Annotated in this window: 101 protein-coding genes and 1 pseudogene; 62 read left to right on the plus strand and 40 right to left on the minus strand. The window is 64.3% G+C overall.

Annotated elements, in window-relative coordinates; genetic code table 11:
* Positions 1–162 precede the first annotated feature (162 nt).
* Positions 163–326: pseudogene (locus tag GBJ34_RS11130) on the plus strand (IS5/IS1182 family transposase); the annotation flags it as partial.
* A 101-nt stretch (positions 327–427) separates the two neighbouring features.
* On the opposite strand, the gene GBJ34_RS11135 reads toward GBJ34_RS11130, so the two are convergent.
* The 3 genes from GBJ34_RS11135 to GBJ34_RS11145 all read right to left on the minus strand — a co-directional run bounded on the left by GBJ34_RS11135 (position 428) and on the right by GBJ34_RS11145 (position 4,747).
* Positions 428–1,498, minus strand: coding sequence for an ABC transporter ATP-binding protein (locus GBJ34_RS11135; RefSeq protein WP_226341135.1), 1,071 nt, complete (start codon positions 1,496–1,498; stop codon positions 428–430).
* 1 nt (position 1,499) lies between these two features.
* On the minus strand, positions 1,500–3,647 hold the full coding sequence (locus tag GBJ34_RS11140; protein WP_151719355.1) for an ABC transporter permease: 2,148 nt from the start codon (positions 3,645–3,647) through the stop codon (positions 1,500–1,502).
* 71 nt (positions 3,648–3,718) lie between these two features.
* Positions 3,719–4,747 (minus strand): ABC transporter substrate-binding protein, encoded by a 1,029-nt coding sequence (locus tag GBJ34_RS11145; protein ID WP_151719356.1) that lies wholly within the window; start codon positions 4,745–4,747, stop codon positions 3,719–3,721.
* A gap of 262 nt (positions 4,748–5,009) precedes the next feature.
* Here GBJ34_RS11145 and GBJ34_RS11150 point away from each other — a divergent pair, with 262 nt between their 5' ends.
* The 9 genes from GBJ34_RS11150 (at position 5,010) to GBJ34_RS11190 (ending at position 17,017) form a co-directional block, all read left to right on the plus strand.
* Positions 5,010–5,735 (plus strand): response regulator, encoded by a 726-nt coding sequence (locus GBJ34_RS11150; RefSeq protein WP_151719357.1) that lies wholly within the window; start codon positions 5,010–5,012, stop codon positions 5,733–5,735.
* On the plus strand, positions 5,732–8,206 hold the full coding sequence (locus GBJ34_RS11155) for an ATP-binding protein (RefSeq protein ID WP_151719358.1): 2,475 nt from the start codon (positions 5,732–5,734) through the stop codon (positions 8,204–8,206). The genes GBJ34_RS11150 and GBJ34_RS11155 overlap by 4 nt, the downstream gene beginning before the upstream one ends.
* The gene (locus tag GBJ34_RS11160; RefSeq protein ID WP_151719359.1) at positions 8,206–8,826 is read left to right on the plus strand and encodes an HAD family hydrolase; all 621 of its coding nucleotides are present in this window, start codon (positions 8,206–8,208) and stop codon (positions 8,824–8,826) included. Before GBJ34_RS11155 ends, GBJ34_RS11160 begins: the two co-directional genes overlap by 1 nt.
* Positions 8,827–9,280: 454 nt before the next feature.
* Positions 9,281–9,760 (plus strand): RNA polymerase sigma factor, encoded by a 480-nt coding sequence (locus GBJ34_RS11165; protein WP_151719360.1) that lies wholly within the window; start codon positions 9,281–9,283, stop codon positions 9,758–9,760.
* Between the two features lie 127 nt (positions 9,761–9,887).
* Positions 9,888–10,745, plus strand: coding sequence for a FecR family protein (locus tag GBJ34_RS11170; protein ID WP_226341136.1), 858 nt, complete (start codon positions 9,888–9,890; stop codon positions 10,743–10,745).
* Between the two features lie 211 nt (positions 10,746–10,956).
* Positions 10,957–13,344, plus strand: coding sequence for a TonB-dependent siderophore receptor (locus GBJ34_RS11175; protein WP_226341137.1), 2,388 nt, complete (start codon positions 10,957–10,959; stop codon positions 13,342–13,344).
* 46 nt (positions 13,345–13,390) lie between these two features.
* Positions 13,391–14,263, plus strand: a complete 873-nt coding sequence (locus GBJ34_RS11180) for an ABC transporter substrate-binding protein (protein ID WP_151719362.1) — start codon at positions 13,391–13,393, stop codon at positions 14,261–14,263.
* An 11-nt stretch (positions 14,264–14,274) separates the two neighbouring features.
* Positions 14,275–16,203 carry a Fe(3+)-hydroxamate ABC transporter permease FhuB gene (fhuB, locus tag GBJ34_RS11185; RefSeq protein WP_151719363.1) on the plus strand — a complete coding sequence of 643 codons (1,929 nt, stop codon included), beginning with the start codon at positions 14,275–14,277 and terminating at the stop codon, positions 16,201–16,203.
* A gap of 25 nt (positions 16,204–16,228) precedes the next feature.
* Positions 16,229–17,017 (plus strand): ABC transporter ATP-binding protein, encoded by a 789-nt coding sequence (locus GBJ34_RS11190; protein WP_151719364.1) that lies wholly within the window; start codon positions 16,229–16,231, stop codon positions 17,015–17,017.
* Positions 17,018–17,123: 106 nt separating this feature from the next.
* Here GBJ34_RS11190 and GBJ34_RS11195 read toward each other — a convergent pair whose 3' ends face one another.
* The 11 genes from GBJ34_RS11195 to GBJ34_RS11245 form a co-directional block, all read right to left on the minus strand.
* Positions 17,124–18,167 (minus strand): fatty acid desaturase, encoded by a 1,044-nt coding sequence (locus GBJ34_RS11195; RefSeq protein WP_151719365.1) that lies wholly within the window; start codon positions 18,165–18,167, stop codon positions 17,124–17,126.
* Between the two features lie 504 nt (positions 18,168–18,671).
* Positions 18,672–21,023: a calcium-binding protein gene (locus tag GBJ34_RS11200; RefSeq protein ID WP_151719366.1), complete on the minus strand. Its 2,352-nt coding sequence runs from the start codon at positions 21,021–21,023 to the stop codon at positions 18,672–18,674.
* A gap of 228 nt (positions 21,024–21,251) precedes the next feature.
* Entirely contained in the window at positions 21,252–22,889 is a 1,638-nt protein-coding gene (locus tag GBJ34_RS11205; protein ID WP_151719367.1) for an AMP-binding protein, read from the minus strand.
* A 70-nt stretch (positions 22,890–22,959) separates the two neighbouring features.
* The gene (locus tag GBJ34_RS11210; RefSeq protein WP_151719368.1) at positions 22,960–23,358 is read right to left on the minus strand and encodes a RidA family protein; all 399 of its coding nucleotides are present in this window, start codon (positions 23,356–23,358) and stop codon (positions 22,960–22,962) included.
* Entirely contained in the window at positions 23,355–23,759 is a 405-nt protein-coding gene (locus GBJ34_RS11215) for an acyl-CoA thioesterase (RefSeq protein ID WP_151719369.1), read from the minus strand. The genes GBJ34_RS11210 and GBJ34_RS11215 overlap by 4 nt, the downstream gene beginning before the upstream one ends.
* Complete coding sequence (locus GBJ34_RS11220) at positions 23,759–24,211, minus strand: cupin domain-containing protein (RefSeq protein WP_151719370.1); 453 nt, start codon at positions 24,209–24,211, stop codon at positions 23,759–23,761. Before GBJ34_RS11220 ends, GBJ34_RS11215 begins: the two co-directional genes overlap by 1 nt.
* 25 nt (positions 24,212–24,236) lie before the next feature.
* A complete protein-coding gene (locus tag GBJ34_RS11225) occupies positions 24,237–25,373 on the minus strand; it encodes an acyl-CoA dehydrogenase family protein (RefSeq protein ID WP_151719371.1) in 1,137 nt (378 codons plus the stop codon).
* 63 nt (positions 25,374–25,436) lie between these two features.
* On the minus strand, positions 25,437–26,258 hold the full coding sequence (locus GBJ34_RS11230) for an enoyl-CoA hydratase family protein (protein ID WP_151719372.1): 822 nt from the start codon (positions 26,256–26,258) through the stop codon (positions 25,437–25,439).
* A gap of 2 nt (positions 26,259–26,260) precedes the next feature.
* Positions 26,261–26,692 carry a MarR family winged helix-turn-helix transcriptional regulator gene (locus GBJ34_RS11235; RefSeq protein ID WP_151719373.1) on the minus strand — a complete coding sequence of 144 codons (432 nt, stop codon included), beginning with the start codon at positions 26,690–26,692 and terminating at the stop codon, positions 26,261–26,263.
* Positions 26,689–27,435, minus strand: coding sequence for an SDR family NAD(P)-dependent oxidoreductase (locus GBJ34_RS11240; protein ID WP_151719374.1), 747 nt, complete (start codon positions 27,433–27,435; stop codon positions 26,689–26,691). Before GBJ34_RS11240 ends, GBJ34_RS11235 begins: the two co-directional genes overlap by 4 nt.
* Entirely contained in the window at positions 27,432–29,717 is a 2,286-nt protein-coding gene (locus GBJ34_RS11245; RefSeq protein ID WP_151719375.1) for a bifunctional salicylyl-CoA 5-hydroxylase/oxidoreductase, read from the minus strand. Before GBJ34_RS11245 ends, GBJ34_RS11240 begins: the two co-directional genes overlap by 4 nt.
* Positions 29,718–29,822: 105 nt before the next feature.
* Between GBJ34_RS11245 and GBJ34_RS11250 the strand changes: the two genes are divergently transcribed.
* On the plus strand, positions 29,823–30,578 hold the full coding sequence (locus tag GBJ34_RS11250; RefSeq protein ID WP_151719376.1) for an enoyl-CoA hydratase-related protein: 756 nt from the start codon (positions 29,823–29,825) through the stop codon (positions 30,576–30,578).
* Positions 30,579–30,580: 2 nt separating this feature from the next.
* A complete protein-coding gene (locus tag GBJ34_RS11255; RefSeq protein ID WP_151719377.1) occupies positions 30,581–31,684 on the plus strand; it encodes a 3-hydroxyacyl-CoA dehydrogenase in 1,104 nt (367 codons plus the stop codon).
* An 11-nt stretch (positions 31,685–31,695) separates the two neighbouring features.
* Here the strand turns inward: GBJ34_RS11255 and GBJ34_RS11260 are convergent, their stop codons facing one another.
* Positions 31,696–32,361, minus strand: a complete 666-nt coding sequence (locus tag GBJ34_RS11260) for a helix-turn-helix domain-containing protein (RefSeq protein ID WP_151719378.1) — start codon at positions 32,359–32,361, stop codon at positions 31,696–31,698.
* A gap of 146 nt (positions 32,362–32,507) precedes the next feature.
* Here GBJ34_RS11260 and GBJ34_RS11265 point away from each other — a divergent pair, with 146 nt between their 5' ends.
* The 5 genes from GBJ34_RS11265 (at position 32,508) to GBJ34_RS11285 (ending at position 37,317) form a co-directional block, all read left to right on the plus strand.
* Positions 32,508–33,488: an ABC transporter substrate-binding protein gene (locus tag GBJ34_RS11265; protein ID WP_151719379.1), complete on the plus strand. Its 981-nt coding sequence runs from the start codon at positions 32,508–32,510 to the stop codon at positions 33,486–33,488.
* Positions 33,489–33,596: 108 nt separating this feature from the next.
* On the plus strand, positions 33,597–34,376 hold the full coding sequence (locus GBJ34_RS11270) for an ABC transporter ATP-binding protein (protein WP_151719380.1): 780 nt from the start codon (positions 33,597–33,599) through the stop codon (positions 34,374–34,376).
* 3 nt (positions 34,377–34,379) lie between these two features.
* Positions 34,380–35,297 (plus strand): ABC transporter permease, encoded by a 918-nt coding sequence (locus GBJ34_RS11275; RefSeq protein WP_151719381.1) that lies wholly within the window; start codon positions 34,380–34,382, stop codon positions 35,295–35,297.
* On the plus strand, positions 35,294–36,274 hold the full coding sequence (locus GBJ34_RS11280; RefSeq protein WP_151719382.1) for a dipeptide epimerase: 981 nt from the start codon (positions 35,294–35,296) through the stop codon (positions 36,272–36,274). Before GBJ34_RS11275 ends, GBJ34_RS11280 begins: the two co-directional genes overlap by 4 nt.
* Before the next feature lie 14 nt (positions 36,275–36,288).
* Positions 36,289–37,317 carry a DUF1611 domain-containing protein gene (locus tag GBJ34_RS11285; RefSeq protein ID WP_151719383.1) on the plus strand — a complete coding sequence of 343 codons (1,029 nt, stop codon included), beginning with the start codon at positions 36,289–36,291 and terminating at the stop codon, positions 37,315–37,317.
* Positions 37,318–37,322: 5 nt separating this feature from the next.
* On the opposite strand, the gene GBJ34_RS11290 is transcribed toward GBJ34_RS11285, so the two are convergent.
* The 5 genes from GBJ34_RS11290 to GBJ34_RS11310 all read right to left on the minus strand — a co-directional run bounded on the left by GBJ34_RS11290 (position 37,323) and on the right by GBJ34_RS11310 (position 44,208).
* On the minus strand, positions 37,323–37,520 hold the full coding sequence (locus GBJ34_RS11290) for a hypothetical protein (protein WP_151719384.1): 198 nt from the start codon (positions 37,518–37,520) through the stop codon (positions 37,323–37,325).
* A gap of 58 nt (positions 37,521–37,578) precedes the next feature.
* Positions 37,579–40,908 carry an error-prone DNA polymerase gene (locus tag GBJ34_RS11295; RefSeq protein ID WP_151719385.1) on the minus strand — a complete coding sequence of 1,110 codons (3,330 nt, stop codon included), beginning with the start codon at positions 40,906–40,908 and terminating at the stop codon, positions 37,579–37,581.
* Positions 40,905–42,305: a Y-family DNA polymerase gene (locus GBJ34_RS11300; protein WP_318843226.1), complete on the minus strand. Its 1,401-nt coding sequence runs from the start codon at positions 42,303–42,305 to the stop codon at positions 40,905–40,907. Before GBJ34_RS11300 ends, GBJ34_RS11295 begins: the two co-directional genes overlap by 4 nt.
* A 22-nt stretch (positions 42,306–42,327) precedes the next feature.
* Entirely contained in the window at positions 42,328–42,897 is a 570-nt protein-coding gene (locus tag GBJ34_RS11305; protein ID WP_226341138.1) for an ImuA family protein, read from the minus strand.
* Between the two features lie 147 nt (positions 42,898–43,044).
* A complete protein-coding gene (locus GBJ34_RS11310; RefSeq protein WP_151719387.1) occupies positions 43,045–44,208 on the minus strand; it encodes a LysR family transcriptional regulator in 1,164 nt (387 codons plus the stop codon).
* An 89-nt stretch (positions 44,209–44,297) separates the two neighbouring features.
* Between GBJ34_RS11310 and GBJ34_RS11315 the strand changes: the two genes are divergently transcribed.
* From GBJ34_RS11315 to GBJ34_RS11355, 9 genes are all read left to right on the plus strand, one after another.
* Positions 44,298–45,914: an aromatic amino acid lyase gene (locus GBJ34_RS11315; RefSeq protein ID WP_151719388.1), complete on the plus strand. Its 1,617-nt coding sequence runs from the start codon at positions 44,298–44,300 to the stop codon at positions 45,912–45,914.
* An 86-nt stretch (positions 45,915–46,000) separates the two neighbouring features.
* Positions 46,001–46,903 carry a glycine betaine ABC transporter substrate-binding protein OsmF gene (gene osmF / locus GBJ34_RS11320; protein WP_151719584.1) on the plus strand — a complete coding sequence of 301 codons (903 nt, stop codon included), beginning with the start codon at positions 46,001–46,003 and terminating at the stop codon, positions 46,901–46,903.
* 70 nt (positions 46,904–46,973) lie between these two features.
* Complete coding sequence (locus tag GBJ34_RS11325) at positions 46,974–48,164, plus strand: ABC transporter permease (protein ID WP_226341139.1); 1,191 nt, start codon at positions 46,974–46,976, stop codon at positions 48,162–48,164.
* A complete protein-coding gene (locus tag GBJ34_RS11330) occupies positions 48,161–49,087 on the plus strand; it encodes an ABC transporter ATP-binding protein (RefSeq protein ID WP_151719389.1) in 927 nt (308 codons plus the stop codon). The genes GBJ34_RS11325 and GBJ34_RS11330 overlap by 4 nt, the downstream gene beginning before the upstream one ends.
* A complete protein-coding gene (locus tag GBJ34_RS11335; protein WP_151719390.1) occupies positions 49,084–49,827 on the plus strand; it encodes an ABC transporter permease in 744 nt (247 codons plus the stop codon). Before GBJ34_RS11330 ends, GBJ34_RS11335 begins: the two co-directional genes overlap by 4 nt.
* Positions 49,828–49,839: 12 nt before the next feature.
* On the plus strand, positions 49,840–51,222 hold the full coding sequence (locus tag GBJ34_RS11340; RefSeq protein WP_151719391.1) for a dihydroorotase: 1,383 nt from the start codon (positions 49,840–49,842) through the stop codon (positions 51,220–51,222).
* Positions 51,219–52,445, plus strand: a complete 1,227-nt coding sequence (locus tag GBJ34_RS11345) for a Zn-dependent hydrolase (protein WP_151719392.1) — start codon at positions 51,219–51,221, stop codon at positions 52,443–52,445. The genes GBJ34_RS11340 and GBJ34_RS11345 overlap by 4 nt, the downstream gene beginning before the upstream one ends.
* A gap of 10 nt (positions 52,446–52,455) precedes the next feature.
* A complete protein-coding gene (locus GBJ34_RS11350; RefSeq protein ID WP_151719393.1) occupies positions 52,456–53,556 on the plus strand; it encodes a DUF917 domain-containing protein in 1,101 nt (366 codons plus the stop codon).
* Positions 53,549–55,207 carry a urocanate hydratase gene (locus GBJ34_RS11355; RefSeq protein ID WP_151719394.1) on the plus strand — a complete coding sequence of 553 codons (1,659 nt, stop codon included), beginning with the start codon at positions 53,549–53,551 and terminating at the stop codon, positions 55,205–55,207. Before GBJ34_RS11350 ends, GBJ34_RS11355 begins: the two co-directional genes overlap by 8 nt.
* A 218-nt stretch (positions 55,208–55,425) precedes the next feature.
* Here the strand turns inward: GBJ34_RS11355 and GBJ34_RS11360 are convergent, their stop codons facing one another.
* Together GBJ34_RS11360 and GBJ34_RS11365 are read right to left on the minus strand one after the other, a co-directional pair.
* A complete protein-coding gene (locus GBJ34_RS11360; protein WP_151719395.1) occupies positions 55,426–55,824 on the minus strand; it encodes a nuclear transport factor 2 family protein in 399 nt (132 codons plus the stop codon).
* A 190-nt stretch (positions 55,825–56,014) separates the two neighbouring features.
* Positions 56,015–56,890 carry an SDR family oxidoreductase gene (locus GBJ34_RS11365; RefSeq protein ID WP_151719396.1) on the minus strand — a complete coding sequence of 292 codons (876 nt, stop codon included), beginning with the start codon at positions 56,888–56,890 and terminating at the stop codon, positions 56,015–56,017.
* Positions 56,891–57,002: 112 nt separating this feature from the next.
* Between GBJ34_RS11365 and GBJ34_RS11370 the strand changes: the two genes are divergently transcribed.
* On the plus strand, positions 57,003–57,392 hold the full coding sequence (locus tag GBJ34_RS11370; protein WP_226341140.1) for a winged helix-turn-helix transcriptional regulator: 390 nt from the start codon (positions 57,003–57,005) through the stop codon (positions 57,390–57,392).
* Positions 57,393–57,442: 50 nt separating this feature from the next.
* Here the strand turns inward: GBJ34_RS11370 and GBJ34_RS11375 are convergent, their stop codons facing one another.
* Genes GBJ34_RS11375 through cyoA form a run of 5 tightly spaced genes read right to left on the minus strand, consistent with a single transcriptional unit; the run spans position 57,443 to position 62,403 of the window.
* Positions 57,443–58,147: an SURF1 family protein gene (locus GBJ34_RS11375; RefSeq protein WP_151719397.1), complete on the minus strand. Its 705-nt coding sequence runs from the start codon at positions 58,145–58,147 to the stop codon at positions 57,443–57,445.
* Positions 58,148–58,149: 2 nt separating this feature from the next.
* Positions 58,150–58,560 (minus strand): cytochrome o ubiquinol oxidase subunit IV, encoded by a 411-nt coding sequence (cyoD, locus tag GBJ34_RS11380; protein WP_151719398.1) that lies wholly within the window; start codon positions 58,558–58,560, stop codon positions 58,150–58,152.
* Entirely contained in the window at positions 58,560–59,180 is a 621-nt protein-coding gene (gene cyoC, locus GBJ34_RS11385) for a cytochrome o ubiquinol oxidase subunit III (protein WP_151719399.1), read from the minus strand. Before cyoC ends, cyoD begins: the two co-directional genes overlap by 1 nt.
* A gap of 15 nt (positions 59,181–59,195) precedes the next feature.
* The gene (gene cyoB / locus GBJ34_RS11390) at positions 59,196–61,199 is read right to left on the minus strand and encodes a cytochrome o ubiquinol oxidase subunit I (protein WP_151719400.1); all 2,004 of its coding nucleotides are present in this window, start codon (positions 61,197–61,199) and stop codon (positions 59,196–59,198) included.
* A gap of 22 nt (positions 61,200–61,221) precedes the next feature.
* Positions 61,222–62,403, minus strand: a complete 1,182-nt coding sequence (gene cyoA / locus GBJ34_RS11395) for a ubiquinol oxidase subunit II (protein WP_151719401.1) — start codon at positions 62,401–62,403, stop codon at positions 61,222–61,224.
* A 295-nt stretch (positions 62,404–62,698) separates the two neighbouring features.
* Between cyoA and GBJ34_RS11400 the strand changes: the two genes are divergently transcribed.
* Positions 62,699–64,015: an MFS transporter gene (locus GBJ34_RS11400; RefSeq protein ID WP_151719402.1), complete on the plus strand. Its 1,317-nt coding sequence runs from the start codon at positions 62,699–62,701 to the stop codon at positions 64,013–64,015.
* A gap of 34 nt (positions 64,016–64,049) precedes the next feature.
* Here GBJ34_RS11400 and GBJ34_RS11405 read toward each other — a convergent pair whose 3' ends face one another.
* The gene (locus tag GBJ34_RS11405) at positions 64,050–64,832 is read right to left on the minus strand and encodes an IclR family transcriptional regulator (RefSeq protein WP_226341141.1); all 783 of its coding nucleotides are present in this window, start codon (positions 64,830–64,832) and stop codon (positions 64,050–64,052) included.
* A gap of 130 nt (positions 64,833–64,962) precedes the next feature.
* On the opposite strand from GBJ34_RS11405, the gene GBJ34_RS11410 reads away from it, so the two are divergent.
* The 8 genes from GBJ34_RS11410 (at position 64,963) to GBJ34_RS11445 (ending at position 73,042) form a co-directional block, all read left to right on the plus strand.
* Positions 64,963–65,700 (plus strand): SDR family oxidoreductase, encoded by a 738-nt coding sequence (locus tag GBJ34_RS11410; RefSeq protein ID WP_151719403.1) that lies wholly within the window; start codon positions 64,963–64,965, stop codon positions 65,698–65,700.
* Positions 65,701–65,760: 60 nt separating this feature from the next.
* On the plus strand, positions 65,761–66,582 hold the full coding sequence (locus tag GBJ34_RS11415) for an amidohydrolase family protein (RefSeq protein WP_151719404.1): 822 nt from the start codon (positions 65,761–65,763) through the stop codon (positions 66,580–66,582).
* Positions 66,579–68,081, plus strand: a complete 1,503-nt coding sequence (locus GBJ34_RS11420) for a sugar ABC transporter ATP-binding protein (RefSeq protein WP_151719405.1) — start codon at positions 66,579–66,581, stop codon at positions 68,079–68,081. Before GBJ34_RS11415 ends, GBJ34_RS11420 begins: the two co-directional genes overlap by 4 nt.
* Positions 68,078–69,082: an ABC transporter permease gene (locus GBJ34_RS11425; RefSeq protein WP_151719406.1), complete on the plus strand. Its 1,005-nt coding sequence runs from the start codon at positions 68,078–68,080 to the stop codon at positions 69,080–69,082. Before GBJ34_RS11420 ends, GBJ34_RS11425 begins: the two co-directional genes overlap by 4 nt.
* A 78-nt stretch (positions 69,083–69,160) precedes the next feature.
* Entirely contained in the window at positions 69,161–70,102 is a 942-nt protein-coding gene (locus tag GBJ34_RS11430; protein ID WP_151719407.1) for an ABC transporter substrate-binding protein, read from the plus strand.
* Between the two features lie 57 nt (positions 70,103–70,159).
* A complete protein-coding gene (locus GBJ34_RS11435) occupies positions 70,160–71,002 on the plus strand; it encodes a fumarylacetoacetate hydrolase family protein (RefSeq protein ID WP_151719408.1) in 843 nt (280 codons plus the stop codon).
* Entirely contained in the window at positions 70,999–72,273 is a 1,275-nt protein-coding gene (locus tag GBJ34_RS11440; RefSeq protein WP_151719409.1) for an L-fuconate dehydratase, read from the plus strand. Before GBJ34_RS11435 ends, GBJ34_RS11440 begins: the two co-directional genes overlap by 4 nt.
* Positions 72,274–72,277: 4 nt before the next feature.
* Positions 72,278–73,042, plus strand: coding sequence for an L-fucose dehydrogenase (locus GBJ34_RS11445; protein WP_151719410.1), 765 nt, complete (start codon positions 72,278–72,280; stop codon positions 73,040–73,042).
* A gap of 172 nt (positions 73,043–73,214) precedes the next feature.
* On the opposite strand, the gene GBJ34_RS11450 is transcribed toward GBJ34_RS11445, so the two are convergent.
* The 8 genes from GBJ34_RS11450 to GBJ34_RS11485 all read right to left on the minus strand — a co-directional run bounded on the left by GBJ34_RS11450 (position 73,215) and on the right by GBJ34_RS11485 (position 82,915).
* Positions 73,215–73,805: a DUF1190 domain-containing protein gene (locus GBJ34_RS11450; RefSeq protein ID WP_151719411.1), complete on the minus strand. Its 591-nt coding sequence runs from the start codon at positions 73,803–73,805 to the stop codon at positions 73,215–73,217.
* A gap of 22 nt (positions 73,806–73,827) precedes the next feature.
* Positions 73,828–75,054: a glutathionylspermidine synthase family protein gene (locus GBJ34_RS11455; RefSeq protein ID WP_151719412.1), complete on the minus strand. Its 1,227-nt coding sequence runs from the start codon at positions 75,052–75,054 to the stop codon at positions 73,828–73,830.
* A gap of 186 nt (positions 75,055–75,240) precedes the next feature.
* Positions 75,241–75,936 (minus strand): urea ABC transporter ATP-binding subunit UrtE, encoded by a 696-nt coding sequence (gene urtE / locus GBJ34_RS11460; protein ID WP_151719413.1) that lies wholly within the window; start codon positions 75,934–75,936, stop codon positions 75,241–75,243.
* Between the two features lies 1 nt (position 75,937).
* Complete coding sequence (gene urtD / locus GBJ34_RS11465) at positions 75,938–76,678, minus strand: urea ABC transporter ATP-binding protein UrtD (RefSeq protein WP_151719414.1); 741 nt, start codon at positions 76,676–76,678, stop codon at positions 75,938–75,940.
* Positions 76,675–77,907 (minus strand): urea ABC transporter permease subunit UrtC, encoded by a 1,233-nt coding sequence (urtC, locus tag GBJ34_RS11470; RefSeq protein WP_151719415.1) that lies wholly within the window; start codon positions 77,905–77,907, stop codon positions 76,675–76,677. The genes urtD and urtC overlap by 4 nt, the downstream gene beginning before the upstream one ends.
* A 76-nt stretch (positions 77,908–77,983) precedes the next feature.
* Complete coding sequence (gene urtB / locus GBJ34_RS11475) at positions 77,984–79,909, minus strand: urea ABC transporter permease subunit UrtB (protein ID WP_151719416.1); 1,926 nt, start codon at positions 79,907–79,909, stop codon at positions 77,984–77,986.
* 70 nt (positions 79,910–79,979) lie between these two features.
* Complete coding sequence (gene urtA, locus GBJ34_RS11480) at positions 79,980–81,221, minus strand: urea ABC transporter substrate-binding protein (protein ID WP_151719588.1); 1,242 nt, start codon at positions 81,219–81,221, stop codon at positions 79,980–79,982.
* A 434-nt stretch (positions 81,222–81,655) separates the two neighbouring features.
* On the minus strand, positions 81,656–82,915 hold the full coding sequence (locus tag GBJ34_RS11485) for a glycerate kinase type-2 family protein (protein WP_151719417.1): 1,260 nt from the start codon (positions 82,913–82,915) through the stop codon (positions 81,656–81,658).
* Positions 82,916–83,105: 190 nt separating this feature from the next.
* On the opposite strand from GBJ34_RS11485, the gene GBJ34_RS11490 reads away from it, so the two are divergent.
* On the plus strand, positions 83,106–84,476 hold the full coding sequence (locus GBJ34_RS11490) for an NAD(P)-dependent oxidoreductase (RefSeq protein WP_151719418.1): 1,371 nt from the start codon (positions 83,106–83,108) through the stop codon (positions 84,474–84,476).
* On the opposite strand, the gene GBJ34_RS11495 is transcribed toward GBJ34_RS11490, so the two are convergent.
* A complete protein-coding gene (locus tag GBJ34_RS11495) occupies positions 84,477–85,451 on the minus strand; it encodes a LysR family transcriptional regulator (RefSeq protein WP_151719419.1) in 975 nt (324 codons plus the stop codon).
* Between the two features lie 91 nt (positions 85,452–85,542).
* On the opposite strand from GBJ34_RS11495, the gene GBJ34_RS11500 reads away from it, so the two are divergent.
* The 4 genes from GBJ34_RS11500 to GBJ34_RS11515 all read left to right on the plus strand — a co-directional run bounded on the left by GBJ34_RS11500 (position 85,543) and on the right by GBJ34_RS11515 (position 89,575).
* Entirely contained in the window at positions 85,543–86,436 is an 894-nt protein-coding gene (locus GBJ34_RS11500) for a dioxygenase family protein (protein WP_151719420.1), read from the plus strand.
* A gap of 96 nt (positions 86,437–86,532) precedes the next feature.
* A complete protein-coding gene (locus GBJ34_RS11505) occupies positions 86,533–87,492 on the plus strand; it encodes a VOC family protein (RefSeq protein ID WP_151719421.1) in 960 nt (319 codons plus the stop codon).
* The gene (locus tag GBJ34_RS11510) at positions 87,492–88,151 is read left to right on the plus strand and encodes an alpha/beta hydrolase (protein WP_151719422.1); all 660 of its coding nucleotides are present in this window, start codon (positions 87,492–87,494) and stop codon (positions 88,149–88,151) included. Before GBJ34_RS11505 ends, GBJ34_RS11510 begins: the two co-directional genes overlap by 1 nt.
* Positions 88,152–88,300: 149 nt before the next feature.
* On the plus strand, positions 88,301–89,575 hold the full coding sequence (locus tag GBJ34_RS11515) for an ABC transporter substrate-binding protein (protein ID WP_151719423.1): 1,275 nt from the start codon (positions 88,301–88,303) through the stop codon (positions 89,573–89,575).
* Between the two features lie 21 nt (positions 89,576–89,596).
* Here the strand turns inward: GBJ34_RS11515 and GBJ34_RS11520 are convergent, their stop codons facing one another.
* Positions 89,597–91,225, minus strand: coding sequence for a XylR N-terminal domain-containing protein (locus GBJ34_RS11520; protein ID WP_151719424.1), 1,629 nt, complete (start codon positions 91,223–91,225; stop codon positions 89,597–89,599).
* Positions 91,226–91,585: 360 nt separating this feature from the next.
* Between GBJ34_RS11520 and GBJ34_RS11525 the strand changes: the two genes are divergently transcribed.
* From GBJ34_RS11525 to GBJ34_RS11600, 16 genes are all read left to right on the plus strand, one after another.
* Positions 91,586–92,395 (plus strand): SDR family NAD(P)-dependent oxidoreductase, encoded by an 810-nt coding sequence (locus GBJ34_RS11525; RefSeq protein WP_151719425.1) that lies wholly within the window; start codon positions 91,586–91,588, stop codon positions 92,393–92,395.
* Between the two features lie 72 nt (positions 92,396–92,467).
* A complete protein-coding gene (locus GBJ34_RS11530) occupies positions 92,468–93,763 on the plus strand; it encodes an ABC transporter substrate-binding protein (RefSeq protein WP_151719426.1) in 1,296 nt (431 codons plus the stop codon).
* A 23-nt stretch (positions 93,764–93,786) separates the two neighbouring features.
* Positions 93,787–94,515, plus strand: a complete 729-nt coding sequence (locus GBJ34_RS11535; RefSeq protein ID WP_151719427.1) for an ABC transporter ATP-binding protein — start codon at positions 93,787–93,789, stop codon at positions 94,513–94,515.
* The gene (locus GBJ34_RS11540) at positions 94,512–95,243 is read left to right on the plus strand and encodes an ABC transporter ATP-binding protein (RefSeq protein WP_151719428.1); all 732 of its coding nucleotides are present in this window, start codon (positions 94,512–94,514) and stop codon (positions 95,241–95,243) included. The genes GBJ34_RS11535 and GBJ34_RS11540 overlap by 4 nt, the downstream gene beginning before the upstream one ends.
* Positions 95,230–96,087, plus strand: a complete 858-nt coding sequence (locus GBJ34_RS11545) for a branched-chain amino acid ABC transporter permease (RefSeq protein ID WP_151719429.1) — start codon at positions 95,230–95,232, stop codon at positions 96,085–96,087. Before GBJ34_RS11540 ends, GBJ34_RS11545 begins: the two co-directional genes overlap by 14 nt.
* Positions 96,088–96,090: 3 nt before the next feature.
* Positions 96,091–97,116, plus strand: coding sequence for a branched-chain amino acid ABC transporter permease (locus GBJ34_RS11550; RefSeq protein WP_151719430.1), 1,026 nt, complete (start codon positions 96,091–96,093; stop codon positions 97,114–97,116).
* On the plus strand, positions 97,113–98,123 hold the full coding sequence (locus tag GBJ34_RS11555) for a zinc-dependent alcohol dehydrogenase (RefSeq protein ID WP_151719431.1): 1,011 nt from the start codon (positions 97,113–97,115) through the stop codon (positions 98,121–98,123). The genes GBJ34_RS11550 and GBJ34_RS11555 overlap by 4 nt, the downstream gene beginning before the upstream one ends.
* Positions 98,124–98,136: 13 nt before the next feature.
* Positions 98,137–98,925 (plus strand): alpha/beta fold hydrolase, encoded by a 789-nt coding sequence (locus GBJ34_RS11560; protein WP_151719432.1) that lies wholly within the window; start codon positions 98,137–98,139, stop codon positions 98,923–98,925.
* Positions 98,926–98,947: 22 nt separating this feature from the next.
* The gene (locus GBJ34_RS11565) at positions 98,948–100,168 is read left to right on the plus strand and encodes an acyl-CoA dehydrogenase family protein (protein WP_151719433.1); all 1,221 of its coding nucleotides are present in this window, start codon (positions 98,948–98,950) and stop codon (positions 100,166–100,168) included.
* A gap of 54 nt (positions 100,169–100,222) precedes the next feature.
* The gene (locus GBJ34_RS11570) at positions 100,223–100,783 is read left to right on the plus strand and encodes a flavin reductase family protein (protein ID WP_151719434.1); all 561 of its coding nucleotides are present in this window, start codon (positions 100,223–100,225) and stop codon (positions 100,781–100,783) included.
* Positions 100,784–100,944: 161 nt separating this feature from the next.
* A complete protein-coding gene (locus GBJ34_RS11575; RefSeq protein ID WP_151719435.1) occupies positions 100,945–101,664 on the plus strand; it encodes an ABC transporter ATP-binding protein in 720 nt (239 codons plus the stop codon).
* Positions 101,661–102,374 carry an ABC transporter ATP-binding protein gene (locus tag GBJ34_RS11580; protein WP_151719436.1) on the plus strand — a complete coding sequence of 238 codons (714 nt, stop codon included), beginning with the start codon at positions 101,661–101,663 and terminating at the stop codon, positions 102,372–102,374. The genes GBJ34_RS11575 and GBJ34_RS11580 overlap by 4 nt, the downstream gene beginning before the upstream one ends.
* Positions 102,371–103,234, plus strand: a complete 864-nt coding sequence (locus GBJ34_RS11585; protein ID WP_151719437.1) for a branched-chain amino acid ABC transporter permease — start codon at positions 102,371–102,373, stop codon at positions 103,232–103,234. The genes GBJ34_RS11580 and GBJ34_RS11585 overlap by 4 nt, the downstream gene beginning before the upstream one ends.
* A gap of 4 nt (positions 103,235–103,238) precedes the next feature.
* Positions 103,239–104,264 carry a branched-chain amino acid ABC transporter permease gene (locus GBJ34_RS11590; RefSeq protein ID WP_226341142.1) on the plus strand — a complete coding sequence of 342 codons (1,026 nt, stop codon included), beginning with the start codon at positions 103,239–103,241 and terminating at the stop codon, positions 104,262–104,264.
* A 20-nt stretch (positions 104,265–104,284) separates the two neighbouring features.
* Positions 104,285–105,121 (plus strand): intradiol ring-cleavage dioxygenase, encoded by an 837-nt coding sequence (locus tag GBJ34_RS11595; RefSeq protein WP_226341143.1) that lies wholly within the window; start codon positions 104,285–104,287, stop codon positions 105,119–105,121.
* A gap of 7 nt (positions 105,122–105,128) precedes the next feature.
* A complete protein-coding gene (locus GBJ34_RS11600; RefSeq protein ID WP_151719440.1) occupies positions 105,129–105,461 on the plus strand; it encodes a hypothetical protein in 333 nt (110 codons plus the stop codon).
* A 6-nt stretch (positions 105,462–105,467) separates the two neighbouring features.
* Here the strand turns inward: GBJ34_RS11600 and GBJ34_RS11605 are convergent, their stop codons facing one another.
* Positions 105,468–106,418, minus strand: a complete 951-nt coding sequence (locus GBJ34_RS11605) for a LysR family transcriptional regulator (protein ID WP_151719441.1) — start codon at positions 106,416–106,418, stop codon at positions 105,468–105,470.
* Between the two features lie 88 nt (positions 106,419–106,506).
* On the opposite strand from GBJ34_RS11605, the gene GBJ34_RS11610 reads away from it, so the two are divergent.
* Together GBJ34_RS11610 and GBJ34_RS11615 are read left to right on the plus strand one after the other, a co-directional pair.
* Positions 106,507–107,580: a maleylacetate reductase gene (locus GBJ34_RS11610; RefSeq protein ID WP_151719442.1), complete on the plus strand. Its 1,074-nt coding sequence runs from the start codon at positions 106,507–106,509 to the stop codon at positions 107,578–107,580.
* Between the two features lie 52 nt (positions 107,581–107,632).
* On the plus strand, positions 107,633–109,405 hold the full coding sequence (locus GBJ34_RS11615) for an FAD-dependent oxidoreductase (RefSeq protein ID WP_151719443.1): 1,773 nt from the start codon (positions 107,633–107,635) through the stop codon (positions 109,403–109,405).
* Positions 109,406–109,434: 29 nt separating this feature from the next.
* Here the strand turns inward: GBJ34_RS11615 and GBJ34_RS11620 are convergent, their stop codons facing one another.
* Complete coding sequence (locus GBJ34_RS11620; protein ID WP_151719444.1) at positions 109,435–110,208, minus strand: IclR family transcriptional regulator domain-containing protein; 774 nt, start codon at positions 110,206–110,208, stop codon at positions 109,435–109,437.
* Between the two features lie 120 nt (positions 110,209–110,328).
* Between GBJ34_RS11620 and GBJ34_RS11625 the strand changes: the two genes are divergently transcribed.
* Genes GBJ34_RS11625 through pcaF form a run of 3 tightly spaced genes read left to right on the plus strand, consistent with a single transcriptional unit; the run spans position 110,329 to position 112,936 of the window.
* Positions 110,329–111,060, plus strand: a complete 732-nt coding sequence (locus tag GBJ34_RS11625) for a 3-oxoacid CoA-transferase subunit A (protein WP_151719445.1) — start codon at positions 110,329–110,331, stop codon at positions 111,058–111,060.
* Between the two features lie 3 nt (positions 111,061–111,063).
* On the plus strand, positions 111,064–111,732 hold the full coding sequence (locus tag GBJ34_RS11630) for a 3-oxoacid CoA-transferase subunit B (protein ID WP_151719446.1): 669 nt from the start codon (positions 111,064–111,066) through the stop codon (positions 111,730–111,732).
* Between the two features lies 1 nt (position 111,733).
* The gene (gene pcaF, locus GBJ34_RS11635; RefSeq protein ID WP_151719447.1) at positions 111,734–112,936 is read left to right on the plus strand and encodes a 3-oxoadipyl-CoA thiolase; all 1,203 of its coding nucleotides are present in this window, start codon (positions 111,734–111,736) and stop codon (positions 112,934–112,936) included.
* Positions 112,937–113,365 lie beyond the last annotated feature (429 nt).

The following is a 113,365-nucleotide window of genomic DNA, read 5'->3' on the forward strand; positions in this document are numbered from 1 at the left end:
CGTCCGATAGCGGGTAGGCTTAGGTCGCGTCATCGCAGACCATTAACCCTATGGATTCCTCATGTGAATCCTGCTCGCGGGGGAATTCTGCAACAACGCCCATGGGGCTATTCAAAGGCCGCCGCTTCCGCGGTCGAATTTCGCACCGCCGTTCTCAGGGCCTTCGCCCGGATGATGGAAGGTCTGGCCTCCGAAGGCGGCCAGGAGAGGGGCGTCATGATCGAAGCGACCTATTATACCTCAAGGCGCACCGCAAGGCCTCGAGCCTGGGGGCGAAAAAGGGGGGCGACGATCACCGCGGGCGCGTGATCGGGCGCACGAAGGGTGTGACCTGCCACTGAGCTTTCATCCGGCCACGACCCGAGCCCGGCGACCATTTACACCTTTCGGCGCGGGTTTGGGGGAGCAGTTACCGCGTCAGCGCCGATCAGGCCGGGACCAGCCTGATATCCTCGGCGCGCCAGGTCACATGCACGTTGTCGCCCTTGACGAAGGGATGCGCCGAGGGTGGCACGATCGCAAAGATCTCACCGGCGTCGCTTGCCAATGTGTATTGCACGTTATTGCCCAGATAGGCGGCATAGGTCACCTCAGCCGGAATTGTGCCGGCCTGGGGCTCCGCACGTAGTTGCACCTGATGCGGGCGCAGCACCATCTTGGCTGCGCCCTTCAGCTCCGATGCCAGCGGCAGGGTATAATCCTGCCCCAGCAGACGCAGTCGGGTTTCGCCCGCGCCAGAGGCGGTGACCTCAGCGGCCAACAGGTTCGCATCGCCGATGAAATCCGCGATGAAGGCCGAAGCCGGGCGTTCATACAGATCATGCGGGGTGCCCGCCTGCGCGATCTCGGCATTCTTCATCACGATGATCCGGTCCGACACCGCCATCGCCTCTTCCTGATCATGCGTCACATAGACTGCCGTCAGGCCAAGGCGCTGCTGGATCTGACGGATTTCCTCACGGACATGGCGGCGCAGCTTTGCGTCAAGGTTCGACAGCGGCTCGTCCAGCAGCAGCACCTCTGGTTCCAGCACGATGGCACGGGCAACCGCCACACGTTGTTGCTGGCCACCCGACAGCTCTGATGGCAGCCGGGCACCAAAGCCCTTCAGCCCGACCATCTCAAGCCCGGCCTCGACGCGGTCGCGGATCTCGGATTTGCCCAGCTTACGCATGGTCAATCCATAGGCCACGTTCTCGGCCACGCTCATATGCGGGAACAGGGCATAGCTCTGGAACACCATCGAGACCTTGCGATAGGTGGCGGACAGATGGGTCACATCCTCGCCCCCGATCAGGATCCGGCCTTCGCTTGCGGATTCCAGCCCCGCAATCAGACGCAGCGTGGTGGTCTTGCCGCAGCCCGAAGGCCCCAGCAAGGTGCAAAGCGTGCCGGGCTGGATCTCCAGCGTCAGCGGTTTCAGCGCCATCACCGCGCCATAGCGCTTGGTGACGTTTTCAAAACGGACAGAACCCTTGGTCATATCGGAACCTTTCATGTCACGCTGCAACCCGGTCGGCCCGGCGCAGACGGCGGCGGCCGATCACCGCCTGAAGCAGAAGGATGGCAAGCAGCATGGTCACGATCAGCACCACCGAATAGGCGATCGCGATGCCGTATTCGTTGTTTTCGACCCGACCTACGATGAAGTTGGTCGAAAGGTTGTGCCGCGCCGAGACAAGGAAGATCACGGCAGAGACCGAGGTGATGGCACGCACAAAGCTGTAGGTGATCGCGGCCATCAGCGCGGGCCCCATCAGCGGCAGGATGACCCGGCGCACAGTGGTGAAGCTGTTGGCACCCAGGGTAATCGAGGCTTCATCCAGCGATTTGTCGAGCTGGCTCATCGCGGCAATCCCCCCGCGCACCCCCACCGGCATGTTGCGGAAGATGAAGACGAGGATCAGGATCATCGCCGTGCCGGTCATCTCGATCGGGGGGAAGTTGAAGGCCATGACATAGGCCACCCCGATCACCGTGCCCGGGATGGCGAAGGACAGCATGGTCGAGAATTCGAACGCATCCTTGCCTGAGAATTTCTGTCTTACCAGCAGATAGGCGGTGGCAAGCCCGACGGCGGCGGTCAGCGGTGCCGAGATCCCTGCAATCACCAATGTGGTAAAATAGCTGTCCCAGGCCGAGCCCACGAAATGCACCCCGTTGCGGACCACGATCCTGAAGGCCTTGCTGTAATGTTCAAAGGTGAAGCTGTGATCATATCCCCAAAGCTTCACGAAGCTGCCAAAGCCGATTAGCAGATAGATCATCAGCGTGAAAGCAGCCCAAGGCACTGCGGTCAGGTAGCAAGCCCATTTCAGCCCCGGATTGAGCCCTGCATTCTGGCCGTTATCTGCCTTGCCGGTGACGGTGGCGTAGCTCTTTTTTCCCAGCCATTTGCGCTGCGCCACAAAGGCCAGCAAGGTCATTGACAGCAAGATCATCGACAAGAGCGCAGCTTTTGCCGGATCGGCGACGGTGCCGACGATGGCAAAATAGATCTCGGTCGAAAGGACGTTGAAATTGCCGCCCAGAACCAGGGGGTTGCCGAAATCGGCAAGGCTTTCGATGAAGCCCAGCAGGAAGGCATTGGCAAGGCCCGGCCGCATCAGCGGCAGCGACACATGCCGGAAGGTTTGCCAGCGATTGGCGTCAAGTGTCTGACTGGCCTCTTCCATCGAAGGGGAAATCCCCTCGACCACGCCGATCAGCACGAGGAAAGCGATGGGGGTAAAGCTCAGCATCTGCGCCAGCCAGACCCCCCAGAAGCCGTAAAGCCAGCGGGTCTTTTCCATCCCGAAGGCCCAGGCGAAAAACTCGGTCAGGGTGCCGGAACGGCCAAACAGCAGGATCAGCGCAAGCCCGATCACGAAGGGTGGCGTGATGATCGGCAGGATGGTCAGCACCCGCAGCAGCGTTTTCGCCCGGAAATCGGTGCGCGTGAAGATCAGCGCGAAGGACAGGCCCAGTGCGGTGGTGCCCAACCCGGTCATAAGGCCAAGCACCAGCGAATTGACCGCCGGGCCACAATAACCCGCCCCGCTCAGGCAGGCCAGCGACCAGGTTTCAGAGGCAAAGAACCGTGGCAGGAATTCAGACAGACCAAAACCCTCGCCACCTTTCAGCGAAAAGGCCTGCACCAAGATGAACGCCATCGGGTAGAAAACGAAGACCCCGACCAATGCGACGATCATTCCGACAAGGCCGGTGACAAAGGCATCTCCGCGCCCGCGCCCCATGCCGGAGATTCCGGTGGTCAGGATGAACAGCAGCGCGATGGCCACGACAAAGGCACCAAGCCCCATGCCGGGCTGGGCCGCATCGCCAAGCGCCGCAAGGCGCGGCCCTTTGCCAAGGATCAGCAGCCCCTGACCGGCCAGCAGCCCGAGCCCCGCCGCCCCGGCCAGCACCCAGGCGCGGGCCTGCCGCACCGGGTGGACCGGCAGATAGGTCACAACCAGCGCCGCCAGCAGGGCAAGGCCCGGCCCGGCAAGCCACCAGCGGCCGGTCGCCGTTTCCATCAGCCCCGGACCCATGCCCGACTGACCGATCCAGCCAAGGGACAGCACGCCCCCCGCCACCATATACCAGGGCAGCAGGATAAACCCTGCCAGCCCGACCCAGGCCCAAAGCCTCGCGGTGCGTGCCATGTTCTGTTTTCCTGTAGCTACGAAAGTGGCCCGCGCGACATGCCGCGCAGGCCCGTATCAGGCGCGAAGGATCACTCTTCGATCTTGCCGCCTGCGTTCTTGACGTCCTTTTCCCAACGCGCCAGCAGGCGTTCGCGGGTATCGGCGGCTCCATAAGTGGCGAAGTCGTAATCGATCAGCTTGACGGAGGCCATGTCCGGCGCCTCGGGATCGGTCGCAGCACCCGGATTGGCGGGGATGTTGTAGACCCCGACCTCAAGCCCGGGCGACTGGCCTTCGGCGGAAATCACATATTCCACCCATTTCTTCGCGGCTTCCATATTCGGGGTGCCATCGACCACCGAAACGGCCCCCAACTCGTAGCCGGTGCCCTCGCAGGGGGCCACGATCTCGACGGGGAAGCCCTCTTTCTTCAGCTTGACCATGTCATGCATGAAGCCGATGCCGATGGTGGTTTCGCCACGCGCGGTGGCCTTCACCGGCGCGGAGCCCGATTTGGTATACTGGTTCACGTTGCGGCCGATCTCGGCGAGCAGCTTGAACGCCTCGTCTTCACCGAACAGCTGCACCAGCGTGGCAAGTTCGGTATAGGCCGTGCCCGAGGAGTTCGGGTTCGCCACCTGAATCTCGCCCTTGTAGTCAGCTTTTGCCAGATCACGCCAGCAGGCCGGGGCGGCAAGGCCTTTCTCGGCCAGCACATCCTTGTTGTAGATGAAACCCAGCAGACCCACATGCACGCCGATGGCACGGCCCTCGGTCATTTCGGTCATGTTCTGCGCCCAGCCCAGCAGGCCCGAGACATCGACGCCGGTCGCGGTGGTCAGCCCTTCGGTCGCGGCGATGATATGGGGGTCGCCCGTGCCGCCCCACCAGACATCCACCTTCGGATTGCCCTTTTCGGCGCGCAGCTGTGCCAGAACCTCGCCGGTCGATTTGCGCACCATGGCGACATCGACGCCGGTATCGATCTTGAAGTTCTGCGCCATCAGATCGCACCAGGCCTGCTCGTTCGAGCAGACCACATTCAACTCCTCGGCCATGGCACCCGTTGCCGACAGGCCCGCAGCCAGCGCCAATGCGCTGATCCATTGTTTCTTCATCAAATCCTCCCTTGGGTCCGGCGGGCCACTCTCCCTGCGGCGCATGACCGGATCGGTTACAGCGTGGCACAGGCGCTGCCCCGCAGGCGAGGGGTCGGATCGCCCATCTACTGGTGCTGGGCAGGGTTTTCGATGAACACTGTTACAGGGCACCATGTTGGCTGTCACAATTGAAACCCAATGCCCTCTCCCCCGGGATGCGGCGCTTGGGCATCATGTCAGAGTCGGGCGGAGAGAGGTCCGGCACGGAGGAAATGAAGCCATGACCAGCACCCCGCCGCAGGGGCCGACCGTGGTCATCGTCGATGATGACCCGGATCTGCGCGTAACGCTCGCCGCATTGCTGGCCGAGAACGGCTTTGTTCCGCTGCCGGTTGCCGACAGTGCAGGCTTCTTTGCCGCGGCCAATGCCGGGCCGGTCGATCTGGCGCTGATCGATCTGCGGCTGCAGGGGGAAAGTGGCCTGACGCTGGCGATCCGCATCCGCGAGCGCATGGGCCTGCCGATCGTGATGCTGACCGGGCGCGGTGATGAAACCGACCGGGTGATCGGGCTGGAAACCGGGGCGGATGACTATATCACCAAACCCTTCAGCCCCCGCGAGCTGGTCGCACGTCTGCGCGCCGTCCTGCGCCGCAGCGGGCATCCGGCGCTGGCCAATCCCGATCGCAGCCAGAGCCAGATCCGCGCCTTTGGCCAGCTGCGGCTGGATCAGACCCGGCGCGAGCTGCTGGGGCCGGACGGGGCCGAAATCGCCCTGACCAATGCCGAATATCGCCTGCTCGATTACTTTCTGCGCCATCCCGACCGCATCATCGCCCGCACCGATTTGCTGCGAGAGCTTGGCAGCGACCTGTCACTCTACATGGATCGCACCATTGATGTGCTGATCCTGCGCCTGCGCCGCAAGATCGAGCCGGTGCCCTCCAAGCCGGTGCATCTGCAGACCCGGCGCGGGCTGGGCTATATCTTCGTGACCGAGGCATGATGCGGCTGCGCCCCAGCATCCGGGCACGGCTGTTGCTGGCGTTGGTCGCGCTGGCTGCGGCCACGCTGGTCGTCGGGGCCACAAGCTGGATCACGCTGCGGCAGGCGACCGACCGGCTGGACCGGCTGCATGACGAGACGCTTGCCGCAGGCGATCGCGCGCTGGTGCTTTCGCGTCAGGCCTCGGATCTGGCGACGCGGGCCCCCTATCTGCTGACCATCGAAAGCCCGTTCCGTCTCCACGAAGAGGCCGAGGCCGCCCGGCGCCAGATTGCGGGCATCGCAGGCAATCTGTCCCCACCGGATGAGGCGAAGATTTCTGTCGTGCTGCAAGATATGGACGGCGCGCTGAGCGATCTGGTCGCCCAGGCCACCGCGCGGGTGGCGCTGACAGACCAGATCCTGCGCCAGAATGCGCAGATTTCGGCGCTGGAGCGGCGCTTTTCGGCCCTGGCGGGCACGCTACGCAGCTCGTTGCCGGAAGGGCAGGACTGGCTTGGCCTGCAACGCATCGCCGCCGCGCTGATCGGTGCAGGCCGGGCCAGCAGCCTGGTCAGTGTCGGTGAGTTCCAGCGCGAGTATCATCGGCTGAGCCTGCGGATGGAGGCACGGCCTGATCCGGCAGGTCGTGCGGAGTTCGCCCAGTTGCGCCAAATTGCGGAAGGTCCGGGCGGCTTGTTCGAACTGCGCAGGCTGGAACTGGCGCACAAGATCGCGGCCGAGGCGGCCATGACGCGGATCCGGCATGGTGCCGAAGCCGTCAGCAGACATGCTGCAGGCGTCACCGCCCTTGCCCAATCCGATATCGCGCAGGAACGCGTCCAGACCGTCACAGCCCTTGCCTTTGCCAAGGGCATCATCATCGTGGTCAGCCTTATCTCTGCCATCGTGGCGCTGGTAGCGGCGCTGTTTGTCTCGGGCTATGTCACCGCCAATCTGCGGGCGGTGTCAGGCGCGATGATGCGCCTTGCGGTGGGCGACCGCAGCACCCGTCTGCCGCGCGGCGAACATGCGGGCGACGAGATCGGCAAGCTGTTTCACGCCTTCCGGGCCTTTCGGGCCCGGACCCTGCGGCTTGACAGGTCGAACCGGCAACTGGCGCAACGCAACGTCCTGTTCGAGACCCTTTATGACGGCATGACAGACGGGCTGGCCATCCTGTCGGACACGGGCAAGCTGGTGGCCCATAACCGCTGTTTTGCCAAGGTGCTGGACCTGCCCCCGGCATCGCTGGAAGGGCGGCCACATATGGCCCGGCTGCTGGCCGATGCAGGCTGGCGGCGCGAAGATGGTGCGGAGGGGTTCTCGGCACTGCACCATCCGGATGGGCGGGTGATCGAGCTGCGCGAAAACCCGCTGCCGACGGGTGGCAGCATCATGCTGCTGTCCGATATTTCGGCCCGCCGCGCGCTGGAGGAAAAGTTGCAGCGCGTGCAACGGACCGAGACATTGGGCAAGATCGCGGGCGAGGTGGCGCATGATTTCGGCAATATCCTGTCGACCATCACCACCAGCCTGCATCTGATGGAGGCGGCTCCCGCCGAACGCCAGCCCGCCCTGCGCCAGTCACTGGCCGCAGCACTGGATCTGGGCGGGTCCCTGACCCAGCGGCTACTGGCCTTTGCGCGGCGTCTGAACCTTGACCCCGAACCCGTGGATCTGAATGCCCTTGTCGAAGGTCTGGAGGATCTGATCGCCCTCGCGCTTGAGGATCGGATCAGCCTTACCATCCATCCCACATCTGCACCGCTGATGGTGCGCATCGATGCGGGGCAGATGGAAAGCGCGCTTTTGAATCTTTGCCTGAATGCCGCAAAGGCCATTTCCGGTCCGGGGCGGATTGACATCCTGCTGACGCAAGCGGACCCCGATCACGCAGCGATTGCCGTGGTCGATACCGGCTGCGGCATGTCCCCCGAGGTGCTGGCACAGGCGATGGAGCCCTTCTTCACCACCCGCAGCGACGGCACCGGCACCGGGCTGGGGCTTGCAATGGTGGATGGCTTCATTCGCCAGTCAGGCGGCGATATCCGCATCGTCTCGGCACCCGGTCAAGGCACGGCGGTCCATCTGACCTTGCCGCTGCTGCGCGAGAATGCACTTCCCGCCCTCCCACAGCTGCGCGTGCTGCTGGTTGAAGATGATCCGCAGGATGCCGCTCATGCCCGCCGTCTGCTGGATGGTGCCTCCATCACCGCCACCGCCGACCCGGCCGAGGCCACGGCGCTGATCGCCAGCGCCCCCCCCTTCGATCTGGTGATCAGCGATCTGAACCTCGGGTTTGACCCGGCGGGTTGGCGCATCGCCCTCGCCGCGCTTGCCCGCGATCCCCGCACGCTTGCGATTGTCTGCTCTGGGCACCTGCCCGCAGAAAACCCGCTGGCCAGAACCCATCCCGGCCGGGGCTTTGCCCTGCCCAAACCTCTGGATCCGGCCACCTTGCTGGCCTGCCTGAAAGGAACCTTGCCCTGATGCTTCCCCTGCCTTCTGCCCTGATCTTCGATTGTGATGGCACGCTCGTGCTGTCGGCGGATCTGCATTACCGCGCCTTTACCGAGACCTTTGCAGCCCAAGGCCTGCATCTTGACCGCGCCTTCTATCTTGCGCGGGGCGGCTTTGCACGCCGGGCGCTGATCGGTGCCTGGATCGAGGATACCGGGCAGGCGGCGGATATTGAGGCATTGGTGCAGGGCAGCATCGATCACGCGCAGCGTCTGGCCGAGGCGGGTGCCTGCAGTCCCAACCCGCCAGTGGCCGCCTTGGCCCGGGCCTGGGGCGCGCGGCCATCAGCGGTTGCGTCCAATGGCGAATGGCCCGTGGTCACGAGCTCCTTGCGGGCCTGTCAACTGGACGGGCTATTCGACACCGTTGTGACGCTGGATCAGGTGGCGCGGGCGAAACCGGAACCCGACATGTTCTTGTTGGCCGCCAGCCGCCTGAACACCGCACCGCAGGATTGTGTCGTGCTGGAAGACAGCGCCGAAGGCATTGCAGCGGCTGGCCGGGCAGGGATGCGGGCACTGGATGTGCGCAAGGCTGAAGACCTTGCCCTGATCACCGAATGGGTGGCGCATTTGACCCAGACCCCATGATCCCTTGGCAAGCGTCTGAGCCGTGGCCTCTTGCTCGCCATTCTGGAGCAGTCGCGGTTCTGTTCCATAAGGCCGCATGTCTTTTCCCGCCGCCCGGCCCATGCGGATCAGCCTGTATTCTGATCGCGGGGCGGCAGGCACCTTCCGGTTGCGATGGAGAAAGACATGCGGAACCCCCATGGCGCGATCTACGTCGGAATTGACGGGGTGAAGGACAAGCTCGCGGTTGCGATTCACCGCTTCCGCAACCGGGGGGCGGCCTTTGCCCGGGTTTGCCACGCGTCGCCAATCCTTGAGCCTGCCGGACATGATCTCGATGCGGTTTCGGGCTTGCCCCCACGGCCCAGTCCGGGCGGTTCACTCTCAGAATACCCGATGGTAATTGTCAGAAGTTATGGGATGCGCTACGGAGCATATCCGTGGCACTTCAGCGGGCGGACAGTTTGTGAACCAGATGCAGTTCCTTGAGCTCTATGTCTCCGAACGTGATCGGATGGAACGGCAGGTCGGGCGGCGCATCGGCTGCCCAAGCCTTGCGGGCGATATCGTTCAGGACATCTTTCTGCGGCTGTGGGAGCGGGCGACCAATTGGCAGGGCGAGCCTGCGGCCTATCTCAGCCGTTGCGCCAGAAACGCGTCGATCGATCATCTGCGCGCCGAACATGCCCGGGCCCGGCTGATGGCCGAAGCTGCCCTGCGCAGCGAGGCTCTGCTTGTGCCCTCGGGTGAGGATGTGCTGGCGGCGCGGGAGGAACTGGATCTCATTGATGCCGCTTTGCTCGGGCTGCCCGCGAAAACGCGGCATATCTTTCTGCTCAATCGGGTGCATGGCCGCAAGTTGACAGAAATCGCCCCCGTCTTTGGCATCTCGGAACGGGCCGTGGCCAAGCATATGGCCCGCGCCATCGAGGCCTGTGCGAAGGCGCGGGGCTGATATGAGCGCGACGCCGACTGAAGCGCAACGAGAGGAAGCGCGCAGTCGCTTTCTTGACCTGCAGGCAGGTCGGAAGGGTTCTGCTCAGCGGGACCTGCAGAATTGGCTGCGCAGCGATCCGGCGTATATGGCCGCTTGGGCGGAAATCGAGAGCCTTTGGCAGCAAACCGCAGCGCCCGGGCAGCGCCTTGCCAAAATCGAGGCGGCAGAGCTTGCGGTCTATCTTGAGGCGATGGATTTGCGTCAAAAGCGCGGCAGAGGGGTGCGCAATGCAACGCTTGGCCTTCTGCTTGTGCTGGGCCTTGGCCTGACGGGTGGGGTATGGCTGAACAAGCCGCATCTGTGGCAGGATCTTGCCGCAGATTACGTCAGCCAACGCGGTGAACGGCGGCAAATGACCCTGACGGATGGCAGTACCATCCTGCTGGATGCCGACAGCGCGATCAATGTCGATATCACGGCCGATCGGCGCCGGGTCGAACTGTTGCGAGGTGCGGCGTCATTCCGCGTCTCCCATTCCGCTGTGCCCTTCCGGGTGCGGTTCGGGGAGGGTGAGGTGACGGTTCATGGCACCGTCTTCGATATTCAACTGCTTCAGGGTGGCGGGCTTGTCGTCTTGCAGGAAGGCAGCGTCGCGGTCAGCTATCCGGGGATGGATGGCCCCCGGATGCTGACGCCGGGGGATCAATTCGTCCGATCTGGGGCGCAACTCCCCCCCCAGGTCTCACAGGTCGAAATCAGCGATGCAACCGGCTGGCGGGATGGCCGGTTCGTCTTCGAGATGATGCGGTTCGGCGATCTGATCGCCACGCTGGAACGCTATTCTGCGGGTCGTCTCGTCATTGCCAGCGACATGTTGGCAGAGCGCCGGGTTTCAGGCAGCCTTGACCTCGACACACCGGAGGCTGCGCTGCAATCGCTGCGCGACACGGTCGGATTTACGGTGACGTCCTTGCCGGGGCCGGTGCTGCTGCTGCGCCCCTGACGCGCCGCCCCCGTTATCGCGGGCCCAGGCCGCTGTCCCCAATCGCCGCCCCACACCGTCATGAGAGTTCGGAGACGTCCGGCAGATCAAAAAATCTTCGTGTCCGAGGTTCCGGTTTCCGCATCGGCATCCGTGATCCTTGTAATAGCATGGAAAGCCACCGTCTTCGCCATCTGTGCCGTCTGGGATCACATATATGGGGAGCCTGCGGATGCGGAGGCAGAGAACTGAAACGACCGGGAATGACCGGCTGCGCAAGTTTGGGCGCATGGGGCTGGTGGCGATGCTGGGTGCGACGGCCTTGCCCGCCCTGGCTCAAGAGGCGCGTTACAGCTTTGACATCGCGTCGAAACCCGTCACCCGTGCGGTGAATGATCTGGGTCGCACCGCGGGGCTTTCGATCATCATCCTCGGCGACAGTGCAGTTTCGGTCTCTGCCAACCGTGTCAGCGGCAATCTGAGCGTGGATGAGGCCTTGTCGACGCTGCTCAGCGGCACCGGCCTTGCCTGGCGCTATGCCAATGCCTCGACCGTGCAGATCTATAAACCTGCGCGCGGTGGCACAGACCGCGATGGCACGGGTGTGGTCACGCTTGGGACTGTCTTCCTTGACGGTGCGGGCAATGGTGCGACCAGTTTTGTGGCCGGCCAGAGCGGAACCGCCAGCAAGACCGGCACCCCGGTGCTGGAGGTGCCACAGTCGGTCAGCGTGATCGGTAAGCGCCAGATGGAGGCACAGGGCGCGCGTTCCGTGACCGAGGCGCTGCGATATGTGCCTGGCGTCAATATTGAAACCTATGGCCCTGATCCAAAGGGTTATGAATGGATCATGCTGCGCGGCTTCAATGGCCAGTCCTCCAGCGCCTATCTGGACGGGTTGCGCCAGATGGCATCAAATTACAGCCATTTCCGCACCGATCCGCACCAGATCGAAACCGTAGAGGTGCTGCGGGGCCCATCCTCCACCCTTTATGGGCAATCGGATGCGGGCGGAATTGTCGGAAAGACCTCGAAAAAGCCGGTGACCGAGACCCTGCGCAATCTGGAACTCAGCTATGGCAGCTTTGCCACGGCAGCCACGGCGCTGGATTTCGGCGGCAGCCTGACGGCGGATGACGTCTGGTCCTATCGGCTGGTCGGTGTGGCACGCGACGGGAACACGCAGTTTTCGTTCGGTGATGGCACAAGAATGAAGGATGACCGGCTGATGCTGGCACCTTCCATCACCTGGGCACCGAATGCCGATACCAGCCTGACCGTTTCGGCACAGACCCTGCGGGATCGTTCGGGCGGGACGGCGATCTATTTCACGCCAACCCATGTTCTGGTCGGCGATCCGAACTTCTCGCAAAGCGATCAGAAACAGCAGACCCTTGGCTATGAACTCAGCCACCGACTGGATGAGAACTGGGTTCTGCGCCAGAATCTTCGCTATGGCCGGGTCGCATTCGACCTCGACATGCTGGCTATGGCGGGGGCCGATGCCACCGGAATTATGCGCCAGGCACGGCGCTTTTCCGAGGAAATGGACAGTCTCGGTCTCGACACCAATCTTCAGGGTGAGTTCAGCACAGGATCCGTTGCCCACAAACTGGTCGCCGGGCTTGATGTTTCACGCAGCGACACCGATGCAAGACGCTGGAATGGCGACGCCCCGTCGCTCAACCCTTACGCCCCGACCTATGGTGTCAGCGTGCCGGTGCCGACCGCGCTTGCATATGATTACACCGAGAAATTCCGCCAGACCGGGCTCTATCTGCAAGATGAAATCCGCGCGGACAAATTTCTGTTCACCATTGGCGGACGCTATGACTGGCTGCGCATCACCAATGACAACCATATGACCGGGCTCTCATCCGCGACGGATGTGAACAATTTTTCGGGCCGTGCGGGCATCTCCTATATCACGGATTTTGGCCTGGTGCCCTATCTCAGCTATGCTGAAAGTTTCATGCCCAATACGGGGATCGGCTCGAATGGGCTGGGCTTTGCGCCCACCAAGGGCCGGCAATGGGAGTTGGGTGCCAAATACCAGCCCGCGAACACCGATGCGATGCTGACCATGGCGTTGTTCGATATCACCAAGTCAAATGTGCTGACGCCGGAACTGAACGCGGGCGGCGGTGGCACCGGGTTCAATGTCGCGACCGGCGAAATCCGTTCGCGCGGTTTTGAGATCGAAGGAAAGGCATCGCTGGGTTCCGGTTGGGATATTGCGGCGAACTACACCTATAATGATGTCGAGATCACCAGAGACAACGCGGGCAACCAGGGCAATCGTCCGGCATTGGTTGCAAAAACTCAGGCGTCGCTCTGGTTGAATTATGCTTTCACCGGAGGGGCAATGGATGGATTGTCGATCGGCGGCGGCCTGCGCCATGTCGGGGGCAGTTTTGGCGATAGTGCCAATACGGTCCCGGTCGATGGCCGCACGGTGATCGACCTCGGGCTGGGCTATGATCTGAACGAGAGCACGAAACTTGCGGTCAATGTCACCAACCTGACCGACAAGGAATATTCCACCACCTGCGCCAGCGCCATGTCCTGCTACGAGGGGGATCGCCGCCAGGTGACCGCCAAACTGGCCCTGCGCTTCTGATTCCGTAAAGGAGGGGGCGGTCCGTCACCGCCCCCGGTTCCGCATGATGAAACGCCGTGACTTCCTGACCCGTGGGACTGCGCTGCTTTGTGCCGCGCCCGCACTTGCGCAAGGACCAGCCGCCGAGACTGCGCCACGTCTTGCCGCCATCGACTGGGGGGCTGCCGAGGCCCTTATCGCGCTGGGCATCCGCCCCGTTGCAATTTCCGACAGTCACTATTTTGCCAGCCGGATGCCCTTTGATTTGCCAGCCGGGATCGCCGATATCGGTCCTTTCTGGGAGATCAACCTTGAATATCTCTCGCGCCTGGCCCCCGATCTGATCCTAGCCCCTGCATCCGCTCTGGTGATGACGCCGCGCATTGTGGAAATCGCGCCGGTGCAGATCATCCCGGAAGAGGCCGGGACGGATCGTCTGGATCTTGCCGCCCGCCTGGCGGCGGAGATGGCGAAAATAGCCGTCTTGCCGGCTGATGCCGCGCCCCGGCTGATCGAGGACACCCGGAACACCATCGCCGCACATCGACAGCGGCTGGCCGGAAAGGGGGCCGTGCTGGTTGCGGTGCCGGATGTGTCGGGGCGGCTTTTCACGGTCTATGGTCGGGCCAGTCTGCCTGATGCCGTGTTGCTGCGCCTTGGGTTGCGCAATGCCTGGGAAGGCCCCGCCAATGCGAATGGCACATTCCGCACCGGGATCGAGCCGTTGCTGGAGATGACGGATATCAATCTCCTTCTGGTCGAAATCGCCTCGATGCGACCCAGGGTCGAACGCGCGCTGACCCAAAGCGCATTGTGGCAGGCGCTTCCCGCGATCCGGGAGGGCCGCTTTGGCTGGATCGAAGATTTTTATCCCCCCGGCGGGCTGCTTTCGGCGCGCCATCTGGCAAATGTGATCGCAGACCGGCTGGGTGCGGCATGATGGGGCGCGGCATGGCACGCGGCCTTTTGCTGCTGGTCTGTATCGGCTTGGCGCTCCAGGGGCTCTGGCCTGCAATCATCGCGCCCCCCGCATCGGATAGCGTCGCCTGGCTGATCCTGACCCAAAGCAGCCTGCCGCGATTGGCGATGGCTTTGCTGGCGGGCTTTGCGCTGTCGCTGACGGGCGAGGTCTGCCAGCGCATCTTCGCCAACCCTCTGGCCGAGCCGGGCCTTCTGGGGCTGTCGGACGGGGCATCGCTGGCCCTTTCGCTTTGCCTTCTGGTCGCGCCGGGGCTGTGGCAGGCCGCGCCGGGGCTGGTTGCCATGCTCGGGGCGGGGGCTGCGCTGATCCTCGTGCTGGCCATCGCCTGGGGGCCGGGGCTTCAGGCACAATCCCTGCTGCTGGCCGGAGTGATGGTCAGCCTGTGCAGCGCGGCGGCCCAGGCGCTTCTGGTGCTGTTCAATCATGACTTCCTGCAGGCCCTGCTGCTTTGGCAGGCTGGTTCGCTGGTGCAGTCGGGTTGGGGCGCGGGGATCCGGATGGGCCTGCAAATCCTGCCGGTGATCGCGGCGCTGTTCTTGATGCAGCGCCCGCTGCAGCTCTTGGCTCTTGGAGATGGGGCGGCATCGGGGCTTGGCGTCGATGTGCGGGCGGCGAAATTGATCCTGCTGGGCGGCGCGGCCTGGGTGACGGCGGCGGTGATGGCCACGCTGGGGATGATCGGCTTCATCGGGCTGGCCGGGCCTGCGCTGGCGCGGGGGCTGTCGGGGCGGGCGCGGCCCGGCATGGTGCAAGCTGGGATATGGGGCGGGGTCCTGCTGCTGTTTGCAGATCAGGTGGCGCGGATCTTGTCTGGCCTTGTCGGTGATGTGCCGGTGGGGGCCGCCTCGGGCCTGTTCATCGGGCCGCTTCTGGTGATGCTGTCGCTGCGCGCGCGCCGTCTCGGCCTTCCTGAGCGGGGGGTGTCTGTGGCCATGCGTCCCTTGCGGCGCGCCAATCCGGTCGTTCCATGGGCTCTGGCCCTGGCCGTGCCTGTTCTGATCCTTGCTGCGTTGATCCTTGGCCGGGATGAGGGTGGCCTCATCCTGCATGGGATCGCAGATCTTGCCGGCGTGGTACATTGGCGGATGCCGCCGCTGCTTTTGGCGGGCGGGGCCGGGGCCTGCCTGTCGCTGTCAGGAATGATCTTGCAAAAAGTGCTGCGCAATCCGCTGGCAAGCCCCGATCTGCTGGGGCTTGGCAGTGGGGCCGGGCTGGCCTTCGCGCTGGCACTGATCTTTCTGCCGGGTGACAGCCTGATCTCGCGGTATCTCGTGACCGGGATCGGCGCTGGCGCGACACTGGCGCTGGTTGCGGCGCTTGGCCTGCGTGCCGGGCTTGCGCCTGCGCGGGTGCTGCTGATCGGTGTCGGGATCGGCAGTTCGGCCCATGCGTTTCTTGTGCTGGTTCTGGCTGCGGGCGGGCCGAAAGGCGCCGCGCTGCTGAGCTGGTTCTCGGGATCGACCGGCGGTGCGGATCTGGCGCAGGCCATGCTGCCATGGGGTGTGGCGGGGCTGGCCTTGGCCCTGGTCCTGATGCTGCATCGCTGGTTTGATCTGCTGGCGCTGGATGATGCAATCGCGCAAGGCCGCGGCCTTGCGCTTCGCCCGGCGCGCGGGCTTGCGCTGCTTCTGGCCGCGCTGACGGCAGCGGCGGGCACTATCGCGCTTGGCCCGGTCAGCTTCATCGGCCTTGTCGTGCCGCATCTGGCCGCAAGCCTCGGCTATCGCGCCACCGCATCCGCGGCCCTGATCTCGGCCTTGATCGGTGCGGCATTGATGATCCTTGCGCAGAGTCTCGGCGCGATGCTGGCCTGGCCATGGCCCATGGCACCCGGGCTGATCTGCGCCATGATCTGTGGTCCCTGGTTTCTGTGGCAGATCCGCAGGGGGGCCGCATGACCATCGCCCATCACAGGAGAGCCATATGACCGCCTTCGTGCTGCACGGTGCCGGTTTTCGCACCGATGACCGGATCTTGCTGTCGGATATCAGCCTGACTGTGCGGCAAGGGCGGGTGACCGGGATCCTTGGCCCCAACGGATCGGGCAAATCAACCCTGATGCGGTTGATGGCAGGGCAGATCCGCCCCAGCGAAGGCGAGGTTCTGTTTCAGGGGCGGCGCGTTGCGGATCATTCGGCCCGCGATCTGGCCCGGCACCTTGCCCATCTGCCCCAGATCCCGCCCGCCGTGCCGGGGATGGGCCTGCGCGATCTGGTGGCGCTTGGCCGCTATCCCTGGCACGGTGCGCTTGGCCGGTTCGGTGCCTCCGACCATCTGGCGGTGGAGGCGGCTTTGACCCGCACGGGTCTTGCCGCGTTCAGCGATCGTCAGGTCGATCTCCTGTCGGGCGGCGAGCGTCAGCGTGGCTGGATCGCCATGCTGTTGGCTCAGGGCGCGGACTGCCTTTTGCTTGATGAGCCGACCTCGGCGCTGGACTTGTGCCATCAGATCGAGGTGCTGGGCCTTCTGCGCAGGCTGAACCGCGAACAGGGGCTGACCGTGGTCATGGTGCTGCATGACGTCAATCTGGCCGCGCGCTTTTGTGATGATCTGATCGCCTTGCGCGAGGGACGGCTGGTGGATGCCGCAAGCGCGGATCGGGTGACCCAGCCCGACCGTCTGTCAGAGCTTTACGGTCTGGATATGGAAGCCTTGGCCTGGCGGGGCAGGCCGGTCATGATGCCCTCGGCCCTCTTCGGGGAGGATGCGTGATGGGTCACAGCCTGCCCTGCTGCATGACCCGGGCCTTTGGCGCGGATCGTGGCGGCGCTCTGGCCGGACAAGCGCGTCGGGTTCGAAACCCGCGGATCGCAACGGGTCATGATATGGCTTCGGGCCTGACCCGTGCCTCGGCAAAAGACACCAGCCTGCCCTCTGCCTCGTCCCAGAGATGCAGCCGAACGGTGGCAATGCTTTCGGCGATGGTAAGGCGTTGCGCCTCGGCCAATTCCTTGTGATCGCGCAGCACTTCGGGCAGCCGGTAAAACGGGATACGAGAGTAGAGGTGATGCACATGATGGATTCCGATATTCCCGGAAAGCCAGCACAACGGTTGCGGCAGCACATAATGTGAGCTGCCCTCAAGCGCCGCATGGTGCAGTTGCCAAACTTCCCCGCGCGACCAGTGGGTCTCTTCGAACTGGTGCTGGACATAGAACAGCCAGACCCCGATCGTTGCCGCCACGATCAGAGTCGGCAGGAAGATCACCAGCAGCGGCAGCACCCCACCGAACCAGACGATCAGTGCAACCGCGATCCCGATCATTGCATTGGTGCCCATTGCTGATGCCCAGTAGCGCCAGCCGGATGCCATCAGGCCGATCGGCAGGCGGTTCTGCACCAGAAACAGATAGCTCGGCCCCAGCAGGAACAGCACGAGCGGGTGGCGATACAGACGGTAAATCAGGCGCCCGAACGCCGAGCGCGCGCGGTATTCAGCGATGGTCAGGGTCAGCACATCGCCGATTCCCCGTTGGTCAAGATCGCCATGATGCGCATGATGGATCGAATGGGTGCGCTTCCAGACCGCATAGGGGGTCAGCGTCAGGACGCCGAGACTTCGGCCGATCCAGTCCTGCACGGTCCTGTTCGGCAGAAACGAACCATGCCCGCAATCATGCTGGATGATAAAGATCCTGACAAGAAAAGCACCGTTGAAAAGCGCCAGGGCAAGGGCCAGCCAGGCACTGACGGAAAGCCCCATCCAGGCGATGGCCCACAGCGCGATGAGCGGTATCAGCGTCACGGCCAGTTCAAAAAGGCTGCGTGTCATCGTGGGGTCGCGATATCGCGCCAGGATGCGGAGCCAGGCGCGCGCATCGCGAGGGGGCGCCGAAGCCGGCCGGTCGGTAAGATCTGTCATATGTGCCTGTGCATATTCCCCACGACAGGATGACGAAGGGCTTTCTCTGGCCTTGGCAAAAAGCCAGTATATCAGCGGTTTGTTCAGGCCCCTTGCGGTTAGCGGGCAGGCGCGCGGTTTTCAACCGCCAATCCGTCGCACCCCGCCATGCGAGGCGCGAAGCGGTGCCTGTTGGGCATGATGGCGCGATCCGATGCCGATCTTGCGGCGGGCAATGCGGCTGGGGCTTGCGGTGCCGTAGGGGATGGGTCTGTTGCCGCGGCGGCGCGCCCCATTCCATACGGGGCACGCGGGCTTTGGGACGTCCCATGACGGCCCGGCTCCGCAGGTGAGGCAGCCTTTCGCGGGCCTGCAGCCTCTGGGGCCCTATGCAGGTCGATGTTCGGGTCATGGTCCGCAACATCGGATCGGCATGGATGGTGGTTCCATAGGCATATGCGAACTGCGCCAGGCCCCAATAGGCCACGACAACAGCAAACCGGCCCGGCAAGCCCTTTCAGCGTTTCAGAGGATGAAATCCTTGGCGATCAACTGGATATTGACGTCCAGCCTGATTGCAAAATCCGCCTTTCCGTCGCCATTCACGTCACCGAATATGAAGGTGTCGCCATTCTTGCGCTCGAAGCGCAGCTCTCCGGGCGTCTTGCTGAAGGCATCCCTGCCGATGAAATCGAAATCCTGATTGCCGCGCGCCTTGGTATTGGCATCGATGGCCGAAAGGTTGATCCGATCGCCGCGCGCGAAATCGGTGATCATGTCGCGCGCCGCGGCCGTCACGCCCGAATCCTTGATGGAGGCAAAGACAAAGACATCCCGCCCTGCGCCGCCCGTCATCGTATCGGCACCGGCACCGCCGTTCAGCACATCGTCGCCCGAGCCGCCGGAAAGCCTGTCATTGCCCGCGCCGCCAAACAGACGGTCCTTGTCGGCCCCGCCATCCAACGTATCGCGCCCCGCACCACCGTTCAGCATGTCCTGACCCGCGCCGCCGATCAGGCGGTCATTTCCGGCCTCGCCGTGAAGGGTGTCGCGCCCGGCCTCGCCATTCAGGCTGTCATTGCCCGCGCCGCCAAACAGTGCGTCATTGCCCGCGCGCCCGTCGATCCGGTCATTGGCCGCCAGACCGTATAGCTTGTCTGCGCGCGCAGAGCCAAGAAGGTGATCGGCCCGTGCCGTGCCGCGTGCCGCGCCGGTCACGGTCACCGACAGAACGGCGCTGTCGGTGCCGCCATTGCCATCGGAAATCGAATAGGTGAAGCGATCGGTCACCTTCGCGCCCACGGCCAAGGGGGCGGCACGATCGGCCTCATAGCTGTAGCGGCCATCGGCCTGCAGGGTCAGCGTGCCGAATTTCCCGGCCAGGGCCCGCCCTGGTGCCCCGCCTTGCAGGCCGGTTACCGTCAGTGCATCGCCATCTGCGTCACGATCAGCACCCGCAGGCCCGGCGATGACATTGCCGCTGATCTTGGCGAATTGGGCGACGGATGCCTGATCGTCCCGCGCATCGGGGGCCGTGTTGGTGGCACCGCCAGCGCCGTTGAAGGCCCGCTGGATGATGCCCGTGCCGCTGCCATCCTGCCCGTCAGAGATCCAGGTCGCGACAAAGCCGCCATTGGCCAGGGCCGCCAGTTTGACATGGGTCTGACTGCCCGCAAAGGTGGAGTTGATGAAGAATTTTTCGCCGTCCCTGGTGCCGTTCGCGTTGAAGACCTGTGCCACGATGTCGGAGGTCGCACCGCGCTGCGTCCAGGCAAGAACCCAGCCGCCGCCCTCAAGCGCCACGACCTGATGGAAGGGTAGGCCGCCGGTCGCTGCGCTCAGCGTCTGGGTCGCCCCGAGGCTTTGGCCATTCGCGCCATAGGCGCGCATGTTCAGGGACGGGCTCAGGCTCTGGCCGCTTTCCCAGACCACCACCCAGCCGCCACCTTCCACCGCGGTCACACGCGCGCCATTCGTCACGCCGCTGACAACGGTTTGTTCCCCCTGCGGCGCGCCTTGCGCCGAATAGGCGCGCTGCTTCAGGCCCTCGCTGTCGCGCCAGGTCACCACCCAGCCGCCGCCATCACGCCCGGTGACGGCATTGTCGTTCTGGATCGCGCCGGGATCGGCATCGACCAGCCCGCCGCTGATGCGGGCACCGCTGGCGCTGAAAGCCTCGTAATAGACCTGCTGCTCACTGGGCGGATTGCTGCGATAGGTATTGATCCAGGTCGCCACCCAGCCGCCGCCATCCAACGCGGCGACCCGAAGGTTGCCCTCGCCATAATTGGTTTCATGCACCGGCGCGATCCGCACCTCGGTGGCAGCCGAATTGCCGGCTGCGTCGTAACTGCGGTGATAAAGCCTGTGAAAGCCGAAATTGGGCAGTCCAGGTTCTTGCGAGGTCCAGTAGGTGACCCAACCGCCATTGGCGAGCGGCGCAAGCAGGGGGTCCTGCTGATTGAGGTCGGTGGTGATATTGACCTGCATCTCGCCGCGGACCCGCTGACCGCTGGCATTGAAGGCCTGCTGATAGACCCCGGCGCTTTCGCCATCCTGATCCCATGAAGTCCAGGACACCACCCAGCCGCCATTGGACAGGGCGATGGTCTGGTCGCTGTAAAGCGATGACGCGACATTGGAGCCGGTCAGATATTGGCTGTCGCTGGTATTGGAATTGACCCGCGTCTCCGGGCCGACAGCCTTTCCATCGGCGGCGTAGCGTTGCTGGTAGACACCGCCATATGATCCATCCTGGCCATCCGAGTTCCAGACGACAACCCAGCCGCCGTCCGACAGCCGCAGGATGCGCGGGTCGCGCTGTGCGCCCGCAGTAAAGGTATTTACCTGAATTTCGGAACCGGGGCTGAGGGGCATCTTGGGGCCTCCAAAGGGCGCGTAAGCATGGGCGCAGGACAAAAGGACGACATCAAATTCCGGTCAGGATCGGCTGCGCGCAGGCCTGAGTCAATGTTTTCAGGCAGCGTTTCCCGATATCGTTTCCAGACAGCGGCAGCCCGGCCCCGCCCGAACGGTCTGTGCCCCGGTCGAAGACGGAGCGGGGCCGGGAGGGCGGCACCTGCGTCCCGACCGGGCGCGGCCCGCTTACACCGCAGGGCCTGCTTTGGGCACCGCACGCAGCTGGAACCGCTGGATCTTGCCGGTCTGGGTTTTCGGCAGGGCTGCCACGAAGACGACGCTGCGCGGATACTTGAACGGCGCGATCACCTGTTTCACATGATCCTGCAAGGCTTTAACCATCAGTGCATCCCCGGCATGGCCGGGTGCCAGAACCACATGCGCCTGAACGATCTGACCGCGATCTGCATCCGGGGCCCCCACAACCGCGCATTCCTGCACCGCCGGATGCGACAGAAGCGCGGCCTCCACCTCCGGCCCCGCGATGTTATAGCCCGCCGACAAGATGATATCGTCGGTGCGGGCCGCAAAGTGGTAATAGCCCTCGTCATCTTGCCAGAACACATCGCCTGTCAGGTTCCAGCCATCCCGGACATAGACGCTTTGGCGCGGGTCATCCATGTAACGGCATCCGGTCGGGCCGCGCACGGCCAGACGTCCGGGCGTGCCGCGCGGCACCTCGTTCATCGCGTCATCCACGATCTTTGCCTCATATCCGGTCACCGGCTTGCCGGTGCAGCCGGGGCGGTGATCGTCAAAGCGGTTGGAGATGAAGATATGCAGCATCTCGGTCGCGCCGATCCCGTCCAGCATCGGTTTGCCGGTCTTTTCGTGCCATTCCTCATAAACCGGGGCGGGCAGGGTTTCCCCGGCCGAAACCGCCGCCCGCAGCGAGGAAAGATCGGCCCCTTCATCCATCGCTTTCAGCATGACACGATAGGCGGTGGGGGCGGTGAAACAGACGGTGGCGCGATGTTCCTGGATCATCCCGATCATATTGGGCGGGCTGGCCTGTTCCAGCAGCGCGGCCGTCGCCCCGAAGCGCAGCGGAAAGATCGCAAGCCCCCCCAGGCCAAAGGTAAAGGCCAAAGGCGGGCTGCCGATGAAGATATCGTCGGGGGTGATCCCCAGCACCTCCTTGGCATATCCGTCGGCGATGATGAGCAAGTCACGATGGAAATGCATGGTCGCCTTGGCATCGCCGGTTGTCCCTGAGGTAAAGCCAAGCAACGCCACATCATCGCGGCCGGTCTTTACGGCGGTGAACCGCACGGGTTTCTTCAGCGCCACGCGATCAAGTTCGGCATCGTGATTGGCTGTGCCATCAAAGCCAATCACCGTTTTCAGATAGGTGCTGTCCTTCTGGCACAGCACCAGTTCCTCCATCAGCCTTGTGTCGCACAGGGCATGGCTGATCTCGGCCTTGTCGATGACCTTCGCCAGCTCGCCCGCCCGCAGCATCGGCATGGTATTGACCACAACCGCCCCGACCTTGGTGGCGGCCAGCCAGCAGGCGACCATGGCCGGGTTGTTGGCAGAGCGGATCAGCACCCGATTGCCGGGCTTGACCCCGTAATCCTCCACCAGCGCATGGGCGATGCGGTTGGTCCAGTCGGTCAGTTCCTTATAGGTCCGGCTGCGACCATTGCCGATCAGCGCGACATGATCGCCAAAACCCTGAGCGACCATAGTGTCGGTCAGTTCAACCCCCGCATTCAGCCAGTCGGGGTAATCGAACCCCTCCAGCTTCATCACCGGCCAGGTCTCGGCCGGTGGCAGGCGATCGCGCGTAAATGTATCAATGTGGCCGGTTGGACCATACATGATGAAAGCTCCCTATGGGCCCGCCGATATCTTTGCGCATCGGTCAGGCGATGGTCTGTCTGTTGGAATGTCAGTCTGGAACGATGGCCGTCGCCTCGATCTCGACCTTGGCGCGGTCTTCCATCAGGGCCACGACCTGCACCACCGCCATGGCGGGGTAATGCCGGCCGATCACCTGCTTGTAGATGGCACCCAGCGATTTCAGGTCGGCCAGATATTCGGCCTTGCTGGTGACATACCAGGTCAGCCGCACCAGATGCTCTGGCCCGGCACCGCCCTCTTTCAGCACGGCCACGATGTTTTTCAGTGTCTGTTCGACCTGACCCAGAAAATCATCCGTCTCGAATTCGCATAGCGCATTCCAGCCGATCATGCCCCCGGTCAGGATCATCCGCCCCTGCGCGGCCATGCCATTGGCATAGCCCTTTGCGGGTTTCCAGCCGGCGGGGTGCAGGGTCTGAATGGTCATGGGGCCTCCTGAAAAGCGGCGATCTTGTCGCGGGATGCGGGTGGCCAGGCCTGTGGCCGCCCGTTCGGATCAATATGGACCAGCACCAGATCGGTGCTGAGCCGGTGGCTTGGGCCGCAATGCGCCTCGATATGCAGGCCAAGCGAGGTGCCCCCCAGCTTCGTCACCCGCAGCTGCCAGTCCAGCACCTCACCCAGCCGGGATGGGGCGTGAAACACGGTCGAGATCCGCGCGGTCGGCACACCCACACCAATTGCCATCATCGCCTCGAAGGGCAGGTCCACCACCTCGCGGAAGAAATTCTCGACGACCGAATTGGTCATTTCGAAATAGCGCGGGTAGAAGACGATCCCTGCGGGGTCGCAATGGTTGAATTCAATGCGGATGTGCCGGTGATACATCACGCATTCGCCTCGGGCGGCAGGAAGTCCACCTCATGCGCGGCCGAGGTGCGAACCACCTCCTCGACATCGGTCATGCGGTCCAGCTTTTCAAACAGGGCGCGCAGCGGCCCGGCAGGCGACACCCAGAACAGGGCGCGGGCGGGCACATCGCCCTTGTTGAAATAGCCATGCGGGATGCCGCGCGGCATCCGCACCAGATCACCGGGGCGCGCCACCGACCACTGACCGTCCAGCTTCACATGCAGCTCACCCTCCTGCACCAGAATGAATTCATCCTGGTTCGGGTGAATATGCACCGGCACGAATTGTCCGGGTTCGGAGTTTGTCTCAAACGAGAAGGTGCTGCCGCAATCTGCCTTGGGGAAGTAGCGTTGGCCGAGGATATTCCACTCCACCCCCTCAAAGCCTTCCCCCAGACGGGTGATCCCGCCATCAAGATCCTTTGCCATATCCGTCTCCCATCTTGTTGAACATCTAGGTCAGCAGATGCCGCGCGATCACCATGCGCTGCACATCTGACGCCCCTTCATAGATCCTCAGTGCCCTGATTTCGCGGTAAAGCTCTTCGACCTTGACGCCATGGCGCACGCCGTCGCCGCCATGCAACTGCACGGCGGCATCGATCACCTCTTGCGCGGCCTCGGTCGCGTAAAGTTTGGCCATCGCCGCCTCGCGCGAGACACGTCCCGCCCCCTGATCCTTGGTCCAGGCCGCGCGGTAGACCAACAAGGCCGCCGCATCGATTTTCAACGCCATATCCGCCAGATGTCCCTGCACCAGCTGCAGGGCAGAAAGCGGCGCGCCCTGGATCTGGCGGGTCTTGGTGCGGGCCAGGGCCTCGTCCAGCGCGCGGCGCGCCATGCCCAAAGCTGCCGCACCGACGGTGGACCGGAACACATCCAGCACTGCCATCGCCAGCTTGAACCCCTCGCCCGCCTTGCCGATCAGGGCAGTCTCGGGCAGATGCACAGCGTCCAGCCGCAGGGTCGCCAAAGGATGCGGCGCCATCACCTCGATGCGTTCGGCGACAGTCAGCCCGGCCACATCCGCTGGCATCAGGAAGGCCGAGATCCCGCGCGCACCCGGTGCCTCGCCCGTGCGGGCAAAGATCACATAGATATCGGCAATGCCGCCATTCGAGATATAGGTCTTTTCGCCGGTCAGCCGCCAACCGCCCTCGACCTTTTCGGCAAGGGTTGCGGTATTGGCGACATCGGACCCCGATCCCGGCTCGGTCAGGGCAAAGCCCGCAATCGCCGTGCCCGCACGGGTCCGGGTCAGCCAGTCGCGCTGCGCGTCCGTGCCAAACAGCGACACCGCCCCCATCCCCAGCCCCTGCATCGCAAAGGCGAAATCGGCCAGCGCATCATGACGGGCCAGCGTCTCGCGGATCAGGCAGAGCGTGCGCACATCCAGCACCTCGCCCGCGCTCGCGCCCGAATGACGCAGGAACCCCGCCCCACCCAGATCGCGCACCAGCGCCTTGCAGGCCGCATCCACATCCCGGTGATCCACCGGCAGATGCGCTGTGGCCCATGCCTCGACCGCCGCTGCCAGTTCGCGGTGGCGCGGTTCGAAGAAGGGCCAGTCGAGAAAGCTCTGATCGCTCATTTTCGGCCTCTAGATATCCCGGGGGCGGCTGCGCAGCAGATGGGGGCCGCGCCCCCAACGCGGTCAGTTGCCTTCAAAAACAGGTTTTTCCTTCGCTACGAAGGCATGATAGGCCCGCTCGAAATCGCGGGTCTGCATACAGATCGCCTGCGCCTGCGCCTCGGCCTCGATGGCCTGTTCCAGCCCCATGTTCCATTCCTGGTTCAGCTGGGTCTTGGTGATGCCATGGGCAAAGGTTGGCCCCTCAGCGATGCGCGCGGCCAGCTTTTCAGCCTCGGCTTCCAGCGCGTCTGGGGCGTGGATCCCGTTCCAGAACCCCCAGGCTGCCCCTTCATCCGCGCTCATCGACCGCCCCGTATAAAGCAGTTCGGCCGCGCGGCCCTGCCCGATGATCCGGGGCAGCATGGCGCAGGCCCCCATATCGCAGCCCGCCAGTCCCACGCGGGTGAACAGGAAGGCGCATTTTGCCCCCGGCGTCGCCAGTCGCAGGTCCGAGGCCATGGCGATGATCGCGCCCGCCCCGACACAGATGCCATCCACCGCCGAGATGATCGGTTTGCCGCAGCCGATCATCGCCTTGACCAGATCCCCGGTCATCCGGGTAAAGGCCAGAAGGTCCTTCATATCCATGCCGACCAGCGGGCCGATGATGTCATGCACATCACCGCCCGAGCAGAAATTGCCGCCATTCGAGGCAAAGATCACCACATCGACATCGCTGGCATAGGGCAAGGCGCGGAAGGTATCGCGCAGCTCGGCATAGCTTTCAAAGGTCAGCGGGTTCTTGCGGTCGGGCCGGTTCAGCCGCACCGTCGCGATGCGGTCCTTGACCTGCCAGAGAAAGTGTTCGGGCTTCAGCCCCGCCATCCGGGTTCTTGTCAGCATGGTCATGGCTTCCTTGCCCGTTTCAGAATATCGGTGATCTGATCCAGATCGGTCTCGCTCAGGCCCGAAAAGATCCGGGCCACCTCGGCCTCATGGCCTGCTGCGATCCCTTCGAACCGGGTCAACCCCAGCGGCGTCAGCGCGACGTAGACCGTGCGGCGATCACTTTCCGACGGGCGGCGCAGCACCAGCCCGTCCTTTTCAAGCCGGTCCACCACCGTTGTCACATTGCCGTTCGACACCAGCAGCATCCGGCCCAGCTCGCTCATGGTGCAGCCGTCGCGCCTGCGCCACAACGCCGCCATCACGTCAAAACGCGGCAGGGTGGTGTCATGGGTCACCCGCAGATAGTCGCGCAGTTCTGCCTCGGCCGAGCGGGTCACGGCCAGCATCCGCACCCAGAGCTTCAGGCGGCGCTTGGTATCCTCGCTCATACCTCGCCCCCCGAAATGGCCAGCGCCTGTCCGTTGATCCCTTCCGATCCCGGCGCACAAAGCCACAGGGCCGCCGCCGTCACCTCATCGGGATGGATCAGCCGTTTCTGCGGGTTGGCCGCCGCCAGCGTTTCGCGCGCGGCCTCGGCCGTCATGCCGGTCTTGGCGACTATGGTCGCAACCGAACGGTCGGTCATTTCGGTATCCAGAAATCCCGGGCACAGCGCGTTCACCGTCACCGGCTTTCGCGCAACCTCCAGCGCGGCACTTTTCACCATGCCGACAACGCCATGCTTGGCCGCCGCATAGGGCGCGACATAGGCATAGCCGCGCAGCCCTGCGGTGGAGGCCACGGCGATCAGCCGCCCCCAACCGGGCATCTGCCGCAGGCCTTCGCGGAAGGTCAGGAAAACCCCGGTCAGGTTGACCGCCAGCATCGCGTTCCAATCCTCCAGCGCGGTCTTGCCCAGCGGGCTGGATACCGCAGATCCGGCATTGGCGATCACCACATCGCAAGGGCCCGCCTGATCGAACAGCCGCATCACATCCGCCTCGGAGGTGACATCGGCCGCAATCGCCCGCGCGCCGACCGCATCGGCCACCTGCGCCAGCGGGGCTTCGCGGCGCCCACAGATCACCACCTCGGCACCTGCCCTCGCAAATCCGCGCGCCAGGCTGGCACCGACGCCGCTGCCGCCGCCGGTGATCAGCACCCGCTTGCCCTGCAACTGGCCTGCCGTCATGCCCGAAGCACCTCTTGCTGGCGTTGACGCAGCCGTTGCAGCAGCACCTGGCCGTTGCGATAGGGCAGGGGCCATTCCGCCCCGTCTTCGCCCTGTTCAATCGCGGCATGAAGCGTCCAGTAGGGATCGGCCAGATGCATCCGCGCCAGCATGACCAGATCGGCCCGCCCCGCCATCAGGATCCCGTTCGCCTGATCCCAGTCCGAGATATTGCCGACCGTCATGGTGGGAAGGCCTGCCTCATTGCGGATACGATCCGAGAACGGGGTCTGGAACATCCGGCCATAAATCGGGCGTTCCGACGGATCGGTCTGGCCCGAGGATACATCGATGATATCTGCCCCGGCATCAGCAAACTGTTTGCCGATCGCCACCGCCTCTTCGGGGGTGACACCGCCCTCGATCCAGTCATGCGCCGAGATGCGGACCGACATCGGCTTGGCCGCAGGCCAGACCGCCCGCATGGCGCGAAACACCTCCAGCGGATAGCGCATCCGGTTTTCCAGGCTGCCGCCATACTCATCGTCGCGCCGATTGGTTACCGGGCTGATGAAGGATGCCAGCAGATAGCCATGGGCTGCGTGCAGTTCGATCATATCGGCGCCGATCTGATCCGCCATTTCCGCCGCCGCAACGAACTGGGCCTTCACCGCCGCCAGATCGGCCTTGTCCATCGCCTTCGGCACCGCATTCTCGGGCTTGTAGGCGATGGCCGAGGCGGAAAGGATCGGCCAGTTGCCGGTCTTGAGCGGCATGTCGATGCCGCCATCCCATGGCACGCAGGTCGAGGCCTTGCGCCCGGCATGACCGATCTGGATGCACAGCTTCGCGCTGGTTTCCGTATGGATGAAATCCGCCAGCCGCTTCCACGCCACGGCATGTTCGGGGGCATAAAGGCCGGGGCAGCCGGGCGTGATCCGCCCGATATCGCTGACGCAGGCCATTTCGGTATAAACGAGGCCCGCCCCCCCCTTGGCGCGTTCGGCGTAATGGATCAGGTGCCAGTCGGTCGGGCAGCCATCGACCGCCTTGTATTGCGCCATTGGTGACAGGACGATCCGGTTCTTCAGCACCATGTTGCGCAAGGTGAAGGGTGCGAACATCGGGCGGCTGCCCGGCTTGCCGCCTGCCTGGGCCTGAAACCAGTCCTCGGCACCCTGCAACCATTCCGGATCGCGCAGGCGCAGGTTCTCATGGCTGATGCGCTGCGACCGTGTCAGCAGCGAATAGGCGAACTGAACCGGCGGCATGTCCAGATACCGCTCCACCTGTTCAAACCATTCCAGGCTGTTTCGGGCCGCCGATTGCAGGCGCAGCACCTCAACCCGGCGCTCTTCCTGATAGCGCTCGAATGCCTTTTCCAGCGTTGGTTCGGAATGCAGATATTCGGCCAGCGCGATGGCGGAATCAAAGGCCAGCCGCGTGCCCGAGCCGATCGAGAAATGGCCTGTTGCCGCCGCATCGCCCATCAGCACGACATTCTCGTGATACCACTTGTCGCAGATCACGCGCGGGAACTGGCTCCACACCGCCGAGCCGCGCAGGTGATTGGCGTTCGACATCAACGCATGTCCGCCAAGGTGGTTCTGGAAGATCAGGCGGCAGGTCTCGACAATCTCTTCCTTCGACATGTCGGCAAAGCCGAACTTCTCCCATGTCTCGGGGGTGGTCTCGACGATGAAGGTCGCGGTCTGATCGTCGAATTGATAGACATGCGCCCAGACCCAGCCATGCTGCGTCTTCTCGAAGATGAAGGTGAAGGCATCATCGAATTTCTGATGCGTCCCCAGCCAGATGAACTTGCATTTGCGCAGGTCGATATCGGGCTGAAACACCGAAGCATATTCGGTGCGGACAAGGCTGTTGATGCCGTCGCAGGCCACGACCAGATCGTAATCCTTGCGATAGTCTTCTGCGGATTTGAACTGGGTTTCAAACCGCATATCGACGCCCAATTCACGCGCCCGGGCCTGCAGCAGAACCAGCATCGCCTTGCGTCCGATCCCGGCAAAGCCGTGACCACCAGACACGGTGCGCACGCCCTCATGCACAACGGCAATGTCATCCCAATAGGCGAACTGGCTGCGGATCGCCTCGGTCGAGATGGGGTCGTTCTTCTGCATCCGGCCAAGCGCGTCATCAGACAGCACGACGCCCCAGCCGAATGTGTCATTGGCCTTGTTGCGCTCAAGGATCGTCACCTGATGCGACGGATCGCGCAGCTTCATCGAGATGGCGAAGTAGAGACCCGCAGGCCCGCCACCAAGGCAGAGGATGTTCATGGTGCAATACTCCCCGTGTTGAGGTCATACTGGCAGCCGCCCGATAAATTTCAAGATTAAATATTTTAGACTTGAATAATTTTTCGCATCTCGCATTCTGGCTTTATGAAGCATCTGATCGAGACCGACGAAGGGGGCTGGACGCGGCTGGTTCTGAACCGGCCCGAGGCCAGGAATGCCCTGAACACGCGGCTGCTTGCGGATCTGGCTGCGGCGCTGGAGCGGCTGGCGCGGGACGCCACCTGCCGGGCCGTGCTGATTACCGGGGCGAATGGCAACTTTGCCGCAGGCGCAGATATCGCCGAGATCGAGGGCAAGACCACGACCGAGGGGGCGGTTGATCCGCGCAAGGACCATTGGGCCGCGATCCGTGCCTTTCCCAAGCCGCTGGTCGCGGTGGTCGAGGGGTTTGCCCTTGGCGGCGGGCTGGAACTTGCGCTGATGGCGGATCTGCTGATCGCGGGGCCAGCGGCAAAGATGGGCCTGCCGGAAACCAATCTTGGGCTTATCCCCGGGGCAGGCGGCGGGCAGCGATTGCTGGCGCGGATCGGCCCTGCGCGCGCCGCGCGGCTGGTGCTGACGGGCGAAATTATTGATGCAAAGACCGCTTATGACTGGGGGCTGGCATCCTATCTGGCCTCTGACGCCCAGGCCGAAGGGGCGGCATTGGCCGCAAGTCTGGCCCTGCGTGCGCCGCTGGCCCAGCAAGCCGCAAAGGCGGCGCTGATCGAAGGGGCCGAGGCCGCGCTGGCACTGGCGACCGAGCGCGCGGCCTTCGAGGCCTTGCTGGACAGCGCCGACAAGGCCGAGGGGATCGCCGCCTTTCGCGAAAAACGCAGACCGGATTTTCGGGGGGAATGACCATGACCACCATTGCCGTCATCGGTTTGGGCACCATGGGCCTTGGCATCGTGCAAACCTGGGCTGCCGCCGGATTCGATGTTCTGGCGACCGACACCCATGAACCGGCCCGCGCCACCGCGCAGGCGCGCCTTCTGGCCGCGCTGACCCCGCGGGTCGAGGCTGGCAAGATGGGCCCTTCTGACAGGGATGCCATCCTCGCCCGGGTTCGTATCGTTGCGGATCTGTCGATGTTGCAGGGTGCCGATCTGGCGGTTGAGGCGGTGGTCGAGCGGCTTGAGGTCAAGCAGGCCCTTTTTGCCAAGCTGGAACAGCACCTTGGCCCCGGGGCCATTCTGGCAACCAATACCTCATCGCTATCGGTCACCGCGATCGCCGGAGGTTTGCGCCACCCCGAACGCCTTCTGGGCCTGCATTTCTTCAACCCTGCGCCGGTGATGAAGCTGGTGGAGCTGGTCTCTCATCCCGCAGCCTCGACCGATGCCCTGACCCGCGCCCGCGCCATCACCGAGGCGGCGGGCAAGACCGTCATCCAGTGCCCCGACCGTCCCGGCTTTATCGTCAACCGCTGCGCGCGCCCCTTCTATGGCGAGGCGCTTGCGATGGTTGAGGAAGTGCGCAGCCCGCTTGACATCGATGCGGCCATGATGGCGGCGGGCTACCGGCTGGGGCCTTTCGCGCTGATCGACCTGGTCGGGGCTGACATCAACCTTGCCGCCACCGAAAGTCTGTTTGCAGCGATGGACCGGCATCCGCGCTATCATGTCTTTGATGCGCTGCGCGCCCAGGTGGCGAAGGGTGATCTGGGACGCAAAAGCGGCACGGGCTTTGTCTTTCCGCAGAAGCCCGGCGCGCCCCCGGCGGATGCCGACGCCATCGTGCTGCGGATCGAGGCGGCGCTGATCAATGAGGCGGCATGGCTGCTGTCGGAAGGCGGCACCACGCGTGAATGGATCGATACGGCGCTGAAACTGGGGCTGAACTTTCCGCGCGGACCGTTTGAAATGCAGGCCCGGCACGGCGCAGCCATCGAGACCGAGCTTGCCCGGCTGGAAGCCCGTGCCCCCGCCCATCTGACATCGCGCTACCTGCCCCCGACGGGCTGAGGCCTGCCCGATCACGGATCTTGCGGCTGGCTTTCCGGCAGGTTCTGGCCAAAGCACACCACAAGAATGCGCGCGTCATCCTCACCGGCGGTGGTGTAGACATGGCCCATGCCGCTGTCGAAATAGGCGCTTTCGCCGGTGGCCAGCGTGATAGGATCGCGGCCTTCGCAATGCAGGGTCAACTGGCCGGCCAGCACATAGACGAACTCCTGCCCCTCATGCCGGATCAGCTCCTTGAAGGCCATCCGGCTGCGGGCGCGGACAAGGCCGGTCATCGGTGTCATCGCCTTGCCCCAGATCTCCGGGAACAGGATTTCATAGGCGTAATTAGGGGTTTCCTGCAGCTGGAACTCGCCGCGCCGCGCAATGGCAAGGCTGTCGGGCTGAAACCTTTCGCCCTCATCCCCGAACAGGGCATTCATGTCGATCTGCAGGCCGGCGGCGATCTGGGACAGGCGGTCATAGGTCAGCGCCATCAGCCCGCGCTCGGCCTTGGACAGCGTCGAGATCGCAAGCCCTGTCAGTTTCGAACATTCGGCCAGGGTCAGCCCCCGATCCTGGCGCAGCTTTTTCAGATGCCTGCCAAACGCGATGCGTTGCGACTCTTCCGCTTGTGGCTGATCCGGGGCAACGATGCCCGGATCGGCATCTGTCGGGGCGGGCGGGCTGGTATCCATTCCACGATCCTATCGGCCTGGTGGCAGGGCATCTGCCCCTTTTGATTTTCCGATTGGAAAAAATCTCTTTTCCTATCGGAAAAATATGCTAACGTCCCTGATAGAACAACCCCGCAAACGGGGATTCGACCAACAGGAGATCAGAAATGTCACGGTTTTTGCGGACTGCCCTGTTGGCAGCGCCTTTTGCGGTCATGTCCATCGTGGCCCCGGCCATGGCCGACCCCAAGACCATATCCATCGCGAATTTCGGCGATCACCCGCAGCTCAATGCCGTAGCCGAAGGCTTCAAACAGGAAATCCTGTCATCCGGCATGGTGGATGGCACGGATGTGGTCTTCACGCTGGATCATGTGAATTTTGACACCACCCTGCTGCCGCAGATGATTGCCAAGATTCAAAGCGGCAAGCCCGCGCTCGTTCTCGCCATCACGACGCCCGTGTCGCAGAACGTCAAGAACCAGATGGGTGATGCGGGCATTCCGCTGCTGTTTTCGGCGGTGACGGATCCGGTTGCCGCAGGCCTCGTGCCGTCCTGGGATCAGGGCGCGCCGAATATGTCGGGCGCAACCGATGCGCTGGATCTGGACGCGGCGCTGGCCTTCGCTCGCAAGCTGTTCCCCGAGGCCAAGACCTTTGGCGTGCCCTATAACCCGGCCGAGGCCAATGACGTGGCGACGGTCGAGCTGTTCAAGACCCATGCCGCCAAACATGGCTTTGAAATTGTCGCGGTCGGCATCGACAACACGAACGACATCCAGCCCCGGATTGCCGCCCTGGCCGGGAAGGCGGATGTGCTTTACGGGCCGGGCTCGAACCTGATCCAGCCCGCGATCTCGGCCGTGGCTGCCGCCGCGAATGAGGCAGGCATCCCCTTGATCAACACCGATGCCACGCTGGTGGAACAGGGGGTGATCCCGGCGGCCTTCGGCGTCTCCTATGACAAGATCGGGCATCTGGCCGGTCGCATCGCCCTGCGCGCTCTGAACGGCGAGGATCTGGCGACGATCCCGCCGCAAAACCCCGCCCCCGAGGATCACACCATCCTGATTTCGAAAAAGGCGATGGGCGCCTTGAACCTGCCGATCCCCGCCGGGTTCGACGACTGCGACTGCATCGTCGAGTAAGCCTTGCAGCGCGTGTTCACGAGTGCCGTCTTACCTGTGGTTTAACGAGTGTCACCTGCCGGGGGGCGATCTGTCGCCCCCCTTTCCCCGCCAAGATCGGAGAAGACCATGTTGCAGATCAGGGATGCCCGACGCGTGTTCTTCAGAGGAATGCCTGATGAAAAGGTGGCGCTTGACGGCCTGTCGCTGAAGCTGGCGCGGGGCGATTTCGCGGTTGTCATCGGCTCGAACGGGGCCGGAAAAAGCACCATGATGAATGCGGTATCCGGCGCGCTGATGCTGGATCAGGGCAGCATCACCATCAATGGCACCGATGTGACGGCGATGCCGGTGCATGATCGCGCCCGCCATGTGGCGCGGGTGTTTCAGGACCCGATGAAGGGCACGGCCGCGTCGATGACGATTGCCGAAAACATGCTGCTGGCCGAGATGCGGCAAACCCCTGCCCGTCTGCGCCGGGGGCTGACGCCTGCGCGACGCGAAACCTACCGCGAGCATCTGTCTTATCTGGGTCTCGGGCTGGAAAACCGGCTGGATACGCCGGTATCCCTGCTGTCGGGGGGGCAGCGCCAATCATTGTCGCTGGTGATGGCGGTCAGCGGTGAGCCTGACATCCTGCTGCTGGATGAACATACCGCAGCACTGGACCCGCGCACGGCGGATCTGGTTCTGAACGCCACCCTGCGGGCGGTGTCGGCGCTGAAGCTGACCACGATGATGGTGACCCACAACATGGCGCACGCCATCGATTACGGAAATCGCATCATCATGCTGGATGCGGGCAAGGTCCTGCTGGAACTGTCGGGCGAAGAAAAGGCCCGCGCGACGGTGCCGGATCTGATCGGCCATTTCTCGGTCAAATCCGACCGTATGCTGCTGGGGGCGTGATCCATGGATATCCTGAGCGCATGGATCGCCCTGATCCCAGTCACGCTGGCGCAAAGCCTGATTCTGTCTTTTGTGGTGCTGGCGGTGATGCTGCCCTTCCGCATCCTGGCCTTCCCCGACCTGACCTCGGAAGGGGCCTATCCCTTGGGCGGCTGTGTCTGTGCCGTGGCGCTGGTTGCGGGTGTGCCGCCCTTGCCCGCGCTTTTGTTGGCGGCGGCGGCGGGGTTTCTGGCGGGCTGTGCCACCGCCTTCATCCATCTGCGGTTCCGTATCCACACGCTGTTGGCCGGGATCCTGATCACCACCATGCTTTACAGCATCAACCTGCGTATTCTGGGCAAGGCCAATCTGCCGGTCTTCAATGAGCCCAAGATCTATGACTGGCTGGCGGGCCTGTCGCTGACGGGAAGCTGGGCGAAAATCCTTCTGGCCGGTGGGCTTGCCCTCATCACCTGCCTCGCCCTGAACCTGTGGTTCGCGACCGAGCGCGGCACCGCGATGCGTGCCGTGGGGGCCAATTCCGACATGGCCGAGGCGCAGGGCATCAATGTCTGGCGCGCGACGATCGGCGGCATCGGCCTTGCCGGGGCGGCCGCCGCCCTTGGCGGCGGGCTGATGGTCCAGAGCCAGGGCTTTGCCGATGTGAACATGGGCCTTGGGGTGCTGATAAATGCGCTGGCGGCCCTGATGATCGGCGAGGCCATTGTCGGGCGCCGCACCGTGATGCGGCAGGTTGCGGCCCCCTTTGTCGGCGCCCTTGTCTATTATCAGTTGATCTCGATCTGTCTGGCCGCGGGTCTGCCGCCCGGTGATCTGAAGATCGCGACCGGGGTTTTTGTGCTGGCCATGCTGGCCGCGCCGACGCTGGGCCTGCGCCGCAAGGGTGGCGGCACGCCTGCCAAGGAAAGCTTCCGCGAATGATCCGGTTTCAGTTCTCGATTGATCGCTGGCCGCTGCAACAGCCCTTCCGCTTTGCCGGATACACCATCACCGATCTGGAATGCGTGCATGTGCGACTGACGCGGGGCACGGTTCAGGCGCAGGGTGAGGGCGTGTTGCCGGTGGTCTTTGATGTCACCGCGGATGCGGTCCATGCGCAACTGTCGGGCGTCGCGGCAGGTCTGGAACAGGGTCAACAGCTTGCGGACCTCTGCGCCGCCCTGCCGCCCGGCCCCGCCCGCAACGCGCTGGATTGCGCGCTTTGGGATCTGCGTGCCAAGGAAAGCGGGCAGGATATCTGGACGCTGGCCGGGTTGTCCGACAGGCCCGACCAGATCGAGGTCGATGAGACCATCGGCCTTGGCGCGCCTGCCGATATGGCGCAGGCGGCGCAGTTGTCGGCGCATCGCGTGCTGAAGATCAAGCTGGACGGCACACAGATTGTGGAACGCGTCACGGCCATCCGTCAGGCCCGGCCCGAGGCCGACCTGATCGTCGATGCCAATCAAAGCTGGACGATTGACCTGCTGACCCGGCATGGCCCGGAACTTGCCGCCTTGGGTGTGCGGATGATCGAACAACCCCTGCCGCGTGGACAGGACGGCACCTTAAGCGACCTGTCCTGCCCGGTGCCGATCTTTGCCGATGAATCCTGTCATGTCGCAGCCGATATTCCGGCGCTGCGGGGATTGTATCAGGGCGTCAATATCAAGCTCGACAAGACCGGCGGTCTGACCGAGGCGCTGGCCCTTGCCCGCGCCGCCCGTGATGCCGGGATGGGCGTGATGGTGGGCTGCATGGCGGGCACCTCGCTGTCGATGGCCCCCGCCTATGTGATCGGCGGCCTGTCCGACTGGGCCGATCTCGACGGACCGCTTTTGCTGGCCGGGGATCGTTCGCCCGCCATGACCTATTCCCGGGGGCGGCTTGCGCGCTTTGCGCCCGCGCTCTGGGGCTGACATCAGGAGATGACATGACACATTCCCCCATCGCCGCGCCCTATCTGATCTATCTGGGCGATACGCCGATGGCCGAACTGGCCAAGACCGGCGCGGGCCTTGCCTATTGGCGCCCCGAGCGTTGCCTTGCGCAATTGCGCGAAGCCGGCTGTGCCGCCGATCTGGGGCTGGCGGATATGACTGTCGCGCAGGCGGCTGCGGCAGGCGCGAAGACCATGGTCATCGGCACCGCCGCCCCGGGCGGGCAATTGCCGCAGAATTGGGTGGCGCGGGTTGTCGAGGCGATGGAGGCGGGCCTTGATATCGCATCGGGCCTGCATGTGCCGCTGCGCTCCATCCCCGAACTGGCGGCGGCGGCGGATCGCACGGGGCGGTTGCTGCATGACGTGCGCCTGAACCCCGGCCCGTTCCCGATCGCCAATGGCCTGCCGCGTTCTGGGCGGCGGGTGCTGATGGTCGGCACCGATTGCGCCGTGGGCAAGAAATATTCGGCCCTTGCCATTCACCGTGAACTGGCGGCGCGTGGCGTGCCCGCCACCTTCCGCGCCACCGGCCAGACCGGCGTGCTGATCGACGGGCACGGCTTTGCCATTGACGCGATTGTGTCGGATTTTCTGGCCGGTGCGGTCGAGATGCTGACCCCTGCCGCCGCCGCCGATCACTGGGATGTGGTCGAGGGTCAGGGTGCCTTGATCCACCCGGCCTATGCCGGCGTCTCGCTGGGGTTGCTGCACGGTGCGCAGCCCGAGGCCTTTGTGGTCTGCCATGAGGCCGGGCGCACGGAACTGTCGGGTTTTCCCGGCCACAAGACCGGCACCATTGCCGAGATCATCGAGCTGACCACGTTGCTCAGCCGCCGCGTCGCGCCCGGGATCCGCTGTGCGGGTATTTGCATCAACACCGTCCGCCTGCCAGAGACCGAGGCGCGCAAGGTGCTGGCCGAGGCCGAGGCCGCGCACGGCCTTCCCGCCACCGACCCGCTGCGCTTTGGCGTGACGGGGCTTGTCGACCGGCTATTGGGGGCGGATGGCGCGGGACGTTGACAGCTTCAGCCGCGCGCGCCCATGATCCGTCGCCCCGCCAGATCGGGGTGATGGATCGATTGGCGGATATGCGCGATGCGGGCGTGACCCGCCGCTGCTGTGCCGGGCGGGGTCTGCGCCTCTGATCCTTGTGCGCCGTCTTTTGCCGATGATCCTGTGGCGCAGATCATGCGGCCACAGCAGAGGAGTGCAGAGATGGGCATTCTGCATCTGCCGCCTCTGCGGGTGTGTCCTCTCCTGGCCCATGCCGCGATGCCGGGGTCAATGAAAATCCCGGCTTGGAAACAACCTTCTGGCCTGTTCGCGGGGATGCCGCGCGGTTTGCCTTGTCATATGGCCCCGCGTGGCAAGACCGCCCGAGGCGCGGCGCAGGTGCGGCGGCTGGCCAAGATGTGACAGACGGGGGGACAGATCCTCGATCTGTTCCGCGATCAGATGCACGACCGGGCCATCGCGTTCGATCCTGCCCCGCACGCGCAACAGCCGCCCCGACATGACGGCTTTGCGAAACTGTTCATAGATCTTGCGCCAGACCACGACATTGGCCACGCCGGTTTCATCCTCCAATGTCAGGAAAATGACGCCAGAGGCTGTGCCGGGGCGCTGCCGGGTGATGACCAGACCCGTGAGGGTGATGCGCCCCCGTGCCTGGGCCAATCGATCATGGGGCAGGCTTTCCGGCAGGTCGGGGCGCAACAACTCCATCGGATGGGCGCGCAGGCTGAGGCGCAGCGCCAGATAATCCTCGATCACCTCCTGGCCCAGCAGCATCCGCGGAAGCGTCATGCCGGGTTCTGTCCCGCCTTCGCCATCCGTGCCGAACAGGGGCAGGGGTCTGGGCGCGCGCAAGGCCTTTGCTGCCCAAAGCGCATCCCGTCTGTTCAGCCCAAGGGCGGCAAAGGCATCAGCTTCGGCCAATCGCTCCAGCCGGTCGGGATGGATGCTGGCCCGGCGCCACAGGCTTTCAACATCGCCATAGCCATTGCCGCGCGCCGCCACGATCCAATCGGCATCCTCGGCGCGCATCCCCTTGATCTGGCGAAAGCCGAGCCGCAGCGCCAAGGCGCCATCTGCCCTAGGCTCCAGCGTGCAGTCCCATGCCGAATGGTTGACCGAGACAGGACGCACCTCGACACCGTGTTCGCGGGCATCGCGCACCAATTGGGCCGGGGCATAGAACCCCATCGGCTGGGCGTTCAGCAGCGCGCAGGTGAACGCCGCCGGATGATGGCATTTCAGCCAGGCCGATATATAGACCAGCCGGGCAAAGCTGGTGGCGTGACTTTCGGGAAAGCCGTAACTGCCAAAGCCCTCGATCTGGGCGAAGCAGCGGGCGGCGAAATCGCCGTCATAGCCATTTGCAATCATCCCGTTGATGAAGCGGTCACGGAAGCCGCCGATTGTGCCCATCCGCTTGAATGTGGCGAGGCTGCGCCGCAGCCGGTCTGCCTCGGCCGGGGTAAAGCCCGCCGCGACGACGGCGATCTGCATGGCCTGTTCCTGAAACAGCGGCACGCCGTAAGTGCGGCCCAGAACCTCCATCATCGCGGGGCCAAGATCTTCGACCGCTTCGCGCTTCCGCCTGCGGTTCAGGAACGGATGCACCATTCCGCCCTGAATGGGGCCGGGGCGGACAATGGCGACCTCGCAGACCAGATCATAGATGTTGCGGGGCCGCATTCTTGGCAGAAAGTTCATCTGGGCCCGGCTTTCCACCTGAAACACGCCGATGGCATCGGCCCGGCAAAGCATGTCGTAAACCTTGCTGTCTTCGGCGGGGATATTGGCCAGTGTCAGACGCGATCCGCGATGATCTGCCAGCAGGTCAAAAGCCTTGCGAATGGCGGTCAACATGCCAAGGGCCAGCACATCGACCTTCAACAGCCCAAGCGCGTCAATATCGTCCTTGTCCCATTCGATGATGGTCCGGTCGTCCATCGCCGCATTCTCGATCGGGCACAGCTCGTCCAACCGTCCCTGCGTGATGACGAAGCCGCCGACATGCTGGGACAGATGTCGGGGAAACCCGATGATTTCCCCGATCAGCCGCAGGGTCAAGGCCACGCGCCGGTCGGCCGGGTTCAGTCCGGCCTCGCGCAAGCGGCTTTCGTCCGGGGCGGCAGAAGACCAGCCCCAGATCTGCCCGGCCAGCCGCGCAATCACGTCCTGTGACAGACCCATGACCTTGCCGACTTCGCGAATGGCGGCGCGGGACCGGAAATGGATGACGACCGCCGTCAGGCCCGCCCTTTCGCGGGTATAGCGCTGATAGATCCACTGGATGACCTCTTCGCGGCGCTCATGTTCAAAATCCACGTCAATGTCGGGCGGCTCATCCCGTTCTTTGGAAATGAACCTTTCAAAGATCAGGGTGATGGATTCCGGCGGCACCTCGGTGATGCCCAGCAGATAGCAGACCACCGAATTGGCCGCCGATCCCCGCCCTTGGCACAGGATGCCCCTGGATCGGGCAAAGGCCACGATGTCATGCACGGTCAGGAAATAGGGCGCGTATTTCACCTCGGCGATGAGGCGCAGTTCATGATCCACCCGGTCCAGCGTCCTTTGCGGCGCACCTTGAGGATAGCGCCAAAGAATGCCCTCGCGCGCCAGCCGTTCCAGCCGGGTCTGGGCAGGCTCGCCATCCTTTGCCTCGTCAGGATATTGATATCGCAGCTGATCCAGCCGAAAGGCGCAGGCATCCGCGATCTGCATCGTGCGCCGGATCGCCGCCGGATAGCGATGGAACATCCGTGCCATCTCATCGCCGGATTTCAGCCGCCGCTCCCCATTGGCCAGACGATGTTCGCCGATGGTGTCGATGGTCAGCCCTTCCCGCAGGCAGGTCAGCACATCTGCCAGCGGGCGGCGGGCCGCGCGATGCATCATCACTTCGCCAAGGGCAACCATGGGCAGCCCGGAGGATTGTGACAGGCCCGCAAGATGGTTCAGCCGTTCCTGATCCTGTCCGTCATAGACCGGGGCTGCCCCCAGATAGCACCGCCCGCTGAAACGGTCCGAGATCTGGCGCAGCTCTGCCATGATCTGGGGGCCGCTGATCCTGTCGATATTCAACGGATCGGGCGGCAGCGCGATCAGGATCATTCCGGCACCCCAGTCCAGCAGGTCGATCCGTGTCAGATGGCATTCCCCCTTTGGCGCGCGCCGCTTGCCCGTGGACAGAAGCCGGGTCAATCGCGACCATGCCAAAAGATCTTGGGGCAGGGCCAGCCATTGCACCATGCTGTCGGTCAGGACGAGCCGGGCCCCGGGGATCAGCCGTGGCAAAGGCGCGTCATCGGCCGTCGCATTGTGTTCGGCCTGTCCATGCGTCAGCCTTTGCCGGCTGGATGTATCCATCACCTGTTGCGAACGGATATCAGGCCCGGTGCGTTCCGCCTCGGCTCGCAGGCGTGCCAGTTCTTTCAGGGCCGAAAAGGCGCGCACCACACCCGCCACCGAATTGCGGTCGGTGATGGCAATGGCGGCAAGGCCAAGTTCGGCCGCACGGGTGACCAGTTCCTCGGGATGCGAGGCCCCGCGCAGAAATGAGAAATTCGAGGTCACGCACAGTTCGGCATAGGGCGTCATGGAAAGCGCCCCTGTGCATACCAGCCCGGTGCATTGGGCGTGTGGAACAGCCAGAGCCGGGGTCCTTCGGATGTTTCGATGCGCCAGTAATCGCGGATGCCGCTGCGCCAGGCCGGGTCATCTTGCCACCATTCCGGGGTGATCCGCTCCGGCCCCTGGGCGCGCAGCGTGGAAAAGCGCATGTTGCGCCAGTGAAATCGGGTGGGCGGATGGCCGCGGGTCTGGCGGACGGGCTCGGGCGGGAAGATCAGGGCCGGGCGGGCCGGGCGGGGGCGATACGGAAAGGGCTGTGCGTCATGATAGGCGGCGGGCACCACCCGGAAGCTGCGTTCGGGGACAAGGCTGTCGGCGGGCAGGCAGCGCAGGACGTGATCAAAGCCCAGCCGGTTGCCCAGGCGCGAGAGCAGATCCGACATTTCATCCCCGCCACGGTTCTGCCCGGGCACAATCTGTGCCGGCAGCAGCGGCTCGGTCACCGTGGCGACAAGCCGCAACATATCAATCCCAAAACCTGCATGGGTGTCATCGATCCCTTTGTGGAACAAAGGGGCGATCCGCGCGGGATCTCGCATCGCGCGCGCCAGGCCGATCTCAAGCCTGGCGGTGCTGCCGTCCACGCGGCCCAGCTCCAGCCGGATCCGGCGTGCGCCCATATGGGTGGCAGCCAGCTTGTGGCACAGCCGGGTCAACAGCAGATCCAGCCCCGCCATCACATCTGCCGTCAGCCCGATCGGTTCGGGCAGGCTGATCCTGACCCCGAAATGCGGCGGATCCGGCGGGGCCGCCACCGGCTCCGGCAAAGAGCCAAGCATCTTGTCCAGTGCCTTCATCACATCGGGGCCGAAACGCCGCACAAGCGGGGCGCGCGGCACCCGGAGCAGATCGGCGATCCGGGTCAGCCCCAGCCGGTTCAATCCGCCTGCCACATCGGGGGGGATATTCAAGGCGGTCACGGGCAAGGTGCCAAGCTGCTCTGACACCTGGCCATCCAGAACGATCCCGCCGCCATGCCGCGTCAATGCATGGCCGCCGCTGCGTGTGGGCGCGATGGCCGTCTGGACCGCGATCCCGGCCCGCGCCATCCGGTCGTGAAGATCATCGCGCAACGCGTCTTCGCCACCGAACAGATGCGCGACCCCGGTGATGTCGGCCACCAGACCATCCGGGCCATCGGCGGCAACCTGTGGTGCATATCGCCCGGCCCATCGGCGCAGGGCCTCCTGCGCGCGGGCCTCCTGCACCGGATCGGCGGGGCGGGTGGCCAGATCCGGCAGGATCGCCCTTGCATCTGCCAGGCCCATGCCGCGGGACAAGCCGGCGGTTTCGGCGTCAAGATTCAGACAGTGCAGCACATCGGTATTGCCCTGACGTCTTGTCAGCGCGACGGGCCCGCCCAAGGGGCGGGATCGCAGACTGGTGTCACTCGCCAGTCTCGGAAACCATATGACAAGCAGCCGTCGTGCCATCCCAATGCAGGGTCCAGAATCCAGAAGTTCCCTTTTTGTTCTTATTAAGGTTCCAGCGATGACGAGTCGAGTCCGATGGTCCGGCAACCAGATCACATTTCCATCTGGTCTCGGCCGCATTGCTGCCCTGGCCTGCATGGATCAGCAAAAGCCCTGTTGTCTGCCCTGCCTCGGCGGCCAGTTGCAGCCGTCGACCTGCCGTCAGGGAGAGCGGCTTTGCGGGCTCTGCGATCACCAGACCGGGGACGGGGCTGCGCAGGGCCTCTTCAGTGGCCCATAGAAGATCGGTTTCCGAGCGGGCCTCGACGATGTGAAGCCGCTCTGCGACCCCCGGGGGCAGGCCGCGCGGCATGGGGCGGCTGGCCTGGTGCTGTGACAGGACCCAGAAAAGCGGCCCCGCATGTTGCAGCGTCTGAAACAGCGCGAAAGTTCTGCGGCCTTCGCCCTCGGCTTCATGCACGCGCGCGGGCGCAAGCAAAAAGGGGGCACCGGGCCCGATGGCAGGATCTGGCAGAATCTTCACAATCACCCTCCGCGAAGGCCCAAGCCTGCCATCTGGCTGCGGGCGTTGCAACTGCGATGCCGGCGGCATCGCGGCTGCCCGCCTGAGGCTGCTTTTCGGGGATGCGGCAGGATGCAGAGCAGGGCCTTTGGCGGCCGAACCGCGATCTCAGGGGCGGGCGGGCAGATGCTCCAACTCGCCCAGCAGCAGTTTGGCGATCTTGGCGGCCCGCGCACCCTTGCGCCATGTCAGCAAGACGCGCTGGTCCAACTCGGACGGCAGTGGGATCGAGGGCAGGTCACGACTGCCATGGCTGATATGGGCGGGCAGCACGCTCAGCAGCCCTTCTTCCTGCACCATCGAGACGATGACGGGCAGGGAATCCACCTCGATCAGCGTGGCGGTCTTGCGCCAGTCCGGGCCTGCGATGTTTTCGAAATAGGCTTCGGCGCGCTGGCGCAAACCGCTGCGGCGCGACTGCATGACAAGGGGCGTGTGGCGCAGCAGGGTCAACATGCCTTCCCGCGTGGGGCTGGCCTTGGCCAGCGCGCGTCCGAACAGCGCGACCGGGCCGCGCATCACCTCGGTCTGGTTGTAGGAGCTTTCGCGTAGCCGTGCGTCCAGAAAGACGCAGTCAAAACGCCCGCTATCCAGCCCTAGCAGCAAATCTTCCGCCAAGGTCGAGACCAGCGAGAAACGCAAGCCGTGGCGCAGGTGCAGCCTTGCGCCAAGGCGGGCCAGCAGGCGGGACAGATCGCCATCGGCCGAGGCCGGAATCACCGCGCCAAGGCTGGCGGGGCGGTCGGTTTCACGCCGCAGGCTGGAAGTCAGGCTGCGCCATTCATCCTCAAGCCGGGTGATCTGCGCCAAAAGCCGCTGGCCCTGTGCGGTCGGATTCAGCCCCGTGGCGCTGCGCTCGGCCACCTGTCGGCCAAGGCTGCGTTCGATCAGCGCAACCTGTCGTGTCAGCTGCGGCTGACCCAGATCCAGCGATAGCGCCGCCCGCCGGATGGAGCCGATTCTCAGCACCTGTGCCAGCCGGAACAGCGCCTCGATCCCCACCGATGATTTGGGCAGGCTGTCGCGGTCACAGCCATGGATATCCTGCAAGATCAGTGCGATCCGCTCGATGGCAGGACGGCAGCGGCGGCCCTCAAGCGTCAGGGCAAGGCCGTCTTCGGTGCGGCGCATCATCACCTGCCCCAGCGTTTCCTCCAGCCGGGAAACGGCGGTCGAAACGCTGGACAGGGGCTGTGCGGTGGCACGCGCTGCCGCCCGCACACCGCCATGGCGCATGACAAGGCCAGCAAGAATGACGGTGGAGCTGCGCATGGCTTCTTCGCATCATGGGTTCATAAAAAGACATATGCCCCAGTTTGAATTGTTCCGCTAGCATTCCCTTCAGATCACGCGAGACTCAGATGACCCGACCGCCCTGCATCATGGCTTTCGACTATGCCCCGCTGGATATGGCGGCGCTGCGGATGCTGTTGGCCGGTCGTGTCTCGCCCCAGATCAGCGCAGCGGCCATGGGGCGTGTGGCGAAGGGTCGGCAGGTGCTGGAACGGGCGATTGCGGCGGGCCAGCCAATCTATGGCGCGACGACCGGCGTCGGCGCGATGAAATGCACCGAACATCGCGATGCCGGGGCGATCTTGCAATTCAACACCAGTCTGGCGCTGGCGCATCAGGTGGCGGTGGGGGAGGTGATGCCGGATGGTATCGCCCGGCTGACATTGGCGCTGCGGCTGAACACGGCATTGTCGGGGCGCGTCGGCGTCAGTGAGGGCTTCGTGCGGCACCTTGCCGCCATGCTGCATCATGACCTGCTGCCGGTCCTGCACGGGCGCGGGTCGGTCGGCTGCGCCGATCTGGGCCAGATGGGCGAACTCGCCTCGGTCATGGTTGGTGAGGGGGCTGCTACGCTGGCCGGCCTGCCTCTGCCGGCAGATGTGGCATATGCGCAAGCGGGGTTGCAGCCCTATGCCATGCAGCCGCGTGACAGTCTGGCCGCAATCAGCACCAATGCCTTCGGTCTGGCGCGTTGCGCGGCTGCGGTTGCCCGCGCGGCCGAGGTCATCCGTCAGGCGATGACGCAGGCAGCGGTGACGGCAGCGGCCTGGGGTCTGGATCGCGCGGTTTGGCAGGCGGCGCTTGAAAGCCATATCCCGGGTGAGGCGGAGATGGCCGCATGGTTGCAGGCCGCGCTGGACGATCAGCAGGACTGGCCCGCGCGCAGCACGGTTCATGACGCGCTGTCGGGGCGTTTTCTGGTGCAGATCCTTACGGCATCCGTCGCGGCGGCCAGCACGGCCGCGCGTTCGGTCACCCGCCACACCACCCAGATCGATGACAACCCGGTGATCTGCGGCGACAAGGTTGTCACTTCGGGCGCAAGCCTGCTCTGCGATCTGTCTGCCAGTGTCGCCGGGCTGCAACTGGCGCTGTCGCAGCTTGGGCGCAACGTCTTCAACCGCTGTCTGATTCTGACCAATGGCGGCCTGCCGGGGCTGCCGGTCAATCTGGTCCCGCCCGGGCGCATCGCCACCGGCTATGGCCCGCTGATGAAACTGGCACAGGAACAGGCGCTGCGGATCAATCTGGCCGCGCAGCCGGTCGTGCCGCTGAACCTGACGCTTGCGGCGGGGCTGGAGGATGAGGCGCTGTTGATCCCGCTGGCCGCAGAGCGGCTGCTGGATCAGCTGGAGGCACTGGATTGGCTTTTGACCATCGAGGCGCTGCTGGCCGTGCAGGCACTGGATCTGCGCGGGCTGGCGCAGGGGCGGATGCTGGCGATGCAGGCCGAACTTGTCCGCCGCCATATCGCCCCGCTGAGCCGCGATGTGCCGCTATCGGCACCACTTTCGGCGCTGCGGGAAAATCTGCGCATGAATGAGGTGCGTGCCGGGCTGCGTGCCCTGGCACCCTTTCCGGCCTTCGATCAGGAGATGGGCTTTTCGCAAAGCGATACTGCCAGAGAAGATTCGGCTCTTTGCCGACAAACAAAAGAAATCGCGCAAGGCGATCTGATCCAATAGCAAGAATTACGTTCCGATCACTTCCCCGACAGGAGATGTAAATGAGTGTTTTCAATATCTTGAACGTAAGGCCCGCTGCGCGGGTGATGCGTGCCACCCTGCTGGGGGCCGCACTCGTCTTGGCGGCCCCGGCGGCCTTTGCCCGTGATGTCGTTGTCTCGTCGAAGATCGATACCGAAGGCGGCCTTCTGGGCAATGTGATCTACCTTGCGCTGCAAAATGCGGGCATTCCGGTGGAAAACAAGCTGCAGCTTGGCGGCACGCCGATCCTGCGCGATGCCATCACGGCGGGGCAGATCGACATCTATCCCGAATATACCGGCAATGCGGCCTTCTTCTTCAACGAGGCTGACAGCGCGGTCTGGAAAGATGCCGCGGCGGGCTATGCGCGCGCGGCCGAGCTGGATCTTGCCGCAAACAAGATCGTCTGGCTGCCGGCCGCACCTGCCAACAACACCTGGGCCATTGCCCTGCGGGGCGATGTGGCAGAGCCGAACAACCTGAAGACCCTGACCGAATTCGGCGCATGGGTTACCGGCGGCGGCACGGTGAAACTTGCGGCCTCGACCGAGTTCGTGACGGCACCTGCGGCGCTGCCGGCGTTCCAGACAACTTATGGATTCACCCTTCGGTCGGACCAGTTGGTCCAACTGGCCGGGGGCGATACCGCCGCCACCATCGCGGCGGCGGCGCAGCAAACCTCGGGCGTGAATGCCGCGATGGTTTACGGCACCGACGGCGCGATCTCGGCGGTCGGGCTGGTGGTTCTGGAAGACGACAAGGCGGTGCAACCCGTCTATGCGCCTTCCCCCCTCGTGCGTGAGGATGTGCTTAAAGAGTATCCGCAGATTGCCGATGTGTTGGCACCGATCTTTGCCTCGCTGGATCTGGTGACCTTGCAAGAGTTGAATGGTCGTATCCAGGTCGGCGGCGAACCCGCCGAGGCCGTGGCGCGCGACTATCTGACCAGCAAAGGCTTTCTGAAGTAAGCCTGTCCCGGAGAGGGGGCGCATCCCCTCTCCGGTCCCCTTCCAAACCAGTTTTTCGTCGGAGGGCCAGGTGGCTGATACTTCCCTTGCGACCCCCGTGCCTGTGCCACGGATAAGCCGGAACGGGCTGCTCTTCGCGCTGCTTGGCGGTCTGGCCCTGTGGTTGCCACTGGTGCAGTTCAAGGCCAATCGTATCGTGGCAGGCGAGGGCCTTTCATTGCCCGGCGCGCTGCCCGGTGGCGCGGGCTGGGGCTTTGTCTGTCTTGTCATCCTGCTGCTGGCGGCGGGGCTGCTGTATCGGTTGCCGCTGGGCTGGCGGCTGGGTCTGGCGCTGATCGGGCTGGCGGCGGTGATCCTGTCGCTTGGGCTGGCGGCCAAAGGCCTGACGCCTGAAGGCAATCGCGTTGTCCGTGTTGCCCCCGCGTCAGGGTTCTGGATGCTGCTGCTGGCCTTTGGCCTGATGGGGACAGATGCGTTAAGCCGCCTGCACCTATCGCGCAAGGCCCGCTGGGCGGTGCTGTGCATCAGCCTTGGCCTGATCTGGCTATGCCTCGCCTCCGGCTTGCTGAACGAAACCTCGGTCATGGTGGAATACCGGGCGCGGGCCGATCTGTTCAGCCGCAGCCTTTGGCAACACCTGACGCTGGCCTTCGGGTCGCTGGCCATGGCGCTGCTGATCGGGCTGCCGCTGGGTATCATGGTGTTCCTGATACCAAAGCTGCGCCGGGGCGTGCTGGGGGTGCTGAACGTCTTGCAGACCATCCCGTCGCTTGCGCTGTTCGGCATCATGATCCCGGTCTTTGGCTGGATCGCGCTGAATGTGCCGGGGGCGGCGCAGATCGGCGTCGCCGGGATCGGCCTGTTCCCGGCGCTGATGGCACTGTTCTTCTACTCGCTGCTGCCAGTCGTCTCGAACACGCTGGTCGGGCTGCGCACGGTTGATCCGGCGGTGCATGATGCGGCCTTTGGCCTGGGCCTGACGCAGCGCCAGGTGCTGTTCCAGGTGCAGTTGCCGCTGGCCCTGCCGGTGGTGCTGGCGGCGGTGCGCATCGTGCTGGTGCAAAATATCGGCCTTGCGGTGATTGCCGGGCTGATCGGCGGCGGCGGCTTTGGCAGCTTTGTCTTTCAGGGGCTGAACCAGACCGCGATGGACCTGATCCTGCTGGGCGCCTTGCCCACAATCCTTCTGGCGCTGGTGGCCGGGGTCGCGCTTGACCTTATGGTCGAGGCGATCAGCCCCAAAAAGGGTAATGTGACATGATCCGTATCGAGAATCTGAGCAAGACCTATGGCGATACGACGGTGGTCCAGCCGGTTTCGCTGACCATTGAAAAGGGCCATATCGCGGCGCTGGTCGGGACATCCGGCTCGGGCAAGACCACACTCTTGCGGATGATCAACCGTCTGGTCGAGCCCAGCTCGGGCAAGGTCTGGATCGGCGACGAGGATGCAGCAACCATCGCGCCGCATCTTTTGCGCCGGCGCATCGGCTATGCGATCCAGGGGCATGGGCTGTTTCCGCATCGCACCCTGGCTCAGAATATCGCCATGGTGCCGCAGCTTCTGGGCTGGAAACCGCGTGACATATCGGACCGTGTGGACGAGTTGTTGACGCTGTTCCAGCTTGACCCCGCGCGTTTCCGGGACCGGATGCCGCATCAGCTTTCGGGCGGGCAGCAGCAGCGGGTCGGGGTGGCGCGGGCCTTGGCGGCGCGGCCCGAAGTGCTGTTGATGGATGAACCCTTTGGCGCGCTGGATCCGGTGATCCGCGCCAAGGCGCAGGACGATCTGCGCGACATCCAGCGCCAGCTTGGCACGACACTGGTGATCGTGACGCATGACATGGAAGAGGCGGTGACGCTGGGCGACCGGATTGCCGTGATGGACAAGGGGGTGCTGCTGCAATACGGCCCCCCGACCGAGATCCTGACCCATCCCGCCACCCCCTTTGTCGAGGCGCTGATCGGCAAGGCCGAGCGTCCCTTCCGCCTGCTGTCGCTGTCGCATATCGGCGATATCGCCGTGCCGGGCGAGGCCGAGGGACCGGCCCTGCCGCGCGACACCTCGGCGCGGGATGCACTGGCGCAATGCCTGTGGCTGGGGCGGGATCGGCTGGCGGTGCAGGGCGGCGGTGTGGTGACGCTGGAGGCGCTGCGCACCCGCGCCAAGGGGGATGGCGCATGATTGCAAGGCTGATCCTCGCGGCGCTGGCCTGCCTTTTGGTGGCGTTCCTGCTGACACCGCAAAGTTTTGCGTGGCTGTTCGTGCCGCTGACCAAGAACGGCGCGCCGCCGATCTATACCCAGACCGGATTGCTGAGCCTGACCCTGTCGCATCTGGGGCTGGTGGCGCTGGCCTCGCTGGCCTCGACCATCGTGGCGGTCGGGCTTGGCGTGCTGGTCACCCGGCCTGCCGGGCGCGAATTCCTGCCGCTGGCGCGCACCATCACCTCGATCGGGCAGACCTTTCCGCCGGTTGCGGTGCTGGCGCTTGCGGTGCCTGCGATGGGGTTCGGGGCCGGGCCCACGCTGGTCGCGCTGTTTCTATACGGCCTTCTGCCGATCTTCGAGAACACGCTGACCGCGCTGCAAAACCTGCCGCCCTCGGTGATCGAGGCCGCGCGGGGCATGGGGCTGACCCGCCGCCAGCGGCTGTTGCAGGTGGAACTGCCCTTGGCGCTGCCGGTGATCCTGGCCGGGGTGCGGCTGTCGGTGGTGATCTCGCTGGCAACCGCCACCATCGGATCGACCGTTGCGGCGCATACTTTGGGCGAGGTGATCATCGCCGGGCTGTTGTCGGCCAACACCGCCTTCGTGGTTCAGGGCGGGCTGATCGTCGGGCTGATCGCTGTGCTGATCTACGAGGGATTTCAACAGGTCGAAAAGGCCACTGCGCGCCGCATCGGCCAGATGCAGCAGGAATAACGGAGCAAAGAGATGTCGGATTTCGATCTGGTCCTTTCGGGCCATTTGGTTCTGCATTCGCATGAGATCGAGGCGGGGTTTGTCGCTGTCCGCGACGGCAAGGTCGCGCTGATCGGCGAAGGCCCGGCTCCGGCGGCCCGGGCGCGTCATGATCTGGGCCGCGCGCTGATCCTGCCCGGCGCGGTCGATGCGCAGGTGCATTCGCTGTCGCAAAAGGGGGCAGAAGGTTTTGCCGCCTCGACGGCCGCCGCCGCCGCAGGGGGTGTCACGACCATCGTCGACATGCCTTATGATGAGGGCAATCTGGTCTGCTCGGCCGCCTCTGTCGCCCTGAAGGCGGCCGAGGCTGCGGCAGAGGCGCGGGTGGATGTGGCGCTTTACGGCACCATCGACCCAGAGGAAGGCCCGGCCCGCATTGCCGAACAGGCCGCGGCGGGGGTTTGCGGTTTCAAATTCTCGACCTTTGGCACCGATCCGAAGCGCTTTCCCCGCATCCCCCCGGCGCTGCTGCTGGCCTGCTTTGCCGAGGTGGCGAAGACCGGCCTCGCGGCAGGTGTGCACAATGAGGATGACAGTTTCGTGCGTGATGCAATCCGCGCCGTTGAGGCTGCAGGCATCACCGACTGGCGCGCGCATGGCCTGTCGCGCCCGCCGATGACCGAGATCCTTGCCCTGCTCCAGATCTATGAGACCGGTGCCGCCACCGGCTGCCCGGCGCATGTGGTGCATTGCTCGCTCGGGCGCGGCTATGACATCGCGAAACGCTACCGCGACGAGGGGCATTTCGCCACCATCGAGGCCTGCATCCATTATCTGGTGCTGGATGAGGAAAACGACGTGGCCCGGCTGGGCGGCAAGGCCAAGATCAACCCGCCGATCCGCCCCCGTGCCGAGGTGGAGACGCTGTGGCGTCATGTGGCGGCGGGCAATGTCTCGATGGTGTCGACCGACCATGTCAGCTGGTCGGAGGACCGCAAGACCAATCCCGAGATGCTGAAAAACGCATCCGGCGTGCCGGGGCTGGAGGTGATGGTGCCGCTTTTCGTCAAGGGCGCGCTGGAACGTGGCATTCCCCTGACCTGGGCCGCGCGGCTGCTGGCCGAGAATCCGGCCAGGCATTTCCGGCTGGATCACGCCAAGGGCGGCATCAAGATCGGCCGCGATGCCGATCTGACCGTGCTGGAGCCGGTGGCGAAAACCTATGACGCGAAAGCCAGCACCGTCTCGGTCGCGGGCTGGTCGCCCTATGATGGCATCACCCTGCCCTGGACAGTCGCGGGCACATGGCTGCGCGGGCAGCAGGTGTTTGACGGCAGCACGGTTGCGGCACCGGGCACCGGGCAGTTCGTCCGTCCGTTAGGCCCGCTTGGCCTGCGCGAAAGCCTGCACGGATGAGAAACCTGCGCATCAATGAAAGCCGGATCGCCGAGGATCTGGCGGCGCTGGCAGCGATCACCGATCCGGGCCGCCCCTGGACGCGGCGGGCCTTCTCGCCGCGCTTTGACGAGGGGCGGCGCTGGTTGGCCGCGCGGTTTCAGGCGGCGGGCCTGACTGTTCGCACCGATGCCGGGGGCAATCTGCTGGGACGGCGCGCGGGGGGGGCAGGCCTTGGCACGATCCTTGTCGGCAGCCATTCCGACACCGTGCCCGATGGCGGCCGCTTTGATGGCGTGGCCGGGGTGGTCGTCGCGCTGGAGATCGCCCGGATGCTGGATGAGCGCGGATATCGCCTGCGCCATGATCTGTGCATCGCGGATTTTCTGGCCGAGGAGGTCTCGGTTTTTGGCGTCTCCTGCATCGGATCGCGGGCGATGGCCGGGGTGCGCCCCGAGGCTTGGAATGGTCTGGAACATGAAGGCCGCAGCCTTGCCCAAGCCATCCGCGATGTCGGCGGCAATCCCGACCTTGGCGCGAAGGCCGAAGATATCCGGGCGTTCTTTGAGCTGCATATCGAACAGGGCGTGGTGCTGGAAAGCGGGGGCACCGATCTGGGTCTTGTGACCGCCATTGCGGGCATCACCCGGATCGAGGTGACGCTGACCGGGCGCCCCGATCATGCGGGCACCACGCCGATGGGCTACCGCGCCGATGCGCTGGTGGCGGCGGCGGCACTGGTCACCGATATCGAGACCGAGGCCACGCGCCTGGCGCAAATGGGCAGCCATTTCACCGCCACGGTGGGGGAATTTTCTATCACGCCGGGGGCCGCCAATGTGGTGCCGGGCAGCGCGCGTCTGCTGATCGATGCCCGCGCGGTGGAGCGCCCCCGGATGGAGGGATTTATCGCCTGGTTGCAGGCCCGGATGGCTGATCTGCCCGCCGGGATCCGCGCAGATCATCGCATCCTTTCGGACAATGCGCCGGTGCCGATGGATCCGGGGTTGATCTCCCTGCTGGATCAGGCCGCCGCAACCCTGGGAGCCAGCCAGATCCTCATGGCATCGGGCGCGGGCCATGATGCGGCCTTCATGGCCCGCTTGGCCCCGGCGGCCATGGTCTTTGTCCCAAGCCTTGCCGGGCGGTCGCACTGCCCGGAAGAATTCAGTGAAATCAGTGATATCGCACTGGGTGCCGAAGTGATGGCCGAAGCCATCCTTGCCTTCGACGCCCAAAAGTAAGGAGACAGCAATGCGCCGTATTCTCACCGAAAAAGACGTGGAACCCGCCGTTCGGGGCGGATCGGTCTATGCCGCCGGGGGGGGTGGCTGGGCCGATCATGGCCGCAAGCTGGGCTATGCCGCCGTGGGTGCGGGCAAGCCCGAGCTGGTCAGCATTGATGAGCTGCGCGAGGAAGACTGGGTGGCGACGGCCGCCGCCATCGGTGCCCCGGCCTCGACCACGCCATGGGAAATGCGCGGCGTCGATTACATCAAGGCGGTGCAGCTGCTGAACGAGGCATTGGGCACGCCGGTCGCAGGGCTGATGGTTGGCCAGAACGGCAAATCCTCCACGCTGAATGGCTGGCTTCCGGCCTCGATCCTGGGCTGCAAGGTGGTGGATGCGGTGGGTGATATCCGCGCGCATCCGACCGGCGACATGGGCTCAATCGGCATGGCGGGCAGCCCGGAACAGATGATCCAGACCGCCGTCGGCGGCAACCGTGAACAGAACCGCTATATCGAGCTGGTGACGCGCGGGGCGACGGCCAAGGTCTCGCCCATCCTGCGCACGGCCTCGGATATGTCGGGCGGCTTCATCGCCTCGGCCCGCAATCCGCTGCGGGCATCCTATGTCGCGCGCAATGCGGCGCTTGGCGGTATCTCGATGGCGCTGGATCTGGGGCACGCCATCCTCGCCGCAGAGCCGAAAGGCACCGGCGCGGTGATCGACGCGATTGTCGAACACACCAAGGGTGCAATTCTGATCGAGGCCGTGATCACGAAAAAGGATGTCCATTACACCAATGAGGCCTTCGATATCGGCACCGTGACGCTGGGCGAAGGCGACCGCGCCCTGACCCTGCATGTGATGAACGAATATATGGCCATTGAAGACGCGGGCGGAAATCGCATCGCAAGTTTCCCCGATGTGATCACCACGCTGTCGCAGGAGGCCGAGCCGCTTTCGGTCGGGCAGCTGCATGAGGGGATGCGCATCCATGTCCTGCATGTGCCGAAATCGGTGATCCCGCTGGGCGCGGGCGTGCTGGATCCGGCGGTCTATCCGCCTTGCGAACGCGCCATGGGGATCGAGCTTGCGAAATACGCGCTGGAGGGAACCCATGCCTAAGGCAAATCCGCGTCACCCCGATTTCCCGATCCCCGGCGGGCCGGAGCTGCGCACCAAATCCTGGCGGACCGAGGGGCTTTTGCGCCTGCTGGAAAATGTGCTGGCCGTGGGCGAGGCCCCGGAAAAGCTGATCGTCTATGCGGCACTTGGCAAGGCCGCGCGCAGCTGGCCTGCCCATGCCGGTATCGTGAAAGGCCTGACCGAGATCGACGAGGATGAGACGCTGATCATCCAGTCCGGCAAGCCGGTCGGCATTCTGAAAACGCATCCCGGCGCGCCCATGGTCATCATGGCCAATTGCAACATCGTCGGCCAATGGGCCAAGGCTGAGAATTTTTACGATCTGGAACGCAAGGGCCTGATCTGCTGGGGCGGGCTGACTGCCGGGGCCTGGCAATATATCGGCAGCCAGGGCGTGATCCAGGGCACCTACGAGATCTTCATGCGCATCGCCGAGCGGCGCTTTGCGGGATCGCTGGCCGGGCGCTTCATCCTGACAGCGGGCCTTGGCGGCATGGGCGGCGCGCAGCCGCTGGCCGGGCGCATGGCGGGGGCCGCGATCCTCTGCGTCGATGTCGATGCAGCGCGGGCCAAGATGCGCAAGGAGATTGGCTTTCTGGACGAGATCGCGCCCGATCTGGACGCCGCCCTTGCCATGATCGACGCCGCACGGGCCGAGCAGCGCGCATTGTCCGTGGGCCTGATCGGCAATGCGGCAGAGATCTATCCCGAGATCGCCCGGCGCGGCATCACCCCCGATATCGTGACCGACCAGACCTCGGCGCATGATCTGGTCTATGGCTATGTGCCCGCGGGCTATGACCTTGATCGCGTGCGCCGCCTGCGCGACCAGAACCCAGAAGAGCTGATCGAGGCAGGCCGCGACAGCATCACCCATCATGTCGCCGCCATGCTGGAATTTCAGACGCGCGGTGCCGAGGTCTTTGACAATGGCAACCTGATCCGCACCCAGGCAAAACAGGGTGGCATCGAAAACGCCTTTGATATCCCGATCTTCACCGAGGCCTATCTGCGCCCGCTGTTCTGCCGCGCCATCGGGCCGTTCCGCTGGATGGCGCTGTCCGGCGACCCCGATGATATCGCCAGGATCGACGATCTGGTGCTGGAGATGTTCCCCGAAAACGGCATCGTCACCAACTGGATCCGCCTCGCGCGTGAACATGTCCCGTTCGAGGGGCTGCCCGCCCGCATCGCATGGCTGGGCCATGGCGAACGCACGGATCTGGCCCGCGCGGTCAACCGCCTCGTCGCGAATGGCACGCTGTCTGGCCCCGTGGCCTTCTCGCGCGATCATCTCGACGCGGGCGCGATGGCGCATCCCAATATCATGACCGAAGCGATGCGCGACGGGTCGGATGCGATTGCCGACTGGCCGCTGATCAGCGCGATGACGCTGTGTTCATCGGGCGCGGATCTGGTGGCGGTGCATTCCGGCGGTGGTGGCTATGCGGGTTATATGACGTCATCCGGGGTCACGATCATCGCTGATGGCAGCGATGCGGCAGATCGGCGGCTGACTCTTGCCTTGACCAATGACACCGCGCTTGGCGTTATCCGCTATGCCGATGCGGGCTATGCGGATGCGCTGGATGAGGCAAAGCGGAAAAGCGTTGGTCATATCACGCTGTAAGGCGGGGCGGCAGGCGGTCATTCCTTGAACCGCCTGCGCCGTAAACGCCCTGACCGATGCCCGCCCGGCAGCGGGGTATGGTTCTGGCATGGGGGCACCAGATACGCGTGACCGGACGTGTCGGGCCAAGATGAGCGCAGGGGCCGGATCCCCCCGGCCCCGCATCGCGGCCATCCCGCCCCCGGTCAAGCCAGTCACGCCAGCCAGGGGCAGGCCGATCAGCGGACGATCATATAGCTGTCGGGGGCGGCAGAGGTCGCGAATTCATCCATATGGGTGATGAGGCCATTCTTCACGGTATAGACCTGCACCCATTTATTGCTCAGCTTGCCGTCGATGCCTTCCATCACATAGCTTTCCTCGCCCAGAACGACGACCTTGTCGCCTTGTTCGATGAAGGTCAGCGGGCGGAAATAGTCGATCTTCATGGCGTGGAACGATGTGCCGAAGAATTTTTCGGCACCGCTTTTCCCTTCGAACCGAACCGAAGGCATCCGTTGCGAGCCGTGATGAACCCAAAGCGTGTCATCCGAAACCGTGGCAAGGGCGGCAGCAAGATCCTTGGCGTTGAAGGCGGTGAACATCGCATCAACGACGCTGCGCGGGGATTGGGTCATGAAGAGCCTCTGTTGAACTTGAAGGGAAACGACTTGGGGTGCTGGATCGGAGGGCGGGCGACCCCCCCCCTCCGATCCGATAACAAGGTCACTCGTTACGGCACTGTCACGGGTGACGGCACAAACCCGGCTGGCTGCCGGGCTCGGTCGACGCAGGCTCTGGCGGGGGGCGCGTTCGGGCGATCGGCGCTCAGGCAAGGGCTGGGTCGGGTGAAAAGACCGATGTCACGAGTTGGTCGATATCGGCTGGTGCGCGGCCAAGCAGCCGGGCCAGATCATCCGAGGCGATGTCGTATTGGCCATCCTTGATGTCTTGCAAGGTGCCAAGGGTCAGCCAGATCAGGAAATCGGGCAGGCCGGCGGCGCGCATCCCATTTGCCAGCGCAGCGGCCGGGATATCTTGATAGCCAAGGCGGGTGCCGGTCAGCCGCGACAGCGCCGACGCGACGTCATCATAACCCCAGGATGCGGGGCCGGTGATGGTGTAGGTCTGGCCCGCATGACCATCTTGCAGCAGCAGATTGGCCGTTGCCTCGCCCATCTCGTGGCGCAGCGCAAAGGGCACACGCCCCTGTCCACCGGGCAGAAAGATGCCATCCGTCAGGGCCTTGGGGCCCGCGATCTGCGCGATGGCCTCAGCATACATCGTGTTGCGCAAGAAGGTCCATTCCATGCCGCTGTCGCGGATGCGGGCCTCGGTCTCGAAATGGCTCGCCATCAGGTCGCGCACGCCAGATGTGGCGATGTCACGGATGGCAAGGCCGGTATAGACCACATGCCGGATCCCGGCCGCCGCCGCCGCATCGACAACGCGCAACTGCTGTGCCGCACGATCCTGCGACATGGTGGAAATGAAGAGAAAGCGATCCATCCCGGCAAAAGCCGCGGGGAGTGTCTCGGGCTTGTCGAAATCCGCGACACGCACTTCAATCCCTTGATCGGCATAGGCTTTCGCCTTTTCCTTGTCGCGGGCAAGCACCGCGATCCGGTCTTTTGCGCCCTGCCGCAGCATCTGCGCAACAACAGATTTGCCAAGCTGGCCGGTTGCCCCCGCAATCAAGATCATGACACACTCCTTCAGATGTCCCGGAAATTAGGGGCATCGGGTGCTGGAAGAACTATCAACTTGTATAGGCGCGCGGTCATGCATGGCGGGGTGGCGCGCAAGGGGGGCCGGAATGAACCGCATGATGCATCAGATGGAAATCGAGCCTGAGGATCATGACCTGTGCAAAAAGGCCTTTGTCCTGGCGATCCGTGACGCGCTGAATGTGGTCAGCGGCAAGTGGAAACTGGCCATTGTCTGCACCTTGTTGAGCGGCCCCAAGGGCTTTGCCGATATCGAGCGGCTGCTGGCCACAATCTCGCCACGCATGTTGTCGCGTGAATTGCGCGAGTTGGAGGTGAACGGGGCGATCACCCGCGCCGGGCCAGAGCAAGAGGGGCGCGCGCGGAAATATGTGCTGACACCCTCGGGGCAGAAGCTGGAACAGGTGATCTTCATGCTGGCGAGCTGGGGGCAGGAGCACCGTGCCTTGTCGAACGGGGCCGCCAGCGACGAGACGTAACTTGAGCAACACCTCCCTCTCCGATAGGGGAGGGGGGTGCGCCTGTTGGCTCAATCCTGCGGATCGGTGCTTTGTCTGGTGGCGACATGCAGCAGCACGGCAAGCCCCGCCGCCATGGCAAACCATGTCAGCGCATAGGACAGGTGGTTGTTGGGGAAAGCCACGACCGTCAGCCCGCCGATGGGCAGGGCCAGAGCGTCGCCGCGATCCAGATCCAGAAACCACGGCACGACCGGGCCGATGCCGGTGGCATCTGCAATGGCCGCCGTATCGCGCGAGAACCAGCGCCCGCCCGCCGGATCATTGCTGCGCAGAAAGGCACCGCCGGGTTGGCTTGCGCGCATCAATCCGGTCAGGGTGACGGGGCCGGAAGGGGCGGTGCGCTCGGCGGCGTCGGTCCGGGTCTCGGGGACAAAGCCGCGATTGACCAGCAGCTGCCAGCCCGCATCGGCCTGAAACCCGGTCATCACCCAATAGCCCGGCCCACGGTCGGTCACCGCGCGCACCAGCGTATCCGCGCCGGGCAGGTAATGGCCGGACAGGGTGACACGGCGATATTCAAAGTCGCCCGTGGGCGGGGTTTCCGGGGCCGCCACGGGCGGGGCGGCCAGCGCGGCCTCGGTCCGGGCGATCAGGTCGGTCTTCCAGATCAGCCGCTGCACCTGCCAGACGCCAAGGCCGATCAGCAGCAGGCACAGCGCAAGGCCGGGCAGCAGGATGCCCCGGCGACGCCTGTGCTTGCTGCGATCCGACATGATCAGCTGCCAAAGCCCGACATGGGCAGGCTGTGATCCATCTGCGGCATCATATTGGTGTTCATATTGTGCATGACCCAAAGCGAACCCGCGAGGATGATCACCACCACAACGACGGTGAAGATCAGCGCAAGCGCCGTCCAGCCTTCATCGGATCGGGTGTTCATATGCAGGAAATAGACCATGTGAACCAGGATCTGCACCGCCGCGAAACCGACGACGATGCCCGCCGTCAGCAGGCGGCTTTCAAACCCGCCCGCCATCACCAGCCCGAAGGGGATGGCGGTCAGGATGACCGACAGGATGAAGCCGATTGTATAGGAACGGTAGCTGCCATGGTCATGCCCGTCCGGGTGATGGCCATGGTGAGGGGTGTCGTGATGTGCGGCATGGTCTTGGGCAGGTGCAGACATCAGATCATCCCCAACAGATAGACAAAGGTGAAAACGCCGATCCAGATCACGTCAAGGAAGTGCCAGAACATGGACAGGCAGGTCATCCGCCGCATATTGGCCGGGATCAGCCCCTTGCGGCTGATCTGCACCATCAGCGTGACCAGCCAGATCGAGCCAAAGCCCACATGCAGCCCGTGGGTGCCGACCAGCGCGAAGAAGGACGACAGGAAAGCAGACCGCTGCGGCCCGGCGCCAAGATGGATCAGGTGATAGAACTCGTAGATCTCGACCATCAGGAAGGCGAGACCGAACAGCAACGTGACGGCAAGCCAGCCCAGTGTGCCGCGCTTGTTGCCCGCGAACATCGCAAGCATGGCAAAGCCGAAGGTGATGGAGGACAGCAAAAGGAAGGCGGTGTTCAGCGCCACAAGTTCCAGATCGAACAGCGCCTTGGGGCCGGGCCCTGCGGCGAAACTTTGCCCCAGAACCCCGAAGACGGCGAAAAGGACTGCAAACATCAGGCAGTCGCTCATCAGGTAGATCCAGAACCCGATATTGGTCGAGGCCCCCTCGGCGTGGTGATGCGGCTCGGTGTCCCAATGCTGGATCGGGTCTTGGGCGGTGGTCATGGTGGTCATCCGTTATCCCTCCGATCAGGCTTTGGTCGCGGCAAGCTGGCGATCACGCGCGGCTTCCGTCCGGTCCACCTCATCCACCGGGATGTGGTAGTCGCGGTCATAGTTGAAGCTATGGGCAATCGCGACGACGATGATGCCAAGGAAGGACAGCGCCGCCAGCCACCAGATATACCAGACCAGCGCAAAGCCGCAGATCGTGGCAAGGGCCGACAGGATGACGCCGGTGCCTGTATTCTTCGGCATATGGATCGGCAGATGCGGCGCGCGTGGTCGGGTCTGGCCATCGCGTTTCATATCCGTCCAGGCATCCAGACCATGCACCACCGGAGTGAAGGCAAAGTTGTAAGCCGGTGGGGGGGATGAGGTCGCCCATTCCAGCGTCCGCCCGTCCCATGGGTCGCCCGAATGATCGGTCAATTCCTCGCGTTTCCAGATCGAGACGCCGAACTGCACCAGCATGGCGCCTATCCCGCCCGCAACCATCAGGACACCAAGGCCCGACAGCGCGAACCAGATCCACAGATCCGGGTCATCGAACACCCGCAACCGCCGCGTCACACCCATCAGGCCCAGAATATACAGCGGCATGAAGGCGAACCAGAAGCCCACGACCCAAAGCCAGAAGCTGACCTTGCCCCAGAACACATCCAGCTTGAAGCCGAAAGCCTTGGGCCACCAGTAGTTGATGGCGGCAAACAGGCCGAACAGCACACCGCCGATGATGACGTTGTGGAAGTGCGCAACAAGGAACAGCGAATTGTGCAGCACGAAATCGGCCGGGGGAACGGCCAGCAGCACGCCGGTCATGCCGCCGACCGTGAAGGTCAGCATGAAGGCCACCGTCCACATCATCGGCAGTTCAAACCGGATGCGGCCGCGATACATGGTGAACAGCCAGTTGAACAGCTTGGCCCCTGTTGGCACCGAGATGATCATGGTGGTGATGCCGAAGAAGGCATTGACCGAGGCACCCGACCCCATGGTGAAGAAGTGGTGCAGCCAGACAAGGTAGCTCAGCACCGTGATGCAGACGGTCGCATAGACCATCGACGTATAGCCGAACAGCCGCTTGCCCGAGAAGGTCGCCGTCACCTCGGAGAACACGCCGAACAGCGGCAGGATGAGGATATAGACCTCCGGATGGCCCCAGATCCAGATCAGGTTGATATAGAGCATGGAGTTTCCACCAAGGTCATTGGTGAAGAAACTCGTGCCCAGATAGCGGTCCAGCGTCAGCAGGACCAGCGTGACGGTCAGCACCGGGAAAGACGCCACGATCAGCACGTTGGTGCAAAGCGCGGTCCAGGTGAAGACCGGCAGGCGCATATAGGTCATGCCCGGAGCGCGCATCTTGATGATGGTGACCAGCAGGTTGATGCCCGACAGGGTGGTTCCGACACCCGCGACCTGCAGGCCCCAGATATAATAGTCGACGCCGACCCACGGGCTGTAGCCGATGCCCGACAGCGGCGGGAAGGCGAGCCACCCGGTCTGGGCAAATTCCCCGATGAACAGCGACGCCATGACGATCACCGCGCCGCCCACCGTCATCCAGAACGAGAAGTTGTTCAGGAAGGGAAAGGACACATCGCGGGCCCCGATCTGCAGGGGCACCAGATAGTTCATCAACCCGGTGACAAAGGGCATGGCCACGAAAAAGATCATGATCACGCCATGGGCGGTGAAGATCTGGTCGTAGTGATGGGCGTTCAGGTAGCCTTCGGACCCACCAAAGGCCAGCACGGATTGCAGCCGCATCATCACTGCATCGGCAAAGCCGCGCAGCAGCATGATCAGCGCCAGAACCATATACATGATGCCGATCTTCTTATGGTCCACGGATGTGAACCATTCATGCCAGAGATAGCCCCAGAGCCGGTATCTGGTCAGCGCCGCAAGCACCGCAATGCCGATGACCGCGACGACTGCGAAGGTGGCCCAGACAATCGGCTCCTGCGGGATCGCACTGAGGTTCAGACGACCGAACAGGAAGGTCGTGCTGTAATCGATGGTTGCCATGATGGTGTCCTGTGCGTCTTTTTCAGAGCTTGCCCGCGTCGCGACCTGGCATCAACGACAGCAGCGGCAGGGAGGCGGTTGAGCGGGACTGGCCCGGCATGGGCAGGGCATGGCCGCGCAACGGGGCGGGGTCGCGCTGGGCGGATGCGGTCTTGCGGGTGCTCAGCATCAGCAACTCATCCTCGGGGGTGCAAAAGCCGCTGACGAAGAACGGTGCCCAGCCAAGGGCAGGCTCGCGCGCGCCGCGGCGGGCCTCGCGGTCATAGGTCAGGGCGTGGACGTTCATGGTGCCGGCCAGATCTGTGCCGCCGTTGCGGTCGATCTCCATCATCTCTGCCATGCAGATCTTGCCATCCTCGACGCACATATTGACCACACGGGCGAACAGTTGGCCGTCGACTTCGGCAAAGGTGCGGGGCGGCACATTCTCGGACGGCTTTTCCAGTTCCAGATATTCGGCCCGGCCAAGTTGGCCGCCCGCTGCGCGCGTTTCCGTGACCCATTGATCGTAATCGGCGGCGGCCACCGCATGGGCCTTGAACCGCATCCCGGAGAAGCCCGCGCCGGAATAATGCGACGACATGCCCTGATAGCTGCCGGGCGTGTTGAAGACGCCGTGCAGCTTGGTTTCCATCCCCGGCATGGAATAGATCATCCCGGCCATGGAGGGGATGTAGAAGGCATTCATCACCGAAGACGAGGTCAGGCGGAACTCTACCGGGCGATCCACCGGAACGACCAGATCATTGACGGTGGCCACGCCCTCTTCGGGGTAGATGAACAGCCACTTCCAGTCGAGCGCCACGACCTGCACCACCAGCGGCGTCTCATCCCCAAGCGCCTGACCTTCGGAAAGGCGCTGGATCGGGCGATAGGGGTCAAGATGGTGGGTGCCGACCCAGGTCAGCGCCCCAAGCGACACGATGATCAACAGCGGGATCGCCCAGATCACCAGTTCCAGCTTGGTTGAATGGCTCCAATCCGGTGCATAGGCGGCACGGCGATTGGACGCCCGGTAACGAAAGGCGAACCAGACGATCATGGCCATCACCGGGATGATGATGATCAGCATCAGCGCCGTCGCCCAGACCAGCATGTCGCGCTGCTGCGCGGCAATATCGCCGGTCGGTGCCAGAACCTCGGCCTTGCAGGCCGCGAGAGAAAGCAGGGGGGCAACCCAGGCGATTCGCTTCAATGTCTGCATTTTTTCATTTCACATCAGGTGTTTGCTGCAACGTGTGTCCTGTCGGCGCTTGCGGAAGAAAGCGGGCACTCGCTGTCGCGGCCGAAGCTAAATTCTATTTCTGATATTCAACATTGGACAAAATGCCCTAGGACATTTTGTCCAATGTTCATTCCGGACAAGGCAGCCCATGGCTGGCTTGAACGTCGCAAACATCGCTTGACCCGCAAGTTTGAGACAGCCCAGACTTCGACTCGCCAGACCCAGACTCTTGCTGATCTTGAACCTTCCCCAGAAGACGTTACGGAGCCGCCCCATGGCAACCCCCTTGCAGCAGGCCGAACGCCGCGCCGCCCCCCATGAAGATCACCACAACGTATCTCCCTCGGATATTGCGGTGGGCGTGGTCATCGGTCGGACCTCGGAATTCTTCGATTTCTTCGTCTTTTCCATCGCCTGTGTGCTGATCTTCCCGGCGCGGCTGTTCAGCTTTCTTGATCCGCTGGAGGGCACGCTCGCCTCTTTCGTGCTGCTGGCGCTGGCCTTCGTGGCGCGCCCCTTTGGCACCGTGATCTTCATGGCAATCGACCGCGCCTTCGGGCGGGAGACCAAACTGACGCTGGCGCTTTTGGTGTTGGGCACCTCGACGGTCGCGATGGGGCTGGTGCCATCCTATGACGTGCTGGGCTGGTGGGCGATTCTGGTCATGGCGCTGCTGCGCATCGGGCAGGGCATCGCATTGGGCGGGGCCTGGGACGGGCTGCCCTCGCTGCTGGCGCTGTCGGTCAAGCCGGAAAAGCGCGGCTTTTACGCGATGATCCCGCAGCTGGGCGCGCCGATCGGGCTGATCGTGGCGGCGCTGCTATTTGCCTATCTGCTGCTGAATGTTTCTGCAGCGGATTTTCTGGATTGGGGCTGGCGGTATCCGTTCTTCGTGGCTTTCGCGATCAACGTGGTGGCGCTGTTTGCCCGGCTGCGCATTGTTGCCTCGACCGAGTTTCGCACCCTGTTCGAGACCAGCGAATTGCGCGCCTCGGGCGTGCGTGAAACGCTGCGCGAAGATGGACGCGGCATGATCCTTGGCATTTTCGTGCCGCTGGCGAGCTTTGCCATGTTCCACATGGTCACGATCTTTCCGCTGTCCTGGGTCTTTCTCTATTCCGGGGACGCGCCAGAGGCTGTGCTGTTCTCGCTGGCCATCGGCGCTGCTGCCGGGATCGTGTCGATCATCGCATCGGGCTATCTGGCCGATTGGATCGGGCGGCGGCAATTGCTGCTGTTGGGTGCGCTTGGCATCGCCATGTTCGCCATCGTCGCGCCGATGATGCTGGCCGAGGGGCGGATCGGCGCCGCGGCCTATATCACCGTGGGCTTCGTGCTGCTTGGGCTCAGCTTCGGGCAAAGCTCTGGCGCAATTGCCGCGATCTTCGGGCAGCGCAACCGCTATACCGCCTCGGCGCTCGTATCGGCCCTGTCATGGATGTTCGGCGCGGGCTTTGCGCCGCTGACCGCGCTGTTCCTGGCCAGCCATCTGGGGCTTTGGGCGGCGGGCCTTTACCTGATATCGGGGGCCTTCTGCACCATCATCGCCATCCGCATCTCGCCGCGCGAAGAGCTTGAGACCAAAGCCTGATCGAAGAAACGGGCGGCGTCCGCGCCGCCTGTTTTCACAGCCGCCGTGCCACGGCCTTCAAGGCCTCAAGCGCCTTGATGCGGGGTTGCGGCCCGGGTTCTTCCGGGTGTTCGATAAAGGCGCAGGTCAGCGCCGCAATGGCCTCGCCACGATGGCCGATCACCGGCACGCTGAGATCGGTCACGCCGACCAGATAGCCCGATGCCTCGATCCGCGCACCCTGCGCGCGCACGTCCTGCAGATGGTGGGCGGCAGCTGCCAGACGCGCGGCAGCATCGCTGACGCCCCAGACGCCAAGCGTTTCCTCGACCCGGGCGGGATCTTGAAACGCCACCAGCGTCAGACCGGAGCCTGTGGTGAACAGGTCCAGAATCCCGCCGATTCTGGCGCGGAACTCCCAGTGACCCTGCGGGCTGGCCTGCGCGACGATGTGGCCCATGCCGCGATCCGGCACCACAAGATGGCAGGACTGCCGCGCGTCACGGGCAAACTCGTCCATCAAGGGCTGCGCCTGCGCGATCAGTCTGCGCAATGGCGGGTGCCGGGTCGACAGCTGGAACAGCTTCATCGTCAGCGCGTAACGGTCGCCGCCCTCGTCGCGGCTGACATAGCCGCGTGCCACCAGACGTTCCAACATCCTGTAGATCTGTGAAGGGCTTAGCCCCAATTCCTTGACGATCTCGGCCCGGGTCAGGCCGCGCGCCTGTTCGGCCAATACCTCAAGAATATCCAGTCCCTTGTCCAGCGCAGGCGCACGATACCGATCTGCGGCGGTCTCCACCTCATCTGCGGCGCTGTCCACTTCGCTCTCGGTCACGATGTCTGCTCCCTGCTGCCTGTCTTCAGCGATAGCGGGCAATGCCCTGGCCCGCAAGAAATCGCTTGCAGGATGTGTTCATATCTGAATAATCTGTTCATATGAGGGCTTATCGCGCCGGGGGGATCTGATGCGCCTGAAGGGGAAAACCGTGCTGGTCACGGCAGCCGGACAAGGGATCGGCCGGGCCAGCGTGATTGCATTGGCGGCCGAGGGCGCGCGCGTCATTGCCACCGATATTCGCGCGGATCTGCTGGTTGGGCTGGACGGGATCGAGACCCGCGTGCTGGATGTGACCGATGCCGCCGCCATTCAGGCGATCGCGGCGGATCTGGGCCAGATCGACGGGCTGTTCAATTGCGCAGGTATGGTTGCCAATGGATCGCTTCTGGATCTGACCGATCAGGACTGGGATGCAAGCCTTGCGCTGAATGTCACATCCATGATGCGGCTGACGCGGGCGCTGCTGCCCGGCATGTTGGCACGGGCCGAGACCACTGGCACCGCCGCGATCCTCAACATGGCCTCGATGGCCTCGTCGATCAAAGGCTTCACCAATCGCACCGCCTATGGCGCGACCAAGGCCGCGGTGATCGGTCTGACCAAGGCGATTGCCGCCGATTTCGTGAAGCAGGGCATTCGGTGCAATGCGCTATGCCCCGGCACGGTGGACACGCCGTCGCTGCGCGGGCGCATCGCTTCGGCGGCCGATCCCGTGCAGGCGGAAAAGGATTTCATCGCGCGTCAGCCCATGGGCCGTCTGGCCACGGTCGAGGATATCGTGCCGATGGTGGTCTATCTGCTGTCGGATGAAAGCCGCTTCGTCTCTGGGCAGGCGCTGCTGGTCGATGGGGGTGTGACGATCTGAGGCAAGGGCCGCGCGACAGCGGCCATCATCGTCTTACAGCCATGGGAGGGGCCGGACGACATGCTTGATGCGCATTGCCATTTCTGGAGCCTTGACCGGGGGGATTACGGCTGGCTTGCGGGGGAAGGTGGGCCGCTCGCCCCGATCCGCCGGGATTATCTGCCCGCCGATTATCCGGGTGCAGCACGGGTGATCGCCGTGCAGGCGGCACCGACCCTGGCCGAGACCGACTGGCTGCTGGCGCAGGCCGCAAGTGACATCCGCATCGCAGGCGTGGTGGGCTGGGTCGATCTGGCGGATGAAGGTGCTGCTGACGCGCTGTGCAGCCGCGCGAAGGATCCGGCGTTTCTGGGGATCCGTCCGATGTTGCAGGATATCGCGGCCACCGACTGGTTGCTGACGGCACCGCGGCGTGATGCGCTGCTGGCGCTGGCCGCGCTTGGCCTGTGCTTCGATGCGTTGGTGGCACCGCATCATTTGCCTGTGCTGGCACAGTTTGCCAATGCCAATCCGTCCGTGCCGATTGTCATCGATCATGCCGCCAAGCCGCAGGATATCGCTGATCCGCAATGGCAGACGGGAATGCGGATGCTGTCCGCCGATCCGCGCGTCTTCTGCAAACTGTCGGGGCTTTTGACCGAATTGCCGCAATCGGCGCTGGTCGATCCGATGCCTGGGCTGCGGCAGACCTTCGATCTGCTGCTGGAATGGTTCGGGCCGGATCGCCTGATCTGGGGCAGCGACTGGCCGGTGCTGACGCTGGCCGCCGATTACGATCGCTGGCTGGCGCTGACGCAGGATCTGCTGCAACCGCTGCCGCAAGCCACGCAAGACGGCATCCTTGGCGGCAATGCCGCCCGCTTTTATGGGGTGAAGGCATGACCGAGCTTGTCCGGATGGAGGGGATCGAGAAACGCTTCCCCGGCGTTCACGCGCTGAAATCCGTCAGCTTTGATCTGCGCGCGGGCGAGGTCCATGCGCTGATGGGCGAGAATGGTGCCGGCAAGTCGACACTGATGAAAGTGCTTTCGGGCGTCTATCAACCCGATGCCGGGCGCATTCTGGTCGATGGGAGAGAGGTCACGCTGCCTGGCCCCGCGGCCGCACAGGCGCAGGGCATCGGCATCATCCATCAGGAACTGGCGCTGATGCGCGACCTGACGGTGGGACAGAATATCTGGATCGGGCGCGAACCGCGCCTGTCCTTTGGCCGGATCGACGAGGCGCGGCTGAATGCGGATGCGCAGGCGCTGCTGGCGCGGCTGAATCTCAATATCGATCCGCGCACCCCGGTTGGCGGCCTGACCATTGCGCGCCAGCAGATGGTGGAGATCGCCAAGGCGCTGTCCTATCGCTCGCGCGTGTTGATCATGGACGAGCCGACGGCGGCCCTGAATGACGCAGAGATTGCGGAACTGTTCCGCATCATCGCGGCCCTGAAGGCCGAGGGCGTGGGCATCATCTATATCAGCCACAAGATGGACGAGATCAAACGCATCTCGGACCGGGTGACGGTGATGCGGGACGGGGCATTGGTCGATACCGTGCCCGCCGCCGACACGCCGATTTCGCGCATCATCGCGATGATGGTCGGGCGCGCGCTGGCCGATGAGGCGGTGGTGATCCCCGATCTGTCGGCGGCGAATCCGGCGCTTGAGGTGCGCGGTCTTTGGCGCGGGCAAGAATTGCGCGACATTTCCTTCAGTCTGAAAAAGGGCGAGATCCTTGGCTTTGCCGGGCTGATGGGGGCCGGACGCACCGAACTTGCCCGCGCGATCTTTGGCGCGGAACCTTGCGACAAGGGCGAGATCCTTGTCGCGGGCCTGCCGGTCAGCATCCGCAGCCCGTCGGACGCCGTGCGCGCGGGCATCGGTTATCTGTCCGAGGATCGCAAGCAATTCGGACTGGCGCTTGGCATGGATGTGCGCGCCAATATTGCGATGGCCAGCCTGCCGCGCTTTGCGTCCCGTATCGGGGCGATTGACGAAGACGCCTTGGGGGACATCGCCAGCGATTACATCGCGAAACTCAGCATCCGCACCCCCGGCGACCGGCAGGAAGTGCGACTGCTTTCGGGGGGGAACCAGCAAAAGGTGGTGATCGCGAAGTGGCTGCTGCGCGATTGCGACATCCTGATCTTTGACGAACCCACACGCGGCATCGATGTCGGGGCCAAAGCAGAGATTTACCGTTTGCTGAATGATCTGGCAGCAAAGGGCAAGGCGGTCATCGTGATTTCGAGTGAGCTGCCAGAGGTGTTGCGCCTTGCCCACCGCATCGCGGTCATGTGCGAGGGGCGCCTGACCGGCATCCTGCCGGGCGGGGCGGCGCAGGAGCAGATCATGGAACTTGCGACGAAACGTGAAGGAGTGGCGGCATGACCACGGCAAAGGCACAACCGGAGCGCCCGGCCCCGGTCCGGCGTGCGGGCGGGGCGCACCAAAAGCTGCTGGCCTTTGCCAGCCTGATCGTTCTGGTCATCGGCTTCTCGATCGCCAGCCAGAGATTTTTCCAGATCGACAATATCCTGTCGATCCTTCAGGCGGCTTCGGTGAACGGGGTTCTGGCTGTGGGGGTGACGCTGATCATCATCACCGGCGGGATCGATCTGTCCATCGGCACGATGATGACCTTTTGCGCGGTCATCACCGGCGTGGTGCTGACATGGATGGGGGCACCGCTTCTGGTGGGTGTGCTGACCGCCATCGCGACAGGTGCGGCCTGCGGCTTGCTGTCTGGGACATTGGTCACCAAGGCGCGTATCCCGCCCTTTATCGCCACGCTTGGGCTGATGCTGGTGCTGAAGGGGCTGTCGCTGATCGTGACCGGCACCAAGCCGATCTATTTCAACGACACGCCTGGCTATACCGAGATTTCAACCGGCTCGCTGGTCGGTTTGGTGATGCCGCAATTCCCGCTGCCCAACGGTGTGCTGGTGCTGTTTCTGGTGGCGGCGATCGTGGGCTGGATCCTGACCCGCACCGTGCTGGGCCGTTACACCTTTGCGCTTGGCTCCAATGAGGAGGCGGTGCGCCTGTCGGGGGTCAATACCGACCGCTGGAAGATCGCGATCTATGCGCTGGCCGGGGCGATCTGCGGCATTGCAGGCCTGCTGATCTCCAGTCGGCTGAATTCGGCCCAACCTGCGCTTGGCCTTGGCTATGAGCTGGAGGCGATTGCAGCGGTGGTGATCGGCGGCACCTCGTTGTCGGGCGGGCGCGGGACCATCCTTGGAACTCTGATCGGGGCGCTCATCATGGCGGTGCTGACCAACGGGTTGCGCGTGCTGTCGGTTGCGCCGGAATGGCAGACTGTTGTGACCGGGGTCATCATCATCGTGGCGGTCTATGCCGATCAATTGCGGCGCCGCAAGGCGGCGTGACGATCGCAGTTTGCGGCGCGGGTTCGCCCGTCAGGGTGTGAGTGAGACGATTGAATCGTGAACAAAAGGGAGGATACCATGTTCACCAGACGGCAATTGACGGGTGCAGTGGCGGCGCTTTCGCTTCTTGGCAGCGCGGGCATGGCCTTCGCGGACGAGGTATATATCCCGCTGGTTTCCAAGGGCTTCCAGCACCAGTTCTGGCAGGCCGTGAAACAGGGCGCTGACAAGGCCGGTGCCGAGTTTGGCGTGAAGGTCAGCTTTGATGGCCCCGATAATGAAACCCAGGTCGACAAGCAGATCGATATGCTGTCGGCGGCGCTTGCCAACAATCCGGCGGCCATCGGCATCGCCGCGTTGGACAGCCAGGCGGTGATCCCGCTGCTGAAAAAGGCGCAAGAGGCCGGCATCCCCGTTGTGGCCTTCGACTCGGGCGTGGACAGCGACATTCCGGTGACCACCGCGACCACCGACAACAAGGCCGCCGCGGCCCTGGCCGCCGACAAGATGGGCGAGCTGCTGGGCGGCGAGGGCAAGGTTGCGGTCATCGGCCACAGCCAGACCTCGCTGACCGGGATCGACCGCCGCGACGGCTTTGTGAATGAGCTGGCCGCGAAATTCCCCAAGATCGAGATTGTCGCGGTGGAATATGGCGATGGCGACCACCTGAAATCGACCGAAATCACCAAGGCGATCCTGGCGGCCAACCCCGATATCAAGGGCATTTTCGGCACCAATGAAGGCTCGGCCATCGGGGTGGTGAACGGTGTGCGCGAGATGGGTGCGAAAGTGACCATCGTGGGCTTCGATTCCGGCAAGGCGCAGAAAGACGCCATTCGGGAAGGGTTGATGGCGGGTGCGATCACCCAGAACCCGGTCGGCATCGGCTATGAGACGGTGAAGGCAGCGCTTGCCGCGTCGAAGGGTGAGGCCCTGCCGAAGATCATCGATACCGGCTTTTACTGGTATGATGCGACCAATATCGACGACCCGACCATTTCCGCCGTTCTGTATGACTGATCCGGCACGACCCGGTCCGGGGGCATCACGCCTCCGGACCCCATCCATGAGGACGAGATGAAACTTCTGCGCTTTGGCCCGGCGGGGCAAGAAAAACCCGGCATTCTGGATGCATCGGGCGCGATCCGGGATCTTTCCGGCCACGTCGGCGATATCGCAGGCCAAGCCCTGACCCCCGAAGGTCTGGCAGATCTGGCCGCCATTGACCATATGTCGCTGCCGCTGGTTGCGGGCAATCCGCGCCTTGGCCCCTGTGTGGGTCGCGTTGGAAAGTTCATCTGCATCGGGCTGAACTATGCCGATCACGCCGCCGAAACCGGCGCGCCGATCCCGTCCGAGCCGATCGTCTTCAACAAATGGACCAGCGCGATTTGCGGGCCGAATGACGATGTGGAAATCCCGCGCGGCGCGAGCAAGACCGATTGGGAGGTCGAGCTGGGCGTGGTGATCGGCAAGGGCGGTCGCTATATCGAGCAGGCCGATGCGCTGCGCCATGTCGCGGGGTATTGCGTCATCAATGACGTGTCGGAACGCGAATGGCAGCTGGAGCGTGGCGGCACCTGGGACAAGGGCAAGGGCCATGACACCCACGGCCCGATTGGCCCCTGGCTGGTCACGCCCGACGAGGTGGCGGATGTGAACAATCTGGCCATGTGGCTGGATGTCGATGGCCAGCGTTATCAGAACGGCAGCACTGCCACGATGATCTTCAAGGTTGATGAAATCATCGCCTATGTCTCGCGCTTTCTGTCCTTGCAGCCGGGCGATGTCATTTCCACCGGCACCCCGCCCGGCGTGGGTCTTGGCCAGAAGCCGCCGGTCTTCCTCAAGGGCGGCGAGGTGATGCGTCTTGGCATTGAGGGGCTGGGCGAGCAGGTCCAGAAAGTGGTGAAGGCATGACCAGGATCACAGGTTTGCGCACGGTCGACGTGCGCTTCCCCACCAGCCAGTCGCTGGATGGGTCGGATGCGATGAACCCCGATCCCGACTATTCGGCGGCCTATGTCATCCTGGAAACCGACGGCCCCCATGAGGGCCATGGCCTGACCTTCACCATCGGGCGCGGCAACGAGATTTGCGTGGCGGCGATCACCGCGCTGAAGCCGCTGGTTGTCGGCCTGGATCTGTCCTGGATCGCCGAGGATATGGGCCGGTTCTGGCGTCATGTCACCAGCGACAGCCAGCTGCGCTGGATCGGGCCGGACAAGGGCGCGATCCATCTGGCAACCGGCGCTGTGGTCAATGCCGCCTGGGATCTGTGGGCCAAATCCGAAGGCAAGCCGGTCTGGCAGCTGGTTGCCGAAATGACGCCCGAGGAATTGGTGCGCTGCATCGACTTCCGCTATCTGACCGATTGCATCACCCCCGAATGGGCGCTGGATTTCCTGACCAGGCAGGCGGCGGGTAAACCCGCCCGGATCGAGACGCTGAAACGCGAGGGCTATCCCTGCTACACCACTTCGGCCGGGTGGCTGGGCTATGACGATGCAAAATTGCGCCGTCTGTGCCGCGAGGCGGTGGATGCGGGCTTCAAATTCATCAAGATGAAGGTCGGCCGCGATCTGGACGACGATATCCGCCGTCTGACCATCGCGCGCGACGAGGTTGGCCCCGATGTCAATCTGATGATCGATGCCAATCAGGTCTGGGAGGTGGATCAGGCCATCGACTGGGTCAGGAAACTGTCCTTCGTGAATCCGTGGTTCATCGAGGAGCCGACCAGCCCTGATGACGTGGCAGGCCATCGCAAGATCCGCGCAGGCGTGGCCCCGGTGCAGGTCGCGACCGGCGAGATGTGCCAGAACCGCATCATGTTCAAGCAGTTCATCATGGAAGGCGCGATTGACGTCGTTCAGATCGACAGTTGCCGCATGGGGGGCTTGAACGAGGTGCTGGCGGTCATGCTGATGGCCGCGAAATATGATCTCAAGGTCTGTCCCCATGCCGGGGGCGTGGGGCTTTGCGAATATGTGCAGCATATGTCGATGATCGATTATCTCTGCATCGCGGGCACCCGCGAGGGAAGGGTGATCGAGTTCGTGGATCACCTGCACGAGCATTTCCTGGATCCCTGCGTGATCGAGAATGCCGCCTATATGCCGCCCAAACTGCCGGGGTTTTCCATCGAGATGAAGCCGGAAAGCCTGGAAACCTATCGGTTCAGGGGCTGACAGGATGGATCTGAACCTGAAGGGCCGGGTTGTGGTGGTGACGGGCGGTGCCTCCGGCATCGGTCAGGGCATCACCGAGGTTCTGTCCGAAGAAGGCGCGCGGGTGGCGGTGATCGCCCGGCGCGCGCCGGATGCGGACTGGCTGGGCCGGACCGGCGCACGGTTCTATCAGGCAGAGCTGTCGGATGACGGTGCCTGCGCGGCGGCCATCGCCGCGCTGCGCGCCGATCTGGGGCCGGTTTATGGGCTGGTCAACAATGCCGGTGCCAATGACGGGGTGGGCTTGGACAAGGGGCCGCAGGCCTTTCGCGACAGCCTGAACCAGAACCTTGTCCATTATTACACCATGGTGCATCTGCTGGCCGATGACCTGCGGGCGCAAAAGGGGGCGGTGGTCAATATCAGCTCCAAGACCGCGCTGACAGGCCAGGGCGGCACCTCGGCCTATGTCGCGGCCAAGGCGGCAGAGCTGGGTCTGACCCGCGAATGGGCGGTGGAGTTTCTGCCCGATGGTGTGCGCGTCAATGCCATCGTCGTCGCCGAGGTGATGACGCCGCTCTATCGCCGCTGGCTGGACACATTGCCCGCGCCGGAGGCGAAGCTGGCCGAGATCACCCGCCGCATTCCGCTGGGCCAGCGCATGACCTCCGCGCGCGAGATCGCCGATACCTGCGCCTTCCTGCTGTCGGATCGGGCCAGCCATACCACCGGGCAATGGATCTTCCCCGATGGCGGCTACACCCATCTGGATCGGGGCATCGGATCGTGACCGGGTGGCGGATATCCTCCGCCCGGTCTGCCGAAATGTTCTTTGATACGTCGCCGGTCGTGACCGGAATGGAACTGGATCGGGGGGTGGTCCCCCATTCCCGATCCCGGAGGGAACAGCCCCTGGAAGGTCGCCTTCAACAAGCGGCCTGCCGGATCAGGTGACCCGCGTATCAGCCGCCCGAGGTGACGCCCTTGCTGCCGCCGAAGCCGCCGCGTGATTGCAGGGTGGTCGGCGTCATCGGCGGTTTGCCGACCGTGGCGGCCGGTCGGGTGAACTGGCTGGCGGAGAGCTGCCCCTTGCCGCTGTTCGACGAGAAGGTCGAGGTGCCGGCGGCGTTGGTGAACTTGCCATCGGGGGTCTTGTAAAGCGGCTGCGCCGCCGCCATCCCGCGTTGACCGCCCAGCATATTGCCGATCAGATAGCCCATCATCAGCGGCATGAAGATCGACCCGGATCCCCCCGATTGCACCTGTTGCTCATTGCCACAGGCCCCCGCGCCGTGTTGGGATTCGCAGGTTGCAAGGCTGTCATAGCGCGGCGCGGATTCGGCATGTAGCGCCGTTGCCTCGGCAAAGGCGGCATCGCAATCAGCCACGGTGAACATGCCGGTGGGCGAGGCCGCGGCCTTGCAGCTTTGCAGATCGGGAAAGGCCTCGGCATCGACCTTGTCCTCGGTGCAGCCCGCCAAGGTGAAGGCGGTGGCACCCAGAATGGCCAGTGCGACATGGCGGGAACGTTTTGTCGGGTTGCGATGCGTCATGGGAAAACCTTTCGAACCTGTCTCAGTCACGGATGAAATGCGGTTTGAATCGGGAAAGATCCTGGGTGATGCGGGCGCGGTCCTCGCGGATGCCGATGCCCACGCAGTCCCGCCCCACGACCCAAGCCCCGATCACCGGGCGGAATGTGTCAAAGACCGGCAGCGGCTGATAGGCCTGAATGATGCGCGGATGCGCGTCATAGTCGCGGATCATCGCCCGGTCAGTCTGCTGACCATGCTCGAAGATGTCGATCGAGGCCCCCTCGCGCGAGAAGACGGGTTTGGAGACATAGCCTGCGGCAAGCTGTTTCTCGGCGCGGGTGAAGGCACCGCGCACCGCATTGGGCGCGAGCCCTTGGCCCGCCAGGGCCTGTGCCACATCAGCCTCGAAAAACGCAGGCAACAGGTTCGGATGCCCTTCGAACATCTGCCACAGCACCGGCAGCAGACCCTTGTTCGACAGCACCGCCTTCCAGGCCGGTTCCAGAAACATCGCGCCGGATCCCGCGATATGGCGGGCATAATCGTCGCGCAGCAGGTCTTCCCACGGGTATAGCTTGAACAGCGTGCCGATCACCCGGGACTGGTCATCGACGAATTGGCCATCGGGCGAGATACCGATCTTTTCCAGATCGCAATAATGCGCGCCAAGCCCCGCCTCGCGTGCGGCCCAGCCCATGCATTCGACCGTGGCATAATCTTCGGGATTGCCGCCAATGGCGGTGAAATGCAGATCGGTATCCGGCGGGAACAGCGTGCGAAAGCGTTCCACCAGGGCCTCATGGATGCCGTTGAACTGGTCATCGTCATCCTGCAACACGCCTGCCGCGATCTGGTCTTCCAGCCAGGACCATTGGAAAGACGCGCTTTCATAGAGCGAGGTCGGCGTATCGGCGTTGTATTCCAGCAGCTTGGCGGGGCCGCGCCCGTCATAGACCAGATCGAAGCGGCCATAGATTTCGGGCTCATTGCGGCGCCAGCTGTCGGCAATCAGGTCGCGATGCGCCTCGGGGATCGCCAGCCGCTCCATCAATTCCTGGCTCTGGACGATATGATCCACCGCCTCGCGGCACAGGCCGTGCAACTCTGTCGCGGGGTCCTCCAGATCATCCTCGATCTGACGCAGGCTGAATTGATAGGCCGAGCTTTCATCCCAATAGGGTTCGCCATGCATATCGGCGAAGGTGAAACCCAGCTCTGCCGCCTTGTCGCGCCATGAGGGGCGCTCGGGAAGCGTGATCTTCTGCATTCTCGGCCCCTCTCCTTCTCCGGCTCTCGGGAGATAGACGAATGCAGGCAGTTTCGCCAGCAAAGACCGCCCTGAACAAAATCGAGCAGGATGCTGGTCTCGCGGTTGGTGATGCCGGGGGCCTCGCGCGTTGCCCGTTCGGAGCCAAGTCCGATCCGCGCCATATCCGGGCCGGGCAGCCCTCTGTCAGATACTGAGCGCCTCTTGCAGCGCCTCGCGGCTCAGGCCTTCGCGGGCATGGCTGAAATGCACGGCCCCCCGGCGCAGAACATGAAATTCATCGCCAAGCGCATAGGCAAAATCGAAATACTGCTCCACCAGAATGATCGCCATATTGCCCTTGGCCTTCAGGTATTCGATCACGCGCCCGATTTGCTGGATGATATTGGGCTGGATGCCCTCGGTCGGTTCATCCAGCAACAAGACCTTGGGGCGCATGATCATGGCGCGGGCAATCGCCAGCTGCTGTTGCTGGCCGCCAGACAGATCGCCGCCGCGCCGATGGCCCATATCCTTCAGCACCGGGAACAGCTCATAGATCTCGTCCGGGATCTTGTGTTCCGATTTCGGCAGCAGCGAGAACCCGGTTTGCAGGTTCTCGGTCACCGTTAGCAGCGGAAAGATCATCCGACCTTGCGGCACCACCGCCAGCCCGCGCCGCGCCATCGCCTGCGCGGGCAGCACCGGCAGCGCCTCGCCATCCAGCGTGACCGCACCGCCCGAGCGCGGATGGGTGCCCGCCAACGCCTTGAGCAAGGACGTCTTGCCGACGCCATTGGTGCCCATGATGCAGGTGACGACCCCGGCGCGCGCCTCCAGATCGATGCCGTTCAGGATCTGGCTGCCGCCATAATGCAGGGTCAGGCCTTCGGTTTTCAACATCTCAGCGTCCCAGATAGACTTCGATCACTTGCGGGTTCTTGGTGACGTGATCCAGCGAGCCCTCGGCCAGAACCGAACCCTCATGCAGCACGGTCACCCGACAATTCAGACGGCGGATGAAGTCCATGTCATGTTCCACCACCACCACCGCGCGGGTCTTCGCCAGTTCCACCAGCAGGGCGGTGGTCTGTTCCCGCTCGATGAAGGACATGCCTGCGGCGGGTTCATCGACCAGCAGAAGCCGGGGCTCCTGCGCCAGCAGCATGGCGATCTCCAGCCATTGCTTCTGGCCGTGGGACAATTCGCCCGCCTTGCGTGGCAGGTGGTCTTCAAGGCCGACCTGATCGGCCAAAGCCTGCACGCGATCGCGATGCGCCTGTGTTTCACGCCAGAACAGCACGCGCCATGGCGCGCGATGGGCCTTCAGTGCCAGCATCAGGTTCTCGGAGACCGTCTGATCCTCGAACACCGTGGGGCGCTGGAACTTGCGGCCGATGCCCGCGCGCGCGATCTGCGCCTCTGACATTTTCAGCAACGATCTAGGCATTTCGCCAAAGGTCACCGTGCCCTCATCGGGGCGGGTCTTGCCTGTCACGATATCCATGAAGGTGGTCTTGCCCGCGCCATTCGGCCCGATCACCGCGCGCAACTCGGCCGCGCCAATGGCAAAGGACAGGTTGTTGATGGCGCGAAAGCCGTCAAAGGTGACAGAGACGCCGGAAACCTCCAGAAGCGAACTCATTCCTGCGCCTCCTTCTCTTGCAGGGCACCGTCATTCGGACCAAGCGCCGCGCCATGCCGGGCAGGCGTGGCGATATGGGCCAGCCGGTCGAACAGCCCGCCGATGCCCTTGGGCGCAAACAGCGTGACCGCAACGAAGGACAGGCCCAGCAGTACCGTCCACCAGTCAACCCAGTGGATGGTGTAGAAGCCCAGGGGGATCGACGGTGCCATGCCGCCCGTGAACCAGCTGGACAGCAGCGACACGAACGCCGCCCCGATCACCGCGCCGTAAAGCCGACCGCGCCCGCCGATGGCGACCCAGACCGCCAGATAGATCGAGGCGATGGGCGCAAGCTCTGCCGGGTTGATGATGCCGGCCTGCGGATAATAGAAGGCACCCGCAATCGCCGCGATCATCGCGGTCAGGGTGAAGATGAACAGCTTGTAGCCCTCGACCGGGTAGCCGAGGAAGCGCAGGCGCTGTTCATCATCGCGGATGCCACGCAGCGCGCTGCCGAATTTGCCGGAGATGACAAAGGCCGCCAGAACATAGCCAAGCGCCAGAAGCATGGCTGAGGCCAGGAAGAACAGGATCGAGGTCGTGGCCTGCGAGACATGGCCAAGGCCCGGCAGGTTCTGCAGCCCCGACAGCCCGTTATTGCCGCGCAACCCGCTGTCGTTCTGGAACAGGTAAAGCGCCAAGGCGAGGGTCATGGCTTGCGTCAGGATCGACAGATAGACCCCGTTCACCCGCGCCCGGAAGGCCAGCCAGCCAAAGACCAGCGCCAGAAGGCCGGGCACGATCAGCACCAAGGGCAATTGCAGCCAGGCACTATGGGCGAAAGACCAGATCGCAGGCAGGTCCGATCCGCCGACCACGCCGAAAATCTGGGTGGTCACGCCCTGCGCCACCTCCTCCGGGGTGGCGGGGATCGGGCCGGAGGCCAGCGCCTGCACCACGATTTCTTCGGTGCGGGCATACATCAGCCACATGCCGGTCATGTAGCCCCCGACCGCAAAGAACGCCATGTGGCCCAGCGACAGGATGCCGGTATAGCCCCAGATCAGATCCATCGCGACGGCGACCAGACACAGGCACAGCGTCTTGCCCAGCGTCTTGACGAAGGCGGTGGGGATCAGCCCGATCCCGAAACCCTCAGACAGAACGGTGATGACCAGGGTGAAGACCGCAAGGCTTGCGAGAAACCACAGGATCGACGGATTGCGGGCGATGAAGCTGCGGCTCATGTGGCACATCCGGGGGTTTCACACCCCCGGACCCCCGTGGGATATTTGTGAACAGATGAAGGGTGGTAGCGCATGATCAATCCCCCGCCGCGCGGCCCTTGAGGGCGATGATGCCCCGGGGGCGGAACTGGATGAACAGGATGATGAAGAGGATCATATAGGTCTGGGCCGCCAGCGTATTGGCCGGGTTCAGCCATTCGATGCCCTTCTGGAAGCCGCCGATCATCGCAGCCCCCGCAAGCGCCCCCCAGATATTGCCGACGCCGCCGACAACCACGGTCATGAAACTTTGCACGATGTAATCGGAGCCGAGCTCCGAGGTGACCTTGGCGAAAAGCCCGATCGCCACGCCCGCAATGCCCGCAATGCCGGAGCCAAGGCCGAAGGTCAGCATATTGATGCGGTCGGGGTCGATGCCCATCGAGGCGGCCATGGTCGGGTTCTGGGTGACAGCCCGCACTTCCAGCCCGAGCCGCGTGCGCTTCATCAGCCAGAGGAAGAAGGCAAGGAAGGCCAGCGCCAGCACGAAGATCGCGATGCGGATATAGCTGATGGCGATGATGTCGTTGAAGGCCAGTTGTCCGTCCAGCCAGGCCGGCGCGGTCAGGGGCCGGGCCTGCGTGCCGAAGATGTTCTTGGCGATCTGTTGCAGCGCGATGGAGATGCCGAAGGTGGCCAGCAGCGTTTCCAGCGGGCGCTTGTAAAGATGGCGGATCACCAGCCGTTCCATCGCGACACCGGCGGCGAAGGTGACGGCAAAGGCCAAAGGCAGCGCCACGACAATCGAGATCGTGTAGTTCGGGATCAGTTGCTGCACAACATACCCGGTATAGGCACCCATCATGATGAACTCACCATGCGCCATATTGATGACCCGCATCACCCCGAAGGTGATGGCAAGGCCGATGGCGGCGAGGAAGTAGATCGAGGCGAGCGACAGCGCGTCAAGGCCAAGATCGGTCGCGGTCATCAGCCCGACCTTGGTGTCGATACTGGCCAGCGCCGCGCGAGCGGCATCGGTGACGCCTTTGTCCTTTTCGCGGTAGGCATCATAGAAGACATGGGATTTCAGGGCGGCGGCCACCTCGGCATCGGTCGCGGCAGGCGGGACGGCACCGGATTGTTCCAGCGCCTCATAGGCCTTGTCGCGCCCGGATTGCGTGGCCAGATCGGCCAGCGGCACACCGGCCACCGCGCCATCCCGCAGATGGGCGGCCAGCGCGTCCTTCTGATCCTTGGGCGTGAGGCGGGCGGGGGCAAGGCCCGCCGTGACCAGCAGATCATAGGCCCCGGGCAGGTCTGCGGGCAGAATGGCCGCGATATTCTCATCCGAAGGCAGCGCCGTGGCCGCATGCCGCGTGGTCAGCAGAAGCGGGTTCAGCGCGCCACGCGCATCCAGTGCGGTATCGCCCTCCAGCCGCTGGATCGCGGCGATGCGGGCGGCGCTGTCGGGATCGAATTGCAGGGTCAGAAAGGTATCCAGCCGTTCCTTGCGGGTCTTCAGGGCAGGATCGGTCTCGCCCGCAATCGCCGCGCGCAGCGGTTCCAGCTGGCTGGCGGCGGGGGATTTCGCAATCGCGTCCAGCGCGCGGGCGCGGTTGGCGGGATCGGGGTCCGACAGGGTGAATTGCACCAGCGCCGCCGCGATCAGTTCGCGCACACCGGCATTGGGTTTCAGCTCTGTCACATCGGCCTTGGCGGCAAGCCCTGCGGAGGTGCCATCGGGGGCGGTCAGGGCCCAGCCCGCGCCCTCGGGCGCGATCACGAAGAACGCGCCATCGGATTTGCGCAGACCCAGATGCCGATCGCCCCAGGCGCGCAGCAATGCCGCCGCCGCCGGATCGCCGGTTGCGGTGATCGCATCGATCACCGGGCCGATGGTCTGGCGCGAGGGTTTCTCGATCTTGGCGCGCTCAAGGCTCAGGATCTCTGGTAGGGTTTGGGCAAAGCCGGGCAGGCCAAGGCACAGCGCCACGGCAAGCGGCAGCAGCAAACGGAACATCCGACGCCTTTCGGGGAAGGGGCTTGTTGAAAAGGCCGGGGGAGACCTGGGTCACCCCCGGCAAGTCAGCTCAGTAGTTCGAGGTCAACTGCACGCAGGTTTTGGTCTCGGTGTTATACATGCCGCATTTCAGGTCTTTCCAATCCGATTCCAGCACCGCCGAGGCGGGCAGGAAATCGGTCCAGGCATCGCCCGGCACCGGCTCGGTCTGGCTGATGATGTCGAACTGGCCATCGGCGCGGATCTCGCCGATCAGCACCGGCTTGGTCAGGTGGTGGTTCGGCAGCATCTCGGCCACACCGCCCGTCAGGTTGGGGAATTTCTGCCCGACCATCGCATCGATCACCGGGTCCACGGCGGTGGTGCCTGCCGCCGTCACCGCATTCACCCACATGTTGAAGCCGATATAATGCGCCTCCATCGGGTCATTGGTGACGCGCTTGTCATCCTTGATGAAGGCTTTCCATTCCTTGATGAACGCAGCATTTTCCGGGGTGTCGGCCGACATGAAATAGTTCCAGGCGGCAAGGTGGCCGACAAGGTTGGTGGTATCCAGACCCGAAAGTTCTTCCTCGCCCACCGAGAAGGCTACGACGGGCAGCTTGTCGGCGGTGACGCCCGCAGCCGCCAGTTCCTTGTAGAAGCCGATATTGGCATCGCCATTGATGGTGGAGACCACACCGACCTTCTTGCCATCGGCACCAAGTGCCACGACATCGGCCACGATCTTGGACCAGTCGCTATGACCGAAGGGGGTGTAGTTCACGAAGATGTCTTCCTTCGGAATGCCCTTGGAGATCAGATAGCTTTCCAGAATGTTGTTGGTGGTGCGCGGATAGACATAGTCGGTGCCGAGCAGCGCAAATTTCTGCACGCCCAGCTCGTTCAGGTAGTAATCCACCGCCGGAATCGCCTGCTGGTTCGGCGCGGCGCCGGTGTAGAAGACGTTTTTCGACGATTCCTCGCCCTCATACTGCACCGGGTAGAACAGCAACCCGTTCAGTTCCTCGATGACCGGCAGCACGGATTTGCGGCTCACGCTCGTCCAGCAGCCGAACATCACATCGACCTTGGAGACGGTCAGCAACTCGCGCGCCTTTTCGGCGAACAGGGGCCAGTCAGAGGCCGGATCGACCACCACCGCCTCCAGCTTGCGACCCAGCACACCGCCCTTGGCGTTCTGTGCCTCGATCAGCATCAGCATGGTGTCTTTCAGCGTGGTTTCGGAAATCGCCATCGTGCCCGACAGCGAATGCAGGATGCCGACCTTGATCGGTGCTTCCTGCGCAAAGGCAAAGCGTGGCGCGACCATCGGGGCGGCGAGGGCGGCGGCGACGGTGGCAAGAAGCTTGCGGCGCGTGAATTGCATGAGGGTCCCCCTGGGCAAGCCGGTATCGCATCGCGCCCGGTCAGGGCACGGCATCGGCGATCCGGCAGTCTTGTTGTTTCAGCGACTTGGTTCTTGGGCGAATGCGGGATGGTGGTAGCCATCCACGATACAAATCCTGCGGACCCTGCGGCCCACATTCAGGACGCTACGCAAGCTGTCGCGGCGGCGGCAAGGGGCGTGCTGCATCGCAGCGCGGGCGCGGAGATTTTGCCGCAGAAATGGCGCAAGATACGGGCATTTGCCTGTTTCCTGCGCAGGTCGGGAAGGGAATCGGCTGAAAACGGCACCGGATTGCCGGAAAGCGGCAGGTCCGGTGCCAGGGGTTACTCATAGGAAGGGAGGCCCTGCGCCCGTCATCAGCCGATCAGAATCGCCCTGAAATCATTGACATTTGTCAGGGTTGGGCCGGTCACCACCTGCCCGCCGATGGCAGCAAAGAAGCTATGCGCATCATTGGCGGCCAGGGCGGAATCGGGGTCAACTCCGGCTCTGCGCGCTTTTGCCAGCGTCTCGGGGCCGATCAGCGCGCCCGCAACCTCGGCCGCGCCATCGACGCCATCGGTGTCGCAGGCAATGGCATGGATGCCAACAGCACCTTGCAGGGCGATGGCAAGCGCAAGGCAATATTCCGCATTCGGCCCGCCCACGCCCTTGCCGCGCCGCGTCACCGTCAGTTCCCCGCCCGAGATCAGCAGAAGCGGTGCATCGCCGGGCTGGCGTGCGGCTTGCAGACGCAACGCCTCTGCCGCATGGGCTGCCGCCACCTCCCGCGCCTCGCCCTCCAGATCATTGCCAAGGCTGATGACGTGCAATCCTGCCGCCTCGGCCTGCGCCTGTGCCGCCGCCAGCGATTGCGAAGGGGCGGCATAGATCAGGTTTTCCACCCGGGACAGGCGCGGATCATCGGGCGTGACCACACCGCTTTGCGAAAGGGCTGCTTTAGCGGCTGCGGGCAGCGGGATCTGCCATTCCGTTGCGATCTGCGCCGCATCCGCCGCTGTGGCCGCCTCGCCCACGGTCGGGCCAGATCCGATCAGCCCCGGCGCATCGCCCGGCACATCGGAGATCAGCAAGGCCAGCATCCGGGCGGGATGGGCGGCGGCGGCAAGCTGCCCGCCCTTCACCCGGCTCAGATGCTTGCGCAGGATGTTCATCTGCCCGATGGGCGCACCCGACGACAGCAGCGCCTGATTGACCGCCTGCTTTTCCGCAAGCGTCATATCGCCTGCGGGCGCGCAAAGCAGCGCCGAGGCCCCACCGGAGATCAGCGCCAGCACGAAATCATCCTGTCCCAGACCCGCGACCAGATCCAGCATCCGGGCGGTGGCCGCCACCCCCGCGGCATCCGGCACCGGGTGGGCGGCCTCGACAATCTCGATCCCGGTGCAGGGGCGGGCATAGCCGTAGCGGGTGATCACCAGCCCCTCGCAGGGGCCCCATGCGGCCTCGACCGCCTCGGCCATGCGGGCGCTGGCCTTGCCCGCGCCGATCACCAAGACCCGGCCCGCAGGTTTCGGCGGCAGATGCGCGGCCAGCGAACGGATCGGATCGGCCACCTCGACCGCGCGGTCAAAAAGCTGGCGCAGCAGCAGGTGCTCGGGGCAATCGGCGGTCATATCGGGCTCTTTCTCCGGGGGATGGTGGGAGAGGGCGGCGCGGCGGGCGCGCCATCTGGTGCTTGGCAAATCGGGTTTGCGCGGGCACAACAGGGCCGATTCCTAGTGCATCACGCGCCGCCGGTCCAGTGGGCTGCGGCATTGGCCGGTCGATGATCCCGGCATCCCCTTCCAGAGCAAAGTGCAAGAGATGAGCCGAACCACCCCGAAAATCCTGATCGCCGATCTGATCGGCCTCGCCTTCGGCCCGGATGGCCAGCCCGATCCGTCTGCCGCCCGCGCCCATATCGAGGGGCGTGGCGGGTGGTTCCATTTCGGCTCTGCCAAGGGCGTGCAGATTGAGGAAGGCCGCGCGCATTTCTTCTATCTGCCGCATCTGTCCACCCGCGAGGATCTGATCGCCGAGGCAGGCGACGGGCTTTATGACGCGGTGATTGCGGCGGCAACCTTCCTGCCCGCAGAGACGCGGTTTGATCTGGGCGGCGTACGGATCGGCACCGGCACCGGCAATATGGGATCGGCCAGCTGGGGCGGCGGCGATGGGGCGGGGGGTATGGCTCCGTTGATGAACACGCCCGGCATCAATGCCCGCGCCACCGCGCAGATGGTGCTGAAGGCGCTGATCCGCGTGCGCCCCGATCTGCCGGTCGAGTCGCTGCATGAGCAGGTGGCTGCCGGGCAATATGACACCGGGCGCGATCTGGTGAAGACCCCGACCGCCAAGCTGGAAGGCCAGCGTCTGGCGGTGATCGGCTATGGCAATATCGGGCGCGAGGTCGCCAAACTGGCCCGCGCTTTCGGGATGGAGGTGGTGATCCATGCCCGCCCACGTCACCGCGTCTGGATCGAGAGCGAAGGCTTCATCTGGGCCGCAACGCCCGAGGCTGCGGCACAAGGTGCCCATGCGCTGACCGTGCATCTTGGTCTTGGACCGAAAGGCCCGCAGGGCTTTGCCAATGCGGGCCTGATCGATGATGCGGTGCTGTCGGCGATGGCCCCTGGTGCGGTGCTGTTGAACTATGACCGGGGCGAGCTGGTCGAGATCGCGGCGCTGGATCGCGCACTGGCCTCGGGGCAGATCGGCCATGCGGCGATTGACGCGGACCTGTTTCACGATCGCGACAGCGGTGCGTTGTCCGGCCCGATGCAGCCCTATCTGGCGCTGCTGGCGGCGCATGGGGCAAAGCTGTCGCTGCTGCCCCATGCGGCGGCCGATACCGATCACCCGACCCGGGTGGCGGGGGCTGTTCAGGCCATTGATCAGATCCTTGAGGCGATCGAAACCGGCGTGGTCCGCAACCTCAAGGGCGATCTGCCGGAAGGATATACCGATGGTGGCGCGACCGCGCCGATGGGCCTGGGCGGGGTGACGGCGGGCGATCTGAACCGGCTTGCGCCCGATCTTGCCGCGCTGTCCGATCAGCTTGCGGCGCTGAGCACCGCCTTGCAAACCCTGCAATCATCCGGGCCGCAGGCGGCGGGCGAAGGGCTGATGCTGGCCGCAAACCGGGTGGCTACCCTGCTGCGGCAATACGGTCTGGAAGGCCCGTGGAAGGGGTGATCAAAGCGGTGGATCTGTGGGGGTTTCCGCCCCCCAGATCACCGCGCGTTCATGCCGCCGGATGACGTGTTTCAGGTTGTCGAAGGCCGCGATGATATGGCCCGCAAACCGTTCTGCCGCAGGCGCGCGGGCCATATTCACGCGCCGCAAAATCCCGAGCGACCTGTTGGGCTGCGGGATGTTGTAGGGCAGCACCGTGATGCGGTTTTCCTTGCGCTGCGCGAAAACCGTGGAATAGGGCAGCACCGCCAGCGCATCGGTTTCCACCAGCACATTCACCACGCTCATCAGTGACCCGCCCGAATAGCGGATGTTCAGATCCGACATGCCGATGGACATCAGGATCATCTGCAAATCCGACATCAGTGGCGATCCGGGCAGCGGCGCGACCCATGGATAGGTGGTCAGATCCTGGGTTTCCAGCGGGCGCTTGCGCATCAGGGGATGGCCGGGGCGGCAGGCCACGATATTGCGGCCGGGCAGGATCTCGGTGAATTCGAAACCGGGGCCAAGATCCAGCACGCCAATCGGCACGATGCCCATATCGATCTGCGCGGCCTCAAGGGCTGCCGCCATTTCCGGCAGGTTCATATAGCTTTGCTGCACGGTGACGCCGGGTTCCTGATTGAGAAATTCGCCAATCATCTGGCTGATCATCGCATCCATGAAAAACGGCACGCCCGCCACCCGCACCACGCCCTTGGTGCCGCGCACAAAGCCCTGCACCGCGTCTGACGCCCGGCGCGAGGCCGCAATGATCATGCGCCCCTGCACCGCAAGTTGCAGCCCAAGGGGCGTGGCCTGCAAAGGGCGACGGCCCTTGATGAACAGGGGCTCGCCCACCCGGTCTTCCAGCATGGCAAGCGAGCGCGAGACGGCGGGCTGGGTCAGCCCCAGCATCGCGGCCCCTTCGGAAACCCCGCCCGCATCCAGAACGGCGGCGAGCTGCATCAGATGGCGTTCATTCAGCTTCATAGCACTCTGTTATACCGCCCCTCGAACAACTCAAACAAAAAAGCAGGGCGCGGGGTAAACCTGTTCTTACGGGGATGGGAGGCCCCGGCGGATGCAGCGCGAAACATCGGTTCTGCCTGTGGGCGAAAACCCCGCAGCAGAAAGCAGCACACCCCAGAAAGGCGCCGCGTTTTCCGCGCGGCTGGCCGGCCTGCCGGTCACCCGGCTTGGGCAGGGGCTGGCGGCGCTGGTCGATGCGCTGGACGGGTTGGTGCGCGATCTGCGCCTGACACCCACCGAGTTCCGGCAGGTGCTGGATTACCTGACCGACGTGGGCCATGCGGCGGATGCAAGGCGGCAGGAATGGGTCTTGCTGGCCGATGCGCTTGGCCTGTCTGCCTTGGTCGAAGATCTGAATGGCAGGCGACCAGCGGGCTGCACCCCCAATACCGGGGCCGGGCCGTTCTACCGCGCCGATGCACCGCTGCGCGACAATGGCGCGACGATCAGCCTTGATGGTGTGGGCACGGTGTTGCAGGTGCGCGGACGCGTGCTGTCGCTGAACGGCGCGGCTTTGGCGGGGGCTTTGGTCGAGGTCTGGCAGGCCAACGGCCAGGGCAAATACGAAAATCAGGAACCCGACCTGCAACCCGAAAACAATCTGCGCGGGCGGTTGAAAACGGATGCGCAGGGGCGCTTTGCCTTCCGTTCCGTGATGCCGGGTGGCTATGCGCTGCCCTCTGACGGGCCGGTGGGGCAGCTGATGACCCGGCTGGGCCTGTGCCTTATCCGCCCCGCCCATATCCATTTCCGCGTCTCTGCCGCAGGGCATGAGCGGCTCACGACCCATATCTTCGACCGCGCCGATCCCGCCATCAATCGGGATGCGATCTTCGGGGTGAAACCCGAACTCTTGGCCGATTTCCGCGCGATGCCCCTCGACGGAGGTGTGATGGGCCGCGCGCTCGACCTTGACCTTGTGCTTTGCCCGCTGCGGCAAGGCTGACCGAAAACCGCCCAGCACCCTGTCCTGGGGCGGGCTGCACGACAAACGCCCCAAGCCCGGATCGGGCCGGGCTGAACGACCAAAGGAGGAGAGACCATGTCCACGATCAGCGGATACCACCACCTGACCATGTCCACGGACGGCGCGCAGGAAGATTTCGATTTCTACACCAAGACGCTTGGCCTGCATTCGGTGAAGCGGACCGTGCTGTTTGACGGCACAGTGCCAGTCTATCACCTGTATTACGGCTCACCCAATGGCGATGCCTCGACCATCATCACCACCTTCCCCTTCAAGAAGCCCGGTGTTTACGGCCGTCGCGGCACCAACCAGTCGCGCACCATCATGCAGTCGATCCCGATGGGTGCCGCCGATTTCTGGGTGGACCGGCTGAATGCACGCGGCATCCCGGCCGAAAAGATCACCCGTTTCGGGGCGGATCGCGTGGCCTTCGCCCATCCCTGCGGCATCCCGCATGAGCTGGTGGAAAGCGACAGCGATAGCCGCACGCCGATCACCAATGACGCGCAAGGCATCGGGGCGGCCCATGGCATCAAGGGCATCTATGGCGGTCTGGTCGCCTGTTTCGACCGCACCGCGATGGATGATTTCATGACCATCGCGCTGCCGCTGACCAAAGAGGCCGACACCCATGAGGGCACCGTCTATCGCGTGCCGGACGCCAATGGTGTGATCCAGCGCGTCGAGGTCGTTGAGGACCGCACCAGCCCGCAAGGCACCTGGACGCTGTCGGGCGGCACCATCCACCACCTTGCGCTGAACACCGGCGATGAAGAAAACCAGATGAAGCTGCGTGCCCATATCGAGGGCCTGGGCTTCACCGATATCTCGGAACAGAAGGACCGCAACTATTTCAAGTCCTGCTATGTCCGTTCGCCTGGCGGCGCGCTGTTCGAACTGGCATGGACCACGCCGCAGGGCTGGGCCCGCGACGAGGAGCCGGGCGAGATCGGCAAGACCCTTGTCTTCCCGCCGTGGTTCAAGGATCGCGAGGCCGAGCTGCGCGAAGGTCTGGAACAGGCCGAGTTCGCCTGATGACTGCGGTCGTTGCATCCGGGGCACTCGCATCGGGTGCGGTGCATCTGGCAGCGTCAAGGGCAAGGGCGGTCTGCGTCCTTGTCCATGGCCGCGGCCAATCACCCGAAGAGATGCAGTCCCATATTCTGGCGCGGCTGGCCGTGCAGGATGTGGCGTTCATCTTGCCGCGTGCGCCCCATTCCGGCGAAGCGGGCGGGGCCTGGTATAATGCCAAGGCGGTCGATCCGCTGAGTGATGACACGATCGCGGCGCTTGCCACGGCACGCGACCATCTGGCGGCGGATGTGGCCTCGGCCCGGGCGCTCTATCCCCGCCTGCCGTTGGTGCTGGCAGGGTTCTCGCAAGGGGCGTGCCTGTCGCTGGAATATGCCTTTGCAGGGCTGCCCGCGCCTGAGGCATTGGTGGCCCTGACAGGCTGCCGTGTCGGCGCGTTGGCAGACCTGCGGCCAAGGGCGTTGCCGCCGGAATTGCCCGTCTGGCTGACCGGATCGGACAATGATCCGTGGATCCCGGTCACCGCCTTTGCCGAGGCCGCGCTGGAACTGGGACGCGGGCGCGCGCGCTTGCAGGCCGCGCTTTACCCCGGACGCGGGCACGAGGTCTCAGATGCCGAGATCGCGCTGCTGCAAGGCGTGCTGCAGGCCCCGCTTGGGTGACCATGAGGGCATGATCCGGCGGTTTCATAACGCCGGGTTATGCTGCCCGACCAAGATCCTAAACAAAAGCGGTCCGCCTGCGGACATGCTTGGCGCGGAGACGGCGCGGGCGGGACGGGTCGCGCCAGACGCTCATCAGGGAGGATGACATGATTACCAGACGCAGGTTCCTGCATACATCGGCGGCCACCGGCCTGACGCTTGCGGCCTCCGGCCTTGCTGCGCCAAGTCTTGCGCAGGGGGCAAAGATCAAGCTGGGCTATGTTTCGCCACAGACCGGCCCGCTTGCGGGCTTTGCCGAAAGCGATGCCTGGAACATCCAGGCCTTTCTGGCCTCCGAACTTGGCCAGAATTTCGAGGTCGTGGTGAAGGACAGCCAGTCCAACCCGAACCGCGCGGCAGAGGTCGCAAAAGAACTGATCCTGAGCGATGGCGTCAATCTTATGCTGGCGGCCTCGACCCCGGAAAACACCAATCCGGTGGCGGGTGTGTGTGAGGGTGAGGGCGTGCCGGTCATCACCACGGTTGCGCCGTGGCAGCCTTGGTTCATCGGCCAGCAGGGCAATCCGCGCGATCCCGCAAGCTGGAAACCCTTCGACTATGCCTTCCACTATTTCTGGGGCATGGAGGATGTGATCCGCGTCTATACCGCGATGTGGGATCAGCTGGCGACCGACAAGGCGGTGGGCGGCCTCTTTCCCAATGATGCCGATGGCAATGCCTGGGGCGACAGTGACAATGGCCTGCGTCCGGGCCTTGCCGAAAAGGGCTATGCCCTGACCAATCCGGGCAGCTTCCAGAACCTGTCGGATGATTTCTCGGCCCAGATCAACGCGTTCAAATCGGCCAATACCGATATCATCACCGGCGTGCTGATCCCGCCGGATTTCGCCACCTTCTGGGCGCAGCTGCGCCAGCAGGGGCTGAAGCCCAAGGCGGTCACGGTGGCCAAGGCGCTTTTGTTCCCGCAATCGGTGGAGACGCTGGGGGCGGCAGGGCACAACCTTTCCTCCGAAGTCTGGTGGTCGCCCTCGCACCCGTTCGCATCGACGCTGACCGGACAAAGCTCGGCCGATCTGGCCGCCGACTTCACGGCAAAGACCGGACGGCCCTGGACGCAGCCCATCGGCTTTGTTCATTCGCTGTTTGAGGTTGCGGCCAATGTCATGGGCCGGGTGGATGACCCGAGCGATGGCGATGCCGTGGCCGAGGCTGTGGCCGCGACCGATATGACCACCGTGGTCGGCAAGGTCGCTTGGAACGGCGCGGGCGTGCCGGACTTTGCCGCAAAGAACGTCTGCAAGACGCCGCTGACCGGCGGGCAGTGGCGCATGAAAGAAGGGGGCGGTTACGATCTGGTGATCGTCGAAAACGGCGGGGCGACCGAGATCCCCACCGGCGGGCAGATGGAAGCCCTGGCCTGAATGCGCATCCGGGCGGCGTGTTCAGCGCCGCCCTTGTGACTCGGTTCCGTCGCGGCCGGACTGTTCCCGATAGGCCAGTTGCGGGCGGGTGATGCCCAGCAGGCGCGCGGCAGCGGACAGATTGCCGCCGGTTTGCGCCAGTGCCATGGCGCGGATCCGCGCCTCATGCGCGGGCAGGGAAAACCCGCCCGCTGCCAGTTTTGCAGCAATCCAGCCCTCATCCGCATCTTGTCGGGCCGGGCAAATGCGCGCCAGCGCGCTGTCCAGATCCGCAGGCGTCAGCTCATTGCCGGATTGCGCGGCAAGGGTCAGGGCGGTCAGCACCCCATCCAGTTGATCCAGATCGGCGATCTTGCCATGCAACTCTGGCAGGTCAGCGGGTTCCGCAAGGCCCAGTTGCGCCGCGATCTGGGCCATGCGTTCCTTTGCCAAAGCCTGCAGATCGTCGCGCTGTGGCAGGCCCGGCAGTTCCAGCGCCAAGGGCGCCAGCCGCGCCCAAAGCGCAGGTGCCAGATGCCCGGCCAGCCATGCCAATGGCCGGGCAGAGACCAGCACCAGACGTGGCAGCGGATCAGGATCGCCAGGCAGCAAGGCTGCCCGCAGACGCGCCGCCAGTTCAGCCTGTGTCGCCGGGGGCAGATCCTCGACCCCTTCGATCAGCACTGACTCGGGCTTTGGACGTTTGCGCCCCGGCTGCGCGCGGGCCATCGCCTCGCGCAAGCTTTCTGGATTGCAACTTGCGGCCACCAGACGCAGCGCCTCATCGCTGTTGCGGGCCAGAAGATGATTTGCCGCCGCCTCTTGCCCGCAACTGCCCGCGCCTGCGATCAGGCAGGGCAGCGGCAGCCGGGCGGCCAGATCCAGCGCCTCCAGCACCGGGGCCAGCAGGGCGGTTGCTGCCCCGCGCGACCGGCTGATCCGGGCAGGTTTGCGCAGCCCCTCAGCGTCGGAGCTTTCGCCGGGGCTTGCGGGCAGGATGCGGCTGCGGAACAGCACGACATCGGGGTCATCCTCGCCCCAGCCTTCGGCCAGCTTGCCAATCACCCGGCAGGCGCGATGACCCTGCGCCGCGCAGGCGGTTTCCTTATAGACCACCAGCGCGCCGAAGAAATGGCTGGCGTAGCCCGAGGCATAACCAAGCTGCTGCCAGCAGACCGGGCGCGCCGCCTGTCCGGGCATCGGTGCCCCGCGCATGTCGCCTTCAGCCTCGCTGGCCTCAAGCGAATTGTGCCACAGGAATTCCGCCGAAAACCGCCCGCGTGCAAAGTCGAAATCGTTATGCACGGTCTCGACCCGCACGATGCCGCTGAACATATGCAGCCGCGTGCCTGCGGTGAAGGCATCGCCCCGGTCCAGCATCGGCCAGCTGGAGGCGACGAAAGCCGCATCATTGCGCCCCATGCGAAAGCCGCGCCGCAGCAGGAAAATGCGCGCCTCATCCTCGCCTATCTGGCGCACAAGTTCACGCCGCAGGATATGCTCGGCCTCGGCCAGTTGCAGCGTCACCCGCGCACCATTCAGGTGCAGCGTGCCGCTGGCGGGGTCAAATTCCAGCCCGGCCAGAAATTCGCGCAAGGTGGGCCGCCCGCCCCGATCCAACAGGGCGGCGGAGTCGGAATTGCCCCGGATCGGCAGCAGCGGACGCTTCATGATGTGACCTATCAGGATTTCATGTAATGATGATCTGATTTTATCAATACATCAATGTCGCGCGACCAATCTGTTTCCTGTTTTCGGCGTCCTTGCGAAAAACCAAATAAATTCAGCGCCTTGCCTATATAGCGTTCCGCTATAAAAATTCCTGTTTTCCGCATTTGACTTGGCAGGTCATCCGCCCGCTTCATGCTGCCTGTGATCGCGCTCTCTGGGAGGGGGGCGGGAGTTTCTCGTCAAGGTTTCCAGCAACAACCGGGGATTTCCCCGGGCGAAGGTGCATGTCCTGCCCCACCGGGCGGGCCGGTCGCCTTTTGCCGGACCGGAGGGGCGAAAGGCGCAGGGAAGGAAAAGGCCATGGCTTCACTTGAGACAATGTTCGATGTGCGCGGCAAATCCGTGATCGTCACCGGCGGGGCCAGCGGCATTGGCCGGGCTTACGCCGAAATCATGGCCGAAGGCGGCGCGCGGGTCTGCATCTTCGATATCGACAGCGCCGGCATCGCCCGCGCCGTGGCCGAGATTGCGGGCGATGTCTGGGGGCAGGTGGTTGATGTGGGCGACCGCCGCGCCATGGCCGAGGCCTTTGACGAGGTGGCCGCGCGCCATGGCCGGATCGACACGGTCTTTGCCAATGCGGGCATCGATCCGGGGCCGGGCTTCATGACACCAGAAGGCGAGCGCAACCCCGATGGGGCCATCGAGAATATTCCCGACAGCCAGTGGGATCGCGGCATCGAGATCAATCTGACCTCGGTCTATACCACCGTGAAAAATGCCGTGCGCCACATGAAGCCGCAGGGCCGCGGCGAGATCATCGTGACCTCGTCGATTGCGGCAGAGATCAACGAAAGCATCGTCGGCACCAGCTATATGCCCGCCAAGGCGGCGGTGAACCATTTCGTGCGCCATATGGCGATGGAACTGGGCGCCTTTGGCATCCGCGTCAACGCGATCCTGCCCGGCCCCTTCATCACCAACATCGCCGGGGGGCGCTTGCGCAACAAGGCCGATCGCGCGGCATTTGAAGCGCAATCGCTGATCGGCCGTATCGGCGATGTGGAAGATATCAAGGGCCTCGCGCTGCTCTTGGCCTCGCCCGCAGGCAGTTACTTTACCGGCTCGCTCATCGTGATCGATGGCGGCTCGCTCACCCGCATGACCTGACCATTCCACCCCCCGACCCGCTCAGGAGGAGGGCGGGTCGGGGGCACCGTGCCAACCCCGAGGGAGGAAGACATGACCTATTACAACAAGCTGATAGGATCGGGCATCAGCCGCCGGTCCCTGCTGCGCGGCATGGGGGCAGGGGTTGCGGCCTCGACCCTTGCACTGCCGGGCTATCTGCGGGCGCAGACCGCGGGCAAGATCAAGATGGCCTATATCACCCCGGCGACCGGCCCGCTTGGCCTGTTTGGTGAGACCGATGGCTATACCGTGCAGAAAATCCGCGCAGCCCTTGGCGGCCAGATCACCACGGTGGATGGCCGGGTCTATGAGCTGGAGATCCTGGAACGCGACAGCCAGTCCAATCCCAACAAGGCGGCCGAAATCGCGGGCGATCTGATCCTGAATGACGAGGTGCATCTTGTGGTGCCGGCCTCGACCACCGACACGATCCTGCCGGTGATGGAACAGGCCGAACTTTACGAGACGCCCTGCATTTCCTCGGGCGCGCCCTGGCAGGCTGTGGTCTTCCCGCGCGGTGGTGGCGAGTTCGACTGGACCTATCACTTCTTCTGGGGGCTGGATGAGGCGCTGAACACCTTTGTCGGGCTTTGGGACGGGCTGGAGACCAACAAGAAGGTTGGAATGCTGTTCCCGCAAAACATCGATGGCGAGACCTGGGGCAATGACGAATATGGCCTGCCGGTGCCGACGCGGGCCGCAGGCTATGACGTCACCATACCGGGCTATTTCCAGGCGCGGACCAATGATTTCTCGGCGCAGATCGCGGCCTTCAAACAGGCGGGCTGCGAGATCATCGGTGGCATCACCTATCCCGATGACCTGAAGACCTTTGTCACCCAGTGCAACCAGCAGGGCTTCAAGCCCAAGGCGGTGACGGTGGCGGCGGCGCTGCTGTTCCCCGGCGGAGTGGAGGCCATGGGCCCCTTGGGCACAGGCATGTCGTCCGAGGTCTGGTGGACGCCCGCCTTCCCCTTCCCCTCGACGCTGACCGGCCAGAATGGTCGCGCGCTGGCCGACCAGTGGGAGGCCGACCAGAAGCGGCAATGGACCCAGCCCCTGGGCTATTCGCACGCGCTGCTGGAGGTCGCGATCGACATCCTGCGCCGTTCTGCCGATCCGCTGGACCGCGAGGCCAACCGGGCGGCGATGGCTGCGACCGATATCACCACCGTCTGTGGCCCGGTGAAATTCGCAGGCACGCCGCACAAGAACATCTGCACCATGCCGATTTTCGGCGGCCAGTGGGTAAAGGGTGAGAAATGGCCCTATGACCTGAAGATCGTCGACAATTCGGTCAATCAGCTGTTCCCGCCGGAGCAGAAGATCGTGCCGATTTCCTGGTAATCATGCTGGGCGGGGGGGCCGGGATGACCCGGGACATTCTGCTGGGCGCGCGCGACGTGTCGAAAAGCTTTGGCGCGGTGCGGGTTCTGCACGGCGTCAGCTTTGATGTGCATCGTGGCGAGGTGCTGGGCATTCTTGGCCCCAACGGGGCGGGCAAGACCACGCTGTTCAACATGATCAGCGGCGATATCAAACCCTCGGCCGGGGAGATCCGGCTGGGGGGCGTGACGCTGAAGGGCGAGCCACCGTTCCGGCGTTGCAAGATGGGGATCGGGCGCACCTATCAGATCCCGCGCCCCTATTCTGGCATGACCACGTTCGAGAACCTGCTGGTCGCCTCGGCCTTTGGCGGCGGCAAGTCGGAACAGGACAGCTATGCCTTCTGCGCGCAGGTGCTTGAGGATTGCGAACTGGCCGACAAGGCCAATCTGCGGGCAGGGGGCTTGACGCTTCTGGACCGCAAGCGGCTGGAACTGGCGCGCGCGCTGGCCTCTGACCCGCAGCTTCTGCTGCTGGATGAAATCGCGGGCGGGCTGACGGATGAGGAATCGAAAGACCTTGTCGCGCTGGTCCGGCGCATCCGGGATCGCGGTGTCACCATCGTCTGGATCGAACATGTGCTGCACGCGCTGCTTGCGGTGGCTGATCGACTGATGGTGCTGAATTTCGGTGAGAAAATTGCCGAAGGCGCGCCGGATGCGGTGATCGCCGATGCGGAAGTGAAGCGCGTCTATATGGGGATCGAGGGATGAGCGGCCCTATTCTGTCCACCCATGGCCTGATCGCGCGCTATGGCGATTTCCAGGCACTTTACGGCATTGATTTCGAGATCGCGGCGGGCGAGGCCGTGGCGCTGATCGGCGCCAATGGCGCGGGCAAATCCACCTTCCTGCGCGCGGTGATGGGTCTTTTGCCGGTCGCCCCCGATATGGTGCGGATGGAGGGGTCCAATATCGGCGGCACCGCCACCGACCGCATGGTGCAGATGGGGGTCGCCATCGTGCCCGAGGGGCGGCGCCTTTTCGCGGGCATGTCGGTCGAAGACAATCTGCGCGTGGCCATCGATCAGGCCGAACGGTTGGGCCGCAAGGGCGGCTGGTCGCTCCCGCGCCTGCATGACCTGTTCCCGATCCTGAAGGAAAAGGCCCGCACCCCGGTGCAAAGCCTGTCGGGCGGTCAGCAACAGATGGTCTCCATCGGGCGGGCGCTGCTGTGTCAGCCAAGGCTGTTGCTGTGCGACGAGATCAGCCTTGGCCTTGCGCCCAAGGTGATCCGCGAGATTTACGCCGCCTTGCCGGAGGTGCGGGCGCAGGGCACCTCGGTCATTCTGGTGGAACAGGATGTGGGCCTCGCCAAGCAAGCCAGCGACCGGCTCTACTGCTTGCTGGAAGGCCGCGTGACCCTGACCGGGCGGTCAATCGAGGTCACCCGCGACGCCATTTCCCAAGCCTATTTCGGAGGATCCCATGCAGTGGTTTGATGCGCTTGTGCAGGGCGTGCTGCTGGGCGGCATGTATGCGCAATATGCCCTCGGCATGGCGCTGATGTTCGGCGTCATGAAGATCGTGAATGTCAGCCATGGCGATCTGGTGATCCTGCTGTCGCTGGTGGGGATTTCGCTTTCGTCGTCCTTTGGTCTGGGGCCGTTCACGGTGATGGTGGCCTTGGTGCCGCTGGCGCTTGGTCTGGGATGGCTCTTGCAAAAGGCGATCCTGAACAAAGTGGTGGGCGAAGACCCGCTGCCGTCGCTGATCGCGACCTTCGGCCTGTCGCTGGCGCTGCAGAACCTGATGCTGCAGATCTGGTCGGCCAACAGCCGGTCGCTGCCTGGTGGCGGGATTGAAAGCAAATCGATCCAGATCGGCGGCATCTATATCGGCCTGTTGCCGGTGATCGTTCTGGTCTTTGCGGTGGCGCTGACATGGGGGCTCGACCTCATGCTGAAACGCTCGCGCTTTGGCCGCGCCCTGCGGGCCGCTGCGGCGGATGTGGAGGCGGCCGCGATGACCGGGATCAACCCGCGCCGCGTCTATGCCTCGGCCACCGCCATTGCGGTCGGCATCCTTGGCTTTGCGGCGGTGTTCCAGTCGCTGCGCTCGACCGTGGCACCCGCCGATGGCGGCGCGCAGCTGATCTACGCCTTTGAGGCGGTGATCATCGGCGGCATGGGATCGGTCTGGGGGGCCTTCATCGGATCGATGGTGCTGGGCGTCACACAGGCGCTTGGCTTCCGCATCGATCCCGGCTTCGGCGTGCTGGCCGGGCACCTTGTTTTCCTGCTCGTGCTGGCGACCCGCCCGCAGGGCCTGTTCGGAAAGGCCTGACCCATGGCATTGACTGCAACCCTTCCCGGGCCGCGTCTTACGGTGCAGCGCCAGACCAGATCGGGGCGCATCGCGCTGGTGCTGTTCGTCGTGGCGGTGATCGGCCTCGCCGCCATGCCGTTCTGGGCCAAGACCGGCACGATCCGCATGGTGCTGGAACTGTGCTGCTATATCGCGGTGGCGCAGATGTGGAACATGCTGGCGGGCTATGCCGGGCTGGTCTCTGTCGGCCAGCAGGCCTTCATGGGCGCGACCGGTTATGCACTGTTCGTGCTGGCGCAGACCTTTGGCATCAACCCTTTCATCGCGATCTTCCTGTCGCTGCTGGTGCCTGCGGTGCTGGCGGTGCCCTGCTATCTGCTGCTGCACCGGCTGGACGGGCCCTATTTCGCCATCGGCACATGGGTGGTGGCCGAGGTGTTCCGGCTGGTTGCCTCCAATATGGGATGGCTCAATGCCGGGGCGGGGATGTCGCTGTCGGTGATGAAGGAATATTCCGCCTTCGAGCGCAATCTGGCGATGTCGCTTCTGTGCGCGCTGATGATCCTTGTCACCATCGGCGGCAGCTACTGGTTCCTGCGCTCGCGCTATGGGCTGGCGCTGATTGCGATGCGCGACAATCCGGTCGCGGCGGCGAGCCAGGGTGTGAACGTGAAACGCCTGCGCTTCATGATCTATGTCGCGGCGGCGGTGGGCTGCGGCTTTGTCGGCGCGGTCTATTTCATGGCGCAGCTGCGCATCAATCCGCCCTCGGCCTTTGACCCGATGTGGTCGAACCTTGCGATCTTCATCGTCATGGTGGGCGGCATCGCCTCCATCGAGGGGGTGCTGATCGGCACGCTGATCTATTTCATCGCGGATCGCTATTTCGGCGAATACGGCGCCAGCTACTTTGTGGTGCTGGGGGTGATGACCGTTCTGGTCGCGCTTTATGCCCGGGGTGGCATCTGGGGCATGGTCTCAAAACGCTGGGATGCGCCGTGGTTCCCGATCCGCCGTCACCTGATCATCACGAAGGACATGCCATGAAGGCCGTCATCTTTGATGCGGTCGGCGCGCCCCTGCGCGTCGAGACCCGCCCCGATCCGACCCCCGGCCCCGATGAGGTGGTTCTGCGCGTCGCAGGCTGCGGCATCTGCGGCAGCGATCTGCACATCACCGAAGACCCCGCCCCCTTTGGCATCGGCGCTGGTTTCGTGCTGGGGCATGAAATCGCGGGCGAGGTCGTGGCGATGGGCGCTGAGGTGCAGGGCCTGCGGATGGGTGACGGCGTGGCTGTGGTGCCAATGCGCGGCTGTGGCCGTTGCGCCCGCTGTCTGGCCCAAGACCCCGCCCGTTGCGCCGAGATGGTGCTGATCGGCGGTGGCTATGCCGAATATGTCACCGTCGCTGCGCGCCAGTGCCGCCTGATGCCTGCGGGCGTCGATCTGGCTGATGGCGCGCTGGCCGAACCGCTGTCGGTTGCGCTGCATTGCATCGTGCGGTCGGGCATGAAGCCGGGTGACCGGGTGGCGATTGTGGGCGCGGGCCCCATCGGGCTTCTGGTCGCCTTCTGGGCGCGGCGCATGGGGGCCAGCCATGTGGTGGTGGCCGATATCCATTCGCATCAGCGCGCGCGTGCGCTGGCGCTTGGGGCCACCGATTTTGCCCTGGCGGGCGAGCGGCTGGCGGAAAACCTTGCCGATCTTTGCGGGGGTCCGCCCGATATCGTCTTTGAATGCGTGGGCAAGCGCGGTCTGCTGCAGGCCGCAACTGAGGCGGTGCGCTTGCAAGGCAAGGTGGTCGCCGTGGGCCTGTGCATTGGCGGCGACGCTTGGGACCCATTCGTGGCGCTGTCGAAGGAAATCGACCTGATCTTCACGGTCTTCTTCCATCAAGGCAACGAGTTTGGCGTGGCGTTGGACGCGCTGGCCTCCGGCCTGCCGCAGCATCTGGTCACCGATCGTATCGGCCTGTCACCAGTGCCACAGATCTTTGAAAGCCTGCGCCGCCGCACCACCCAATGCAAGGTGCTGATCCAGCCCGCATTGTCCTGACAGGAGGAATGTCATGCCCCCAAGTTTCGAGACCCTGACCTTTGATATCGGCGGTGTGCAGACGGTGGTAAAGGCCATCGGGCAGGGCAAGCCGATCCTGTTCCTGCATGGTGCGGCCACGCTGGAAGGCTTTGATTTTGCCGAAGGTCTGGCAGATCGCTTCCGCGTGCTGTGCCCGAGCCATCCGGGCATGGGCTTTTCCGGCCCGGCACCGCATATCGCCGATATCTCGGATATGCTGGTGCATTACCTGAACCTGCTGGATGCGCTGGACCTACCTGAGAAACCGCATCTGATGGGCTTTTCCATGGGCGGCTGGATGGCCACGGAACTGGCCGCCATCGCGCGCGACCGCTTCGACAAGGTGGTGCTGATCGCGCCTGCCGGGCTGAACGATCTGGCGCATCCGGCAACGCCCTTGGGCGGGATCGCGCCGCAGGATTTCCCCGGCTACATGACGCATGACCCTGCCATTGCTGCGCGGTTTTTCCCCGACGGGACCGATCCGGATTTCGCGGACAGGTTCGGTGCCGACCGTGCCCGCGAGGGTGATCTTGTGGGCCGCCTTTGCGCGCCTTTCGGCATGGGGCACCCGAACCTGCACCGTTTCATGGCACGCATCACCAACCCGACTTTGCTGGTCTGGGGGGCCGAGGATCGGCTGCTTCCGGCAAGCCAGGCACCGATCTGGCTCGCCCATCTGCCCAATGCGCAATTTCTGCCCGTGCCAGGCACTGGCCATCTCGTGCCGCAAGAGCGGCCCGAAACCCTGACATCCATCGGCGATTTCCTCGCCGCCTGACCCGATCCTGAGGAGGAGCAAGATGAACAAGCCCATGACCCACGGCTATTGGGGCACCAGCGTGGATTATCGCGCGGTGCTGAAACAGATCGCCGAGATCGGCCCGCAGCTGGAGGCCAACGCCCCCTCGGACGAGGCGGCGGGTGAGCTGACGCCGGAAACCTTTGCGCTGCTGAAGCCGCTGCGCTTTTCGCATCTGCTGGCGACCGAGGAACTGGGCGGCGCGCAGATGCGCCCGACCCAAGTGCTGCAACTGCTGGAGGCGGTCAGCTATCATTCCGGCTCGGCCGGCTGGGTGTCGATGGTGCATTGCTGCATCGGGGCCATGTCGGCGGCCTTCCTGCCCGATAGCGCGGTGGAACGTCTCTTCGCACCGGGCACCGACAACCGCTTCTCGGGGCAGGGCGCGCCGCTGGGGATGCTGAAAAAGGTCGAGGGCGGTTACACCCTGACCGGGAAATGGAGCTACGGCTCGGGCTTTTCGCACGCCACCTGGTCGCATTCGGCCTGTTTCGTGGATGACGGCAACGGCAAACCTGCCAAGGATGCGGCGGGCAATGTCATCGTCATGTGTGCCCATGCCCCGATCCCAGAGCACAAGCAGCTTGGCAACTGGGATGTGCTGGGCCTGAAGGGCACTGGCTCCATCGATTATGCGGCCGAGGATGTCTTCATTGCCGAGGATCTGGTCTTCCCGATCCTGACCGCGCCGCCGCAGCGCCTGAAAGAGCTGTTCAGCCTTGGCATCGTGGGGCTGGCTGCCATCGGCCATACCGGCTGGGCCATGGGCGCAGGTCGCCGTATGCTGGACGAGATCGCGGCGTTCGCCCGGTCGAAATCCGGCCGCGCCGGAATGCTGGGCGAAAGCGAAAAGTTCTGGAACGACTATGGCCGCGCCGAGGCCAGCTACCGCGCCGCCCGCGCCCTTGTGATGGAGGTCTGGGGCGAGATCGAGGCGCTGGCCGAAACCGGCCAGATGATGACCACCCGTCAGGTCAGCCTTGTGCATCTGGCCAAGGCGCAGATCCACGAGGTCGGTGTCGAGGTCTGCAACTTTGCCTATCGCGCCTCGGGCGGGGCCGGGCTGCGCGCAGGCGTGATCCAGCGCACCTTCCGCGACATGATGGTGGCGGCGAACCACTTCACCATCGCGCCCTCCATCGTCACCGCGGCCGGGCGTGAGATCGGCGGCCAATGGTCGGATCGGGTCTGGCAGTTCTACGACCTGATCGAGAAGAAGTAACTGCGATATCCCGGGCAGGAAATCGTTCCGGCCCGGGGTTCTGGAGCATTGCGCATGACCGACCAACCGCTTTCCCAGGCCTTCCGCGAGGCCTTTCGTTGCCATCCCGCCGGGGTGGCGGTGATTACCGCCGATCCGGGCGACCAGCCGGTCGCGATGACGGTCTCGTCGCTAATCTCGGTCAGTTCCGAGCCGCCGACAGTCGCGTTTTCGCTGTCGTCAAGATCGGGCTCCACCGCGGCAGTGCTGGCGGCGGGCGGAATCGTGATCCATCTGCTGCGCTATGGTGATCTGGATCTGGCGCGGCTTGGCGCCACACCGGGGGCGGATCGTTTCGGCCCCGGCACGGACTGGGCGCGCCTGCCAACGGGTGAGCCGCGTTACAATGGCGTGGCCACCTGGTTTCGCGCCCGCATCAAGGGCGCGCTGCCGGTGGAGGGCGCGACCGTGGTCGTGGCCGAATTGCTGGAAGGCGCGGCAGGCCAGCCCCCCGGCGCGCCAGAGCTGGAATCGCTGATCTATCTGGACCGGCGCTGGCACCGTCTGCGCGAGGCGGCGGATGGCCATCTCGATGTGACCCTGATGGCGGAAGACGGTCGCGATGTCTTTCGCTGACCGGGTTGCGGGCTTGGGCTGCCCTGCCGTCAAGGCTTCGATCCACTTCATAACATGATGCGATATTGAGGCCCGATCATCCGATCATCTTAGCCCGGTAGCTGCCCTAGGATGGGATCAGGAAGGCGCGCCGGGGAGGGCGGGCCGAAGGGGAGGACACCATGGCGATCCTGTCGCTGCAGGGCGTGTCGAAAAGTTTCGGTGCGCTTCGCGTCACCGACGATGTCAGCTTCGCGCTGGAACCGGGCGAGGCCTTGGGCATCATCGGCCCGAATGGCGCGGGTAAATCGACGCTGTTCAACCTGATCACCGGCAATCTGCGCCCCGATCAGGGCAGGGTGATGCTGGACGGGCGCGACATCACCGATGAGACGCCGATGCAGCGCTGTGCCAGCGGCATCGGGCGATCCTTCCAGATCCCGCAGCCCTTTGGGAATTTGTCAGTCTATGAAAATCTGCTGGTCGCGGCGCGGTTCGGCGGCGGGCTTGCGGCGACCGAGGCCCCTGCGCATTGCATGGATATCCTGCGCCGCACCGGCCTTGCCCGTCATGCCGACCGCAAGGCGGGTGGCCTGCCGCTGCTGGATCGCAAGCGGCTGGAACTGGCCCGCGCCATGGCGACCCGCCCCCGCGTCATCCTGCTGGACGAGATCGCGGGCGGGCTGACCGATGCCGAATGCGTCGAACTGGTCGCAACCATCCGCGCCATCCATGCCGAGGGCACCGCGATCATCTGGATCGAGCATGTGCTGCACGCGCTGACCTCGGTGGTCAGCCGGTTGATGGTGCTGAATTTTGGCCGGATGCTGATGATCGGCGCGCCGGATGCCGTGATGGCCGCGCCGGAAGTGCGTGAGATCTATCTGGGGATCGAGGCATGACCGCGCTGTTGGACCTGCGCGGGCTGACCGCGCATTACGGGGATTTTCAGGCGCTGTTCGGGGTCGATCTGACGCTGGAAGAAGGCCAGACCCTTGCCATCATCGGTGCCAATGGCGCGGGAAAGACCACGCTGATGCGGGCGATCACCGGCATCGCCCGGGTTTCCGGCGGCAGCGCCACGCTGGCGGGCACGCGGATCGACCGCATGGCCGCCCCCGATATCTTGCGCGCGGGCATCGCCATGGTGCCTGAAGGGCGGCGGCTGTTCCCCAGCCTGTCGGTGGAAGAAAACCTGCGCATCGGTGCCCATAGCCGTCAGGGCAATGGCTTCTGGACGCTGGCCCGGATTTACGACCTGTTCCCGGTGTTGCGCGAACGCCGCCTGCATCCGGGCACGGCGCTTTCGGGCGGGCAGCAACAGATGGTGGCCATCGGGCGCGCGCTGATGTCGAACCCGCGCGTGCTGCTGTGCGATGAGCTGAGCCTTGGCCTTGCCCCGGTGGTGATCCACGAGATCTACGCGGCCTTCCCCACCATCCGCGACAGCGGCACCGCCATCGTGGTGGTGGAGCAGGATATCAGCCAGGCGCTGAAGGTGGCGGATCATGTCCATTGCATGATGGAAGGCCGGATCACCCTGTCGGGCGCGCCCGAAAACCTCAGCCGCGCGGCAATCCATGACGCCTATTTCGGGGTGAGACACGCATGATCTGGCTGGATACGCTGCTTCAGGGGTTGATGCTGGGCGGGCTCTACGCGCTGTTTGCCGCAGGCCTTTCGCTGGTTTTCGGCATCATGCGACTGGTCAATCTGGCGCATGGCGACCTGATCGTGCTGGGGGCCTATCTGATCCTGGGTCTGGGGTCGGCGCTTGGGCTGCATCCATTTCTGGCGGCGGTGCTGGCGCTGCCCTTGATGTTCGGCCTCGGCTGGCTGTTGCAGACCGCCCTGCTGAACCGGGTGCTGGGCGAGGATATCCTGCCGCCGCTTCTTGTGACCTTTGGCCTGTCGGTGGTGATCCAGAACGCGCTGCTTATGGGTTTTTCCGCCGATAGCCGCAAATTGCCGGTGGGCCCGATCGAGGCACAGGCGCTGCCGCTGGGGCCGGTGACAGTGGGGGTGATGCCGCTGATCACCTTTGCTTCGGCCATTCTGGTGATCTGGGGGCTGAACCAGTTGTTCTACCGCACCGCGCTTGGCCGCGCCTTCCGCGCCACATCGGATGATCCGGTGACGGCCCAGCTGATGGGCATCCGGCCCCGGTCGATCTTTGCCATTGCCACCGGCATCGCGCTGGTCGTGGCAGCGATTGCGGCACTTTACCTTGGCGCAAGGGCGAATTTCGACCCGGCAACCGGCCCGGCCCGCCTGCTTTACGCCTTTGAGGCGGTGATCATCGGCGGTCTTGGCAGCCTTTGGGGCACGCTGGCGGGCGGGTTGGTGATCGGGGTTGCGCAGGCCCTTGGCGCGGCGCTGAACCCCGAATGGCAGATCCTTGCCGGGCATCTGGCCTTTGTCGCGGTGCTGCTCTTGCGCCCGCGCGGGCTGTTCCCGCGCGCCCATGATTGAGGCCATGATGATGCGGAAAATCCTTTTGCCCCTGATCCTGCTGATCGCTGTCGCCCTTCTGGCCGCATTGCCGGTGATCGGCAGCCGGGCCTTGGTGCAGGATCTGTTCATGGTGCTGTGCCTCTTGGTGCTGGCGCTGAACTGGAACCTGCTGGCGGGCTTTGCGGGGCTTGTCTCGGTTGGCCAGCAGGCCTTTGTCGGCATCGGGGCCTATGCGATGTTTGCCTGTGTCATCCTTTGGGGGATGGACCCGCTGACGGGGCTGCTGGTGGGTGGGCTGGTCGCCATGGCGCTGTCGGTGCCCGTCGCCTTCTTCGCCTTCCGCCTGCATGGTGCCTATTTCGCCATCGGCACCTGGGCCGTGGCCGAGATCGCAAGGCTGAGCCTTGGCCAGTGGAAAGCGCTTGGCGGCGGCACCGGCACATCGCTGCCCAAAGGCGCCGCACAAGAGATGTGGGGGGCCGAGACCGTGCGCGCCCTGATCGGCGGATCAAAGGCCGCGGCCGTCGATGCGCTGACCTATTGGCTGGCACTGGCGCTGGTCGTGGTAATGCTGATCGCAAGTTTTGCCTTCCTGCGCTCGCGCATGGGGCTGGGCTTGCAGGCGGTGCGCGACAATCCGGTGGCGGCGCGGTCTGTGGGCGTTGATCCCACGCGGCTGAAGGCGCTGGTCTTCCTGCTGACCGCCTTCGGCACCGGGATTTGCGGCGGCTTGTTGTTCATCCAGATCGGGCGGATCTCGCCGGACGCGGCGTTTTCGCTGCTGGACTGGACTGCCTTCGTCATATTCATCGTGGTGATCGGCGGCATCGGCACCTTGCCCGGCCCGGTCATAGGCGTTCTGGTCTTCTACGCGCTGGAGCGGCTTCTGGCCGATTACGGCACCGTCTATCTGATCGTCCTCGGGCTGATCGGCATCGCGATCATGTTGTTCGCGCGCCGTGGCCTCTGGGGCAGTTTTATCCAACAGACCGGCTTTGATCCGCTGCCGCTGTCACATGCCGCGCCGCGCGCCGGTTCCGCCAACTGATCTTTTGAAGGAGAGGGATCATGAGCTACTTTACCGAAGCCAATTCCACCGCCAGCGTGAATGGCCGTATCGGTCCCGAAACCGATGCGCGTCTGGCCGAGGTCATGTCCAGCCTGACCCGGCACCTGCATGATTTCGTCAAGGATGTCGCGCTGACCCCGGCAGAATGGGAATATGCCGTGGGTTTTCTGACCCGCACCGGCCAGATCTGTTCGGGCGAGCGGCAGGAATTCATCCTGCTGTCGGATACTTTAGGCGTGTCGATGCTGGTCGATGCGATCAACAATCGCCGTCCGAAGGGGGCCACCGAAAACACGGTCTTCGGCCCCTTCCATGTCGAGAATGCGCCGATCCGTGCCATGGGTGACAATATCAGTCTGGATGGCAAGGGCGAAAGCTGCCTGTTTGAAGGGCGGGTGCTGGATCTAGATGGCAATCCGATCGAGGGGGTTACCGTCGATGTCTGGTCCGACAATGCCGACGGTTTCTATGATGTGCAGCAGCCGGGTATCCAGCCGAAATGGAACAACCGGGGCCGCTTCATCACCGGGCCGGACGGGGTCTATGCCTTTCGCGGCATCAAGCCGGTCAGCTATCCGATCCCCGATGACGGTCCGGTGGGGCAGATGCTGGCGCAGCTGGGTCGCCACCCCTATCGCCCGGCGCATATGCATTACCTTGTCACCAAGCCGGGCTGGCAGAAGCTGGTCACCCATACTTTTGTCGGCGGCGATGAATACCTGACCTCCGACGCGGTGTTCGGCGTGAAGGACAGCCTTGTCGCCCCCTATGAGCGGCTGGAGGGCGCTGACACCCTGTGGCGTTCGCCTTTCGATTTCATTCTGGTTCCCGCCTGAGGCCCAAATGCCAAATGTGAAGATCTACATCGACGATGCGCATTTCCCGGCGCTGCGGCCCGCGATTGCGGCGCTGCTGCCGGGCCTGCGCGAGATGCTCTGCGCCGAGCTGGAGGTGGACAGGACCGCCTGCCAGTTCGCGGTTCTGCCGGTATTGGCCTTGCCCGATCAGCCATGTTTGAACGCGGAATTGCATGTCCTGCCACGCGCCGCGCGCAGCCGTGCCAAGCTGGAGGCGGTGGCGGCAGAGCTGCGCGGACAACTGGCGCAGGCGTCGGGATCCAGCGTTGCGGTCAGGATCGCGACGCTGGACCCCGCAACCTATGTGGCCCTGAAATGAGCGCGCTTACCCGCGCCGCCGGGTGATCTGCTGGTCATGGTCCATCCGTCCCTGAAGCCGCGCGCATTCGGCCTGCAGAAATCCGGTCAGCTGGCGCACAGCGGGGGGCGCCTGACGGCCTGTTACGCTCAGGATCCCAAGCTGACGTTCGGCATGGTCGATCTTGAGTGGCAGCGCCTCCAGCGGCATGGAGCGGCGCGACAGGAACACCACCGAATAGGGCAGCACGGTCAGCGCATCCGACCCGCCCAGCACCGACTGGATCGAGGCCAGCGTCCCGCCCGAGAAGTTCACCCTGAAATCCTCTTGCCCGATGCTTTTCAGCGCCCGTTGCAGGTCGCGGTAGAGCGGGCTGTTGGCAGGCGGCGCGATCCAGGCATAGGGCGCGATATCGTTCAGCGTGATCGCCCTGGTCCGGGTCAGCGGATGGCCTGCCCGGCAGGCAATGACATTGTTGCCCGACAGAAGCGGGATGAAATCCAGATCGGGCGGCACCTGACCCGGATGCAACGGAAGGATCGCCACATCCAGCCCGCCATTGCGCAAACCCGCCTCCAATTGCTCGAAGTAACCATAGGACTGGTCGATCTGCACATCGGCATGGCGCGACTGGAATTCGGCAATCATCGAGGCCACGACGCCATCCATGAAGATCGGCGACCCACCGACGCGCAGCCGCCCCGCCAGACCCTGACGAAAGCGCTGGACCAGCAGGCTGGCTTCCTTGTTCGCGGCATGGATGCGGGCACCGAGGCGCGCAAGGCTTGCGCCCAGTTCGGTCGGGCGCAGCGGGCGACGGCCCGGCTCGAACAGCGGCAGGCCGATACGTTCTTCCAGAAGCGCCATGGAGCGCGAGACCGAGGGCTGCGATTTGCCAAGCGCCTCAGCCCCTTCGGTGAGGCCGCCGCGTTCCACGATCGCGGCGAGGATCTCAAGATGTTCGCTGTCCAGTTTCATGCCTTAAAGGCATATAATGACTCGATCTTCCGATCAATATTTATATTGCCCGGGGCTAGATTTCACTTCGATACAGGGGAGGAACCCGATGTCCTTTTTCCGCGATGAGTTCACCGCGCGCAGCGCGTCTGTCCGCGTGCGCTTTGGTGCCGGGATCCGCAAATCGCTGGCGGAAGAGATCGATGCACTTGACGCAAAGCGCGCGCTGATCCTGACCACGCCGCATCAGGCGGCGATGGCGGATGAGTTTGCGGCGCTGTGCGGGCCGCGCGCGGTCGGGCGCTATACCAAGGCCGCGATGCACACGCCGGTCGACGTGTCGGAAGAGGCGACCGCGCTTGCGCGGGAATTGCAGGCCGATGTGCTGATCTCGGTCGGGGGCGGCTCGACCACGGGTCTGGGCAAGGCCATCGCGCTACGCACCGATCTGCCGCAGATCGTGGTGCCCACCACCTATGCCGGGTCCGAGGCTACGGGCATTCTGGGCCAGACTGAAAACGGGGTGAAGACCACGCTGACCAGTGCGGCGGTCCAGCCCGAGGTGATCCTGTATGACGCCGAACTGGTGACCAGCCTGCCAGTCGCGATGACCGTGACCTCTGCCCTCAATGCCATGGCCCATGCGGCCGAGGGGCTTTATGCCCGCGACCGCTCGCCCCTGTCATCCCTGATGGCGGTGGAAGGTCTTCGGGCCTTTCGCGACAGTCTGCCCAAGGTGATGGCGCAGCCCGAGGGCGTGTCGGGGCGGGGCGAGACGCTTTATGGCGCCTGGCTTTGCGGCACGGTGCTGGGGCAGGTCGGCATGGCGTTGCATCACAAGCTTTGCCACACGCTGGGGGGCAGTTTCGATCTGCCCCATGCCGAAACCCATGCGGTGATCCTGCCTCATGCCATCGCCTTTAACGCCGCCGCCGTGCCGGATCTGCTTGCGCCGGTGACTGATCTGTTCGGCCATGGCAATGCGGGCCTTGGCCTGTGGCATTTTGGCAAGGATGCGGGCGCGCCGATGGCGCTGCGCGATCTGGGCCTGAGCGAAACCGATCTGGACCGCGCCGCCGATCTGGCCTCGGCCAACCCATATTGGAACCCGCGGCCTGTCACGCGCGAGGGCATCCGCGCGTTGCTGCAAGCGGCATGGGCCGGGCAAGCCCCCGCAATCTGACATCCGGGCCTTGGGCGGGAGGCCCGGCCATCGACCAAAGGGAGAGGACCCCATGGCAGACAAGACAAGCGCAGACATCAGCACCGATGTCCTGATCATCGGCACCGGGCCTGCGGGCTCGGCCACGGGGGCGCTGCTGTCCAGCTACGGCATCGCCAATATGGTGGTGAACCGCTATCGCTGGCTGGCCAATACGCCGCGCGCGCATATCACCAACCAGCGCACGATGGAGGTGCTGCGCGATCTGGGCCGCGAGGTCGAGGACGAGGCCTATATGTTCGCGGCGCATCAGGATCTGATGGGCGAGAACGTGTTCTGCGAAAGCCTTGCCGGCGAGGAAATCGGCCGGATGAAGGCATGGGGCAATCATCCGCTGTCGCGCGCCGAACATCTGATGTCCTCGCCCACGCGGATGAACGATCTGCCGCAGACCTATATGGAGCCCCTGCTGTTCAAGACCGCCTGCCAGCGCGGCACGCAGGCGCGCATGTCCACCGAATATCTGCGCCACGAACAGGACGCGACGGGGGTGACGACCACCTGTCTGGATCGCCTGACGGGCAAGGAAATCACCATCCGCTCCAAATACCTTGTCGGCGCGGATGGCGCGAAATCGCTGGTGGCCGAACATGCGGGCCTGCCCTTTGAGGGCAAGATGGGTGTTGGCGGCAGCATGAACATCCTGTTTCGTGCGGACCTCACGAAATATGTCGCCCACCGCCCTTCGGTTCTCTACTGGGTCATGCAGCCGGGGGCCGATGTCGGTGGCATCGGCATGGGGCTGGTGCGGATGGTGCGGCCCTGGAACGAATGGCTGATCGTCTGGGGCTATGACATCAACGGGCCGGAACCCGAGGTCACGCCGGAATTCGCCACCGGCGTTGCGCGTCAGCTGATCGGCGACCCGGATCTGGAGATCGAACTGCTGGCCGCCAATGTCTGGACGGTGAACAACTATTACGCCACCCGCACCGCCGAGGGCCGGGTGTTCTGCATGGGCGATGCGATCCACCGCCACCCGCCGTCGAACGGGCTTGGCTCCAACACCTCGATCCAGGATGCGTTCAACCTGGCCTGGAAGCTGGCCATGGTGCTGAAGGGGCAGGCGGGCACGCGGCTGCTGGACAGCTATGACACCGAACGCGCGCCGATCGCCAAGCAGATCGTGACCCGCGCCAACCAGTCCATCGCCGAGACCGGGCCGATCTTTGCCGCGCTTGGTATGGCCGAAGGTGTAAGCCCCGAACAGATGCAGAAGAACCTGCAGGCCCGGACCGAAGGCACGCCCGAGGCCGAGGCGCAGCGCGCCGCGATCCGCAAGGCCATTGCCTTCAAGAAATACGAATTCGACGCCCATGGGGTGGAGATGAACCAGCGTTACCGCTCCGGCGCGGTGGTGACCGACGGCCAGATCGAGCCGGCGTTCCAGCTGGATGCCGATCTTCATGCGCAGCCCACCACATGGCCGGGCGCGCGTCTGCCGCATGTCTGGCTCTATCGTCATGACAACGGGGCCGAGGTCTCGACACTGGATCTGTGCGGGCATGGCCGTTTCACCCTTTTGACGGGCTTGGGCGGCGAGGCATGGGCGCAGGCGGCGCAGGCGGTCGCGGCAGAGCTGGGCCTTGATCTGGTGGTGCATGTCATCGGGCCGCGCCAGCCGCATGTCGATCACAGCGGCGAATGGGCGCGCCTGTCGGAGATCCGCGACGATGGTTGCCTTTTGGTGCGCCCCGATCACCATGTCGCATGGCGCGCCACCGGCATGAGCGCGGCACCCGAGGCCGATCTGGCCCGCGTATTGCGCGCGGTTCTGGATCGCTGAACGTCAGTTAAGGGGGGCTTTGCTCTCCCTTATCGCAGCATCTTGCGCAAACTGTCCTGCACGCCTTGCAGGGCGGGCAGGAAGCGCGCGCGCATCTCGTCCGGTGTGGCGCGGGCGGCGGAAACCCCGATATTCATCGCGGCCACCACCCGTCCGCGCGCATCCTGCACCGGCACGGCGATAGAGCGCAGGCCGGTCTCGATCTCCTGGTCGTTCAGCGCGTGTCCCTCCGCGCGGATGCGGGTGAGTGCTGCCATCACCGCCTCGGGCTCGGTCAGGGTGAGTGGTGTGCGCGCGGCCAGCGGGCCGGGTCCAAGCAGGGCGCGGGCAGCAGCCTCTGGCAATGCCGCCAACAATACGCGGCCCATGCTGGTGCAATGCGCCGGCAGGCGCGATCCGGGCATCAGCGCAATCGACATCACCTTTTGCTGTGCCGCACGGGCGACATAGACGATCTCGGCCCCATCAAGGATCGACACCGACGAACTTTCGCCGATCTGATCCGACAGCGCATCAAGGAAGGGTTGCACGATCTGCGGCAGCGGCATGGTGGCCAGACAGGCGGTGCCAAGCCGCAGCACGCGCGGCGTCAGCGTAAAGAACTTGCCGTCCCAATCGGCATAGCCCTGATGCGCCAGCGTCAGCAGGCAGCGCCGCGCCGTGGCACGATCGAGCCCCGAGGCGGCGGCGACCTCGGCAATCGACTGGCGCGGGCGTTCGGCGGAGAAGGTCTCGATCACGGCAAGACCTTTGGACAGGCCGCTCATCATGTCGCGTTCAGCTATGGCCAAGTCTGCCCTCATCGTTGTGCGATATGTAAACAAATATGCTATATCGCACGAGATGGATTTACCGCAAGCCCGGCCGGCCCTATCCCTGAAACCGGATCGGGGCAGGGCCCCCGGACGAGAAGAGGACTTCACATGGACAAGACAGTCGCAGACCTTGCCACGGCGGTGGCAGGGATCGAGGACGGCATGACCGTGATGATCGGCGGCTTTGGCGGGGCAGGTGCGCCCATCGAGCTGATCCACGCGCTGATCGACCGCTTTCGCGCCACCGGCCACCCGAAGGGGCTGATCGTGGTGAACAACAATGCGGGCAATGGCCATATCGGTCTGGCCGCGTTGATCGAGGCAGGGATGGTGGCAAAGCTGATCTGCTCTTTCCCGCGCTCGGCCGATCCGGTGGTGTTCACCGAAATGTATCTGGCGGGCAAGATCGACCTGGAGCTGGTGCCGCAGGGCACGCTGGCCGAACGGATCCGCGCGGGCGGGGCCGGGATTCCGGCCTTCTATACGCCGACTTCCTATGGCACCGATCTGGCCAAGGGCAAGCATGTCGAAGAATTTGACGGGCGGCCCTATGTGCGCGAACGCTGGCTGAAGGCCGATTACGCGCTGGTCAAGGCCGAAAGCGCCGATCCCTATGGCAACCTGACCTATCGGGCGGCGGCGCGGAACTTCAACCCGCTGATGTGCATGGCCGCGCGCGTGGCTGTGGTGCAGGCCAGCCGCATTGTCGCGGCGGGGGATCTGGACCCCGAGGGCATCGTGACCCCCGGCATCTTTGTGCAGAAGGTGGTGCAGGTCGCCAATCCGCATCAGGAAGAAGACCTGAACCGCGCCCATGCCACCTATCCGCTGGAGGCCTGACAGATGCAGAAACTTTCCAACAACCAGATCGCGTGGCGCGCGGCGCAAGACATTGCCGATGGTGCCTATGTGAACCTTGGTATCGGCTTTCCCGAAAAGGTCGCGCAGTTCCAGCCGCCGGGCCGTGAGGCGATCTTTCACACCGAAAATGGCATCCTGAACTTTGGCGAGGCCCCGCCTGCCGGTCAGGAAGACTGGGATGTGATCAATGCGGGCAAGAAGGCCGTGACGATCAAGCCCGGCACCGCCTTCTTCCACCATGCCGACAGCTTTGCCATGGTGCGGGGCGGTCATCTGGATGTGGCGATTCTGGGCGCCTATGAGGTGGCCGAGACCGGCGATCTGGCGAACTGGTCGACCGGCCCGAAGGGCGTGCCTGCCGTGGGGGGCGCGATGGATCTGGTGCATGGGGCCAAGCGTGTGGCGGTCATCACCGATCACGTCACCAAGGATGGCAAGCCCAAACTGCTGAAACGGTGCACCCTGCCGCTGACCGGCGTGGGTTGCGTGACGCGGGTCTATACCAGCCTTGCAGTGATTGATATCGAGGGCGGGCGGTTTGTTCTGCGCGAGAAACTGCCTTCGATTTCTGTCGAGGATCTGCAATCCGTGACCGGGGCCGAACTTCTGGTGCCCGGACCTGTCGCCGATTTGATCGTGCCCGAGGTTTGACATGCAAGACGCCTATATCTGTGACTATATCCGCACCCCCATCGGCCGCTTCGGCGGCAGCCTGTCTTCGGTGCGTGCCGATGATCTGGGGGCTGTGCCGCTGCGTGCCTTGATGGCGCGTCATGCTGGCCTTGATTGGGATGCGGTGGATGACGTGATCTTCGGCTGCGCCAATCAGGCGGGCGAGGACAATCGCAACGTTGCCCGCATGTCGCTGTTGCTGGCGGGGCTGCCGACCACGGTCGGGGGCACCACGATCAACCGGCTGTGCGGGTCGGGGATGGATGCGGTGATCGCGAGCGCCCGCGCCATCAAGGCGGGCGAGGCCGATCTGATGATCGCGGGCGGTGTGGAGTCGATGTCGCGCGCGCCCTTCGTCATGCCCAAGGCCGAAAGTGCCTTCAGCCGTGCTGCGGAAATTCACGACACCACGATTGGCTGGCGTTTCATCAACCCGTTGATGAAGGCACAATACGGCGTCGACAGTATGCCCGAGACCGGCGAGAATGTGGCGGAAGATTTCGCCATCTCGCGCGAGGATCAGGATGCTTTTGCGTGGCGCTCGCAGGCCAAGGCGGCTGAAGCGCAGGCCAATGGGCGCCTGGCGCGCGAAATCACCCCGGTCGTGATCCCGCAGCGCAAGGGCGATCCGGTCGAGGTGGGGCGCGACGAGCATCCCCGCGCCACCACCATGGAGGCGCTGGCCAAACTTGGCACCCCGTTCCGCAAGGGCGGCAGCGTGACGGCGGGCAATGCCTCGGGCGTGAATGACGGGGCTGCGGCGCTGATCATTGCCAGTGCCGAAGGCGCGCGCAAACATGGGCTGACCCCGATTGCCCGCATCCTTGGCGGGGCCGTCGCAGGCGTTGCACCGCGCATCATGGGGATCGGGCCTGCGCCTGCCTCGGAAAAGCTCATGGCGCGGCTGGGGCTGACGCAAGCCGATTTCGACGTGATCGAGTTGAACGAGGCTTTCGCGAGCCAGGGCCTTGCCACCCTGCGCCGTCTTGGCATCGCCGATGATGATGCAAGGGTGAACCCCAATGGCGGTGCGATCGCGCTGGGCCATCCCCTTGGTATGTCGGGCGCGCGTATCACCGGCACTGCGGCGCTGGAATTGCAGCTGAATGGTGGCCGGCGCAGCTTGTCCACCATGTGTATTGGCGTGGGGCAGGGGATCGCCATCGCGCTGGAGCGGGTCTGAAACAGAAGGGGCGGGCGCTGCGGCACCCGCCCTTTTTCATGCGGTCAGGCCTGAGAAGCCGCATTGCCGTCCGCTGACGCTCTTGCGCGATGGCGCAGTTTTCGCGGCACGCTGACGGCAGATGCGTCCCGCCTTTGCCCCATTCGGCTCGCGGGGAATCACCTGCGCGACCATTCCGCGCAACCGCATCGGAATGCGTGTCCGCTGTCTTGCCCTGTCCCGCCTCATGCCGGTCAAATCGTCACATTCCTTGCAAATGCTGTCCTGGGCCGCTGTCTGGCACGGGCCGCAATCTTGCAGCTTCGCGAAAATGGGACGTTCAGGCGCTAAGGAGCCTCTTGCGATGGTGGCTCGATCGGTATACAACTGCATACAATTAGCTTGCCGCCGCTCGCCACATCCTATCGCGACCCGGTGTCTTCGCTTGTT

Source organism: Gemmobacter serpentinus, from assembly GCF_008973825.1.
Lineage (GTDB): Bacteria > Pseudomonadota > Alphaproteobacteria > Rhodobacterales > Rhodobacteraceae > Gemmobacter > Gemmobacter serpentinus.

What these genes read in the sequence shown, in the direction of transcription:
- GBJ34_RS11605 (WP_151719441.1), bottom strand. Translation starts at nt 106,418, where the DNA reads ATGAAACTGGACAGCGAACATCTTGAGATCCTCGCCGCGATCGTGGAA.
- GBJ34_RS11145 (WP_151719356.1), bottom strand. Translation starts at nt 4,747, where the DNA reads ATGAAGAAACAATGGATCAGCGCATTGGCGCTGGCTGCGGGCCTGTCG.
- GBJ34_RS11420 (WP_151719405.1), top strand. Translation starts at nt 66,579, where the DNA reads ATGACCGAGCTTGTCCGGATGGAGGGGATCGAGAAACGCTTCCCCGGC.
- GBJ34_RS11275 (WP_151719381.1), top strand. Translation starts at nt 34,380, where the DNA reads ATGGATATCCTGAGCGCATGGATCGCCCTGATCCCAGTCACGCTGGCG.
- GBJ34_RS11545 (WP_151719429.1), top strand. Translation starts at nt 95,230, where the DNA reads ATGCAGTGGTTTGATGCGCTTGTGCAGGGCGTGCTGCTGGGCGGCATG.
- urtD (WP_151719414.1), bottom strand. Translation starts at nt 76,678, where the DNA reads ATGAGTTCGCTTCTGGAGGTTTCCGGCGTCTCTGTCACCTTTGACGGC.
- GBJ34_RS11210 (WP_151719368.1), bottom strand. Translation starts at nt 23,358, where the DNA reads ATGACCATTCAGACCCTGCACCCCGCCGGCTGGAAACCCGCAAAGGGC.
- GBJ34_RS11135 (WP_226341135.1), bottom strand. Translation starts at nt 1,498, where the DNA reads ATGAAAGGTTCCGATATGACCAAGGGTTCTGTCCGTTTTGAAAACGTC.
- GBJ34_RS11180 (WP_151719362.1), top strand. Translation starts at nt 13,391, where the DNA reads ATGAAACGCCGTGACTTCCTGACCCGTGGGACTGCGCTGCTTTGTGCC.
- GBJ34_RS11240 (WP_151719374.1), bottom strand. Translation starts at nt 27,435, where the DNA reads ATGACGGCAGGCCAGTTGCAGGGCAAGCGGGTGCTGATCACCGGCGGC.
- GBJ34_RS11565 (WP_151719433.1), top strand. Translation starts at nt 98,948, where the DNA reads ATGAACAAGCCCATGACCCACGGCTATTGGGGCACCAGCGTGGATTAT.
- GBJ34_RS11375 (WP_151719397.1), bottom strand. Translation starts at nt 58,147, where the DNA reads ATGTCGGATCGCAGCAAGCACAGGCGTCGCCGGGGCATCCTGCTGCCC.
- GBJ34_RS11410 (WP_151719403.1), top strand. Translation starts at nt 64,963, where the DNA reads ATGCGCCTGAAGGGGAAAACCGTGCTGGTCACGGCAGCCGGACAAGGG.
- GBJ34_RS11370 (WP_226341140.1), top strand. Translation starts at nt 57,003, where the DNA reads ATGAACCGCATGATGCATCAGATGGAAATCGAGCCTGAGGATCATGAC.
- GBJ34_RS11555 (WP_151719431.1), top strand. Translation starts at nt 97,113, where the DNA reads ATGAAGGCCGTCATCTTTGATGCGGTCGGCGCGCCCCTGCGCGTCGAG.
- GBJ34_RS11195 (WP_151719365.1), bottom strand. Translation starts at nt 18,167, where the DNA reads ATGACAGATCTTACCGACCGGCCGGCTTCGGCGCCCCCTCGCGATGCG.
- GBJ34_RS11455 (WP_151719412.1), bottom strand. Translation starts at nt 75,054, where the DNA reads ATGCAGAAGATCACGCTTCCCGAGCGCCCCTCATGGCGCGACAAGGCG.
- GBJ34_RS11630 (WP_151719446.1), top strand. Translation starts at nt 111,064, where the DNA reads ATGCAGAAACTTTCCAACAACCAGATCGCGTGGCGCGCGGCGCAAGAC.
- GBJ34_RS11170 (WP_226341136.1), top strand. Translation starts at nt 9,888, where the DNA reads ATGGCCGCTTGGGCGGAAATCGAGAGCCTTTGGCAGCAAACCGCAGCG.
- GBJ34_RS11165 (WP_151719360.1), top strand. Translation starts at nt 9,281, where the DNA reads ATGCAGTTCCTTGAGCTCTATGTCTCCGAACGTGATCGGATGGAACGG.
- GBJ34_RS11280 (WP_151719382.1), top strand. Translation starts at nt 35,294, where the DNA reads ATGATCCGGTTTCAGTTCTCGATTGATCGCTGGCCGCTGCAACAGCCC.
- GBJ34_RS11400 (WP_151719402.1), top strand. Translation starts at nt 62,699, where the DNA reads ATGGCAACCCCCTTGCAGCAGGCCGAACGCCGCGCCGCCCCCCATGAA.
- GBJ34_RS11345 (WP_151719392.1), top strand. Translation starts at nt 51,219, where the DNA reads ATGAGAAACCTGCGCATCAATGAAAGCCGGATCGCCGAGGATCTGGCG.
- GBJ34_RS11495 (WP_151719419.1), bottom strand. Translation starts at nt 85,451, where the DNA reads ATGAAGCTGAATGAACGCCATCTGATGCAGCTCGCCGCCGTTCTGGAT.
- GBJ34_RS11535 (WP_151719427.1), top strand. Translation starts at nt 93,787, where the DNA reads ATGACCCGGGACATTCTGCTGGGCGCGCGCGACGTGTCGAAAAGCTTT.
- GBJ34_RS11580 (WP_151719436.1), top strand. Translation starts at nt 101,661, where the DNA reads ATGACCGCGCTGTTGGACCTGCGCGGGCTGACCGCGCATTACGGGGAT.
- GBJ34_RS11235 (WP_151719373.1), bottom strand. Translation starts at nt 26,692, where the DNA reads ATGAGCGAGGATACCAAGCGCCGCCTGAAGCTCTGGGTGCGGATGCTG.
- GBJ34_RS11220 (WP_151719370.1), bottom strand. Translation starts at nt 24,211, where the DNA reads ATGGCAAAGGATCTTGATGGCGGGATCACCCGTCTGGGGGAAGGCTTT.
- GBJ34_RS11230 (WP_151719372.1), bottom strand. Translation starts at nt 26,258, where the DNA reads ATGCTGACAAGAACCCGGATGGCGGGGCTGAAGCCCGAACACTTTCTC.
- GBJ34_RS11140 (WP_151719355.1), bottom strand. Translation starts at nt 3,647, where the DNA reads ATGGCACGCACCGCGAGGCTTTGGGCCTGGGTCGGGCTGGCAGGGTTT.
- GBJ34_RS11625 (WP_151719445.1), top strand. Translation starts at nt 110,329, where the DNA reads ATGGACAAGACAGTCGCAGACCTTGCCACGGCGGTGGCAGGGATCGAG.
- GBJ34_RS11160 (WP_151719359.1), top strand. Translation starts at nt 8,206, where the DNA reads ATGCTTCCCCTGCCTTCTGCCCTGATCTTCGATTGTGATGGCACGCTC.
- GBJ34_RS11315 (WP_151719388.1), top strand. Translation starts at nt 44,298, where the DNA reads ATGACCCGACCGCCCTGCATCATGGCTTTCGACTATGCCCCGCTGGAT.
- GBJ34_RS11330 (WP_151719389.1), top strand. Translation starts at nt 48,161, where the DNA reads ATGATCCGTATCGAGAATCTGAGCAAGACCTATGGCGATACGACGGTG.
- GBJ34_RS11155 (WP_151719358.1), top strand. Translation starts at nt 5,732, where the DNA reads ATGATGCGGCTGCGCCCCAGCATCCGGGCACGGCTGTTGCTGGCGTTG.
- GBJ34_RS11425 (WP_151719406.1), top strand. Translation starts at nt 68,078, where the DNA reads ATGACCACGGCAAAGGCACAACCGGAGCGCCCGGCCCCGGTCCGGCGT.
- GBJ34_RS11530 (WP_151719426.1), top strand. Translation starts at nt 92,468, where the DNA reads ATGACCTATTACAACAAGCTGATAGGATCGGGCATCAGCCGCCGGTCC.
- GBJ34_RS11450 (WP_151719411.1), bottom strand. Translation starts at nt 73,805, where the DNA reads ATGACGCATCGCAACCCGACAAAACGTTCCCGCCATGTCGCACTGGCC.
- cyoB (WP_151719400.1), bottom strand. Translation starts at nt 61,199, where the DNA reads ATGGCAACCATCGATTACAGCACGACCTTCCTGTTCGGTCGTCTGAAC.
- GBJ34_RS11290 (WP_151719384.1), bottom strand. Translation starts at nt 37,520, where the DNA reads ATGCCCATCTCTGCACTCCTCTGCTGTGGCCGCATGATCTGCGCCACA.
- cyoC (WP_151719399.1), bottom strand. Translation starts at nt 59,180, where the DNA reads ATGACCACCATGACCACCGCCCAAGACCCGATCCAGCATTGGGACACC.
- GBJ34_RS11485 (WP_151719417.1), bottom strand. Translation starts at nt 82,915, where the DNA reads ATGACCGCCGATTGCCCCGAGCACCTGCTGCTGCGCCAGCTTTTTGAC.
- GBJ34_RS11430 (WP_151719407.1), top strand. Translation starts at nt 69,161, where the DNA reads ATGTTCACCAGACGGCAATTGACGGGTGCAGTGGCGGCGCTTTCGCTT.
- GBJ34_RS11205 (WP_151719367.1), bottom strand. Translation starts at nt 22,889, where the DNA reads ATGTATGGTCCAACCGGCCACATTGATACATTTACGCGCGATCGCCTG.
- fhuB (WP_151719363.1), top strand. Translation starts at nt 14,275, where the DNA reads ATGGCACGCGGCCTTTTGCTGCTGGTCTGTATCGGCTTGGCGCTCCAG.
- GBJ34_RS11245 (WP_151719375.1), bottom strand. Translation starts at nt 29,717, where the DNA reads ATGAACATCCTCTGCCTTGGTGGCGGGCCTGCGGGTCTCTACTTCGCC.
- GBJ34_RS11560 (WP_151719432.1), top strand. Translation starts at nt 98,137, where the DNA reads ATGCCCCCAAGTTTCGAGACCCTGACCTTTGATATCGGCGGTGTGCAG.
- GBJ34_RS11445 (WP_151719410.1), top strand. Translation starts at nt 72,278, where the DNA reads ATGGATCTGAACCTGAAGGGCCGGGTTGTGGTGGTGACGGGCGGTGCC.
- urtE (WP_151719413.1), bottom strand. Translation starts at nt 75,936, where the DNA reads ATGTTGAAAACCGAAGGCCTGACCCTGCATTATGGCGGCAGCCAGATC.
- GBJ34_RS11190 (WP_151719364.1), top strand. Translation starts at nt 16,229, where the DNA reads ATGACCGCCTTCGTGCTGCACGGTGCCGGTTTTCGCACCGATGACCGG.
- GBJ34_RS11570 (WP_151719434.1), top strand. Translation starts at nt 100,223, where the DNA reads ATGACCGACCAACCGCTTTCCCAGGCCTTCCGCGAGGCCTTTCGTTGC.
- GBJ34_RS11225 (WP_151719371.1), bottom strand. Translation starts at nt 25,373, where the DNA reads ATGAGCGATCAGAGCTTTCTCGACTGGCCCTTCTTCGAACCGCGCCAC.
- GBJ34_RS11335 (WP_151719390.1), top strand. Translation starts at nt 49,084, where the DNA reads ATGATTGCAAGGCTGATCCTCGCGGCGCTGGCCTGCCTTTTGGTGGCG.
- GBJ34_RS11610 (WP_151719442.1), top strand. Translation starts at nt 106,507, where the DNA reads ATGTCCTTTTTCCGCGATGAGTTCACCGCGCGCAGCGCGTCTGTCCGC.
- urtC (WP_151719415.1), bottom strand. Translation starts at nt 77,907, where the DNA reads ATGAGCCGCAGCTTCATCGCCCGCAATCCGTCGATCCTGTGGTTTCTC.
- GBJ34_RS11415 (WP_151719404.1), top strand. Translation starts at nt 65,761, where the DNA reads ATGCTTGATGCGCATTGCCATTTCTGGAGCCTTGACCGGGGGGATTAC.
- GBJ34_RS11295 (WP_151719385.1), bottom strand. Translation starts at nt 40,908, where the DNA reads ATGACGCCCTATGCCGAACTGTGCGTGACCTCGAATTTCTCATTTCTG.
- cyoA (WP_151719401.1), bottom strand. Translation starts at nt 62,403, where the DNA reads ATGCAGACATTGAAGCGAATCGCCTGGGTTGCCCCCCTGCTTTCTCTC.
- GBJ34_RS11595 (WP_226341143.1), top strand. Translation starts at nt 104,285, where the DNA reads ATGAGCTACTTTACCGAAGCCAATTCCACCGCCAGCGTGAATGGCCGT.
- GBJ34_RS11365 (WP_151719396.1), bottom strand. Translation starts at nt 56,890, where the DNA reads ATGATCTTGATTGCGGGGGCAACCGGCCAGCTTGGCAAATCTGTTGTT.
- GBJ34_RS11250 (WP_151719376.1), top strand. Translation starts at nt 29,823, where the DNA reads ATGAAGCATCTGATCGAGACCGACGAAGGGGGCTGGACGCGGCTGGTT.
- GBJ34_RS11260 (WP_151719378.1), bottom strand. Translation starts at nt 32,361, where the DNA reads ATGGATACCAGCCCGCCCGCCCCGACAGATGCCGATCCGGGCATCGTT.
- GBJ34_RS11500 (WP_151719420.1), top strand. Translation starts at nt 85,543, where the DNA reads ATGCAGCGCGAAACATCGGTTCTGCCTGTGGGCGAAAACCCCGCAGCA.
- GBJ34_RS11525 (WP_151719425.1), top strand. Translation starts at nt 91,586, where the DNA reads ATGGCTTCACTTGAGACAATGTTCGATGTGCGCGGCAAATCCGTGATC.
- GBJ34_RS11615 (WP_151719443.1), top strand. Translation starts at nt 107,633, where the DNA reads ATGGCAGACAAGACAAGCGCAGACATCAGCACCGATGTCCTGATCATC.
- GBJ34_RS11265 (WP_151719379.1), top strand. Translation starts at nt 32,508, where the DNA reads ATGTCACGGTTTTTGCGGACTGCCCTGTTGGCAGCGCCTTTTGCGGTC.
- GBJ34_RS11585 (WP_151719437.1), top strand. Translation starts at nt 102,371, where the DNA reads ATGATCTGGCTGGATACGCTGCTTCAGGGGTTGATGCTGGGCGGGCTC.
- GBJ34_RS11270 (WP_151719380.1), top strand. Translation starts at nt 33,597, where the DNA reads ATGTTGCAGATCAGGGATGCCCGACGCGTGTTCTTCAGAGGAATGCCT.
- cyoD (WP_151719398.1), bottom strand. Translation starts at nt 58,560, where the DNA reads ATGTCTGCACCTGCCCAAGACCATGCCGCACATCACGACACCCCTCAC.
- GBJ34_RS11440 (WP_151719409.1), top strand. Translation starts at nt 70,999, where the DNA reads ATGACCAGGATCACAGGTTTGCGCACGGTCGACGTGCGCTTCCCCACC.
- GBJ34_RS11490 (WP_151719418.1), top strand. Translation starts at nt 83,106, where the DNA reads ATGAGCCGAACCACCCCGAAAATCCTGATCGCCGATCTGATCGGCCTC.
- GBJ34_RS11285 (WP_151719383.1), top strand. Translation starts at nt 36,289, where the DNA reads ATGACACATTCCCCCATCGCCGCGCCCTATCTGATCTATCTGGGCGAT.
- osmF (WP_151719584.1), top strand. Translation starts at nt 46,001, where the DNA reads ATGCGTGCCACCCTGCTGGGGGCCGCACTCGTCTTGGCGGCCCCGGCG.
- GBJ34_RS11310 (WP_151719387.1), bottom strand. Translation starts at nt 44,208, where the DNA reads ATGCGCAGCTCCACCGTCATTCTTGCTGGCCTTGTCATGCGCCATGGC.
- pcaF (WP_151719447.1), top strand. Translation starts at nt 111,734, where the DNA reads ATGCAAGACGCCTATATCTGTGACTATATCCGCACCCCCATCGGCCGC.
- GBJ34_RS11255 (WP_151719377.1), top strand. Translation starts at nt 30,581, where the DNA reads ATGACCACCATTGCCGTCATCGGTTTGGGCACCATGGGCCTTGGCATC.
- GBJ34_RS11540 (WP_151719428.1), top strand. Translation starts at nt 94,512, where the DNA reads ATGAGCGGCCCTATTCTGTCCACCCATGGCCTGATCGCGCGCTATGGC.
- GBJ34_RS11150 (WP_151719357.1), top strand. Translation starts at nt 5,010, where the DNA reads ATGACCAGCACCCCGCCGCAGGGGCCGACCGTGGTCATCGTCGATGAT.
- GBJ34_RS11360 (WP_151719395.1), bottom strand. Translation starts at nt 55,824, where the DNA reads ATGACCCAATCCCCGCGCAGCGTCGTTGATGCGATGTTCACCGCCTTC.
- GBJ34_RS11520 (WP_151719424.1), bottom strand. Translation starts at nt 91,225, where the DNA reads ATGAAGCGTCCGCTGCTGCCGATCCGGGGCAATTCCGACTCCGCCGCC.
- GBJ34_RS11175 (WP_226341137.1), top strand. Translation starts at nt 10,957, where the DNA reads ATGCGGAGGCAGAGAACTGAAACGACCGGGAATGACCGGCTGCGCAAG.
- GBJ34_RS11550 (WP_151719430.1), top strand. Translation starts at nt 96,091, where the DNA reads ATGGCATTGACTGCAACCCTTCCCGGGCCGCGTCTTACGGTGCAGCGC.
- GBJ34_RS11510 (WP_151719422.1), top strand. Translation starts at nt 87,492, where the DNA reads ATGACTGCGGTCGTTGCATCCGGGGCACTCGCATCGGGTGCGGTGCAT.
- GBJ34_RS11600 (WP_151719440.1), top strand. Translation starts at nt 105,129, where the DNA reads ATGCCAAATGTGAAGATCTACATCGACGATGCGCATTTCCCGGCGCTG.
- GBJ34_RS11590 (WP_226341142.1), top strand. Translation starts at nt 103,239, where the DNA reads ATGATGATGCGGAAAATCCTTTTGCCCCTGATCCTGCTGATCGCTGTC.
- GBJ34_RS11355 (WP_151719394.1), top strand. Translation starts at nt 53,549, where the DNA reads ATGCCTAAGGCAAATCCGCGTCACCCCGATTTCCCGATCCCCGGCGGG.
- GBJ34_RS11215 (WP_151719369.1), bottom strand. Translation starts at nt 23,759, where the DNA reads ATGTATCACCGGCACATCCGCATTGAATTCAACCATTGCGACCCCGCA.
- urtA (WP_151719588.1), bottom strand. Translation starts at nt 81,221, where the DNA reads ATGGTCGCGCCACGCTTTGCCTTTGCGCAGGAAGCACCGATCAAGGTC.
- GBJ34_RS11515 (WP_151719423.1), top strand. Translation starts at nt 88,301, where the DNA reads ATGATTACCAGACGCAGGTTCCTGCATACATCGGCGGCCACCGGCCTG.
- GBJ34_RS11435 (WP_151719408.1), top strand. Translation starts at nt 70,160, where the DNA reads ATGAAACTTCTGCGCTTTGGCCCGGCGGGGCAAGAAAAACCCGGCATT.
- GBJ34_RS11350 (WP_151719393.1), top strand. Translation starts at nt 52,456, where the DNA reads ATGCGCCGTATTCTCACCGAAAAAGACGTGGAACCCGCCGTTCGGGGC.
- GBJ34_RS11505 (WP_151719421.1), top strand. Translation starts at nt 86,533, where the DNA reads ATGTCCACGATCAGCGGATACCACCACCTGACCATGTCCACGGACGGC.
- GBJ34_RS11200 (WP_151719366.1), bottom strand. Translation starts at nt 21,023, where the DNA reads ATGCCCCTCAGCCCCGGTTCCGAAATTCAGGTAAATACCTTTACTGCG.
- urtB (WP_151719416.1), bottom strand. Translation starts at nt 79,909, where the DNA reads ATGTTCCGTTTGCTGCTGCCGCTTGCCGTGGCGCTGTGCCTTGGCCTG.
- GBJ34_RS11620 (WP_151719444.1), bottom strand. Translation starts at nt 110,208, where the DNA reads ATGAGGGCAGACTTGGCCATAGCTGAACGCGACATGATGAGCGGCCTG.
- GBJ34_RS11575 (WP_151719435.1), top strand. Translation starts at nt 100,945, where the DNA reads ATGGCGATCCTGTCGCTGCAGGGCGTGTCGAAAAGTTTCGGTGCGCTT.
- GBJ34_RS11340 (WP_151719391.1), top strand. Translation starts at nt 49,840, where the DNA reads ATGTCGGATTTCGATCTGGTCCTTTCGGGCCATTTGGTTCTGCATTCG.